The 115,343-nt window shown below is 43.1% G+C and carries 99 protein-coding genes and 1 tRNA gene (2 of these 100 cut by a window edge); 50 read left to right on the top strand and 50 right to left on the bottom strand.

Annotated elements, in window-relative coordinates; genetic code table 11:
* From ftsH to J5X92_RS09615, 8 genes are all read left to right on the top strand, one after another.
* Window positions 1-1,745: the 3' portion of an ATP-dependent zinc metalloprotease FtsH gene (gene ftsH / locus J5X92_RS09580; RefSeq protein WP_208805593.1), read on the top strand. It extends 202 nt beyond the left edge of the window; 1,745 of the gene's 1,947 nt are visible here — the last part of the coding sequence; the start codon falls outside the window, past its left edge; the stop codon is at window positions 1,743-1,745.
* A 118-nt stretch (window positions 1,746-1,863) separates the two neighbouring features.
* Window positions 1,864-2,688, top strand: a complete 825-nt coding sequence (folP, locus tag J5X92_RS09585) for a dihydropteroate synthase (RefSeq protein ID WP_126872229.1) — start codon at window positions 1,864-1,866, stop codon at window positions 2,686-2,688.
* Window positions 2,689-2,697: 9 nt separating this feature from the next.
* A complete protein-coding gene (glmM, locus tag J5X92_RS09590; protein WP_013784357.1) occupies window positions 2,698-4,041 on the top strand; it encodes a phosphoglucosamine mutase in 1,344 nt (447 codons plus the stop codon).
* A gap of 95 nt (window positions 4,042-4,136) precedes the next feature.
* Window positions 4,137-4,883 (top strand): triose-phosphate isomerase, encoded by a 747-nt coding sequence (gene tpiA, locus J5X92_RS09595; protein ID WP_208805594.1) that lies wholly within the window; start codon window positions 4,137-4,139, stop codon window positions 4,881-4,883.
* A gap of 10 nt (window positions 4,884-4,893) precedes the next feature.
* Window positions 4,894-5,343, top strand: coding sequence for a preprotein translocase subunit SecG (secG, locus tag J5X92_RS09600; protein WP_057792211.1), 450 nt, complete (start codon window positions 4,894-4,896; stop codon window positions 5,341-5,343).
* A 7-nt stretch (window positions 5,344-5,350) separates the two neighbouring features.
* A tRNA-Leu gene (locus tag J5X92_RS09605) sits at window positions 5,351-5,436 on the top strand.
* Between the two features lie 173 nt (window positions 5,437-5,609).
* On the top strand, window positions 5,610-7,904 hold the full coding sequence (locus J5X92_RS09610) for a GGDEF domain-containing protein (RefSeq protein WP_208805595.1): 2,295 nt from the start codon (window positions 5,610-5,612) through the stop codon (window positions 7,902-7,904).
* Window positions 7,905-8,034: 130 nt separating this feature from the next.
* A complete protein-coding gene (locus J5X92_RS09615; RefSeq protein WP_013784353.1) occupies window positions 8,035-8,193 on the top strand; it encodes a YqaE/Pmp3 family membrane protein in 159 nt (52 codons plus the stop codon).
* A gap of 95 nt (window positions 8,194-8,288) precedes the next feature.
* On the opposite strand, the gene J5X92_RS09620 is transcribed toward J5X92_RS09615, so the two are convergent.
* Both J5X92_RS09620 and J5X92_RS09625 read right to left on the bottom strand, forming a co-directional pair.
* The gene (locus J5X92_RS09620) at window positions 8,289-8,732 is read right to left on the bottom strand and encodes a hemerythrin domain-containing protein (protein WP_208805596.1); all 444 of its coding nucleotides are present in this window, start codon (window positions 8,730-8,732) and stop codon (window positions 8,289-8,291) included.
* A 211-nt stretch (window positions 8,733-8,943) separates the two neighbouring features.
* Window positions 8,944-10,581: a diacylglycerol kinase family protein gene (locus tag J5X92_RS09625; protein WP_126872234.1), complete on the bottom strand. Its 1,638-nt coding sequence runs from the start codon at window positions 10,579-10,581 to the stop codon at window positions 8,944-8,946.
* A gap of 219 nt (window positions 10,582-10,800) precedes the next feature.
* Here J5X92_RS09625 and J5X92_RS09630 point away from each other — a divergent pair, with 219 nt between their 5' ends.
* Window positions 10,801-11,343, top strand: coding sequence for a DUF2878 domain-containing protein (locus J5X92_RS09630; protein ID WP_208805597.1), 543 nt, complete (start codon window positions 10,801-10,803; stop codon window positions 11,341-11,343).
* A 107-nt stretch (window positions 11,344-11,450) separates the two neighbouring features.
* Here J5X92_RS09630 and J5X92_RS09635 read toward each other — a convergent pair whose 3' ends face one another.
* On the bottom strand, window positions 11,451-12,002 hold the full coding sequence (locus J5X92_RS09635; RefSeq protein ID WP_126872236.1) for a hypothetical protein: 552 nt from the start codon (window positions 12,000-12,002) through the stop codon (window positions 11,451-11,453).
* A 604-nt stretch (window positions 12,003-12,606) separates the two neighbouring features.
* On the opposite strand from J5X92_RS09635, the gene J5X92_RS09640 reads away from it, so the two are divergent.
* The 5 genes from J5X92_RS09640 to J5X92_RS09660 all read left to right on the top strand — a co-directional run bounded on the left by J5X92_RS09640 (window position 12,607) and on the right by J5X92_RS09660 (window position 19,035).
* On the top strand, window positions 12,607-13,641 hold the full coding sequence (locus tag J5X92_RS09640; RefSeq protein WP_348272392.1) for a DNA topoisomerase IB: 1,035 nt from the start codon (window positions 12,607-12,609) through the stop codon (window positions 13,639-13,641).
* 444 nt (window positions 13,642-14,085) lie between these two features.
* Window positions 14,086-15,585 carry a sodium/proline symporter PutP gene (gene putP, locus J5X92_RS09645; protein ID WP_208805667.1) on the top strand — a complete coding sequence of 500 codons (1,500 nt, stop codon included), beginning with the start codon at window positions 14,086-14,088 and terminating at the stop codon, window positions 15,583-15,585.
* A 15-nt stretch (window positions 15,586-15,600) separates the two neighbouring features.
* On the top strand, window positions 15,601-16,710 hold the full coding sequence (gene proB / locus J5X92_RS09650) for a glutamate 5-kinase (protein ID WP_208805598.1): 1,110 nt from the start codon (window positions 15,601-15,603) through the stop codon (window positions 16,708-16,710).
* Window positions 16,707-17,954, top strand: a complete 1,248-nt coding sequence (locus tag J5X92_RS09655) for a glutamate-5-semialdehyde dehydrogenase (RefSeq protein ID WP_208805599.1) — start codon at window positions 16,707-16,709, stop codon at window positions 17,952-17,954. The genes proB and J5X92_RS09655 overlap by 4 nt, the downstream gene beginning before the upstream one ends.
* Before the next feature lie 175 nt (window positions 17,955-18,129).
* Window positions 18,130-19,035 (top strand): mechanosensitive ion channel family protein, encoded by a 906-nt coding sequence (locus J5X92_RS09660; RefSeq protein ID WP_208805600.1) that lies wholly within the window; start codon window positions 18,130-18,132, stop codon window positions 19,033-19,035.
* On the opposite strand, the gene J5X92_RS09665 is transcribed toward J5X92_RS09660, so the two are convergent.
* Window positions 19,018-19,578: an HNH endonuclease gene (locus tag J5X92_RS09665; RefSeq protein ID WP_063457109.1), complete on the bottom strand. Its 561-nt coding sequence runs from the start codon at window positions 19,576-19,578 to the stop codon at window positions 19,018-19,020. The two genes, J5X92_RS09660 and J5X92_RS09665, sit on opposite strands and share 18 nt — an antisense overlap.
* A gap of 336 nt (window positions 19,579-19,914) precedes the next feature.
* On the opposite strand from J5X92_RS09665, the gene pnp reads away from it, so the two are divergent.
* Together pnp and J5X92_RS09675 are read left to right on the top strand one after the other, a co-directional pair.
* The gene (pnp, locus tag J5X92_RS09670; protein ID WP_208805601.1) at window positions 19,915-22,026 is read left to right on the top strand and encodes a polyribonucleotide nucleotidyltransferase; all 2,112 of its coding nucleotides are present in this window, start codon (window positions 19,915-19,917) and stop codon (window positions 22,024-22,026) included.
* A 133-nt stretch (window positions 22,027-22,159) separates the two neighbouring features.
* Window positions 22,160-22,453: a DUF1244 domain-containing protein gene (locus tag J5X92_RS09675; protein WP_208805602.1), complete on the top strand. Its 294-nt coding sequence runs from the start codon at window positions 22,160-22,162 to the stop codon at window positions 22,451-22,453.
* 155 nt (window positions 22,454-22,608) lie between these two features.
* On the opposite strand, the gene J5X92_RS09680 is transcribed toward J5X92_RS09675, so the two are convergent.
* Together J5X92_RS09680 and J5X92_RS09685 are read right to left on the bottom strand one after the other, a co-directional pair.
* Window positions 22,609-24,039, bottom strand: coding sequence for an ATP-binding cassette domain-containing protein (locus J5X92_RS09680; RefSeq protein WP_208805603.1), 1,431 nt, complete (start codon window positions 24,037-24,039; stop codon window positions 22,609-22,611).
* A gap of 16 nt (window positions 24,040-24,055) precedes the next feature.
* On the bottom strand, window positions 24,056-24,562 hold the full coding sequence (locus J5X92_RS09685) for a GNAT family N-acetyltransferase (RefSeq protein ID WP_208805604.1): 507 nt from the start codon (window positions 24,560-24,562) through the stop codon (window positions 24,056-24,058).
* A gap of 557 nt (window positions 24,563-25,119) precedes the next feature.
* Here J5X92_RS09685 and J5X92_RS09690 point away from each other — a divergent pair.
* The 4 genes from J5X92_RS09690 (at window position 25,120) to J5X92_RS09705 (ending at window position 30,112) form a co-directional block, all read left to right on the top strand.
* Window positions 25,120-28,140, top strand: coding sequence for a TonB-dependent receptor (locus tag J5X92_RS09690; RefSeq protein WP_208805605.1), 3,021 nt, complete (start codon window positions 25,120-25,122; stop codon window positions 28,138-28,140).
* Between the two features lie 392 nt (window positions 28,141-28,532).
* A complete protein-coding gene (locus J5X92_RS09695) occupies window positions 28,533-28,751 on the top strand; it encodes a VF530 family protein (protein WP_057792179.1) in 219 nt (72 codons plus the stop codon).
* A 74-nt stretch (window positions 28,752-28,825) separates the two neighbouring features.
* Window positions 28,826-29,299 carry an NYN domain-containing protein gene (locus J5X92_RS09700; RefSeq protein ID WP_208805606.1) on the top strand — a complete coding sequence of 158 codons (474 nt, stop codon included), beginning with the start codon at window positions 28,826-28,828 and terminating at the stop codon, window positions 29,297-29,299.
* A gap of 153 nt (window positions 29,300-29,452) precedes the next feature.
* Window positions 29,453-30,112 (top strand): YoaK family protein, encoded by a 660-nt coding sequence (locus J5X92_RS09705; protein ID WP_208805607.1) that lies wholly within the window; start codon window positions 29,453-29,455, stop codon window positions 30,110-30,112.
* A gap of 81 nt (window positions 30,113-30,193) precedes the next feature.
* Here J5X92_RS09705 and J5X92_RS09710 read toward each other — a convergent pair whose 3' ends face one another.
* A complete protein-coding gene (locus J5X92_RS09710; RefSeq protein WP_208805608.1) occupies window positions 30,194-30,985 on the bottom strand; it encodes a hypothetical protein in 792 nt (263 codons plus the stop codon).
* Window positions 30,986-31,174: 189 nt separating this feature from the next.
* Here J5X92_RS09710 and J5X92_RS09715 point away from each other — a divergent pair, with 189 nt between their 5' ends.
* On the top strand, window positions 31,175-32,248 hold the full coding sequence (locus tag J5X92_RS09715) for a DUF4350 domain-containing protein (RefSeq protein WP_208805609.1): 1,074 nt from the start codon (window positions 31,175-31,177) through the stop codon (window positions 32,246-32,248).
* Between the two features lie 79 nt (window positions 32,249-32,327).
* Here the strand turns inward: J5X92_RS09715 and J5X92_RS09720 are convergent, their stop codons facing one another.
* The 4 genes from J5X92_RS09720 to J5X92_RS09735 all read right to left on the bottom strand — a co-directional run bounded on the left by J5X92_RS09720 (window position 32,328) and on the right by J5X92_RS09735 (window position 35,883).
* On the bottom strand, window positions 32,328-33,356 hold the full coding sequence (locus tag J5X92_RS09720) for a methionine synthase (protein WP_208805610.1): 1,029 nt from the start codon (window positions 33,354-33,356) through the stop codon (window positions 32,328-32,330).
* 25 nt (window positions 33,357-33,381) lie between these two features.
* Complete coding sequence (locus J5X92_RS09725; protein ID WP_208805611.1) at window positions 33,382-34,359, bottom strand: DUF1852 domain-containing protein; 978 nt, start codon at window positions 34,357-34,359, stop codon at window positions 33,382-33,384.
* A gap of 492 nt (window positions 34,360-34,851) precedes the next feature.
* Window positions 34,852-35,379, bottom strand: coding sequence for a YchJ family metal-binding protein (locus J5X92_RS09730; protein WP_208805612.1), 528 nt, complete (start codon window positions 35,377-35,379; stop codon window positions 34,852-34,854).
* Between the two features lie 75 nt (window positions 35,380-35,454).
* Window positions 35,455-35,883: a deoxyguanosinetriphosphate triphosphohydrolase gene (locus J5X92_RS09735; protein ID WP_208805613.1), complete on the bottom strand. Its 429-nt coding sequence runs from the start codon at window positions 35,881-35,883 to the stop codon at window positions 35,455-35,457.
* 393 nt (window positions 35,884-36,276) lie between these two features.
* On the opposite strand from J5X92_RS09735, the gene J5X92_RS09740 reads away from it, so the two are divergent.
* Entirely contained in the window at window positions 36,277-36,678 is a 402-nt protein-coding gene (locus J5X92_RS09740; RefSeq protein ID WP_208805668.1) for a YqaA family protein, read from the top strand.
* Between the two features lie 17 nt (window positions 36,679-36,695).
* Here J5X92_RS09740 and J5X92_RS09745 read toward each other — a convergent pair whose 3' ends face one another.
* Together J5X92_RS09745 and msrP are read right to left on the bottom strand one after the other, a co-directional pair.
* Complete coding sequence (locus J5X92_RS09745) at window positions 36,696-37,358, bottom strand: protein-methionine-sulfoxide reductase heme-binding subunit MsrQ (RefSeq protein ID WP_208805614.1); 663 nt, start codon at window positions 37,356-37,358, stop codon at window positions 36,696-36,698.
* Window positions 37,358-38,368 (bottom strand): protein-methionine-sulfoxide reductase catalytic subunit MsrP, encoded by a 1,011-nt coding sequence (gene msrP, locus J5X92_RS09750; RefSeq protein WP_208805615.1) that lies wholly within the window; start codon window positions 38,366-38,368, stop codon window positions 37,358-37,360. The genes J5X92_RS09745 and msrP overlap by 1 nt, the downstream gene beginning before the upstream one ends.
* A 389-nt stretch (window positions 38,369-38,757) precedes the next feature.
* Between msrP and J5X92_RS09755 the strand changes: the two genes are divergently transcribed.
* A complete protein-coding gene (locus J5X92_RS09755; RefSeq protein WP_208805616.1) occupies window positions 38,758-39,816 on the top strand; it encodes an RDD family protein in 1,059 nt (352 codons plus the stop codon).
* Between the two features lie 42 nt (window positions 39,817-39,858).
* On the opposite strand, the gene J5X92_RS09760 is transcribed toward J5X92_RS09755, so the two are convergent.
* From J5X92_RS09760 to J5X92_RS09770, 3 genes are read right to left on the bottom strand one after another with little or no spacing between them, the layout of a single operon-like run.
* Window positions 39,859-41,202, bottom strand: a complete 1,344-nt coding sequence (locus J5X92_RS09760) for an anti-phage deoxyguanosine triphosphatase (protein WP_208805617.1) — start codon at window positions 41,200-41,202, stop codon at window positions 39,859-39,861.
* A 14-nt stretch (window positions 41,203-41,216) separates the two neighbouring features.
* Entirely contained in the window at window positions 41,217-41,816 is a 600-nt protein-coding gene (gene yfbR / locus J5X92_RS09765; protein WP_057792155.1) for a 5'-deoxynucleotidase, read from the bottom strand.
* A 1-nt stretch (window position 41,817) separates the two neighbouring features.
* Entirely contained in the window at window positions 41,818-43,038 is a 1,221-nt protein-coding gene (locus tag J5X92_RS09770; protein WP_057792153.1) for a pyridoxal phosphate-dependent aminotransferase, read from the bottom strand.
* Between the two features lie 362 nt (window positions 43,039-43,400).
* On the opposite strand from J5X92_RS09770, the gene J5X92_RS09775 reads away from it, so the two are divergent.
* Together J5X92_RS09775 and J5X92_RS09780 are read left to right on the top strand one after the other, a co-directional pair.
* A complete protein-coding gene (locus tag J5X92_RS09775; RefSeq protein ID WP_057792152.1) occupies window positions 43,401-44,195 on the top strand; it encodes a DUF2189 domain-containing protein in 795 nt (264 codons plus the stop codon).
* A gap of 369 nt (window positions 44,196-44,564) precedes the next feature.
* Window positions 44,565-44,882 (top strand): DUF3718 domain-containing protein, encoded by a 318-nt coding sequence (locus J5X92_RS09780; RefSeq protein WP_057792150.1) that lies wholly within the window; start codon window positions 44,565-44,567, stop codon window positions 44,880-44,882.
* Window positions 44,883-44,997: 115 nt separating this feature from the next.
* On the opposite strand, the gene J5X92_RS09785 is transcribed toward J5X92_RS09780, so the two are convergent.
* The 5 genes from J5X92_RS09785 to J5X92_RS09805 all read right to left on the bottom strand — a co-directional run bounded on the left by J5X92_RS09785 (window position 44,998) and on the right by J5X92_RS09805 (window position 54,044).
* Window positions 44,998-48,078, bottom strand: coding sequence for an efflux RND transporter permease subunit (locus tag J5X92_RS09785; protein ID WP_208805618.1), 3,081 nt, complete (start codon window positions 48,076-48,078; stop codon window positions 44,998-45,000).
* Window positions 48,065-51,436 (bottom strand): efflux RND transporter permease subunit, encoded by a 3,372-nt coding sequence (locus tag J5X92_RS09790; RefSeq protein WP_208805619.1) that lies wholly within the window; start codon window positions 51,434-51,436, stop codon window positions 48,065-48,067. The genes J5X92_RS09785 and J5X92_RS09790 overlap by 14 nt, the downstream gene beginning before the upstream one ends.
* A 24-nt stretch (window positions 51,437-51,460) precedes the next feature.
* Entirely contained in the window at window positions 51,461-52,537 is a 1,077-nt protein-coding gene (locus tag J5X92_RS09795; protein ID WP_208805620.1) for an efflux RND transporter periplasmic adaptor subunit, read from the bottom strand.
* 185 nt (window positions 52,538-52,722) lie between these two features.
* Complete coding sequence (locus tag J5X92_RS09800; RefSeq protein WP_013784307.1) at window positions 52,723-53,130, bottom strand: OsmC family protein; 408 nt, start codon at window positions 53,128-53,130, stop codon at window positions 52,723-52,725.
* Window positions 53,131-53,171: 41 nt separating this feature from the next.
* Window positions 53,172-54,044 (bottom strand): S1-like domain-containing RNA-binding protein, encoded by an 873-nt coding sequence (locus J5X92_RS09805; RefSeq protein WP_126873571.1) that lies wholly within the window; start codon window positions 54,042-54,044, stop codon window positions 53,172-53,174.
* Between the two features lie 65 nt (window positions 54,045-54,109).
* Here J5X92_RS09805 and J5X92_RS09810 point away from each other — a divergent pair, with 65 nt between their 5' ends.
* The 4 genes from J5X92_RS09810 (at window position 54,110) to J5X92_RS09825 (ending at window position 57,461) form a co-directional block, all read left to right on the top strand.
* Complete coding sequence (locus J5X92_RS09810; RefSeq protein WP_126873570.1) at window positions 54,110-54,838, top strand: 5-oxoprolinase subunit PxpA; 729 nt, start codon at window positions 54,110-54,112, stop codon at window positions 54,836-54,838.
* A 127-nt stretch (window positions 54,839-54,965) separates the two neighbouring features.
* Window positions 54,966-55,670: a carboxyltransferase domain-containing protein gene (locus J5X92_RS09815; RefSeq protein ID WP_126873569.1), complete on the top strand. Its 705-nt coding sequence runs from the start codon at window positions 54,966-54,968 to the stop codon at window positions 55,668-55,670.
* Window positions 55,660-56,592, top strand: a complete 933-nt coding sequence (locus J5X92_RS09820) for a biotin-dependent carboxyltransferase family protein (protein WP_126873567.1) — start codon at window positions 55,660-55,662, stop codon at window positions 56,590-56,592. The genes J5X92_RS09815 and J5X92_RS09820 overlap by 11 nt, the downstream gene beginning before the upstream one ends.
* Before the next feature lie 2 nt (window positions 56,593-56,594).
* Complete coding sequence (locus tag J5X92_RS09825) at window positions 56,595-57,461, top strand: D-amino acid aminotransferase (protein ID WP_126873566.1); 867 nt, start codon at window positions 56,595-56,597, stop codon at window positions 57,459-57,461.
* Between the two features lie 83 nt (window positions 57,462-57,544).
* On the opposite strand, the gene J5X92_RS09830 is transcribed toward J5X92_RS09825, so the two are convergent.
* Together J5X92_RS09830 and J5X92_RS09835 are read right to left on the bottom strand one after the other, a co-directional pair.
* Window positions 57,545-58,552, bottom strand: a complete 1,008-nt coding sequence (locus J5X92_RS09830) for a LacI family DNA-binding transcriptional regulator (protein ID WP_208805621.1) — start codon at window positions 58,550-58,552, stop codon at window positions 57,545-57,547.
* A gap of 94 nt (window positions 58,553-58,646) precedes the next feature.
* A complete protein-coding gene (locus J5X92_RS09835) occupies window positions 58,647-59,240 on the bottom strand; it encodes an AAA family ATPase (protein ID WP_208805622.1) in 594 nt (197 codons plus the stop codon).
* Window positions 59,241-59,523: 283 nt separating this feature from the next.
* Between J5X92_RS09835 and J5X92_RS09840 the strand changes: the two genes are divergently transcribed.
* Complete coding sequence (locus J5X92_RS09840) at window positions 59,524-60,864, top strand: gluconate:H+ symporter (protein WP_126873562.1); 1,341 nt, start codon at window positions 59,524-59,526, stop codon at window positions 60,862-60,864.
* Between the two features lie 372 nt (window positions 60,865-61,236).
* On the opposite strand, the gene fur is transcribed toward J5X92_RS09840, so the two are convergent.
* A complete protein-coding gene (fur, locus tag J5X92_RS09845; RefSeq protein ID WP_057792126.1) occupies window positions 61,237-61,662 on the bottom strand; it encodes a ferric iron uptake transcriptional regulator in 426 nt (141 codons plus the stop codon).
* Window positions 61,663-61,976: 314 nt separating this feature from the next.
* On the opposite strand from fur, the gene J5X92_RS09850 reads away from it, so the two are divergent.
* On the top strand, window positions 61,977-63,983 hold the full coding sequence (locus J5X92_RS09850; RefSeq protein ID WP_126873560.1) for a methyl-accepting chemotaxis protein: 2,007 nt from the start codon (window positions 61,977-61,979) through the stop codon (window positions 63,981-63,983).
* A gap of 100 nt (window positions 63,984-64,083) precedes the next feature.
* Here J5X92_RS09850 and fldA read toward each other — a convergent pair whose 3' ends face one another.
* From fldA to J5X92_RS09875, 5 genes are all read right to left on the bottom strand, one after another.
* Window positions 64,084-64,608: a flavodoxin FldA gene (gene fldA, locus J5X92_RS09855; protein ID WP_013784294.1), complete on the bottom strand. Its 525-nt coding sequence runs from the start codon at window positions 64,606-64,608 to the stop codon at window positions 64,084-64,086.
* 29 nt (window positions 64,609-64,637) lie between these two features.
* On the bottom strand, window positions 64,638-64,856 hold the full coding sequence (locus J5X92_RS09860) for a DUF2788 domain-containing protein (RefSeq protein ID WP_013784293.1): 219 nt from the start codon (window positions 64,854-64,856) through the stop codon (window positions 64,638-64,640).
* Window positions 64,857-64,966: 110 nt separating this feature from the next.
* A complete protein-coding gene (locus J5X92_RS09865) occupies window positions 64,967-65,749 on the bottom strand; it encodes an alpha/beta fold hydrolase (protein ID WP_126873558.1) in 783 nt (260 codons plus the stop codon).
* A gap of 123 nt (window positions 65,750-65,872) precedes the next feature.
* A complete protein-coding gene (locus J5X92_RS09870) occupies window positions 65,873-66,274 on the bottom strand; it encodes an H-NS family nucleoid-associated regulatory protein (protein ID WP_126873556.1) in 402 nt (133 codons plus the stop codon).
* A 113-nt stretch (window positions 66,275-66,387) separates the two neighbouring features.
* Window positions 66,388-68,037, bottom strand: coding sequence for an electron transfer flavoprotein-ubiquinone oxidoreductase (locus J5X92_RS09875; protein WP_126873555.1), 1,650 nt, complete (start codon window positions 68,035-68,037; stop codon window positions 66,388-66,390).
* A 365-nt stretch (window positions 68,038-68,402) separates the two neighbouring features.
* Here J5X92_RS09875 and J5X92_RS09880 point away from each other — a divergent pair, with 365 nt between their 5' ends.
* Window positions 68,403-69,155 (top strand): electron transfer flavoprotein subunit beta/FixA family protein, encoded by a 753-nt coding sequence (locus J5X92_RS09880; protein WP_126873553.1) that lies wholly within the window; start codon window positions 68,403-68,405, stop codon window positions 69,153-69,155.
* Window positions 69,152-70,078 carry an FAD-binding protein gene (locus tag J5X92_RS09885; protein WP_013784288.1) on the top strand — a complete coding sequence of 309 codons (927 nt, stop codon included), beginning with the start codon at window positions 69,152-69,154 and terminating at the stop codon, window positions 70,076-70,078. Before J5X92_RS09880 ends, J5X92_RS09885 begins: the two co-directional genes overlap by 4 nt.
* Window positions 70,079-70,170: 92 nt before the next feature.
* Here the strand turns inward: J5X92_RS09885 and J5X92_RS09890 are convergent, their stop codons facing one another.
* Complete coding sequence (locus tag J5X92_RS09890) at window positions 70,171-70,479, bottom strand: isoamylase early set domain-containing protein (protein ID WP_126873552.1); 309 nt, start codon at window positions 70,477-70,479, stop codon at window positions 70,171-70,173.
* Window positions 70,480-70,840: 361 nt separating this feature from the next.
* Between J5X92_RS09890 and J5X92_RS09895 the strand changes: the two genes are divergently transcribed.
* The 3 genes from J5X92_RS09895 to J5X92_RS09905 all read left to right on the top strand — a co-directional run bounded on the left by J5X92_RS09895 (window position 70,841) and on the right by J5X92_RS09905 (window position 75,833).
* Window positions 70,841-72,097 (top strand): efflux RND transporter periplasmic adaptor subunit, encoded by a 1,257-nt coding sequence (locus J5X92_RS09895; RefSeq protein ID WP_208805623.1) that lies wholly within the window; start codon window positions 70,841-70,843, stop codon window positions 72,095-72,097.
* Window positions 72,097-75,246: an efflux RND transporter permease subunit gene (locus tag J5X92_RS09900; RefSeq protein WP_208805624.1), complete on the top strand. Its 3,150-nt coding sequence runs from the start codon at window positions 72,097-72,099 to the stop codon at window positions 75,244-75,246. The genes J5X92_RS09895 and J5X92_RS09900 overlap by 1 nt, the downstream gene beginning before the upstream one ends.
* A gap of 146 nt (window positions 75,247-75,392) precedes the next feature.
* A complete protein-coding gene (locus tag J5X92_RS09905) occupies window positions 75,393-75,833 on the top strand; it encodes a hypothetical protein (RefSeq protein ID WP_208805625.1) in 441 nt (146 codons plus the stop codon).
* 251 nt (window positions 75,834-76,084) lie between these two features.
* Here J5X92_RS09905 and J5X92_RS09910 read toward each other — a convergent pair whose 3' ends face one another.
* Window positions 76,085-78,334, bottom strand: a complete 2,250-nt coding sequence (locus tag J5X92_RS09910; protein WP_208805626.1) for a TonB-dependent receptor — start codon at window positions 78,332-78,334, stop codon at window positions 76,085-76,087.
* A gap of 122 nt (window positions 78,335-78,456) precedes the next feature.
* Entirely contained in the window at window positions 78,457-79,446 is a 990-nt protein-coding gene (locus J5X92_RS09915) for a helix-turn-helix domain-containing protein (RefSeq protein WP_129738094.1), read from the bottom strand.
* A 138-nt stretch (window positions 79,447-79,584) separates the two neighbouring features.
* On the opposite strand from J5X92_RS09915, the gene J5X92_RS09920 reads away from it, so the two are divergent.
* From J5X92_RS09920 to J5X92_RS09935, 4 genes are all read left to right on the top strand, one after another.
* A complete protein-coding gene (locus tag J5X92_RS09920; RefSeq protein WP_208805627.1) occupies window positions 79,585-81,387 on the top strand; it encodes an acyl-CoA dehydrogenase in 1,803 nt (600 codons plus the stop codon).
* 74 nt (window positions 81,388-81,461) lie between these two features.
* Window positions 81,462-82,226 (top strand): glucose 1-dehydrogenase, encoded by a 765-nt coding sequence (locus J5X92_RS09925; RefSeq protein ID WP_129738098.1) that lies wholly within the window; start codon window positions 81,462-81,464, stop codon window positions 82,224-82,226.
* Between the two features lie 77 nt (window positions 82,227-82,303).
* Window positions 82,304-83,065, top strand: coding sequence for an SDR family oxidoreductase (locus J5X92_RS09930; RefSeq protein WP_129738100.1), 762 nt, complete (start codon window positions 82,304-82,306; stop codon window positions 83,063-83,065).
* 21 nt (window positions 83,066-83,086) lie between these two features.
* Complete coding sequence (locus J5X92_RS09935; protein WP_013784278.1) at window positions 83,087-83,536, top strand: YaiI/YqxD family protein; 450 nt, start codon at window positions 83,087-83,089, stop codon at window positions 83,534-83,536.
* Between the two features lie 142 nt (window positions 83,537-83,678).
* On the opposite strand, the gene J5X92_RS09940 is transcribed toward J5X92_RS09935, so the two are convergent.
* Both J5X92_RS09940 and J5X92_RS09945 read right to left on the bottom strand, forming a co-directional pair.
* Window positions 83,679-84,869, bottom strand: a complete 1,191-nt coding sequence (locus J5X92_RS09940) for an amino acid aminotransferase (RefSeq protein WP_129738102.1) — start codon at window positions 84,867-84,869, stop codon at window positions 83,679-83,681.
* Window positions 84,870-85,077: 208 nt separating this feature from the next.
* Window positions 85,078-85,842 (bottom strand): NRDE family protein, encoded by a 765-nt coding sequence (locus J5X92_RS09945; protein WP_208805628.1) that lies wholly within the window; start codon window positions 85,840-85,842, stop codon window positions 85,078-85,080.
* A gap of 129 nt (window positions 85,843-85,971) precedes the next feature.
* On the opposite strand from J5X92_RS09945, the gene J5X92_RS09950 reads away from it, so the two are divergent.
* The 4 genes from J5X92_RS09950 to J5X92_RS09965 all read left to right on the top strand — a co-directional run bounded on the left by J5X92_RS09950 (window position 85,972) and on the right by J5X92_RS09965 (window position 91,687).
* Window positions 85,972-86,577, top strand: coding sequence for a 1-acyl-sn-glycerol-3-phosphate acyltransferase (locus J5X92_RS09950; protein WP_208805629.1), 606 nt, complete (start codon window positions 85,972-85,974; stop codon window positions 86,575-86,577).
* A 19-nt stretch (window positions 86,578-86,596) separates the two neighbouring features.
* Window positions 86,597-87,850, top strand: coding sequence for a cystathionine gamma-synthase family protein (locus tag J5X92_RS09955; RefSeq protein WP_208805630.1), 1,254 nt, complete (start codon window positions 86,597-86,599; stop codon window positions 87,848-87,850).
* Between the two features lie 451 nt (window positions 87,851-88,301).
* Window positions 88,302-88,910 (top strand): NAD(P)H-dependent oxidoreductase, encoded by a 609-nt coding sequence (locus tag J5X92_RS09960; RefSeq protein ID WP_208805631.1) that lies wholly within the window; start codon window positions 88,302-88,304, stop codon window positions 88,908-88,910.
* A 239-nt stretch (window positions 88,911-89,149) separates the two neighbouring features.
* Window positions 89,150-91,687, top strand: a complete 2,538-nt coding sequence (locus J5X92_RS09965) for a prolyl oligopeptidase family serine peptidase (RefSeq protein ID WP_208805632.1) — start codon at window positions 89,150-89,152, stop codon at window positions 91,685-91,687.
* Between the two features lie 117 nt (window positions 91,688-91,804).
* On the opposite strand, the gene rrtA is transcribed toward J5X92_RS09965, so the two are convergent.
* A complete protein-coding gene (rrtA, locus tag J5X92_RS09970) occupies window positions 91,805-92,389 on the bottom strand; it encodes a rhombosortase (protein WP_208805669.1) in 585 nt (194 codons plus the stop codon).
* A 142-nt stretch (window positions 92,390-92,531) separates the two neighbouring features.
* Here rrtA and J5X92_RS09975 point away from each other — a divergent pair, with 142 nt between their 5' ends.
* Both J5X92_RS09975 and ggt read left to right on the top strand, forming a co-directional pair.
* Window positions 92,532-93,296, top strand: coding sequence for an enoyl-CoA hydratase (locus tag J5X92_RS09975; protein ID WP_208805633.1), 765 nt, complete (start codon window positions 92,532-92,534; stop codon window positions 93,294-93,296).
* 15 nt (window positions 93,297-93,311) lie between these two features.
* Complete coding sequence (ggt, locus tag J5X92_RS09980; RefSeq protein WP_126873537.1) at window positions 93,312-95,069, top strand: gamma-glutamyltransferase; 1,758 nt, start codon at window positions 93,312-93,314, stop codon at window positions 95,067-95,069.
* Between the two features lie 74 nt (window positions 95,070-95,143).
* Here the strand turns inward: ggt and J5X92_RS09985 are convergent, their stop codons facing one another.
* On the bottom strand, window positions 95,144-95,602 hold the full coding sequence (locus tag J5X92_RS09985; protein ID WP_013784263.1) for a hypothetical protein: 459 nt from the start codon (window positions 95,600-95,602) through the stop codon (window positions 95,144-95,146).
* Between the two features lie 255 nt (window positions 95,603-95,857).
* Window positions 95,858-96,823, bottom strand: a complete 966-nt coding sequence (gene cysK, locus J5X92_RS09990) for a cysteine synthase A (RefSeq protein WP_129738116.1) — start codon at window positions 96,821-96,823, stop codon at window positions 95,858-95,860.
* A 201-nt stretch (window positions 96,824-97,024) separates the two neighbouring features.
* Between cysK and J5X92_RS09995 the strand changes: the two genes are divergently transcribed.
* The 3 genes from J5X92_RS09995 to J5X92_RS10005 all read left to right on the top strand — a co-directional run bounded on the left by J5X92_RS09995 (window position 97,025) and on the right by J5X92_RS10005 (window position 99,795).
* Entirely contained in the window at window positions 97,025-97,861 is an 837-nt protein-coding gene (locus J5X92_RS09995; protein WP_129738118.1) for a MoxR family ATPase, read from the top strand.
* A complete protein-coding gene (locus tag J5X92_RS10000) occupies window positions 97,861-99,042 on the top strand; it encodes a VWA domain-containing protein (protein ID WP_062086405.1) in 1,182 nt (393 codons plus the stop codon). The genes J5X92_RS09995 and J5X92_RS10000 overlap by 1 nt, the downstream gene beginning before the upstream one ends.
* 72 nt (window positions 99,043-99,114) lie before the next feature.
* The gene (locus J5X92_RS10005) at window positions 99,115-99,795 is read left to right on the top strand and encodes a nucleotidyltransferase family protein (protein ID WP_208805634.1); all 681 of its coding nucleotides are present in this window, start codon (window positions 99,115-99,117) and stop codon (window positions 99,793-99,795) included.
* 24 nt (window positions 99,796-99,819) lie between these two features.
* Here the strand turns inward: J5X92_RS10005 and J5X92_RS10010 are convergent, their stop codons facing one another.
* The 8 genes from J5X92_RS10010 to cmoA form a co-directional block, all read right to left on the bottom strand.
* A complete protein-coding gene (locus J5X92_RS10010; protein ID WP_129738124.1) occupies window positions 99,820-101,184 on the bottom strand; it encodes an MATE family efflux transporter in 1,365 nt (454 codons plus the stop codon).
* Window positions 101,185-101,186: 2 nt separating this feature from the next.
* Window positions 101,187-102,422: a gephyrin-like molybdotransferase Glp gene (gene glp / locus J5X92_RS10015; protein WP_208805635.1), complete on the bottom strand. Its 1,236-nt coding sequence runs from the start codon at window positions 102,420-102,422 to the stop codon at window positions 101,187-101,189.
* A gap of 150 nt (window positions 102,423-102,572) precedes the next feature.
* Window positions 102,573-104,327, bottom strand: a complete 1,755-nt coding sequence (locus tag J5X92_RS10020) for a sugar phosphorylase (protein WP_126873529.1) — start codon at window positions 104,325-104,327, stop codon at window positions 102,573-102,575.
* Between the two features lie 6 nt (window positions 104,328-104,333).
* Complete coding sequence (locus tag J5X92_RS10025) at window positions 104,334-105,557, bottom strand: glycosyl transferase (protein ID WP_013784255.1); 1,224 nt, start codon at window positions 105,555-105,557, stop codon at window positions 104,334-104,336.
* Between the two features lie 12 nt (window positions 105,558-105,569).
* Entirely contained in the window at window positions 105,570-106,379 is an 810-nt protein-coding gene (locus tag J5X92_RS10030) for an HAD-IIB family hydrolase (protein ID WP_208805636.1), read from the bottom strand.
* Window positions 106,379-107,260, bottom strand: a complete 882-nt coding sequence (locus J5X92_RS10035; RefSeq protein ID WP_208805637.1) for a kinase — start codon at window positions 107,258-107,260, stop codon at window positions 106,379-106,381. Before J5X92_RS10035 ends, J5X92_RS10030 begins: the two co-directional genes overlap by 1 nt.
* A gap of 95 nt (window positions 107,261-107,355) precedes the next feature.
* Entirely contained in the window at window positions 107,356-108,339 is a 984-nt protein-coding gene (cmoB, locus tag J5X92_RS10040; protein ID WP_208805638.1) for a tRNA 5-methoxyuridine(34)/uridine 5-oxyacetic acid(34) synthase CmoB, read from the bottom strand.
* Between the two features lie 142 nt (window positions 108,340-108,481).
* Window positions 108,482-109,210, bottom strand: a complete 729-nt coding sequence (cmoA, locus tag J5X92_RS10045) for a carboxy-S-adenosyl-L-methionine synthase CmoA (protein ID WP_013784251.1) — start codon at window positions 109,208-109,210, stop codon at window positions 108,482-108,484.
* 176 nt (window positions 109,211-109,386) lie between these two features.
* Between cmoA and J5X92_RS10050 the strand changes: the two genes are divergently transcribed.
* Window positions 109,387-110,022 (top strand): response regulator transcription factor, encoded by a 636-nt coding sequence (locus J5X92_RS10050; RefSeq protein ID WP_129738136.1) that lies wholly within the window; start codon window positions 109,387-109,389, stop codon window positions 110,020-110,022.
* Between the two features lie 101 nt (window positions 110,023-110,123).
* On the opposite strand, the gene J5X92_RS10055 is transcribed toward J5X92_RS10050, so the two are convergent.
* The 5 genes from J5X92_RS10055 to purM all read right to left on the bottom strand — a co-directional run.
* A complete protein-coding gene (locus J5X92_RS10055; protein WP_348272393.1) occupies window positions 110,124-110,738 on the bottom strand; it encodes a CAP domain-containing protein in 615 nt (204 codons plus the stop codon).
* A 52-nt stretch (window positions 110,739-110,790) separates the two neighbouring features.
* Window positions 110,791-113,253 (bottom strand): acyl-CoA dehydrogenase FadE, encoded by a 2,463-nt coding sequence (fadE, locus tag J5X92_RS10060; RefSeq protein WP_129738138.1) that lies wholly within the window; start codon window positions 113,251-113,253, stop codon window positions 110,791-110,793.
* A gap of 337 nt (window positions 113,254-113,590) precedes the next feature.
* Complete coding sequence (locus J5X92_RS10065; protein WP_208805639.1) at window positions 113,591-114,334, bottom strand: DUF3108 domain-containing protein; 744 nt, start codon at window positions 114,332-114,334, stop codon at window positions 113,591-113,593.
* Window positions 114,294-114,944: a phosphoribosylglycinamide formyltransferase gene (gene purN / locus J5X92_RS10070; protein WP_126873520.1), complete on the bottom strand. Its 651-nt coding sequence runs from the start codon at window positions 114,942-114,944 to the stop codon at window positions 114,294-114,296. The genes J5X92_RS10065 and purN overlap by 41 nt, the downstream gene beginning before the upstream one ends.
* Window positions 114,941-115,343 carry the final stretch of a phosphoribosylformylglycinamidine cyclo-ligase gene (gene purM / locus J5X92_RS10075; RefSeq protein ID WP_208805640.1) on the bottom strand. It continues 638 nt past the right edge of the window, so 403 of the gene's 1,041 nt are visible here — the last part of the coding sequence; its start codon lies off the right edge, out of view; it ends in the stop codon at window positions 114,941-114,943. Before purM ends, purN begins: the two co-directional genes overlap by 4 nt.

Genomic DNA, 115,343 nt, shown 5'->3' on the forward strand with positions numbered 1-115,343 from the left:
AAACATTTCAAACGTACGTACCGTATTTTGATGACAAGTTAGTATCTGACTTGGTTAAAAACGATGTGCGCGTTTACGGTGAGCCGCCAGAAGAACAATCATTTCTCACATCTATTTTCATTTCTTGGTTCCCAATGCTTCTGCTTATTGGTGTATGGATTTTCTTCATGCGTCAAATGCAAGGTGGCGGTGGTCGCGGCGCTATGTCTTTCGGCAAAAGCAAAGCTCGCCTTTTAGGTGAAGACCAAATTAAAACCACATTTGCTGATGTTGCAGGTTGTGACGAAGCAAAAGAAGATGTGACTGAACTGGTAGACTTCTTACGCGACCCATCTAAGTTCCAAAAATTAGGCGGTAAAATTCCTAAAGGCGTCCTGATGGTTGGTCCTCCTGGAACGGGTAAAACCTTGCTTGCAAAAGCAATTGCTGGTGAAGCCAAAGTACCGTTCTTTACCATTTCAGGTTCAGATTTCGTGGAAATGTTTGTGGGGGTTGGTGCATCGCGTGTTCGTGACATGTTCGAGCAAGCGAAAAAAGCAGCGCCTTGTATCATTTTCATCGATGAAATTGATGCGGTAGGTCGTCAGCGTGGCGCAGGTTTAGGTGGTGGTCATGATGAACGTGAACAAACGCTAAACCAGATGCTTGTTGAGATGGATGGTTTTGAAGGTCATGAAGGCATTATTGTTATTGCCGCGACTAACCGTCCTGATGTGTTAGACCCTGCATTGTTACGTCCAGGTCGTTTTGACCGTCAAGTGGTTGTTGGTTTACCTGACATCCGTGGTCGTGAACAGATTCTTAAAGTTCATATGCGCAAAGTACCTGTGTCCGATAACGTTGAACCAAGTGTTATTGCTCGTGGTACGCCAGGTTTCTCTGGTGCTGACTTAGCTAACTTGGTTAACGAAGCTGCTTTATTCGCTGCACGTGGTAATAAACGTCTAGTGGCGATGGAAGAGTTTGAGAAAGCGAAAGATAAGATCATGATGGGCTCTGAGCGTAAGTCTATGGTGATGACTGAGGAAGAAAAGACCAACACGGCTTACCACGAAGCAGGGCATGCAATTGTTGGTCGCTTGGTTCCAGAACACGATCCTGTTTACAAGGTTTCTATTATTCCTCGTGGTCGTGCGCTGGGTGTCACTATGTATCTTCCAGAACAAGACAAGTACAGCCACAGTAAACAGCATTTAGAAAGTATGATTTCTAGTTTGTATGGTGGACGTATTGCTGAAGAAATGACCCTTGGCGAAGCAGGCGTAACTACTGGCGCTTCAAACGATATTGAGCGCGCCTCTGATATTGCGCGAAAAATGGTGACGCAATGGGGCTTGTCAAGCAAGATGGGGCCATTGCTTTACGCAGAAGAAGAAGGCGAGGTGTTCTTAGGTCGTTCTTCATCTGGTTCAATCAGGATGTCAAACCAAACTGCTTTAGCAATTGATGAAGAAGTTAAAGACATCATTAATCGCAACTACGCACGAGCTGAAAAGATCCTAAAAGATAACGCGGATATTCTGGAAGCCATGAAAGATGCGTTAATGAAGTACGAGACTATCGACGCGAAGCAAGTTGATGATTTGATGGAACGTCGCGAGGTTCGTCCTCCTGCAGATTGGGACGACCGTCGTCCTTCTGATGGTGACAAGCCAAGCGGCGGTAAACCTACTCGCGAAGGCGAAATTACTAACGATGGTGTTGAAAAGCCGTCTGTTGGTAAACCAGGTGACTTACCTAGCTAGAAATTGATATAAAGTTAATAAAACGCCAGTATTTCTGGCGTTTTTTATTTGTGCAGTGATAATTTTTTTAATGATCGATACCACGCCGAGTTGGCTGATTGATTTTAAGAGTAAGTAAATGCAGTTTTCTTCCCACACACTAGATTTATCCCGCCCACAGGTGATGGGTATTTTAAATGTCACACCCGACTCCTTTTCTGACGGTGGCAAACACGCGCTTCTTGAGAATGCGGTAAGACATGCTGAAAAGATGCTAGCTCAAGGTGCTACGTTAATAGATGTTGGCGGTGAGTCGACTCGACCAGGTGCTGCAGCCGTTTCACTAGATGAAGAACTAGACCGTGTTATTCCGGTAATTGAAGCGTTGCGTGCCAATACCGATTGCATTATTTCAGTAGATACCAGTAAAGCTGAGGTCATGACGCAAGCGGTTAACGCTGGAGCAGGGCTAATTAATGATGTAAGAGCTTTGCAAGAACCCGGTGCACTATCGGCAGCGGCAAATGCCAATGTGCCAGTGTGTTTAATGCATATGCAAGGCCAGCCTAAAGATATGCAGCAGCAGCCTCATTACAAAGACGTGGTCGCTGACGTTGAACAATTTTTATTAGCAAGAGCATCAGATTGCATTGCAGCTGGCATTAAAAAAGAGCAAATTTTGTTCGACCCAGGCTATGGATTTGGTAAAACCCTGGAACATAATTACGCATTAGTAAAACACCTCCCAAGCATAATAGCGCTGGGCTATCCTGTGCTAGTAGGTATGTCACGTAAATCAATGATTGGCAATTTGTTAAATAGAAATGTAGATGAACGCTTGGCGGGAAGTATTACCCTCGCTACAATTGCAGCACAGCAAGGTGCGCATATTATTCGCGTTCACGATGTACAAGAAACAGCGGACGCAGTTAACATTGTTAATATGCTAACAACAATAGAATAAGGAACCTTCATGGGGCAGCGCAAATATTTCGGCACTGATGGCATACGCGGTAAAGTGGGCGAAAGTAATATTAATCCCGAATTTGTTATTAAGCTTGGTTGGGCAGCAGGGAAAGTACTTGCCGGACGAGGCACCAATAAAGTACTTATTGGCAAAGACACTCGTATATCTGGCTACATGCTAGAGTCTTCATTAGAAGCAGGCTTATCAGCAGCGGGTATTGATAGTGGGTTACTAGGCCCCATGCCCACGCCTGCTATCGCTTACTTAACGAAAACATTCCGCTCTGAAGCCGGTATTGTGATTAGTGCTTCACATAATCCTTATTACGATAATGGAATTAAGTTCTTCTCAGCAGACGGATTCAAGCTAGACGATGATATTGAGCTGGCGATAGAAGACATGCTTGATAAACCAATGACATGCGTTGCTTCGGATAAGTTGGGAAAGGCGACCAGAATTAACGATGCTGCTGGCCGTTATATAGAATTTTGTAAAGGTAGCTTCCCGTCTGATTTATCTCTTACCGGTTTAAAAATAGTCGTAGATTGCGCCCACGGTGCTACTTACCACATTGCGCCTAATGTACTGCGTGAACTTGGCGCTACGGTTGTTGAAATAGGTACCGCGCCAAATGGTTTAAATATCAATGAAGGTGTTGGCGCCACATCGATGGACGCGATAGTTGAGAAAGTAAAAGAAACGAACGCGCATCTTGGGTTTGCCTTAGATGGTGACGGCGACCGTATTATGATGGTTGATCATTTAGGCAATGTGATAGATGGCGACCAAATTGTTTATATGATTGCCCGCGATGCACTTAAAAATGGTCGTATGCAAGGCGGTGTCGTAGGCACCTTAATGAGTAACCTTGGATTAGAAATCGCCTTTAGTAAGTTAGGTGTTCCTTTTGCACGAAGCAAAGTAGGGGATCGCTATGTAATGGAAATGCTTCAGCAAAAAGGCTGGGCAATTGGTGGCGAGAACTCGGGTCATATTTTGAATTTAGCAACGTCTTCTACCGGTGACGGCATTATTGCTGGCTTACAAGTTCTTGCTGCAATGTTACGCTCAGACTTAGATTTACATGATTTAAGTAGTGGCTTTGATATGTATCCTCAGTGCTTAGTCAACGTGCGTTATCAAGATGCTAGTCAAGATTATCTAGCCCACGCTGATGTGCAAGGCGCTAAACAGGAAGCAGAGGCAGCATTAGGTAAGAAAGGCCGCGTACTACTACGTAAAAGCGGAACTGAACCTCTTATTCGCGTTATGGTAGAGTCTGATAATGAAGGGCATTCTTCCAAGTGGGCAGAGCATATTGCTGAAACTGTTCGTAAAGTCGCCAATTAGTTGGCAGAACTGGAAATTTCGCGTTTTATACTTGTATATTTTTACTGGAATCGTTAATATCACGCCCGCTTTAAGACAGGGCTAAGGTCTGCATTGTGAATAACAATAAAAGAAAGCCGCTGGTAGCGGGCAATTGGAAAATGAACGGTAATCGTTCTCTCGTCACTACGTTCAACGATGCATTTGAGAATAATGCGCTTGAAAATGTTGATGTAGTTATTTGTCCTCCTGCTTTATATCTTTCAGCATTTTCTACTCAAGCTTTTGCGCTGGGTGGACAGGATGTTAGTAATCTTGATAATGGCGCTCACACGGGTGACCTTTCTGCTGACATGCTGTGTGAACTTGGTTGTAAGTACGCCATAGTTGGGCACTCAGAGAGAAGAGACGACCACGGTGAAAGTAATAGCTTAGTGGCCGAAAAAGCAAAGAAATCAATTGCGAGTGGATTAACCCCAATTATTTGTGTGGGTGAGTCGCTTGATATTAGAGAAAGTGGTCAGGTTGAGTCTTTCATTGGCGAACAACTTGATGCATTAGTTGACGGTTTAACCGTTGAAGAGCTTTCTAAATCGGTACTTGCTTACGAGCCTGTTTGGGCCATAGGTACTGGAAAGACTGCTTCACCTGAACAAGCGCAAGATGTACATGAATTTATTCGTGGATACTTTGCAAAAGTAGACGCAGAGCTTGCTCAAGGGTTACGAATTTTATATGGCGGCAGTGTTAAAGCAGATAATGCTAAAACATTGTTTGCACAACAAGACGTAGATGGTGGCCTCATTGGTGGCGCCAGCTTAAAGACAGAAGATTTTATTTCAATTTGCCAAGCGGCAAACTGACGAGGTAATTATGGTTTACGAAGTGCTACTGGTAGCATATTTAATTGTTGCATTGCTGTTGATTGGTTTTGTTCTTATTCAACAGGGTAAAGGTGCAGATATGGGCGCTTCTTTTGGTAGCGGCGGCTCAAACACGGTTTTCGGTTCAGGTGGTTCTGGTAACTTCATGACTCGCACTACCGCTATTCTTGCTGGTTTGTTTTTCTTCATCAGCCTTACCTTAGGCGCGATGACAGCAAACCGCGAAAGTGCAGAAGACGAGTGGGATAATTTAGAAGTACCAGCGGCTGTTGAAGCACCAATACAAGCGCCAGCTGATATGGACGTTCCTGTTATGGATTCGCCTGCAGAAGATGCAGCAACGGAGAATGACATTCCAATGGGTGACGCTTCTAATGCTGAAGTCACCGAAGGTGATGTACCTAAGGCTAACGCTGACGATTCAGACGTACCTAACTAAGATTTTTGCGGAAGTGGTGGAATTGGTAGACACGCCATCTTGAGGGGGTGGTGAGCATAGCTCGTGCGGGTTCAAGTCCCGCTTTCCGCACCAACTTTAAAAACCGGCTTTTAGCCGGTTTTTTTGTTTCTAATTTTTTTCATAAAATGAAGAATTACGCCAACCTCGCGACTATTAGTATTGTGGTAATTGGGCTATGCTACTAACTCAATTAGAAAAAGTGAATGTACGTATTATGTATAGATCGGCGCGCTGGGAGCGGTAAGTTGCAAATATCACTTCGACAAAGTCTTTTTAGAACGCTTCTTGGCGGGATTTTTATAGCCTCACTCCTGATTGTTGCAGGGGTGTGGAAGTCAGCCAACAACCTGGTCAAACAAAATATTAGTCAAGATATTGCTGTTACTGAAAAGGTGCTGCATAGGCTAATTGAAGATCGCCAAGCCATCATTAAAAGCGTCTCTAACGTACTCCTTCGTTCTTACGATTTTCGACAAGCAGTGGGGACTTCAGACTTACCCTCTATTCAAACTGCATTAGAAAGTTATGCTTCGCGCATTAATTCCGATGTGATCGCATTAGTGAATTTAGATCACACCATAGTTGCATCTCATAGTGCTTTGTTTAAACCGGGTGAAACCTTAAATGCCAGCACCGCTTTGGTTGCAAAAGGCTACGAAAACGGTTTTTTCCTTATTGATGACTCATTAATTCAGTTAAACCTCTATAAAGTAGAAATTCCGACATTACGTTATTACATGATCATTGGTGTGGAGTTTGATGAAGCATTGTTGCAAGAACTAAAAAATCTTGTTGATGCTGAAATTATCATCACCGATATGAGTGACAATACGCCTATTTCATCAACGCTCTCGCCAGAGCAAGTAGGATCAGTATTAACAAGTGACCCCACGCCTTCTTGGGTCGATGTAACTTTCAAGCAGAAAAACACCTACATAAGCCGTGAAGTTAGCTTGGTGTCGATGTCAGAACTTCCGGTACGCATTACTATAGCTGTAGATGTCTCAGAGGCCTATCAGGCGTTTACCAATATCCAACTAAGTATTTTGGTGTTAACCCTAATTGCAGTTTTGGTGGCGTTGGGGTTCTCAATGCTACTGGCTAGAAATGTGAGTAGTTCTGTTTCTAATCTTGTGGAAGCCGTTAACCGCGTAGCTGGAGGAGAATATGGCGCTACACTAAATGAACCCGCTAAACTTCGAGAAATTAGTGAGCTGGCTTCGGCAGTGGATAGCATGCAAGAGAGCATTCAGCACCGAGAAAATCACATTCGGTATCAAGCGCAACATGATGTGCTAACCGGTTTGTTTAATCGAAATTACGTGGAAGGGTATTTTGATGGAAAAATGTCTGAAAACGTAACCTTGCAGGTTGTTGCTATTACGATTATTGGCTTTAGAACCACTAACGACCTTTATGGGTATTCCAACGGTGACAACACGCTCAAGGCACTCGCTACGCGCTTGCTTCGCTGGCCTGGCACGTCTGCACGTTTAGCGGGGGGAGAAATTCTCTATATTACCGATACGGCGTTAGACGAAAACCAAATAGAAACACTGAAATACATTTTAGAGCAGCCCGTCGAAAGTAACTTAATTTCGATCCCAGTTAAGGTAGCGATGGCCGTGGTGTCTTGTCCTCAGGATGCTACCAACTCAGAAGAGCTATTTCGTAAAGTTAATATTGTTACAGACGAAGCTATTCATTCTAATGCATGGTGTGTTCACTATCGGCCCGAACTTGAGGCTAAGTACGTTAGGCGTTTGACCATTACTACCGAGCTTAAGCGGGCGCTTTCTAGCAATCAAAGCGAGCTTTCAATGGTGTATCAACCTAAAATTGATCTCAGCACGATGAAAGTATGCAGCATGGAAGCGCTAATAAGGTGGAACAACGAAACACTTGGCTTCGTACCACCAGATGAGTTTATTACTATTGCTGAACAGGCAGGCCTAATTGAACAAGTCACGACATGGGTTATGCAACGAACCATTGCTGATTTGTCGTACTTTAGGCAGAAAGGTTATGGCTTTACGGTTGCAATGAATTTATCCACTCAAGATATTCAAAATAAACCGTTACTCGATAAATTGGTTTCTATACTTACCGACGCAGCACTTTCTCCAGATGCCCTAGAGCTAGAAATCACAGAGAGTGATTTGGTGGCCGATGCGTCGCTTGCTATTGAAAACTTAAACGCGTTGACGAGCAGGGGGTTTCACTTTGCCATTGACGACTTTGGCACTGGTTACTCTTCGCTTGCCTATTTGAAGAACCTGCCTGTCGATACAATTAAAATTGATAAAAGCTTCATATTGTCGTTAGCGACCGATGATAACGATAAACAAATAGTGCATACCGTGCTGGGATTAGCCACTGCTTTCGACTTAAAAGTGGTCGCAGAAGGGGTAGAAGACGAGATGTCGCTCAATATTTTGAAAGAATGGGGCTGTGATATTGCGCAAGGTTACTTCATTAGCCGACCATTAGCGAAGGATGCGCTAGAAGAGTGGTTAGAAAATTCACCTTTAGGCGAATAGACGGGAACCGGTAAATTCCTTATTGTTGGCAGTATATATGCATTATAAAAATAAAGCCTGCTCAAAACCGTAAGATATTGCCGTTTGAGTGGGTAAACTGTGAAATTACTTCAAAAACAAGGATATTATTATGGACATTATTCGCATTATACTTTCAATTTTACTGCCTCCTCTAGGTGTGTTCTTACAAGTTGGTATTGGCGCTCAGTTTTGGATAAACATCCTTCTAACATTGTTTGGCTATTTCCCTGGTGTTATCCACGCCGTGTACATTATTGCTAAACGATAGTTAATTTTACTAAGTTTTAGTAAACCAAGTACTAAAAGAAAGGCCAGTCTATGACTGGCTTTTTTGTATCAGTAAGATTTATGTAAAACGCACGCCTAGTGAGGCGCGAGTTCTTTTGCCATTTCTTCTTGGTAAGCGTCGGCAAGTTTATTCTTTTGAGAATCGTTAAGAAGTCGGCCAGCAACTTGAAAAAATTCTTGCTCTTCGTCAGCAAGGTGATGCTCAACTTTTTCTTGGAGAGATTTTAAGTGACGTAGCCACCCGGGTGAGTCCATTTTGGTATCATCCAATTTTTCGATAAGCTCATCAATCTCGTGATGCTCTGCAATACCATGGCGGGTTAAATCTACCGCTTCATCTTTTTTAAGCAGCGGAGAATAAAAATGACGTTCCTCAGCCACTGCATGACTTTCAAGCTGATCCTTCAACTCTTGGTAGTATTCACGGCGAGCAGCGGTGTCTCCGCTGGTCTCAGCGAGTATTTTAAGTAACAATCGTTGCTTCTCATGATCTTGGCGTAGTGCTTCAAAAATTTTCATCGGTAATCCCTCAACTAGTTGTACTGAATATGTGGCGTTAAAAGCACCTTAACTAATGCCAGAAGTGTTCCACTATATTGAGTTCACTAAGTCATTGTAAATGCAGCTTTTAGCGGTTATTTATTATTTCAATACATAAGGAACCGCTTAAATAATGCATTTCTTACATAGGGTTTACAGTAATCTTTACCTAACGCTATTGCGCTATGGATTAACTATTATTTTGCGTGTGGTCGATGCCAGTTAATACTCGTAAACTTGCAGGGTGTGTAGTGATACTAATTTCACTTGCACTGAAAATCTCACCATCGACCGCATAAGATACTTCTTCGTCAAAATAAAGAGATATCGATGGGGTTTGTTTGTGCCTAATACTGTCTGAGCTGGTTTTATATTCTTCAGGCCCAAAGACTAGCTCTGCCAAAGAGAGTAATTGTCGGTCGGATGAATCTTGTGGGGTTAGCCAGGTGATATCTAATTTACCATCAGTCACATCGGGTAAATTTCCGCCTTGCGCAAGTGCAGTGGTAATTGGCGCGGCATTAGCGATGACTAAGCTTGGCGTTTCCAAGTGCTGAGATTCTTCATTATCAAATTTCACCTGAAAACTAAGGTTGTCATTTTTTCCTATGGCTTCCCACAGTCCCTTAAGGTAGGCAAACTGTCCGCCTGAGTCTTTCTCACCTCGTCCCGCGGCAGATATCATATGTTCTTCAAAGCCCACTGCAGCAACCAGCAACATCATTCGGCCATTACACCGGGCAGTATCGATATCTGCCGTTTTACCGTCAATAATGACGTCACACGCGGTACTAATAGGAACAATTTTACTGGCATAACCATGGAGTACCTGACAAAGGGCATTGGCCGTACCTAGGGGAATAACCCCTAAAGTGACATTCTTATCGGTAAGGGCATTGGCCACCTCCGTAATGGTACCGTCGCCACCACAAGCTACGATAATTTGTGCCCCATCGGCTAAGGCTTCTTTAGCCAAGACTTCACCGTTTATTTCTTCGGTTGTTTCTTTAACGGTAACTTTGAATTTTTCGTTTAGTCTTGCCAGAATATCCGCTTTTTCAACTTCCCATTTACCTCCGCCGGCAACAGGGTTGGCAATAAGGGTAAGACGCTTAGTTAATGACAAGCTTCCGCCATTCTTTATTTTTTCAAGTGCTGCTAACTGATGTTTATTTAGCCTGGCTGTCGAACGAACCGATTGAATTTTATCCATTGCATCTAGAATGGATAGGGAAGGATCCCTGGCCAGTAGGTAGGCGGCTAGCACTAATACAGATCGGCCTCTACCCAGTGCACAATGCACAACTACATTCTTACCTTCAACGAGTTGTTGATCTAACCAGTTAATCGCAAGGGTTAGTTGTTCTTGAGTGGGGCTGGTATGGTCAAGAACAGGGATGTTCAAATAATCAAAATCTAATTGATAGGCGGTCCAGTCTAAGCCATCGAATTCGGCAGTAACGTCTAAAATAGCGTTAATATTGTTGTTTTTCAGCATAACAACATGCTGTGAAGACATGCGACAACCTAAATAAAGTTGATCATCAATTTTTTGAAAAGGGGGAACCTTGTCGGTACGTCTTGCATACTCATTGTATAACCAGCTCCCCATTAAGAATGGAACGAAGACCCACCGAATATAAATAGGGATCGAACCATCTTCACGTTTTCTGAACAATGCAGGATAGTTAAGCAAGTAGGCGCTACTAACTGCAATCAGTGAGAAACTGATCCAAGCAAAGATGACAGAGAGCCATAGTGTTGGGCTAAACCACGTTAGCACTAATGCTAAAATTGCGCCGAGTACATAATATTTAACCATCTTCATACTGTTCACATTTCCTTTGTTCAAACATTCAGTTTATTTATACAGTGGTTCCGCCAATTTTGTTTATTACTAATAAGCATCTATGAAGGTAGAATGAAAATAATAATCAAAAATTACATTTTGTTTAAACTTTATAAGTGAACTGGGTGATAGATAGCGCCGTACAGGTTCCATCAGATTTTCCACAGCATTCAGTATTTACATGAACGGGCGAATTCAATGTCGAACAGTTTCATTATCAAATTGGTAAACTTTTTATGGTTTCAAACCATTTGGTGGTTAGTGGTTTTATACCAAAACACGTTCTTGGTTTTGGGTTTACTGATCGCGTGGCTTATTTATTCACCGTTGCGAAAGTCAGATAGTAAAATAATGATAGCGGTGCTTTTGCTAGGTACTGTGGTGGACTCACTTTTGATGGTGACAGGGGTATTTGGCTTTGAGCGTGGTGCTTGGTTCAGCGGTGGCGCATCTCATTTGATAATACCTATTTGGCTAGTGTGTCTGTGGGCCGCATTAGGAGGGTCGATTCAGCATAGCCTAAGTGCGTTTGCTGATAAGCCATTACTTGCAATGTTTGGCGGTGCAGTCTTCGCCCCGCTCAGTTATTTCGGTGGGCAAAAGTTTGGTGCTGTCACCTTTGGATATTCACCCCTAGTTACGGGGTTAATTTTAGCAATGGTATGGGGGGTAGTATTTCCGGCGTGCTTTTTACTGGCGAAAAAGTTAACGGCTCACCACGAATTGAGCCAAGACCATTAAGCCTAGCCACTCCCTTAATCTGTGATTAAAGGGAGTTAGCGGTTGATTTCGGTTTTAGCAGTTCTTAAACAGGTCTCAAGCAATCCTTAAGGGGCTTTAAAGCGGTATTAGCGTATCGCTTCTACCACATTCTTGCTTCGCGAATGTAAAAACGATGCAATGTCAGACGCCGATTGGCTCTTTTTCAAGTTAATAACCACGGCCACATGGTTTCTTCTAATAGCATGTCTTACCGCTTGCACTATCTCTGAACGGTCTGGGCGCAGGCCAACTAAGCCTGCTACGAACAAACCAGTAAAGATGCCTGGGCTTATCAGCGCGATATATGTAAATAGTGGGTTTTGTTTCGTTAGCTCAGGGCCAAACGAAACCAAAAGAAATGCTGCTAGTATGCCTACAAGAAAACCTACACCACCAAGCAATAAGTGAGAGTGCCACAAATTTTTGCCTATGCTTCTACTCTCTCGTTCTAGCTTCTCACTCGCTTCAGTATCGCTTGCGTCGATAAAGGCAACTTGATCAGTACTGACGTCAGTTGAATTTGCCAGTTGTTGAATGGTTTTTTTTGCCATTAATTTGTTTTCAAATATGGCAGCAACTTGAATTTGGTCTTTTGGCGCTAGAGATGCGCGAAGATTTTCATGATTAGCGGTTTGCATAACTTCTCCGATAAACCCGGTCAATTTATACCTATGCGGTACCCTTCAGCGTTTTTGCCAAAGGCGGGTAAATTCATAACTATTAAACGAATTTACAAATATTCATTCATAACCATTCAAAATGCGTTCCGCTGGCGGGCAATACTTTGGTCTACATGCTTTCGAAGCGCTCTGTTTTAACCTAACGTATTGAATTGTAATGTTAATATTGCTTTTTTAATAAGGTTAACTTAACTTCATGTCGATAAAACATACCCTAGGTCTAAAGATAACATTTTCACTATGTTTCATATTTACTCACAGTATGAAAATTTGTCTCAGTCTGTAAATCTGTTTTTATCAAAACGTTTTACTGCCTAGCATTTTGAAGACGGCAAATGATTTGTCCAAAGTAAAATCTAATCGCTAACTTAATGAAAGTGTTAGAAAATATTTTTTAATCGAATCAGTTTCCTTGCAATAAGTCATAGTTTTTGGCTGGCACGTCAACATGCACGTAACTTGCATCTTCCTTCAGCATTTAAAATGGCATTAATAAGTTGCCATACTACCAAGCAGCCTTGATGTAAGTTTGCGGTACACATAATTCTAAAAGGGAGTTCACGTGACTATAGGGCAAGTCGTTGAAAGGGATATGCCTCATCCACACCTCACCATTAAGCGGATCCCTTGTGGTAAAGGTGTCTATTATCGTTATACCAGCGGTCGAAAAGTAGAAGGGCAGCGCGTGCTGCACAGAATCAAATCCCTTGCCATCCCCCCTAACTGGAAAAGTGTCACTATTAGTCGCGACCCTAAAGCAAGTATTCAGGCTATTGGCTTAGATGCTAAAGGGCGAAAACAATATCTCTACCATCCCGATTGGCATAAACAGCAACAAGCAGAAAAATTCAAACGCTTGGCGGTTTTCGGTCAAAAGGTACCCGAGTTTCGAGAATATTGCAGGACACTCGTTAATGGCGAGCAGTGGACAATAGAGCGAGCATCAGCCTTGGTGTGTCTGTTGTTAGACTATACCGGCGTAAGAATAGGTAACGCTCAATACAGTAAAGAAAATAACACCTATGGTTTAACTACACTTCGTCGTAAGCATGTCCAAGAAGCAACACTAGAAAAGGTGTCTCTTGAATATTCTGGTAAGCACAGCAAGCGACGCACCATTACTATAGACGATCCTTTGCTAGCCTCGCTAGTGTGCGAATGTACTCAGCTTCAGGGTTACAGCTTATTTCGATATCAGTTAGCTGACGGCTCGTGGTGTGATATCCATAGTGAAGACGTCAATGCATTTATTCACGAACACTTAGGCGACAATTTCAGCTGCAAAGATTTTCGAACTTGGGCAGCGAGTCGGTTTGCACTGCAGAGCTTCCCTGATGTTGATAGATACTTGCGAGAAGGGCGTAACCGCAAATGGCCTAATTCACTCAGTTCACATGTGTCAAAAATGCTAGGAAATACGCCTTCTGTTTGTAGACAGTATTACATTCACCCGAAGTTATATTCTGTGTTTAATGAGAAAAATACGTTTGAAAACTTGTTGAAGATACTCCAGCAGGGCAGTGAGGAACTTTGCGATCCTATCGAACGAGATTTAAGCACTGAAAAGCTTTTGTTGTCGATTATTTCATCTGAGTGACAACTTGAATAACTTTTAATAATAAATGCTTCTATTGATATCAATAGTATAATGCTTGTACGAGTTTTGAGACAAATTATTGCGTTTCACGCAGTTTGGGTTTTGGGTTAAAGTGACTATAAATCAAGTGTTTGTGGTTTTTTATTACCATGGTGATGTGTGTGAAACCTTTTTGCTCATATTGACACAGCAAATAGACCTCATACTAAATTGTCTACTATTTAAACTTGAAATCACAGCGGTGATGCTTATATAATTAGAGATCTAATCATTATTGTTCAATTTAAATGTTTGATTCTGAGTTTGGCTTAAGGCTAAGTTCGGAAACAAATGATGCGTGTTATTCAAGCTTTCAAACCTTGTATAGCATTTCGATGGAATGCAATGTCCTTCGAACATCTGAATGATGTAATTTTAACTAACATAGGAGAGCAATCTCACATTATGCCAATTGAAAGTTATATATCGCTGGCAATCTATTTTCTAGCGATGTTAGGTATAGGTCTTTTTGCATATCGTCAATCTACTAGTGACATTTCAGGTTACATTCTAGGTGGTAGAAAGGTTAGTCCCCAAGTTACCGCACTCTCAGCGGGCGCTTCTGACATGTCAGGTTGGATGTTAATGGGATTGCCAGGGGCAATGTTCTTAACCGGGTTCGACGCAGTTTATATTGCTATTGGTCTTGTCGCAGGGGCATTAGCAAACTATATATTGGTTGCTCCCAAACTTCGTGTTTACACCGAAGTTGCCGATGATTCGTTAACCGTGCCGGAGTTCTTCGCAAAGCGCTTCGACAACCCTAAAGCAAATGTACGCATTGTTTCAGCTGTCATCATTGTCTTATTCTTTACTTTATATACTTCTGCAGGGCTGGTGGCAGGCGGAAAGCTTTTTGAAAGCGCGTTCTCAGTTGATTATCAGCTTGGGCTGTTTATCACATTGGGCGTTGTTGTCTCGTATACCTTATTGGGTGGGTTCTTAGCGGTTAGTCTTACCGATTTTGTGCAAGGTTGTATTATGTTTATTGCCCTTGTACTTGTGCCGGTTGTGGCCTTTACCGAGTTCGATGGTGTAAACCAAATGACGGCTGCCGCGTATGAATCAGTACCGAATTTTTCTGATTCATGGGGCGCTCTCACGCTCGTGGGCTTGCTTTCAAGTCTTGGGTGGGGACTTGGCTATTTTGGTCAGCCTCACATCATTGTGCGCTTCATGGCAATTCGCGATGTTAAATCGGTAAGTACCGCACGAAATATTGGTATGTCTTGGATGCTAGTTACTATACTTGGAGCATTAGCAACAGGTTTTGTAGGGATAGCCTATGCAAATCAATTCAATTTGAGAGTGGACGACGCTGAGACTATTTTCATCGTTTTTTCTCAGTTGCTATTTCATCCTCTTATTAGTGGCTTTTTAATGGCTGCTATTTTAGCTGCCATCATGAGTACTATTTCGTCTCAATTGTTGGTATCGGCTAGCTCGCTAACCGAAGATATTTACCGTGTTGTAGCGAAAAAAGACATTAGCGAAAAAGAAACAGTGACCATCGGAAGAGTTGGCGTAGCGGGCGTAGCCGTTGTGGCCTTGCTATTGGCAATGGATTCATCGAACTCCATTCTTTCGTTAGTGAGCAATGCTTGGGCCGGTTTTGGTGCCGCATTTGGCCCATTGGTACTGTTTAGCTTGTACAAAAAGGATTTAACACAAAATGCGGCATTGGCCGGCATAATCAGTGGTGCAGTCACTGTCCTGTTTTGGATATACGCACCCGTATTGGCTGACGGTAAAACGTTAAGCAGTGTTATTTATGAAATTATTCCTGGTTTTGCGGTAAGTACCGCAACCCTTTGGTTGGTATCGCGCGCAGGTGCTGCGCCGTCTGAAAATGTTCAGCGCTTATTTAGAGCAACTAACCAACAATTAGCAGATCAACAATCTTAAGGTGAATGAAATATTATGAGTCATCCCAATTGGAAACGCGTGGTCATCAAAGTAGGCAGTGCACTAATCTCGCCGAATAAGCAAGGGTGCAGCAGCCACTACTTGCTAAGTATTGCCCAGTTCATCGTGCGTTGTCGGGCAAATGGAACACAGGTAGTGTTAGTGTCTTCAGGTTCAGTCGCCGCTGGGGCACACTTGTTCCCTGACCATGAAAAATCGAACATTGCTGTGAAAAAGGCAATGGCTGCAGCAGGGCAAACAGAAATGATTGCGACCTGGGACAGGTTATTCGACTTCCCATCAGCGCAAATGCTGTTAACCCATGCTGACCTGCGTGATAGAGAGCGCTACGTTAGTATTCGTGAAACTATTTTTAGTTTGTTAGAACATAATGTGCTGCCTATCGTTAACGAAAACGATACGGTAACCACCGACAAGCTAAAAGTAGGCGATAACGATAACTTATCCGCTATGGTGGCAGCTGCGGCTGACGCAGATGCACTTATTATCTGTTCGGACATTGATGGTTTGTATAATAAAAACCCTCATGATCACGATGATGCTGAGTTGCTCAAACGAGTAGATACCATAGACGCCAGCATTTATGCCATGGCTGGTGGTGCAGCAGAAGGCGGTGTTGGCACCGGTGGTATGCGCACAAAAATTGAAGCGGCTGAAAAAGCAGTTTCGCATGGTATAGATACATATATTATTAACGGCTTTACCGAGCTGTCATTTAATATGTTGCTTGCGGGTAAAAACCCAGGCACGCACTTTAGCCCTTACGACAAACCAATGCTAGAAAACGTGCATTGGATGCGCCACACCTCGAACGCGCAGGGCGAAGTGATAGTTGAGGGAGATTTTGATTCTTCACTGGAAAACGACAGTGAACAACTGACTAGCAGCGAAATAGTTGATGTAAAGGGCGAGTTCTCAGTAGGCGATACCATTTTGGTACGCAAATCTGATGGAACTAAGCTCGTTAAAGCGAAATCAAACTACAGTAGCTGTTTACTGAATTTTATCGCGAATCAGGAAAATGATGACTTCGCCAGTGAATTTGAAGATAAGACTGGCCCTATTATTTCTGATCAGCATGTAGCAAATTTGGAGAAAGAATGAGCATTATTACAGAATTAGCAAAACAAGCGAAACAAGCAGCACAAACACTTGCCATCTTAGATGAAGCTGAGAAAAATGCGGTGTTGAAAGACATGGCTGCCGCTATTCGTGGAAATAAAGACACCATTAAAGCGGTTAACGAGAAAGAAGTGGCGCGCGCTAAGGAAAATAACTTAGATGACGCCATGATTGACCGTTTAATTCTAGACGATGCCCGCATAGAATCTATGGCTGAAGGCATTGAGGTTATTATTAGCCTAGACGATCCTGTTGGTCGTGAGCGCGTGATTGGCACCCGTCCAAACGGTATCGAAATTAAAAAGATGCGTATTCCATTGGGCGTAGTATGCATGATTTATGAAGCACGCCCTAACGTAACAGCTGATGCCGGCGCACTCTGTTTCAAATCAGGTAACGGTGTTATTTTGCGTGGCGGTAAAGAAGCGCTAGATACCAGTTTAGCCATCGCTGGTCTAATGCAAGACGTGCTTGAAAAGCACAATTTGCCGAGAGCACTCGTTACGGTAGTGCCAAACCCAGACCGTGCCCTTATGCAAGAGCTTATGGAACAACGTGACTACATTGACGTTATTATTCCACGTGGCGGTGAAGGGCTGATTAACTACGTGACCGAACACTCTAAAGTGCCTGTTATTCAGCATTTTAAAGGTGTGTGCCATTTATACGTAGATAAAGACGCTGATTTAGACAAAGCATTGGCTATCCTGCTTAATGGTAAAACCCAACGTACCGGCGTATGTAATGCGCTTGAAGGCTTAGTGGTGCATCAGGCTATTGCCGGCGACTTCCTACCTCGTGTTGCAGAAGCGTTTGAGCAACACAAGGTAACAGTGCATGTGAATGAAAAAGGCGCTCAGTACTTTAACAACGCTGATGTTATTAGCGAAGACGCTTACGGCGAAGAGTATTTAGGTTTAGAAATTGCTATTCGTGTTGTAGATGACTTTGCGGGTGCTATTTCTCATATTGCCGACTTTGGTAGTAACCATACTGAAGTTATCTGTACAGAAAACGAAGATAGCGCGAAGAAATTCCAGCGTGCTGTCGATGCCAGTGTAGTGATGGTGAATGCATCTTCACGCTTCTCTGATGGTAGCCAACTTGGTTTAGGTGCTGAAATTGGTATCGCGACGACTAAGCTTCATGCTTATGGGCCAATGGGGTTAGAGTCGCTAACGTCTGAAAAGTACCTGGTGAACGGTGTTGGTCAGATTCGCGAATAAGCGACTAGAGAACTAATATGAAGTAAATTCATACAAGAGGCACTAAGTTTCGGTCATTGGATGGGAATAATCCCACTGGTCGGCATTGTGCCCATCATTGGCATGCTTCATAATAAAGGCGCTGAATTTTCAGCGCTTTTTTATTTTCTATCAAACGGTTATCTGGAGCACCTACATGGAAATAGTGATTGACCCATTACAAATGTGGCACAACTTTGTTGAATTTGTATTGGATTACAAACTATTAGCTTCACTTTTTTTAGTCGTGATACTGCACTTCTTTAAAAAGGGCACCCTTAGGTTAATTAAGCGCCGCAGTTCTCGCAAAGGGGAAGACCGACGTAACCAAATTAATATTTTGGAGCAGTTAGGCAATGCATTTATTATTGTATTGCTGATGATGGTGTGGTCGTCTGAAATTCAAAATCTTGCCATTTCAATTGCCGCTTTCATGGTAGCCATTGTGTTAGCTACCCGCGAATTCATTCAATGTTTTATGGGCTTTATTTACTACCTAGGCGCACGGCCATTTAGGGTAGGGGATTGGATCCAAATGAATAACGTAATCGGTGAAGTAGTGGAAATGGATTGGGCTAAAACCGCCTTGTTAGAGGTTGACCCAGAAACCTTTAATTACACGGGTAAGCACGTTTACGTACCAAACAGCCAGTTAGTTACCCAGACAGTGCGTAATTTAAACTTCTTACGCCGTTATAAATTGCACTCGTTTAATATTGTTAATGAACCTACCGTAAATGCCTACAGCCTACTACCGGCATTTAGAGCCAGTGCCCATGCCCACTGTGAATACTTTCGTGATGTAGCAGAGCGCTACAAAGGTCTTATTGAACGTCACTTAGAACAAGACTTTATTCAAATAGACCCTGAAGTTGAAATCAAAACCAATGAACTGGCTAAAGTCGTTGTAAAAGTCAGTTTGTTTTGCCCGACAGCTGAGGCACACGAACTTGAACACAAAATGTGTTCAGACTGGTTAAGCCTATGGTTTGAGGCATTAGAAAAATCTGCCTGTCCGCCGAATACGTCGTCTAGCTCTCAATCGCTAGGGGAAACCGTTTAAGTGCCAATCTCGTTTATCGGTAAAGTGGCCTTTTAAAAATTCCATTTGATCGGCCAGTATTCGACGGTTAACCAAATAGAACCTTTCATAAACGTTTGGCCTGAAGGGGACAGCAAGCAAAGGCATTCCGGCTTCTTCTGGGGTTTTGGCCGCTTTTGCATGGTTACAGCGCTGACAAGACGTCGCCACGTTAGTCCAGCTATCTTTGCCACCCCGTGAGCGTGGAATAATATGGTCACGGGTTAACAGGCTTGGTGAGAAACGTTGGCCGCAGTAAAGGCACAAATAATTATCACGCCTAAACAGATACCGATTGGTTAATGCTATCTTGCCACTTAAATCCGTTACCTTGCCATCGCAAGCAATGATACTCGACAAGGTTAACTGACTTTGATGGCCATCATGATCCCAGCCACCTTTAAGCGTAATAGCATCACTGCCTAATTCGAATAATACCTTTTCCTGACAATAGAGTTTTGCAGCTTGCTCAACATGGATCCATTCCTGTGGCATGCCAGCTTTATTGAGTCTAAGTACTAGCATTACATTCCCCTTAGCGCACCGTGTAGGTTTAGTTATAGCATACGAGGTTTTATGTCATTATGATGAAAATACATACAATTTGAGCGTATTCATACAAATTTCATCTGGATATGGTGATATTTACGAAGCGGTGAGTATTTGTGCGCTTATTTGGTCAATGTGAACTACATTGAGTAGTGGGTTAATCACAGTGAAAACGTGATGTGTGCGAAATAGCCACAAACCGCAACGAATTCTACGAATAGAAAATTTGTTAATGGTATTAGCGTTAGTTCATCGCTATACTATGCACCGCGATTATAAGCGATAAATAAGATTGAAATTAAAGGACAAATAGTGACTCCTATTACTAAATCATTTCAGTATGGACAGCATACTGTAACACTAGAAACGGGCGTTATCGCTCGTCAGGCCACAGCAGCCGTCATGGCAAGTATGGATGACACCGCTGTATTAGTTACGGTTGTGGGTAAGAAAGAAGCGAAAGCAGATCAAGATTTCTTCCCATTAACAGTAAACTATCAAGAAAAAACATATGCTGCGGGTAAAATCCCTGGTGGTTTCTTCAAGCGTGAAGGTCGTCCTTCTGAAGGCGAAACCCTTACAGCTCGTTTGATTGACCGTCCAATCCGTCCATTATTCCCTGAAGGGTTTAAAAACGAAGTACAAGTTGTTATCACGGTAATGTCTGCTAACCCAGATATCCCAACTGATATCATCTCTATGATTGGTACTTCAGCAGCACTAGCCATTTCTGGTATTCCATTTAATGGTCCAATTGGTGCAGCGCGCGTTGGTTACACTGACGGCGAATACATTCTAAATACCCGTGTTGAAGAACAAGCTGACAGCGATCTAGATCTTGTTGTTGCTGGTACTGAAGGCGCGGTATTAATGGTTGAATCAGAAGCCGATGTGCTTTCTGAAGACGTTATGCTTGGTGCAGTTATGTTCGGTCACGAACAACTACAAACGGTAGTATCAGCAGTTAAAGAATTTGCTGCTAACGTTAGTATCGACAAGTGGGACTGGAAACCAGAAGCAGAAAATACAACCCTTAAAGATAAAGTGAAAGCACTAGCTGAAGCTGAAATGGTTGCTGCTTACCAAATCTCTGACAAGCTTGCTCGTAAAGATGCAGTAACTGCTGCAACTGAAAAAGCGCGTGATGCTATCCTTGCTGAAGACGAAACCCAAGATAAGAAAGAAGTATCTAACCTTCTTCATGATCTTGAGTCTGACGTAGTTCGTTCACGCATCCTTGCTGGCGAGCCTCGCATTGACGGTCGTGATCCTAAGATGATTCGTGCACTAGACGTTGCAACGGGCATTTTACCACGTACTCACGGTTCTGCTGTTTTCACTCGTGGTGAAACGCAAGCAATCGTAGCTGCTACTTTAGGTACAGAACGTGACGCGCAAATGATTGACGAGCTTCAAGGCCGTCGTGACAGCCGCTTCATGCTTCATTATAACTTCCCTCCATACTGTGTTGGTGAAACCGGTATGATTGGTTCTCCTAAGCGTCGTGAAATTGGTCACGGTCGTTTGGCGAAGCGTGGTATTCAAGCTGTAATGCCAAGCGAAGAAGAATTCCCGTACGTAGTACGTATTGTTTCTGAAATTACAGAATCAAACGGTTCATCTTCAATGGCTTCTGTATGTGGTACTTCACTTGCGCTTATGGATGCAGGTGTACCAATTAAAGCTTCAGTTGCTGGTATTGCAATGGGTCTAGTGAAAAGCGACGAAAACTTCGTTGTACTTTCAGACATCCTTGGTGATGAAGATCACCTTGGTGACATGGACTTTAAAGTTGCTGGTACTACTGGCGGTATCACTGCATTGCAGATGGATATCAAAATTGAAGGTATCACTAAAGAAATCATGCAAATTGCCCTTAAACAGGCAAAAGAAGCACGTTTGCATATTCTTAACGTAATGGACGAAGCTATTGGCGGTCACCGCGAAGAGCTTAGCGAATTCGCTCCACGCATTTACACGGTTAAAATCGATCAGGATAAGATCCGCGATGTTATCGGTAAAGGCGGCGCGATGATTCGTTCAATTACTGAAGAATCTGATACCAACATCGAAATTGAAGACGATGGTACTATCAAAATCTTCGCAACTGAGCGTGCTAAAGCCGATATTGCTATCAGCAAGATTGAGCAAGTTACCGCTGAAATCGAAGTGGGCAAAACTTACCACGGTAAGATTACCCGAATCGTAGATTTCGGTGCGTTTGTTGAAGTATTACCAGGCAAAGAAGGCCTAGTACATATTTCTCAAATCGCTCACGAGCGTGTTAACAAAGTAACTGACTACCTTACTGAAGGTGCGATGATTGACGTGAAAGTGATGGAAATTGACCGTCAAAACCGCGTACGTCTAAGCATTAAAGAGTTACTTGAAAAGCCTGCTCCTAAGTCTGACGACGCAGAGTAAGGTTTTTATTTGCTACCTTGCTGTGGCTTAGGTTTTAGCCAAAGCACCATAGCAAGAAGCAGATTTAAGACAGATATAGAAAATTAGAAAAGGGAGCTTAGCTCCCTTTTTTGTTTTTAAAGAAAGGAGCAACATGGAAAAGCAAATGCAAACTGAAATAGAAGCCGCCGTGTTTCGCCGTTTGGTTGATCATTTAGACGCGAACAAAGATGCACAAAATATCGACCTGATGATTCTGGCCGATTTTTGTCGTAACTGTCTTGCGAAGTGGTATTCATCTGCCGCTGCAGAGCAGGGTGAAGACATCGATTATGATGCTGCACGCGAAGTCGTGTATAAAATGCCGTATTCCGAGTGGAAAGAAAACCACCAACTACCGGCAAGTGATGAACAGCTAGAAAAACTAGCAGCACGTCAAAAGAAGTAAATAAAAAACCCAGCTAAAAGCTGGGTTTTCTTTTACAAACGGGCAAATGATTTACACGGAAGCCGTTTCACAGGGTTCTTGTACTTGAAAGCCGAATTCGCGCAATCTATTTTAACAAAAGCCAAACTCACAAAAAGCATATAAACAAAAGCCAACTAGCCTTGGTAATCTCGCATATCAAGGAAGTTATCAATGCCCTCAATTGCCTCATCTGCTATGTGAGTAACATAAAGCAAGGTGGTATGAGTAGAAACAGCTAATAGCTTAATTAGGGCCAGCACATTGGTGCGATTAATATCATCTAGCCCATTGCAGGGTTCATCAAGTATTAATACCGCAGGGTGCTTCACCATGGCGCGCACAATAAGTAACAAGCGCTGTTCACCAAACGAGAAGTTATTAAAAGGTGTGTGTTTGTTATCGGTAAAACCAATAACATCAAGCCATGCATCGGCAATCGTGTTTTCAGCATTGGTAGGCGTGGTATAAAGGCCGATGCTGTCGTAAAAACCAGAGAGCACCACATGGTGAGCGCTGCAATTTACCCGGTACTGCATGTGCAGTGCGTTCGACATTATGCCAATGTGTTGCTTGATATCCCATATACTTTCCCCAGTGCCTCGCTTTATTCCAAACAAGGTTAAATCATTGGTATAGCAGTGAGGGTTATCACCCGTGATCATAGTCAGTAGGCATGTTTTGCCCGAGCCATTGGGCCCAGATATTTGCCAATGCTGGGCTGGGTAGACCACAAAATCTAAATCTTTAAATACGGTATTGTCATCGTACTTAACAAACCCATTTCGAAGTGCAATAAGCGGCTCATCTTTGGGAAAGACTTTAGGCGTTTCAGTGCTAGGCGGCAATGTTGGGTTAGCCGTGCTTAAGCTAAACCAAGAGGATAAATGATTAACCAAGGCTTCAGGTGCCATGCTGTCGTCGCTAGACGATACAATAGTTAGCGAATCAACTAAGGCTAACTTACAAGCCACATTCGGCACATCACGCACTGTGTTTGCCGTTACCACTAAGGTGGACTGAGTTTGTTGACTCAAGAAGGTGTTAAAACGCGCCCGTGCTTCTTTATCTAGCCCTTCAAAAGGCTCATCAATTAAAATAACGTCAGCATTGCTCACCCATGCAAGCAACAAAAGTACTTTACGTGTTTCACCCGTAGACAGTGAAAGAAAGGCGGTATTGAGTAAATGCGCAACTTGCAGCGCTGTAGATAAAGCTTCGTATGCGCCGTGTTGTATATAGTCAGAATTCGCTTGAGTTAAAAGCTCGTGTACTAGGGTAGGCTCGGCCACAATATCAAGCAGATCGGCACTGTCTTTCTGTTTCTCTTCAAGGATGAGCGCTTGTTGAACGGCTACGCTCACTTCAGCAACTGACCTTTTGCAAGTGCGTGAACCTGCTAGCGGCTTACCACGACCGGCTAGTGCCGCCATAAGCAAGGATTTACCTGCACGGTTTCGCCCAGCAATGAGTACATGCTCACCTTGATTAACGGTAAAAGTAAATGCAGGAGTGGTGAAGTTGTTTTCTAGCTTTACTTGATAGTTGTGTAGCGATAGGGTGGTCAAAATGCAGACGTTTCAGTTAGCCAGTATTGAAGCATTTTGGCGGGGGTGACGGGGATATGTCAATGTTAACTAACGGTTTGGTCATAAAATGGCTATTGGGATCAGGCTGATAACTGCCAAAAGGCTCGCAGTCTTCAAAACCGTTTTTGGTATACAACTGCCGAGCGGCTTTGAAATAGCCTTGTGTGCCAGTCTCCAAGCTTAACGCGCGGTAACCGTTTGCTAGAACGAATTCAATCACAAAGGTTAGCAACTGTGTTGCTACGCCTTTATTACGAAAAGCTGCAACAGTTCGCATAGATTTCAATTCAGCTTCAGTGTTGCTTAATTTTCTTATAGCGACACAGCCAGCTAGAACGTCGCCTTGCCATGCGCTAAAGAAGGTAATGTTAGGTGACTTTAACGCCTTAACATCTAAGGCATGCACGCTTTCTGGGGGAGAAGTGGCGTACATATCTTTTAGGTGTTCTTCTAGCAGGGCGATAACATCGCCGCTGCTAAGGTCGTCATGTTTAATTTTCATATTTACACTTATGACAGTTACTTATAAATTTTCGAAAGAAATATCAACATACTCTGATGAAATAACAAAATCAACCTGCTAGTAAGGTGTGTAATCTTGATATCCACTTGTTTTTAATAGAAATTATCAATAGGAATAAAAAGTAGCCAAACCATCCACAACAAGAGCTCACCCTGAACTAAGTCCGCCATTTTCATATGAAATTAGGCGTAATGCTCAAGATACAAATAGCTAGAAGGATATCCATAATAGACCTACTTGACTTTACGCTTTCCTTGAAAAATTTCTGAAAACTGACACTCATGAAAATTTGTACAACATTTACTTACATCAGGAATCGTCAACCATAAGTATAAAAAAATTAGCATGTTTTCTATGGATCTTGTTCATTTTTGCATTTCATCTCTGAATTAGGGTTGTTCAGCGACGAAATTGAACTTTACGTTGTTTTTACACATTGGCTTGCTTAACATCTTTTCGAGCTTTAAATCACTAAGCTGACAACATAAATAAACAATAAAATTACTGACTATAATAGGTCAATCAGGGAAACGATCATGACTAGAAAGAGTTTAATCGCGTTAACGATAGGTGCCACACTTGGCTTATCGAGTCCAGTGTTTGCAGCTGGAAGCACTTCAAGTATTACTGGTGTTGTTGAATCGAATAACAGTACAGACTTAACTGTAACTGCTGTAAATCCAGAAACAGGTTTTTCACGCACGGTTTCTGTAGCAAATGATGGAAGCTATCGCTTCGCAAAAATGGAAACGGGTACTTACACCATCACTATCAAACGTGGTGATTCAGTGCTAGCCGAAGATTCACTTAGAGTAACACTAGGCTCTAATAAACAAGCAGACTTTAACCTTGGCGCTATGAATGCAGAGCGCATCGAAGTTACTGGTGCACGTATTTCAGTAATCGACCTTTCTTCAACCGACTCTGGTTTGGTATTAGGTGAAGCTGAAATTGATCGCATGCCGATAGCAAGAAATATTACTGCGGTAGCATTATTGGCACCAGGCGTTGTACAAGGCGATTCAGGCTTCGGCAACGTAGCTTCTTTTGGCGGTGCTTCTGTAGCTGAAAATGCTTGTTATATTAATGGTCTAGAAGTAACTGATACTCGTCAAGGTTTAGGCTGTGGTGCTGTTCCATTTGAAATGTATAAAGAATTTCAAGTTAAGACAGGTGGATTTTCGTCGGAATTTGGTCGTGCTACGGGCGGCCTAATCAATGCAGTTACCAAGAGCGGAACTAATGACTGGCAGTTTGACTTTACAGCTAACTGGTCACCGTCTTCGCTACAAGAAGAAGGTTCAGTATCTAGGGGTCTAGGTGGTACGGGAGATATATTCCGAGATACACGCAATGACGAAGATGAAGAGTGGGATTACAGTATTTCTGCTGCAGGTCCAATCATTAAAGATAAGCTATTCATATATGCATTGGTTAATCCACGTTCTGTATCAAAAGATTTCACCTATGGTGCTGTTTATGATGAATATGCAGGCGTTGATCAGATGCGGTACCGCGAGTCTGATGGTACTGACAACTTATTCTGGGGAACAAAAATTGATTGGGATATCGTTGAAGGTCACCGTTTAAGTTACTTCGCATACTCTGATCAAAATGACGCAATCGAAGACGTATATGGCTACGATGCAGAAAATGAAACAGTAGGTGAGTACCAAGGTTCATACCTTAGAAAGCGTGGTGGTGAAGCACAGAGCCTTACTTACACAGGTTATATCACTGACGATCTATCGGTTTCTGCTATGTGGGGTGAAATTGAAACCCAATATGAAACAACGCCTACTAACCTTGACTGTCCTACGGTAACTGACCAACGTACAATTCCAGCAGCAGATAAGGCACCACAGTGTGGCCCGGGTGGTTCATACGGAGATAACTTCGATGAAAACACGCAATATCGTTTTGATGTAGAATATTATATTGGTGATCACGTAATCAAAGCGGGTATCGATAAGCAAGACCGTGCTACAACTCGGGTTACACAACCAGTTGGCGGTCACTCATACAGATACTTCTCGCTTGCATCAGGCTCTAATATTCAAGGTGATATTGGTAGTCTTTATACAAACTCTACTGGTTCAGAACAAGACTTAGTTTCTGATCGTATCTTCGATGGTGGCGGTTCATTTGAATCTGAACTAACAGCTTATTACATCGAAGATAAGTGGCAGGTTACATCAAACCTAATGCTGAGTATCGGTTTACGTAAAGACTTGTTTGAAGGTGCGGGTACAACGGGTAAAACGCTGTTTGATTTTGATACCGACATTGCTCCTCGCTTAGGTTTTAGCTGGGATGTAAATGGCGATGGCGATTCAAAACTTTATGGTAACTATGGTCGTTATTATCTTCCAATTGCTAACAACACTATCTATCGCGCTGCATCGGGTGTAAGTGATACTACTACTTACTATACCTTTGACGATATTGACCCTGTTACCGGCGCACCTATAGGTGCAACACCCGTTAATGGTAGCGTTGCAAATTCTCAAACTGCTTCATCAGTATCAGCAGTTCCGACTCAAGATACCTTCCAAGCACAAGAAGCAGATCCGTTTTCACGTGACGAATATATTTTAGGTTACCAGTTTACTGTTAATGACCAATTAACTGCGGAAATTACGGGTACTTATCGTGAAGTAACCAGTGCTCTTGATGACTATTGTGGTATTTATGCATACCCATACTGCGTTATGCTAAACCCAGGTAGTGATATGAGCTGGTACAAAGACGGTTACTATTGGGATGGTTCTTCGCTTGATGCAGACAAGCTGGCTTTATTTGACGGTGTTGCTGATGAGGGGTCTTTGACCACTCACTCAGCTGAAACTTTGCAACTACCAGAAGGTAAAAACGAATATACTTCGTTACAGCTTAAGTTGAACTACATCGAAGATAGCTATCGTCTGAACTTTCAATACACTTGGGCACGAAGCGTTGGTAACTTTGAAGGGGCGGTTAAATCTGATATCGATCAAGCTGATGCGGGGATCACGCAAGATTTCGATTTCCCTGCATTGATGGACGGTGCAGATGGTTATCAGCCAAACGATCGTCGTCATACATTCAAGTTATATGGCTCGTATGATGTGACAGAAGACTTCATTGTTGGCTTTAACTCATCGCTACAAAGCGGTCGTCCACTGAGTGCATTTGGACAAGGTTACCCAGATGATGACGCTAACGTATACGGCAGCTATGGTGATACTTATTACATCCTTACGGGTTGTTCAGCTACGCTAACAGGTGACGAGGTTTGTGCTCAAGAAGACAAAGAGTATCGTTACAGCCCTCGTGGTTCAGTAGGGCGTACGCCGTGGATATTTAACTTAGATGTATCAGCAGCGTATATGTTCAGCTACCAAGAAGTTGATATGCGTCTATCGTTTAATATATTCAATGTACTTAATTCTCAGGAGTCAACGTCGACGAATGAGCATTACGAAATTGAAGAGGGTACAACCAACCCGCTATACGGTGCTGCATACTCTTGGCAAGCCCCGCGTTCAGTTCGTTTATCTTTCGAAGCGCGTTACTAAAATCTATTACCTTACTTAGCAAGTCGCTAGGTATGTACTAGTAATTTAAAAGCCCGGCAATGCGCCGGGCTTTTTTGTGTCTATATGTAAACCTAATTTCAAGTTTATTGGTTAAAGTAGGTATTGAATACAATTAGACGACACAATCAGAGCATATAGGAATGCAAGGTTCTACAAGAACTGACTCGAAATACTTACTATTTTATTTTTATAAATCGGCAGTACCAAGCTGGTGAAAGATAAGTATCTTTTTCACACATTTGGCGTCGTGAGCCTAACACGTTGCAACTTTTCGAAGGGTATGACTGCATACTCTGTTAAAATAACAAAATCAACGTAGTAGCGAGCTGATTAATCGCGATACGTATTTGTTTCTATTCGGAATTAGCATTATGAACCAACAGCAGCCAAACAATCCTCTTCACGGGCTTACCCTTGAAAAAATCCTTGTTCGTCTTGTTGAACATTATCAATGGGAAGGCTTGTACGCAGAAATTAGGGTGAACTGTTTCAACAACGACCCTTCTGTTAAATCTTCACTGAAGTTTTTGCGCAAAACTCAGTGGGCGAGAGACAAAGTTGAAGCGTTATATATTCGTACATTTAGCTAATCTACCCGCGCTAAAGGCAAGCTAGTCATTAACACCAAAAAGGCTGAGCCTTCTCGCTCTCATAAGGAATAACCATGGATAACGTTGCGCTTTTCGTCGACGTTCAGAATATTTACTACACCACCCGACAAATTCACAAGTGCAATTTTGACTACAATCAGTTTTGGCGCACAGCTACCGAAGGTCGGAACGTGGTGAAAGCGGTGGCGTATGCTATTGAGCGCGGCGATACAAAGCAGCGAGAGTTTCAAAATATCCTGCGTGGTATTGGCTTTGAAGTGAAGTTAAAACCATTCATTCAGCGTGCCGATGGTTCAGCGAAAGGCGATTGGGATGTAGGCATTACCATTGATGCTATGGAGTACGCTGAATTAGCTGACACCATTGTATTTGCCACAGGGGATGGCGACTTTGATTTGCTGGCCAGTAAGCTAGTAGACAAAGGTAAAGAGGTAGAAGTGTATGGCGTTCAAGAACTTACTTCGGTTTCTCTTATAAAGGCCGCCAGTAAATACGTTCCTGTGCAAGGCGACTTGTTACTGCGCTAATCTATGTATTTATGTCATGTACTTAAACTATGTCAGTGCTGCTGATAGACACATAAGCGTCTATTATCACGGCTTTTATTGATATTGGTCAGATTGATTCTGTGTTGTTGCGAGTATGCTAGCCTTATCTGAATATGAAATAGGCGAGGTATCATGATTTCACAGCTACCTAAGTGGGTAGAGCTCGGCGCGTTTATTTTAGCGCTGGTGGCGGGTTATGTGAACGCGATTGGGCTGCTTGGTTTTGACCATCAATCTGTGTCGCACCTATCAGGTACTGCCACTTTACTAGGTACTGGTGTTTATCAAGGCTCTTTGCAAAATGCATTTCATCTTATAGGCGTCTTGCTTTCTTTCCTTGCTGGCGCTTCCATTGCAGGCTTCTTACTGCATGGTTTTACATTGAAACTGGGGCGACATTACGATACTGCCCTTTTGATAGAGTCGCTATTATTGCTTGTTGCAATGGCGTTTTTGTATAACGAACAGTTTGTCGGCCATTTTTTTGCCTCAGCGGCCTGCGGGCTTCAAAATGCGTTAGCTACAACCTATAGCGGCGCTATTATTCGAACCACTCACGTTACCGGTATTTTCACCGATTTAGGTATTATGCTTGGCGCCTTATGCCGAGGAGAAAAGCTAGATACCAGAAAAGCCAAGCTATTCTTACTCATTATTACCGGTTTCATTTTTGGTGGTACAGCTGGCGCTATCTTATTTGGCAAGTTTCAGTTTTTCTCGCTTATTGCGCCGGCTAGCGTATGCCTAATGATTGCGGTGATTTATAACGTGTATTTACGAAAAGCGGCATGAGCGAAACATTGGCAATGGTAAACGTTAAAAAGGCCGCTGATATGAGCGGCCTTTCTGTTGGTTTATTTTAAAGGCTATTTATCATTTACATATGGCTGGCTTAACTGCGCCATAGTGGATACAAGCTAACACTGGGCTTGCAAGTAACACAGACAAACCAAAGGTGTGAGGTGCAAAGTAAATAACTAAGGTGTTTAGCGCGAACAATATGGCGAAAGATATAGGCTGTGCAGAAACAATCGAAAAGGTTGTTGTCATGCTTTGTTTGAAAGAGCGCTTAGCTATTAGCATTAGTGGCGCAACAAAAAGTAATAGCATTATGAGTGGGACTGCCGATGAGAATATTAAGCCTAATGTATGTGCGCTTATATCAATAAACTGTTGGAATAAAAGTAAATCTACACCGCTACTTCCAAGTAGTAACCAAGAAAACATAAGCTGACTTAAAAAGGGGAGCAAAAGGAGAGGGCTAATAAGTAAAAATTTTCCCCATGATGCATTGCTTATTGCAGAGAATGACCATACTTTTCCTTTTGTTGCCAAGTTATGAATGCAAAGCCAAGTAGCGCCAATAACTGGCACCATTATCCATTTGGATAGAACTAGCGCTACGGGGCCAGCTAATAGCTGCAGCAGACCTTCAATGATTAACGGGCTCAGCATAAGAGCAAATAATGAAAAAGGGGCCTGCTTAAAGAGCTGCCAACCTTGTTTGAACCACACATTGGTATTTAAATGCGCTTTATGATTCTTGTAGGTACTAGTTGCGTTGGGCTTATTGCCGCAAGTAGTGTTTCCGCAAGCATCGTTTCCGTATGAATCAGTGGCTTCTAACGCTAACTCATTATGATTTACTGAAGTTTGTGCCGTCATTGTGAATCCCTGTGTATGCTTTGGTGATTATTAATTAACCTTCAAAGCTATAGTCACGGGCAAAAAATAAAAATTACAAAAATGATTGGAAAATAATCTAATTACAGTCGAAGATGCCTTTAATACTATGAAATATTTAGCTTTATTTTTATTCTTTTTACTCTAGAAGTTATTCATAAGGACGTGTTAATGAAAGCTATGGCGAGAATAGCTATTCTTTTCAATGTGCTTTTAGTGGTTTCGTGCACTGACAGCCCTCAGCAAGCAGATGCGACATTTGAACCCTACAAGCGAACAGCAACTTACACTGCAAATGTCAGCCCAGTAGTGAGGGTTGATGAAGCTCACCACAATTTTCTTAACATTAATAATCGCTTCAAACCCTTCGCTCAGGTGTTGCTGAGCGACGGCGTCACGGTTGAATCAAACAAGGTAAGTTTCAGCCAACAGGCCCTTAAAAATGTGGATATTCTTGTTATCGCCAACGCCCTTGATAAAAAGCGAAGCAACTGGCAACCCCCGTTTAACCAAGCGCTAACTAATGAGGAAGTGACTGATGTGGTTGAGTGGGTACGTAACGGCGGTTCTCTTTTTCTTATTGCTGATCACGCTCCTTTTCCAAAAGTGATTGAAAGCCTAGCAACAGGGCTGGGCTTCACGTTTACCAATGGCCACGTTAAGGCAACATTGTTTAACAAATCAACGGGGACTCTGGTAAGCCATGCAGTAACGTATGTAGAAAGCTATGCACATGAAGATGCTACGCAAGATGATAATTTTAGTGCTAATGCTAATTCTGAAGCCGATCCTATAGCAGATCCTGAAGCCGATCTTGAAACTAAACACCCAAACCATGTCGAACTTCCGGTTTTTATGCAAGAAAGTCCACATGGCGCATTTACATCAGTATTAAACAGTCAGTTGCACACAAAAGAAGTGATTCAAGTTAAAACATTTGGCGGCGCTGCTTTTTTACCACCAGAAGCGGCTATTTCATTGTTAACTCTAGGGCCACGTGCGGTATCTATTGAGCCAGAAGTTCCTTTTGAAATAACGTCAAGCACGCCTCGAAGAGATATCGAAGGCTGGAGTCAGGGTGCCTTGTTGGAATTGGGCAGGGGGCGCGTTGCGGTGTTTTCTGAAGGCATGATGTTTTCTTCTCAAATCGATACTCGAACAGGTAAGAAGCATGGTATGAGGTCGGTGGGGGCTGAACAAAACGAACGATTTTTACTTAATATTATTCATTGGCTAGCGAACTAAGCAGAGCTGACCAACAAAGTTGAGTAAGCGCAAATGCAAACTCAATGTCAGCTCTGTAATAGCAATTAGGACGTTAGCATTAACGCGTCAGTTCTTGCCTAATAATTTCAGCACCTGCACTTAATGCATTGAGTTTTCCGCGGGTTACATGTTGTGACAAGGGCACCATGCCACAGTTGGTACAAGGGAATAGTTTGTCGGCATCAACAAACTGTAAGGCCTTTCTAAGCGTGTTAGCGACTTCTTCAGGTGTTTCAATAGCATTGGTAGCTACATCAATGGCACCAACCATGACTTTTTTGCCACGAAGCAACTCGATCAATTCCATGGGGACTCGAGAATTTTGACACTCTAGTGAAATAAGGTCGATAGAAGACGATTGCAGTTTTGGAAAAATCTCTTCGTATTGTCTCCACTCTGTGCCCAATGATTTCTTCCAGTCGGTGTTGGCTTTAATGCCATAGCCATAGCAAATATGAACGGCAGTTTCACACTTTAGCCCTTCAGCAGCACGTTCAAGTGCCGCTATTCCCCAATCATTCACTTCATCGAAAAAGACATTAAATGCAGGTTCATCAAACTGAATAATATCAACGCCTGCAGCTTCCAACTCTTTGGCTTCTTGGTTTAATATTTTCGCAAATTCCCAGGCAAGTTTTTCGCGACTTTTGTAATGACTGTCGTAAAGGGTATCTACCATAGTCATGGGGCCAGGAAGTGCCCATTTGATGGGCTGATCAGTTTGTTGACGAAGAAATTTAGCATCATCAACAAACACCGCTTTTTGGCGAGTTACTTCACCAACTACCATAGGTACACTGGCATCATATCTATCGCGGATTTTTACCGTTTTACGCTGCTGAAAATCAACACCGTTTAAATGTTCAATAAAAGTGGTCACGAAGTGTTGGCGAGTTTGTTCACCATCACTAATGATATCAACGCCAGATTGTCGCTGGTTAAGTAATGAAAGACGTAACGCGTCTTGCTTCCCCTGAGTCAGTTCGTCACCGTCTAATTTCCAAGGTGACCAAAGTGTTTCAGGTTGTGCAAGCCAAGACGGTTTAGGCAGACTGCCGGCAATTGAAGTAGGTAATAATTTTTTCATAATATGTACTACACGTTTGAATGAGTTAAAGGGCGCAGTTTGCAGACCATTGCTGAAGAATATTGTGGTAAGGCTTGATGAAATTCTCTTCAACAAACTTACCTTGCTGAGCCGCTAAGTGATTACGTTCTTCTCGGTCATATTCTATTTGTGTGAGTGAATGATCTTGGTGTTTTAAATTAGGTTGATACACTCTTCCGGCAACCGCGTTAGCGTTGTAAATCTCAGGGCGATAAATCTTTTGGAATGTTTCCATGGTGCTAATGGTGCTTATCAGCTCAAGATTGGTGTAATCGTTTAGTAGATCACCAAAATGATAAAATGCCAAAGGTGCAACGCTATTAGGCGGCATGAAATAGCGAACCTGCAGGCCCATCTTTTGGAAATACTGCTCAGTTAACGATGAGCCATCAGGTAGATATTCAAAACCTAATACAGGGTGCTGATTTTCAGTTCTTTGGTAAGTTTTGTTTTCAGAAACACTTAGGCAAATAACAGGCGATTTGCTGAAGCTTTCTTTGTAAACGTCTGAATTTACGAATGCTTTAAACAACTTCCCGTGTAAATCACCAAAATCATTAGGAATACTAAATTGGGTTTGGTTTTTATTGTGCTCAGATAAGATCACGCTAAAATCGTAGTCTCGAACATAAGACGAGAAATTGTTCCCCACAATTCCTTCAATGGTTGTATTGGTTTTGCGATCAAAAATATTTGTTTTTAGTATTTCAATAGTAGGAAAGGTAGAACCGTTACCTTCAACATCAATATCAACCGATATAATTTCAAGCTTTGCCGAATAACGATCGCCGTTAACATTGTCCCAATACGCAAGGGCATTGAAACGATTGTCTATCATTTTTAATGCGTTTCGAAGATTATCCTGACGTCGATTACCTCTAGCCAAGTTAGCAAAATTGGTGGTGATACGTGTGTTATCAGATGGACGGTAATTCTCATCAAAACAAACGCGATTAAGCGAAAAAGTAAAAGTGTTATTCATGGTGATCTGACATTCCATTTGTGAACATAAACCCAAATTTTTTTGCTCAGTACAACTGTTCTGTATTTTTCAATTAAGCTTGTAGCGGCTAATTAAAAACGAATGCAATACATTAGTTGTGTCGAGCAGAGAGGGTTTTATACGCAGATTTATCGATGAATAAAAATGATTTAATTTCATTAAGCGATGAGCTTTACTCATAATTGTCGATTTTAAAATATAAAATTATTAGGTAATTGCTCTGTCTTAGAAGCAATCTGCTTATATGAAGCGATGTGAAAGATGAAAACTATGAATAAAAAGAATGGAATCAAACGGTCCAAAGGCCCGAGTTAACAGGTTAAATTACTTCGGGTTTTGAACATATTAAAGAAAATGAGGAGCTGTTAAACAGCTTTAAAAATGTTTTGTATTAACACAGAATGGGGGCTGCAACACGGCTTAAGCAGCCACTACCCTGGTCAAGCAGGCACTACCGTGGTCAAACAGGCACTACCGTGTTTTAGTTGCACAGCATTGCTTAAATTTTTTCCCGCTACCGCAAAGGCAGGGTAAGTTACGGCCGTATTTTACTTTGCCGCAATCATCATGAAGTATACCGTCGTGGTAGCGCCACTGGCCATCTTCAACAATAAAGTTCGAAGTTTCATGTAACTGATAAAGATTTTTGTTTTCAAAATAATAAGCGGTGAAATCTACCGTATCTGTCGCCCCTTCATTATTTTGTGTTGCGGCCTCAGCCACCCCTTCAGCTTGGGCAATAAGCGAGACATTTCCAGTTTCACCCACTTCCAGTGCAAACCACGTGGCATTAGCTGCATTAGCAGTTAATTCATCAACACTTAATTCAGGTTGACGCTCCTTTGTGTAGGTAGCCAGTACATAATCGAATTGCTTACTGGCATAGGCAGAAAAACGAGAACGCATTAACTGAGCAGCAGTTTGAGGTGTGGCTTGCCCTTTTAAAAAAGGTTCACAACATGAAGAAAATGGTAAATTTGAACAGCAATAACATCGCATAATTTTTTACAACCAAGTTAGCAGTGCGCTATTGAATATATACGCGGGCGCAATGCTAACGGTAAATTAAGCGAATTACCATGGTCCTACTGCAAGGTTGCCTTCATTTAACGCTGAATCTACTCTTACATTTACCAAACATACTGAATAAAGTTCGCAAAGCTTTCTGATCATATCGCTGTCGGTAGGCTGTAAATCTAAATCAATATTTTCAACATACAGTGTTCTACACTGACCGCCCGTTATCAGCTTGCTTATCCACTCTGGCATTTTTTCCTTTTCAGGTTTTTGAATACGAATGGCGTGGTCGACTTCTTTTGAAAATGACACTGAATCGGCTAATAGATAATTCCAACCTTTACTTGTGCCACCTTTCCCTTCGCCTGGATAACCTTCGAAAGGTAAGGGGAGTTGTACAACGTTAGAAATAGCGGTGCTTGAAACAGACTTATTGGTCACTGAGGTACGTAATGCCTGTAAACGTGCAATTGATGAAGTGTTCATAGCGTTACCTTTTCGTAAGTTATCTTTTAGACTGGATATATATACAGTGTGTATGTGTATACAGTATTTTTAAGTTGAAAGGATTGCAAGCATTAAATTGTGTTTTTTTCACACAATGCATACTTCTTAAATACTTTTGAATTGAAATGGCGATTTACAGAGGGGGAGTTATTTGCGCATAAATGTAGCAATATCAATGTCTTCAGCGCACAGATGTTAGAGGTCAAGAGTACTGCCATCAATAGGTAAGCAAACTTAATGACTAAATTGGCGACTTAGGTAAACTACATCCGCACAGAATTTCACTAGGTTAAACACGTCGGGGTGAACCTAGCAGCAAAAAATAAGGCGTAATTTTCAGTGAGCAGTTTAATAGCACTAGGGTATATAGGTATGTTTGTTTCAGCATTTCTTGCTGCCACAATATTACCGTTAAGCTCTGAGCTTGTATTAACCACTTTGGCGCTAAATGGCTCATCTGCGCTAGTGTTACTGGTTGTTGCGTCTTTTGGTAACGTGTTGGGTTCAATCGTCAATTATGTATTGGGCTTTCGCTACGGCCAGTTGGTAGCAACAAAATTGCTGCGCGTTTCCCACGCTACCTTTATGCGGGCTGAAGTCATGTATAAAAAATGGGGGAAATGGTCATTACTATTAGCCTGGGTGCCAATTATTGGCGACCCATTAACTCTGTTAGCGGGTACCTTGCGTACGCGCTTTTGGTTTTTCTTATTAGTAGTAGGAATTAGCAAAACAGCGCGATATGCCGCGCTGTTGTTTTTTATCACTCGCTGATTCCACCCGAGTACGCGTTAAGTCTGAGTAGCGTGTTTCCGGTTTTTATTGCGAGCATGCTTTTTAAGTGCAGTAGTCACCAAGCCTTTAATTCGGTTAAATAACAATACAAAGGCAAACAGCCAATACCATATGGGTTCTTGCCATATGGTTTTTTGTGACCACGAAAAGTGAAGTAACGCCAAAGGGACTATTAAATAAATACTGTTGTGTAAAATCTGCCAACGCTTGCCCATGCTTCGACGTATTTTTTGAAAAGACGTTATCGTTAATACGAAGAGTAGAAGCAAGGCGGTTAGCCCTACGACAATGTAGGGGCGCTTAACCAGCTCGGTAGCAATCAAACTCATGTCCAGTTGCAGTTCGAACAGAATGTAAGTCGCAAAATGTGACAACGCATAGACAAAGCTATATATCCCTAGCATTCGCCTAAACTTAATTGGCTCAGGGCTAGGCAGTATTTTTGCTAATGGACTCAACATCAGCGTAATAAGCAAAAGGTGTATTGCCCATATACCGGTTTCATTCAACAAGGTATCAACAGGATCTGGGCCTAAATTGTCGGTAACGCCCGCGTAAAAAAGGCCAACGAGATACCCAAGTGCCAGTATGTGAATGACACCTTTTAATGACCTGCGAGCTAAATTTGAAACACGAACTGGTTTTTTAAATAATTTCATTAGAAGTAACGGCTTAAATCCATGTTTGCATAAAGCGGCGCCACTTCGCTGTAACCATTGTACATTTCGGTAGGTATTCTATTACGTGATAGCAAGCCACCGGTGGTAATACGGCGTTCGCTAGCTTGGCTCCAACGAGGGTGTGATACATCTGGGTTCACATTAGCGTAAAAGCCATATTCGTTAGACGCTAAACGGTTCCATGTAGTGGGGGGCTGCTTATCGGTTAACCGAATGCGCACAATCGACTTAATACTTTTAAAACCGTATTTCCATGGCACCACTAAACGAACAGGTGCGCCATTTTGCGGCGGTAGGGTTTTACCATAAAGCCCTACCGACATCAGCGTGAGAGGGTGCATAGCTTCATCTAAACGCAGACCTTCAACATAAGGGTATTCAATACCCCCACCAAGGAAACGGTTGCGTTGCCCCGGCATTTGCTCAGGTTCGTACAGGGTTTCAAACGCAACATATTTAGCTGACGACAAGGGCTCTGCAGCTTTTAATAACGCGCCTAACTCATAACCAATCCAAGGAATAACCATAGACCAGGCTTCTACACAACGAAGGCGGTAGATTCGCTCTTCAAGAGGAAAACGTTTCGTTAGATCATCAAGATTCAGTGTGAGTGGTTTTTTCACCAGCCCATCGACTTTTAATGTCCACTCAGAGGTATCGAATTCTTGCGCGTTTTTAACCGGCTCATCTTTGGCAGTGCCAAACTCATAAAAGTTATTATAAGAAGTCGCTTTGGATTCTGGTGTTTGGGTTTCGCTAATTTGGTATTTTTCAGGCTGACTAAATTTAAGCGCTTGGGTTTTGAATGCTTCTGCTTTCTCTTCATCATCTTCCCAAAACCACCCAGCGGCATTCGCGGGGTTTGATAACAACGCGGAAGCACCGACAAAGCCAAGAGACTTTAGTAACTTACGACGATTAAGATAAACATTTTCATCGGTAACATGATTGTCGGTTAGCTTTACTGAAGGCTTAAAAGGTTTAGACATACTTACACCATAATTATTGAGCGCGCTTAGACATTAAAAACTGAAAAGCAGGTGACGTCGACTTCGCGCGAAGGCACCGTGATTACATTACTTACGTGAAGGCAAGGTTTTAAGATTGCACCATGTATTACACGCGCAGTATTACACGGTATTACACCCGCGAATTTGATAAAAAGTAACTACAGATTTATCGCGTATAAATGAAGACCCATTTAATAAGAATAAAATTTCATGAATTAAAAAGAACACAACGAGACGCTGTGGTAATAAGTGATGCCAATTAAACGTATTATGCTTTTTTATGCATAGTAATCAATAGCTTTAGCTTGAGCTAAAAATGAAAAGCGCGTAACTTAAATGGTTTACGTATTTTAATAACAAGTATAAAAATGAAAGCCAACGAAATAGAGCAATTAGCGCTAACTGGCTCAGAAACCAGAGATGTAATCACCCCGTATGCCTTTAAAGTTGACCAAGCGCTATTAGGCATTCCCTTGGCTCCACCTATTAAACGCGCAATAGCAATGATCATTGATGTCATTTTAATATTTATGGCTGCAAAGCTTAGCGCAACGTTAATTGCCTTTGTTGCTGCTATGGCTTTTTATAAAGGCACAGCACAACAATACCTTCCTAAAATGTCGTCGTTTTGGCGCAGAGCCCTAAAGCTTTTTGCAGCAAGCTTTTTATTTGTAAGCTCGCTAACGGTACTCTCGTTAGCAATAGACTTCTTTGAAGGCGATAGCACTCTACAAGGAACACAAATAAACAAAGCAGAACAAAAAGATGAGTTAAGTGAGCATGATAAATCAATAATACGCACATATTTAGCGCAAACAGACGACGATAAAAACTGCGATGATATTTGCCAAAGTGCTGCTAGCGCTAATTTAGTTGCTCAATTGCCTGAGCTTGCTGAACTTGAAGACGCTGGAAATAGTCAAGTTACTCGCACGCTATTGCACTTAATGGTCATAGCCGACGATGAACCTATTGCAGCAGATGATGTTGAAAATGTAGATTTAGCGCCAGAGAGTATTACGGGCCAAGATACAAACGAAAATACAAACGAAAACAACACGACACCTGTAACCAGTATTTTGCAGTGGGGCAAAGGCATTATACAAGACCTAGGTCTTGGTTTTGGTTGGGCTGCTGTGTACTTTACCTTGTTCTCATTACTTTGGCGCGGGCAAACTCCAGGTAAAAAAGTATGTAATATTCGCGTGGTTGCGCTAAGCGGTGAGCCACTTGGCATGCTTGATTGCTTTGGCCGGTACGGCGGCTACGGAGCAGGTTTTGCGACGGGGTTATTAGGCTTTTTACAGGTTTACTGGGATCCAAACAGACAGGCCATTCAGGATAAAATATCAGCCACCGTGGTTATTCAGGGGAGTGTGGACCAAGTTGTAAATGCAGAAACTGTAGCTGATGCGGTTAAAGATTAGTCTTGCGTAACATAACTAAATAACCCTATTTCCCACTTAACGCTAGATATGGAAGCTGTCTTGAATGCCACCTTGTCGAGGGGAAAAGAGTGTTCCATATAACCGTGAGGCAAACTCATCGGTCATACCGGAAATATAATCAGCAAGCACTCGCATGCCGTTATTTTGTTCGCAGGCTTTTAACCAGCGCTCTTGGGTGTTTTCAGGCAATAGACGTTCAGGATCAGAACTAAAGGCTTCTAATAACTCCATCACGACCATTTGGCCTTTATATTCAAGCTGCTGTACATCAGGGCGACGAATCACTTTTTTATACACAAAGCGCTTAAATAGCTCTAAACCACTTTCGAAATCGTTAGGCATTTTGGCATTATAGGCAAGCAGTGGATGCTCAAAGCCTTCTACATCGGCGATTTCTATGGCCGTAATAAAACTATTTACCAGAGCGCCAATGGCGTTTTTTCGCTCGTGATGGGCTTTGCTGAAAAGCTTATCGGTAAGTTCATCAATGTTATCTGATAACCATTTTATCTCTAGTGCTTTAAGCGGAAGGGTGACATCACTAATAAAATCTTGTCGGTTCACCATGTCCATTACAATCGCGTCTTCTAAATCGTGGATGCCGTAGGCGATATCATCCGCAAGCTCCATAATTGAGCAATCAAAAGACTTAAAACGGGTTTTACTGTGCTTGGTATCAAATTGATTAAAAGACATCAACCTGTCTTTGTCAGAGGCGCTAAACGGCGCTAGTAACCAATCGAATAAAGGTTCGTCACAGCGAAACAAGCCTTTAGGCGGATGCCATTCGCTGGCTTTTACTTGGCGTAATGAAGCGGGGCGTTCACCGTTAACCTTAGGGGCTGTTAGGGTGTCAATAAAATTGGGGTATTTCACAAGGCCCAATACACTTCGGCGGCATAAGTTCATGCCATGCTCGGCAGTGTAGGGCTCTAGCTGAGTAATTATACGAAACGTTTGTCCGTTTCCTTCAAAGCCCCCATGTTCGTGCATCATATAATGAAGGGCAATTTCACCACCGTGACCAAATGGCGGGTGGCCGATATCATGGGCTAGGCACAAGGTTTCAATGAGCGTGGCATCAAGGGCTAATTTGCTGGCGATATCTGGAAACTTACCGCTTAATTGGGCGGTAATGCCTGTGCCTATTTGCGCGGCTTCTAAAGAATGAGTAAGGCGAGTGCGATAAAAGTCACTTAGGCCAACACCTAATACTTGGGTCTTGGCTTGTAAACGCCTGAAAGCGGCACTGTGCAGTACGCGAGCTTTATCTCGCTGGTAGGGATTACGATGATCGCCATCGCGAGAAACACTGCGCGGCAGTCTGCGTGCGTGTAAATCTTGTTCCCACTTTTGTACTGTCACAGTGTGTTCCTTTTCTAAATTTCTTCCTGGGTAATCTCGTCTAAGCTAAGCGAAAAGCTAGGTACATAGCGGGTTAAGAAATAATCGACTTCATCTGAATGATACTCTTTTAAAATCTTATCTAACCGCTTTTTAGCCAGTTTGAATTCTTGATTTCCTGCTGAAAGTTCTTCTAAGGTTTTCAAGTAGGCACATAGCACATCGGCAGCTTTAACAATAAAAGCCTCTTCTTCAGTGTGAAAATTAGCATCAATGAGTGAAGCGTAATCTTCTTTGAATGCGTCTGGTGCCATGTCGATTAAAATGTTTTCGGCTATCTTTTCAATCTTTTTGTATTCATGCTTGATGTCTGGATTATAGTATTTTACCGGTGTGGGTAAGTCGCCGGTTAATACCTCCGACACATCGTGAAACATCGCGATAGTCGCAATGCGTTCTGCATTTAATGTTCCGCCAAAAAACTTGTTCTTTATTAAGGCGAGGGCATGCGCCACCATGGCCACTTGTAAGCTATGCTCCTGAACGTTTTCAGTACGTACGTTGTGCATAAGTGGCCAGCGATTAATAAGCTTTAATCGGGCAAGGTGAGCAAAAAAATGACTTTTATCTGACACGTTAAGCGCCTTGTTGATAGTGTTGAAAGAAGTTACCTATACGGTGAAGCGCCGGAACTAGCACATCACTATGCGGTAAAAACACTAAACGGAAATAAACGCCGTCAGTCAGATTAAACGCTTTACCGTGCACTAATAGAATCTTTTCAGCGCGCAGCAAATCTAAAATCATCTGCTCATCATTGTTTATGTTGAATTTTTTCTCATCAACTCGGGCAAAGCAGTACATCGCGCCTTTGGGTTTAACGCAGTGTATGCCATCGATGCTGTTAAGCATGTCTACCGCCACATCACGCTGAATACGCAGACGACCCGTGTCTTTCACTAGGTCATTAATACTCTGATACCCACCTAACGCCGTTTGAATTGCACTTTGGCAAGGCACGTTTGCACACATTCGCATTGAAGAAAGAATATTTAAGCCTTCAATATAGTCTTTGGCTAAGCGTTTGTTGCCGCTAACCACTAACCAACCAGACCGAAAACCTGCTACGCGGTAATTTTTAGACAGGCCACCAAAGGTAACGAAAAATACATCGTCAGCAAGAGAGGCAATACAGGTATGTTCGGCATCGTCGTATAAAATTTTATCGTAAATTTCATCACTGAAAACAACCAAGCCATGTTCTCTTGCCAAATTGACTACGTCTTGCAACAAGGCTTTATCGTAAACAGCGCCAGTAGGGTTATTTGGGTTAATTAATACAATAGCCCGAGTTTTGCTGGTGATTTTGCTTTTGATGTCGTCTAAGTCAGGGAACCAGCCCGCTTGTTCATCACAACGATAATGTACTGGAGAGCCTGATGACAAACTTACCGCGGCGGTCCACAGTGGATAATCAGGGCTTGGGATCAGTACTTCGTCGCCATGATTAAGTAGCGCTTGCATGGCCATCATTATCAATTCGCTAACGCCGTTACCAATGTAAACATCGTCTACGCGGATATGCTGAATATTACGCTGTTGGTAGTACTGCATAACGGCCACACGTGCTGCGTAAATTCCCGTTGAATCTGAATATCCTTGAGAAGTGGGCAGGTTATGAATAACGTCTTTAAGAATATCGTCGGGAGCTTCAAAGCCAAATGGGGCAGGGTTACCAATATTTAGTTTTAAAATACGGTGGCCCTCATCTTCCATTTTTTTAGCTTGCGCCGCAATGGGGCCGCGAATGTCATAACAAACGTTATCTAATTTGTGTGAGCGAGATACAGTTTTCATGGTCTATCTGGTTAATTTACAGACCTTGAGGTTAACGTAAACCACATACCCTTGCGAAGCCTAATTTAGCGCTAAACGTGAAAAATATTTCGATTTGGTTGAAAAGTGTACGGCTAATTGTGGTTTACATCATAAAACTGACTGAAATTACCTAAAAATTGATTGTTAAACACAATATTAAAAAAAACTTCATAAATTAAAATCACCAATTAACAGCCAATTAGAAATAAAAACTTATCAAAAAGGCTAAAATCTTGTTAATTAATTGTAAAATTAAGTGAATCGGCCTATCGTATAAGTACGGCGCATTAGGATGGGCGCGCCAACACCTTTTACGTGTAATAGCAGAGGTAGTTCTCATTATGTCGCACCATTTTAAAGAAACCCCAGAAAATGCGATAACTCAAAGCGGTATTGCAAGGGTGATCCCTTGTAAGGAACTCGATATAGGCGATCCTATAAAATGGCTCTCACTTGGTTTACGTGACGCAATGCGTACACCTATTTTAACCGCGGTGTATGGCGTTATGTTTGCCGTAATCCCCTGGTTCATAATGTACTTGGTAGAAATGACAGGTTGGCATCTAGTGATAATGCCTGCCATTGTGTGTTTCATGTTGATTGGTCCTTTCTTAGCTGCAGGTTTATACGATGTAAGCTGGGAATTAGAAAAAGGGCACAAGCCTACCTTTATGCATTCATTGCGAGCGATGCGAAGAAACGCTGTGAATGAGTGGGGGTTTGGCATATTGCTAATGGTAATGATGATTTTTTGGCTACGTGTAGCATCACTTATTCACGCATTGTATCCTTCAAACATTGAAACCACCCTTGAGAGTTTGATGCCATTTCTGGTACTGGGTTCAATAGTCGGTGCGGGTTTCACCTTAGCCATGTTATTTGTGACTGCGTTCACTCAACCTATATTAATGGAACGAAAAGTCGATTTGGCCACGGCGTTACTGACGAGTGTTAACGCAGTATGGGTAAACAAAGTTCCCATGCTTATATGGGGCGCCATTATATTTACGGCGGTAGCCATCGGCTTCGTTACAGGATTTGTTGGCTTCATCATATTAATGCCGCTAATTGGTTATGCGTCATGGCATGCATACATCGACGCCATTTCTACAAAACGCGCAAGAAAATATGATTAAAATGTAGTTTTATTACAACAAAATAAGGCGGGTTGACCTAATTGCATCAAGTTAACTCGTCTTTTTTTGTGAAAATTTCATACAAAAGGCTTTTTTTTGTACAGTAATAGACAAAAGTATTAGACCTTTTTAATAGTAAAAATCCCTCACCTATAACGAACCGTTATAATTCAAACTAATAAGTCTATATAAATCAGGCGTATAGTTTGTTAAAGACTTAGTAACATTCTGATTTACCGTTAGTTTACTCACCTTATACAATCTTTAAACAGCATTAATTTCCATTTTAGGTCATAAATAAAGGGCACTCAGGGAATACCTTCTTTGAACTGCTTTTACGAGTTTGCCAAAACCTTTGAGGATCTAATGATGAAATTACTTAAAACTTTAGCTGCTACTGCTGCACTAGCTTTTGCTGTTAACGCTAACGCTGCCCCAGAAAAAGACGTTCGCTTTGTAGGCGAAACACAATTTTCTGGTTTCTGTAAAGCGGTTGTACTTGATGATATTAAAGTATTGCGTTCAAATCTTGCCCGCAACGTAGGTCGTATTGGCGCTAGCCAACGTGAAGTATTACGCATGGTTACTGCAGAAGACGGTTTAACATGTAATGGTGTTAACTTAATTAAGTTCTCTGTTGAGCGTGATGCCAACTCAGTTCACGAATACCTAACGTCACGTAGTTAATTGTGCGTTTACTAAGTTAGCGGGTGGCTGCGCTGTTACGTTTTATCAGCAGAAACACCCGCTACGTAAGTAATGTCTTTACACTATTTACAGCTTAGTCTTTGCAGCTACGCGATTACACTTTAATAAGTTTAGCTATTCTAGCTTGCCCGTTAACTATCATTCGCTGAGTATTAAAACGCAGCTTTAGAAGTAACACATAAGCAAGCGGCACCAAAAATAAACTGGTCATGGTGGAGAACACTAGCCCACCAATAATGGCAATTGCCATTGGCGAGTAAGGCGGTCCGTCGCCACCTATTCTTGTTGCACCCATTGCTAGCGGTACCAGGCCGAGTACGGTTGTTGCCACTGTCATCAGAATAGGTCTAATACGAGATTGTGCCCCCAGCACAACTGCGTCATACAGGGTTATTCCCTCATTAACCAGTTGGTTAATTCTATCTACTAACACAATCCCGTTGTTCACCACTATTCCCATTAGAATTAGCATGCCTATCATGCCCATTATTGACATGGGAGTACCAGTGACCATAAACGCCCAAAAAACGCCAGTGAATGAAAAGAGTAACGACGTAATTACCGAGGTAGGCAACACTAGCGATTCAAATAGCGCAGCCATCACCACATAAATCATGCACAACGCGAGCAGCATATTCATTTGCATCACGCCGTTGGCCTCATCTTGACGTGAAAAACTGCCATCAAGCGTCCACTGGTAACCAGTAGGTAATTCGATGTGCGCAAGGGCTTGTTGAATGCGTACTTTCGCGTCTTCTATAGTGGCATCGTCTTGTAAGTTGGCACCAATAGCTAACGCCGTTTGCCGGTAGCTTCGATTAATTTGCGAAAGCTGCTGCACTACCGAGAAATCCGCCACCATTGCCAGGGTGATTGCTCGGTCTTGATTAAAACCAATATTAATATGCTTAAGTGCATCTAGTGATTTTTGAACATCGCTGCCATAGCGAAGTTGAACATTAACTTCACCCGCATCACCATATCGAAATGTGCGTAAATTAGCGCCTCTTAATGCTGTAGCCACAAGCTGAGCTACGTCACTCACTTGAATGCCTAACCGGTTTGCCTTTTCTCTATCAATTCGAATTTGCAGTTCGTCACGTTTAGAACCAGTATCGGCTTTTACGTCGGTGAGGCCATCAATATTAGCGATGATAGGAATAAGGCGCTCTGATATTTCTAACAGGGTATCTGAAGATTCACCCAACAAAGTAATGCGAACACCGCCACCATTGCCACTGTCCCATTGAAATGAGGGGCGAGCTCTAACAAAGGCAGGCATGTTTTCCCGAATATCTTCTTTAATAGCCCCCACAGTGACAGGAAGGTCGTCGTTTAGGGTTATTCCACTTACCGCATGTCCTGGCGTAAAGTAGGTATACACCTGCTTAATATGGAAGCGTTCTTGATTTTCATATAAAAACGCCTCCATTTTATCCACCGTTTTTTCTACTTCATCAAGCGTGTAGTTCTGAGTAACGTGATAATTAAGCCATATACGTTCTTGGTTATCGTTACCTTCATCATCAGAGGTGACTACCTGCATAGGAATAATAGTAGAGAGTAGAATACCCAAAGCAATCAGTGATGTTTTTCCTTGATTTACCATTACCCATGACAAAACTCGCCCATATCTCGAAATATAGCCTGGCGTACTGTTTTCCTTCGCTTCGGGAATCGCTATTTTTGTAGTGAGCAAAGGGATCAAGGTTTTAGCGATAAACAACGAGGCGAACAGTGAGATACAAATGGCTATGGCGACGTGCTCTAAAAATATTGTGACATCAATTTTCACTCCAACAATATTAGGTAGAAATACAATGGCCGTTGTAGCGGTTCCTGCAATAACCGCCAAGCTGACATTGTTAACCCCACGCTGAGTGGCGCGGCTAATGTTGTTATCTTGTTGTCGTTCTTGAAAGATACTTTCGGTAATAACCACCGCATTATCAACCAACATTCCCACCGCTAACATTAACCCCATTAAGGATAAAATATTTAGGGTGTAGCCCAATAAGTACATTACCCCTAAGGTGATGCAAATGGAGAAAGGGACCGAAAGCACCACAATTAATGTCGTAGTCAGTTGGCGTAAAAACAAATACAGCACCACGATAGAAAGTAATGCGCCTAACAACCCAGCACTTAGCAAATCAGACAGTGATGAGGTTACACTTTTTGCCACATCGTCCATAACAAACAGGTTAATACCGGTAAAGGCAGGGTCAGACTTGGCATCCTCAATCACCTCCATCACGGCAGACGAGACTTCGACTAAGTTACTCCCAGACTCTCTGAAAATATTAAAGCCTACCGCAAAGGTTCTATCTAAGTGACGACCTTCGCTTTGCTCCGGCAATTCAAAATTGATGGTGGCGATGTCGGACAGTCGCACATTGGGTGAAACCCACATGTTTTCGAAATCGGCCATGTCGGTAAATTCCCCAACGGGATTAACCAGTATTTTCTCGCCGTTGTCGTACATGTAGCCTGCGGTTAAAGAAAAGTTGGCGTCTTGCAGTTTTTGCCCTAAGGCAGTGACATCAACTTGATAGGCGGTCATTAATTTCGGATCTAACCGAATAGTAATTTGCCTTTTAAGTGTGCCGTAGAGTTCAACCTTAGATACGCCTGCAACACGCTCAATAGGACGCTTTAAGTTGCGCTCTAGCAAGTCATACGCGAGGGATAAATCACGGTCGCTCGATACCCGTAGTTGGAAAATAGGCATATCATTGGTGTTGAACTTGTAAACCATGACACGCTCTACATCTGCAGGAAGCAAGTGACGAATAGCATCAATTTTTTCTCTGGCTTCTACACTTTTGGCTTTAAGGTTCTCATCCCAATCAAACTCAACGATTATTTCCGCTTTATTTTCATACGACCTTGCGCGCAAACGTTTAATTCCCGACATGGTGGCGATGGCTTCTTCCACCGGACGAGTGATCATGGTTTCAATTTCTACCGGGGTGGCATCGGGGTAGGGCACCTCAACCACCATTTCAGGAATATCGATGCCAGGGAATTTTTCTAGTGGCAGTAACTTCCCAGAGACTGCGCCGAACAGCAGCATGGAGATAAACACCATGCCTATGGTCACCGGGCGGTTTAACGCAAAACGTGCTAATGATGCGCCAATACCCTTTATCGTACTTTCATTAGGCGTTTTCATACGTGCCTCCCGAAACCGCTGAGTCTTGGTTTTTAACCACCACGGTTGATGCCTTTTTGTCGAAAAGACTGTAAAGCACCGGCAGCAGTATTAGGGTAAGCAAGCTAGAAAATAGCAATCCAAAAATGACGGTAATGGCCATAGGTGTGCGTATTTCAGCGCCTTCACCTAATCCGAATGCCATGGGCATCAAGCCTAAAATGGTGGTAAGGGTTGTCATCACAATGGGGCGTAAACGGGTTTTTCCTGCATCGATGATGGCTGCGGTTTTTTCCATGCCGTTAGCACGCAATTGGTTAATGCGATCAACCAACACAATGGCATTGTTAACCACTATACCGCACAGCATAATAAGCCCAATAAACACCACCACATTTAATGGCGTATTGGTAAGCCATAAGCCATACACTGAACCCGCACCAGCAAGGGGAACCGCAAACAGTATAAGCAGTGGGTGCAGTAGTGATTCAAATTGCGACGCCATAACCAAGTACACCATAAAAATAGCCAGCGCTAAGGCAAATTGCAGCGACCTAAAGCTATCTTGCATATCTTCACTTTGCCCAGTCACCGTTGCATCCATCGACAAGGGAAGTTGCGTGTTGTCCAACACCTTATTGACCAAGGAAACGGCTTCATCCAGCTTCCCTTTTGCTAAATTGGCTGAAATTAATGCCACACGCTGTTGGCCAATGCGCGTAATTTCACTGGGGCCAACGCTCATGTAAACATCAGCAACAGCACCAAGGGGAATAGGTTGTGATGCATCAGGGTTTACGACAATGGCGCGTACATCGTTTATGTTGTCACGCTGGCTATCTTTGGTTCTTACCAGTACATCAACTTTTCTATCTTCAAGGCTATATTGTGTGGCAACACGGCCACCGATTTTCGCGGCAATTAAAGACGACACCGTGGCAGCATCAAGGCCTAAACGAGAGAGCTTGGCATGATGAAACTCAATTTTTAGTTCTGGGTTACCTTCACGAATACTGGTAGCAATATCGGTGAAGTTGTCGTGTGTACTTAGCTCGTGGGCAATTTTATCGCTGTAGGTTTGAAGTTGGCGTAAATCATATCCACTGACTTCAACTTGAATAGGCGAGGCAAAAGTAAAAAGTTCAGGCTCAGTAAAGGTAGCTTGAACATTCGGGTAACGGTTAAGGGCATCGCGTAGAGCGGCCTTTACCTTATCCATATTGCTACTCGCATTTGTGTTTTCGCCCGCGCTGGTATCAGCATTAGGGTTCATTACAATATTGAGTCTTCCCCAATGATCGCCACCTTGGCTAGGCGCGGCACTAATCAAACTTCCTGTACCCGACATAGCATAAGTTCTTGCTACGTTTGAATCTACCGCGGCTATTGCCGATAAGTTTGATAATGTTGCATCTGTTGTACTTAGTGGTGTTCCTGCGGGCAGAGTAATATCTACCGAGAATTCACCTTGCGACATAGTGGGAATAAGCTCCATACCTAATTTAGGGACAAGAAGCAGCGCACCACCCGCTGACACTAAAGCTACTACGACCACAAGCGTTCTGGCCTTCAAGCTAGCAATTAGGGCACCGTGATAGGCTTTCTCTAGAGCATTAAAGCCCTTGTTGAATATCCAAACCAATGGCGTAAATAATAGCGACAAGCCCTTTGCAAGAATATGCCATGCACCAATTACTAAGGTAATTAGCGCAGCAGGCAAATACACAAACACAAAACGAAGTACCATTGAAAAAGGCCATTTTATAAAATAGACAATTTTCCCAAGCAAGGAAGTGGGGCGCGCTTTGGCGGGCGTTGAAAACGTATCTTCGTGGGCAAGCTTTGTTTTTTGCTTTCTTCGCGCCATGGCGGGAATAAGTGTAAGTGCCACAACCAACGAGGCGGCAAGTGCAAAGCTTACGGTGAGGGCTTGATCTTTAAACAGTTGGCCTGCAATGCCTTCTACAAAAATAAGCGGTACAAACACGGCCATAGTGGTTAGTGTAGAAGCGACAATGGCGCCAGAGACTTCCTTAGTGCCCGATGCAGCGGGATCATCAGTTAAGGCGTTTGCACTACTAGTATCAGCAACAGCATCGTTTGCCAACTTGGCTTGCTTACGCTTTTTATGGCGATCGATGTTTTCTAACACCACAATACTGTTGTCGACAAGCAAACCTACGGCCAGTGCAATCCCCCCTAAACTCATCATATTTAGGCTGATATCATTGGCGTACATTAGGTTAAAGGTGGCAATAACCGATACTGGAATTGACACAGAGATGATGACAGTAGTCCAAAAATCTTTAAGGAATAGGTACAGCACTAACATGGCAAGCAGACCGCCCATTATTGCTGCAGATTTAACATTATCAATGGCTTGCTTTATAAACACACTCTGATCGTATATTTGCGTCAGTGTGTAATTCGCAGGTATATCATTTTCAATTTCACTAAGACGAGAGGCTATTTTCTTGGCTACATCTACCGCATTTGCATCCCCTTCTTTGTATATCGCAATCTCAACCCCTTCATTACCATTGAAGCGAGTTACCACACTACGATCTTTATAAGCACTTTCTACACTAGCCACATCTTTTAATTGAATATTTCTACCTTCGAAACGGCCAATAAAAAGGTTTTCAATTTCGGTCAGGTTTTCAAATTGATTCAGGGTGCGCACTAAGAATGCTTGAGCATCGCCTTCAATACGACCACCCGCGGCGTTTACATTTTCGGCTTTAATACGATCGATAATACGGGTAATAGGAATAGATAACTGGCTGGCTTTACGTTGGTCGATAAGAATGTGTACTTCGTTTTCAAGACCACCGCCAACACGTACAGCAGCAACACCTTCAACAGATTCGAGGGCCCGTTTCACTTGCTGTTCGCCGTATAACCGTAGCCTTTTCATTTGGGCGGTAGACAGTTGCCCCGAAAGCACATCTTCAGTAAGCCCCAGCTTTATAACCGGATCTAAACTTGGGTTAAAGCGCAACAGGCGAGGTTTCTCAATATCGAGAGGAAGTTGAAGTACATCAAGTTTTTCCCGTACTTCTAAGCTCGCGAAATCCATGTCGGTACCCCATCTAAACGTCATCACTACATCTGATTGGCCAGCACGAGAAGTAGAGGTTACTTTTCTTACCCCTTTTACTACGCCAATAGCCTCTTCAATAGGTTTAGAAACAAGTTGTTCCACTTCGCCTGGCGCTGCACCTGTGTAATCGGTTCTAATGGTTAACGTGGGGTAGGAGAGGTCGGGCAGTAAATTTACCGATAACCGACCTAATGAGACCATACCAAACAACAGCACAGCAAAAGTAAACATAGACACGGCAACCGGGCGTTTAACCGCTATATCAACAATACGCATGGTATTTTCCTTCTTATAGCTGGCTTAGCCGTTGACTACATCTACAGGGGCTTGGTCTTTTAAGTTTTGGTGGCCAGCGGTAACGACTTTCTCGTCACCTTGTAAGCCGCTTAACACCTCAATCATTTCGTCTTGTTCAAAGCCAGTAACAATATCGACTTTTGTGGCTATGTTGTCTTTAACAACAAAGACGCTATGTTGATTGTCCATCGTGATAAGGGCACGACGTGGAAGTAGCGTAGCGCTATTGTGGAGTGCATATTCGAGGGCCACGTCGGTAAACATGCCCGCTTTTAATACGTGTTTTTCATTCGGCACCGCAAGGGTGACTTTAAATGTTCCAGTGGCAGCATCAATAACGGGGCTAATTCGCTCGACAGACGCAGTTAACGATTTATTACCTAGTGCAGCAACAATAAGGGTGGCGGGTTGACCTACCGCCACATTTTGTAATTCGTTTTCAGGTAAATACACCACACCTTGTAAATTCTGCTGTTGAACAATATGAAACATGCGCTCTCGTTGGAAAGACTCAGTCAGGTTACCAACTTTGGCATTACGAGAAGCAATAAATCCACTGATAGGGGCAGTAATGGTGGTTTCTTTTAAATCTAGTTCAGCAAGATGAACCGATGCTTTAGCTGACTCATATTGAGCGGTCAGTTTGTCGTAGGTATCTACACTGATAAGGTTTTTAGAATACACTTTGTTTACTTTATCTAACTCACGCTCAAGACCAGTTAAATCTGCCTTTGCCTTCGCAAGGTTAAGTTCGTATCTGCGTTTATCTAGTTGCGCAAGCACTTGGCCTTTTTCAACGTAATCACCTTCTTCTACCACTATCTGTTCAATAATGCCTGACGCTCGTGCTACCACAAACGCTTCTTCTCTTGCTTCCAAAATAGCGGTAGTAGTATACGTGGAGCTGATTGAACCATTGGTTACTGCAGCGGCTTCTACCGGTATGGCTATCACCGTTTCAGAAATTTCTTCTGTGGGGTTTATCGCATCGGCGTCGGTACACGCGCCTAATAGCAAAGATAAAGAAAGTATGCCGCCGGTAAGGGACAGTGTGCGAAGAGTGTTAAACGAAGCGTCCATGGTCAAATACCTGATTGTTGTCGTTAATTATTAGATTATTACCAACTAACAGCAGCAACCATGCCAGTAAGTGTAAGAAGATATTTATATGTTAATAATCAGGTGGTTAGCTTGCTTTTGGTGGGGAAATAAAAAAGGGCCATCAATCACTGATAGCCCTTTACACTAATAGGTGGCGTATTAGCCTAATTGTGTGTGGATTCAACTAAAGTATAGCTGGTGGTGATCTCCACATTGCCGGTTAGCATCAACATTACTGAGCAATACTTTTCGGTAGAAAGTTGTACTGCACGTGCTAATGCTTTCTCGGTCACGCTGCTTGCTACCACTGTGTAGTGAGCATGAATTTTTGTGAATACCCGTGGGGCGTCATCAGCACGATCGGCTTCTAATTCACATTCACAGCTTTCAATCTCGTGACGACCCTTTTTAAGGATGTCTACCACATCAATACTGGAACAGGCGCCAACGGCTAACAATACTGATTCCATTGGTGATACTGCATTTCCACTACCGTCCATGACGGTTTTATACCCACTGTCGGTTGTACCGGTGAAAGTGAGGTCTTTATCCCATGAAACTTGAGCTTTCATTGTACTTCCTATCTATTACTTCCTGCTTACGACTGGCCTGCTTACGACTGGGTAAGACGAACAGCATCTGCGCCAATGGTGATTTTCTTTTGTTTGTACAACGCGCCTAATGCTTTTTTATACGCGGCTTTACTCACATTAAAATGCTGGTAAATAGCATCGGGCGGACTTTTGTCCGTGAGTGTTGAAATGCCACCGTGGGCTTCCAAATCATCTAAGATGGCTTGCTGCAAGGCATCTCGGGTTTCCTTATCATGACGCTGCAACACCACATCAATTTTGCCATCTTCACGGATGGTTTTGACTACGCCGTCGGTAGATTGGCCTACTTTAAGTGGTTTAAATGCATCGCTATGAAATATTAAGCCCAGGGCTCTTTCATTCAATACCACTTTAAAGCCTAAGTCTGACTTGGCATAAACCAAGCAACTTACATTTTCACCTTCGCTAAGATAGGCGCTGCCTTCTTTAAGGAAATAGTGCAAACGGGTTGCACCTAAAATTCGATTTGTTTTTTCATCAAAGAAAGCGTGAACAACGTAATACATGCCGGGATCTATAGGCGATTCTTGATAATCGGCGGGAATGAGTAAGTCGTTCTCTAGGCCCCAGTCGAAGAATGCACCGAAGTGGGTAGCCGAGACCGCTTTGAGTACCTTGGTTTCACCCACTTGTATGCGCGGTGGCTTCAAGGTAGCAAACAAATCGCCTCGTTGATCGGTAGCCACAAACACATCTAGGGTTTGCTCCACTTCCAGCGGCGTGGTTACTTCGTCGTGAGGTAAGGTTACAGTAGGCATATCTTCACTACTGTAGTCGGTTTCATCTACATTATCGGCAAGTGGTGCTAGCGCATAGCCAAACGGATATTCGGCGACCACTTTTAATGTATTAATTTTTCCAATATTTATCATTAACACTGACTTTTAAAAAAGAACAGGTAACATGATATCGGATTGAGGTTAAGAGCTAAACACTTATGAAGTTAAATTGCGATTTAGGTGAAAGTTTCGGTGCATGGCAAATGCCTGTAGACGCCGACATTATGAAATTTATTGACCAAGCTAACATTGCGTGCGGCTTTCATGCCGGTGATCCCGTAGTGATGAAACAAGCGCTGTATCTGGCTAAAAACAGTAATGTTGAAATAGGCGCGCATCCTTCTTATCCCGATTTACAAGGGTTTGGGCGTCGAAGTCTCGCTATGCCAATAAAAGAACTGATAGCCTGTGTTCAATATCAAGTTAGTGCATTGATGGGTATGGCCAGTATTGTTGGCGTGCCAGTGAGTTATGTGAAACCCCATGGAGCGTTATACAACGATATGATGCTTGACCCTCAAGTGCGTACCGCGGTCATGCAAGCTGTGGGGAGTATTAACAAAGGCCGGTTGGGGTTGATGGTGCAATCTCACGCACACAATGAAGCCTTGGTGCTTGAAGCACAAGAATATGGATTGACGTTAATATTCGAAGCGTTTTCAGATCGTCGCTATACCGATGAAGGTTTTTTGCAGCCCCGCTCACAAGAAGGCGCGGTGTTAACCGCCGCAGAAGCGCTAACCCAAGCGAAGCTTTTGATTGAAGATGGTGAAGTTGTCACCGTTAGCGGGCAAAGACTGCCATTGCAGGCTGACACACTGTGCGTACATGGCGATACCGCGGGTGCTGTCGAGATTGCACAACAAATTCGTGAATGCATGAAATAGGTGGCTCAAAGGTATAAGGAATTTACAAAGTAGAAGAAAACACCAAGTGATTTCATTTTTTACTTAATAAATCACGTAAATGCCTTAACGTCGCCATAATTTCACCCTTTTTATTAAGGATATTACTATGCATCCCTTTGGGGATATTAAGCAGATAGTACCTGCTGGCTTAGATGCCATACTTTTGTACTTCGCGGGCGACACGGTAGATGTTGCCAATGCGCGATGTCAGCATTGGTTGCATTCCATTACGAGCATGACGTTTCCATGGCTAAAAGAATGTGTTCCAGCCTACGACTCATTGCTGCTGGTTTTTGATGCTCATAAAGTGGATAGCCACTTTGTTTATCAGATGCTTCGCTCGCTAGCAGCACAAGATGCGAATATGAGTATCAATGGTACTGGCGGCATTAGCGCAAAAACTCATGAAATACCTGTGTGGTATGGGGCAGAGCCGGCTAACGACTTAGCGTTGGTAAGCCAAAAAACGGGGTTAAGTGAGCAGGATATTATTGATGCTCATATTAGCATGACTTACAAAGTTTACGCCGTGGGCTTTGCCCCTGGCTTTGCTTATATGGGGAATGTGCCCGAAACCTTACAGTGCGCTAGATTAGAAACGCCACGAAATAAGGTACCTAAAGGGGCAGTGGCGATTGCCGACGCGCAAACTGCTATTTACCCATCGTCATCGCCTGGTGGCTGGCACTTGTTAGGTTTATGCCCACTGAATTTAGTGGACACTAGCCATAACGCGCTTTTAAAAGTAGGTGACAATGTTAAGTTCGCGCCCATTTCAGAACAGGAATTCAGAGACTTGCATGAAGGTTAGTGTTGAACAAAATGGTTTGCTGAGCCTAATTATCGACAACGGTCGGCAAGGTAAACAGCACCAAGGCTTTTGTCAGTCAGGCCCTATGGATGAAGAAGCATATTGGTGGGCGAATTATTTGGCCGGTAACCAAGAAGGTACGCCCTGTATTGAAATTATAGGGTGCGCAAAATTTGTGTGTGATACCGATGCGCAAGTTGCTGCCACGGGTCGTAGTGTGGTTTGCCTAGTAAATGAACAGTCTGTTTCTCCATTTGAAACTATCTTTGTTAAAGCGGGTGATCGGGTATCTATTGACAGTGAACACATGGGCAGTAAGGCCTATCTTGCAATACACGGTCGGTGGCAAGTGCCTTCACCGCTAGGCAGTGCGAGCACGGTCTTGCGCGAAGGTATAGGCGGCCTTGAAAATAAAGGCGCGCCGTTAGGGGGTGGCGATACCATCAATATTGAAACCCCAACAATACAAAGTGCTCACAGGGCTTTAGCACCGAAGCACTGGCCGCAATACGACTTGAGTCAGCCCTTAGCGCTTATCTTAGGCTACCAAGAAGACAAGTTTAGCGCTTCTGAAAAAGGGCGTTTGTTTTTAAACGAGTATACGGTAACAACAAATATTAATCGTATGGGCTATCGACTGTCTGGTTCACCCATACATAGCAATATGACTAAAATGCGTTCTGAGGCTATACATATCGGTGCGATGCAAATTCCGCCCGACGGACAACCTATTGTGATGATGCGAGACAGACAAACCTTAGGCGGTTATCCAAAGCTTGGCAGTGTAAGTTTGCTTGATGTTAATCGTTTAGCGCAAGCCGTGCCGGGGGAAACTGTTACCTTCATGAGTCAGCATTACGATGATGCCCGCGCCGCATTTTTATTAAATTGGCAAAAACGATTTCGCCTTACAGGAGAATAAGAGTGACCATTGCATTTTTAAACGGCGAATTCATGCCGTTATCAGAAGCTAAAATTTCCCCCATGGACCGAGGCTTTTTATTCGGTGATGGTATTTACGAAGTTATTCCTACTTACCACGGTAAAGCGGTAGGGATGACCGGCCACTTAAGCAGAATGCGCGATGGCTTGGCGGCTATTTCTATTACTAACCCATACAGTGCACAGCAGTGGCAGCAAAATCTAGACGGGCTTATCGACGCCAATGCCAGCCATTTTCCAAGCGGAAACATTGGCGTGTATTTCCATATTAGTCGTGGAACGGACACCAAGCGTTATCATGCCTACCCGCAAAATATTACGCCTACCGTATTTGGTTTTGCCTTTGAAATTGCGCCAGCTCAACCGTTAGAAGCAGCCAATGTTAAGCCCTTTAAGGTGGCGCTTGAAGAAGACAAGCGCTGGCAGCGTTGCCATATCAAATCAACGTCATTGTTAGGTAATGTGATGCACTTTCAGGCGGGGGTAGATAGTGGTGTGCAAGAAACTATTCTGCACAACAGTGACGGTATTATCACTGAAGCGAGTTCTTGCAACGTGTTTATGGTAAAAGATAATGCCATTTTTACCCCACCATTAGATAACCAGCTGTTACCTGGAATTACTCGTCAAATAGCGTTAGAAGCATTTAACCGAGCGGGTTTGGCAGTAGAAGAAAAGTGGTTTACTAAGGAAGATTTATTCAATGCAGATGAAGTGTGGTTAACCTCTTCAAGCAAAGAAATTGCGCCTGTCGTTGAAGTTGATGGTAAAACTATTGGTAGCGGTGAAGTAGGGCAGATGTGGGAGAAAGCCATAAAGGCTTATCACAATTATAAGTTTGAGGCTTAGGCCTAGCGGCTAAAACTTAAAGGCTGGCTTACAATAACGTAATTTACATTGAAGGATAGGGAAGCGCATGCAGGCAAAAATACCTAAGCAGTTTCCCTAAATTTAATCTCATAGGGAAATACTTTACTTGTTTCTTTTACACTTTTACCTTCAATAATTGATATCAATGCGCGGGTGGCTAATTCAGCCATCTCTCTTCTCGGTGTGAATACCGTGGTAAGGGAAGGGTAAATAGCTTTCGCAAAACTTAAGTCATTGAAACCACATATATCGATGTCTTTTCCAGGTTTGATCCCCCTGCGATTACATTCCATTACGGCGCCCGCTGCAAGTTCATCACTCACGAAAAATACGGCATCTAAGTCTGGCCACTTGTGAAGCGATTCTGCAAGCAGTTCTGCGCCTGCTTGAAATGAGGCATCAGCGCGTGATTGAAGACACATATCATCTTGAAGACGTGCATTGTAAAGCGCTTGTTCCCAACCCCGCTTTCTAAGTACGGCACGCCAGTCTAGCTGCAGCGAACAAAATGCGATTTTCCTTCTGGCTTTCTCGTTTATCAAGTAGTCTGTCATTGCTTTTGCCGCATTGAAATGATCTACGCCATAATTGATGTCGAACGTAGACTCCGACATATCCATAATTTCCGCGACCGGCACATCGGTGGTTTTTAACATTCTTACGGTTTCGTCAGTATGACGACTAGAAGTGAGAATAAAACCCGAAACCGCTTGTTGAATATAGGATTCAACAATTCGTTCCTCTCCTAACGCTGAATAGGTAGAGTCACCTATCATTAAGGCATAACCAAGTTCATCTGCAACCGTTTTTGCACCTGAAACTACCTCGTTAAAAACATTGTTTCCAAATGAAGGGAGTAGTAAGGCAAGCGTTTTATTGTTTTGTATAGATAAGCTCTGCGCGGCGCGGTTAGGAATGTAATTTAAATCCTTAGCCGCTTTCTTTATTTTCAGTGATAACGCTTTTGAGATGCTACTTGAATCTTTAAGGGCGCGAGAAACCGTAGTTTTGTGAATACCTAAATGTGCGGCGATGTCTGAAATGGTTGTGCGTTTTTTAATATTTTTCATAAGGTAGATTCATTTTTATTATTGTTGCACAGTTTACTTATTTCACTGTAATGGGGCGTTATACTCTCGTTTGAAAAGGCGTCAAATTTAGGGGCTATGAAGCATCTATCACTGAGCTGATAAACGTCTTGCATTTGGCCACCACCTCATCGATGCTTTGTGAAACATCCACAAAGAAAGCCTCATTTTTATTTGGTATTTCAAGGGTAGCAAACTGACTTTTGAGCATATCATCGCCCACAAAAAAATGCTGTCTTTGTTTAAGCCTTTGGCCAATGGTATCGGTAGAGGCATGTAAGTAGATGAACCTTACATTCGATTGAACGCTTTTAGCTAATGGATTTTTTTTCTCTTCAGCTTGCCTTCCTGTTAGCTCTTTATTAAGCCCTTCACTTAGCCCTTCACATAATAATGCTCGGTAGGATGCTTTAAGCGCTGAACAAGAAATAATAGCGCTTCGATCATTCGCCAAATGATCTTTGGCTATTTTATTCAAATGCGTTAGCCAGTCCCATCTGTCGGCATCTTCTAACGGAATCCCAGCAGACATTTTTTCTACGCTAGCCACAGGGTGATAACTATCACCTTCCTCAAAAACAAGTCTCAGTTCAGAAGCCACACGCTCGCCGATAGTAGATTTCCCTGTGCCTGAAACGCCAGTAATAAAGAAAACGGTATTTGCAGTCATTTAACTACCTTTTTAACTCAATGCTAAGGAAAGTGCTCAACACTAGGATGACTTATTTAAAATAATCATAAGTTGGAAACCGGTTGCGTTCAAGGTTTCTTTATAATATTGTTACGGCGAATGCGTAATTTGTTAACGTGGTGTTGCGTAGAATAACAACGGGTTGCCTGGGTGTTCTCTGTTTACTAGATAATAAGAATTTTCATTACGTACTTCAGAATTTTACGAGCCGGTAACTGCAGGTTCAAGTACAGACTTAAGTGCAGGTTTATAGGGAAGAAACATGTCAGATACCTTTTCGCTTCTTTTTTTCGCCATAGTCAGCATTGTACTGCTGGCCTATTTGGTTATTGCTAGAAAAGTACATGCCTTTATTGCCATTATTATCGCAGCAGCTTTTGTAGGACTAGGCACGGGAATGGACGCCACAGAAGTGCTCAATTCCATGCAAAGTGGTATGGGAAATACACTTGGTTTTGTTGCTACCATAGTGGGGCTAGGCGCAATGTTCGGGCAATTCCTAGAAGAGTCGGGTGGTGTGGATAGATTAGCGCTAACCATCAAGCAGAAGTTCGGTGAAAAAAATAGCCAATGGGCACTGGTTATAACCGGTTTCCTTGTGGCGATACCGGTATTTTTTGAGGTAGGACTCATTATATTAATGCCGCTGATATATTCAATGGCGCAAAAAACCGGTAAGTCGTTAATTTATTATGGCATTCCTTTAGCAGCAGGGCTTGCGGTTACCCATGCCTTTATTCCCCCCACGCCAGGGCCTGTAGCCGTAGCATCTATATTAAATGCCGACATTGGACTAGTGATTTTATTTGGTTTTATCGTTGGCGTGCCATGTGCTTGTATTGCAGGCCCAATTTACGCTTCCTATATCGCCAAAAAAATCCAAGTGCCAGTGCCGGAACATATTAGAAATATCGAGGCTAGGCCAGTAGAAGCATTGCCCTCGTTTTCATTAGTGGCCGCTTTGTTATTCTTTCCTCTTGTTGTGATCCTCGTCGGGTCAATTGCGAAATTTGTGCTAGCCGACGGCATAGTAAAACAGGTATTTATTTTTGTTGGGCATCCTTTCATCGCACTCACCATCGCGACCTTGGCATGTTTTAAGTGGCTCGGAATAAACCAAGGCTTAAGCGCAGATCAAGTGAGAAATGTGGCATCGAAAGGGTTAGAGCCAGTTGCACTCGTGATATTAGTGACAGGTGCGGGTGGTATGTTCAAACAAGTATTAATCGATTCGGGGGCAGGTCAAGCCTTTGCCGATGTAGTGGCACTTTCACCCTTACCACCGCTAATGGCTGGGTTTCTTATTGCCATTTCCGTCAGGATTATTCAAGGCTCAGCTACCGTTGCAATGTTAACGGCTGCTGGTCTGATGGCTCCCGTTGTTAATGCTTTGTCGTTATCACCGTCTTTATTAGCGCTAATGACCATCTCTATTGCTGCCGGAGCTACAGCAATGTCGCATGTAAACGATACGGGGTTTTGGATAATTAACCGCTATTTCGATATTTCGGTAAAAACCACCTTAATATCCTGGACGTGCATGGCCACTATTATTGGCGTTGTGGGGCTAATGCTAACCCTACTCTTAGCGATGTTCGTTTAATACGTACTCGTCTATAGCTACACATAGTAAACCTTGGTTTTAGAGCGCTTACTAGAAACTCATTTTTATGACTACTTATTATATTTATTGAAGAAACCGGTTTCCATTCTTGGTTGCAGTTATAATTGTGGTATGTGTATTTTGTTGAAGCTAGTCAGAAAGGGCTCTATTTTAAATGCTACGGTAGGGCGAAAATTGATAGACGCTATACGCTATTTGAGGGCGAACTAGGAGGTGAATATGCGGTGCTACTATGCGGTAATACTATGCGGTAATACTATGCGGTATTACTATGCAGTACTGGCGTTTATAACAAAAAGCCCTTCAATTCACATTAAAGGGCTTTTGCTAAACAGAAGTGCTTTGCGGTAACTAATCGTTACCTTCGCAATTTCCATCTGTACATTCACCATAAAGATACAAACTATGATGTGTAAGCTTGATATTGTGCTTCTTCGCAATCATGTCTTGGCGCTGCTCGATAATATCGTCTTCAAACTCAATTACCTTGCCACATTTTAGGCATACTAAGTGATCGTGATGTTCTTTGTGGCTTATTTCAAAAACTGATTTGCCACCTTCAAAATGATGGCGATTCAAGATACCCGCATCATCGAATTGGTTTAGTACGCGATAAACTGTTGCAAGGCCAATCTCTTCCTCTTGCTCGATCAGAATCTTATACACGTCCTCTGCACTGATGTGTTGATTTTGAGGTTCTTGCAAAATTTGCAAAATCTTTAGACGTGGCAGGGTTACTTTTAAACCTGCTTTTTTAAGTTCTTTATTCTGATCCATTACAACCTACTGAGAACGAGATGTTTATCAATGGAGCTATTATAGGTAACTCGTCAGGATTTAAAAGTAAAACTACTGTTTCTTGTTCGGTACGATGGAAATTCGAACGAATTAGAATTTTTTATTGAAGTGGCATCTTGTCGACTATTTTGTTTTTTGAGGACAGACCAGTTTGTAAGTGTCAGTTATTGTTAATAATTAATAGCATCTATTTAAACTCTGAGTGCATATTTTTAACATTCTGTTAAACTTGTAGTAATAATGGTAAAACGAGGTTGGTACGTAGATTTCATCGCGTGCTTAGAATTATGCCAATGCAATTAACGGTTATAAATAAAATAAAACTAGGTTTTGGCCTTTTTGGTTGTTTGTTACTCATCACAAGTATTCTTTCTTATTTCGGTTTAAACGACATTAGACGTTCAGCAGAAGACGTGGTTGAGCGGAAAATGCCAGCTCAAACCAGTATGCTTAAAGTCAAAACCGAGATCCTATCTTTATCTGTGGTTACGGCAAATGGCTTTCACGAAAATACACCCAGCGCGTTGGCCCAAAATCAACAAAAGTTTAAAACGCTATCAGACGAGTTTGTGCAGGATCTCAAGAACCTAACTATTATTCTTCCTAGCAATCCAATTGCGGTAGAAGCGGTAAATGCAAGTTTAGCCTACGTAGAAAATAGTCATGATATGTATGCAGCATTAGCGCAGCGAATCACGATAGAACGCGCGTTGGGCGAAAAATTGAGTGAAGTAATGAGCGAGGCAGATGAAGCAAGCGCCTTAATGCTGGATTTGTCTTACTTAGAGTCAGACAGTCCAAGCCTAGACACATTAATTGGTGCAGGGACGAATATCGATAACAAGCTGCTTACCACCACAGATTCTTTTAGCGAACTTGCCGCCAGTATAGATGCACAAGAAACGGCCAATATAATTGACGATATTAAATATCAAATCAGTAATATTACGGTAGATAAAGATTACTTAAACCGCCTTGCACTTGATATTGATGATGGGGGCACGGTAGCTGCTTTCAATGAACAATTTGCTTTACTCATTGAAAACGTAAACGGCACCAACGGTTTGGTGGCGCTACAACAACAAAAGTTAAATGAAATAGCCGTAGCTCAAGCGAAAAAAGACGAAGCATTAACGGCGTTGCAGGTGGCGTTAAGCAGCATTAATACATTATTTGATAGTGTGCAGTCTGAATCAATTGAGGGTCAAAATGCGATTTTGGAATCTGTGCAAACCAACTTAGTTAAAAACTTTGTTGTGGCAGTGATTGGCCTGATTGCAGCGATTACGTTAGGTGTGCTGGCGACCCGAAGCATCTCTACGCCCCTTGGAAGAATTAATGAAGGGTTAACTCAACTGAGTAAAGGGGATTTAAGCCACACGCTACCTGAAATAGGGAATGATGAATTCACGGCGCTTTCCGTCAAAGTGAATAGTTTAACCAATAGTTTGCGAGAGTTAGTGGGGAATATTTTAGAACAAGAAAAACGCTTAATTACCATTACTAAAGAAAGCGTCGCCTTAGGTGAAAAAAGCTTACAAGGTGTGGATGAACAACGTAAACAAGTCACGGTAATTTCTACTAATACCCAAGATGTGCAAAACACGAGTCGTAGCAATTTAAGCCAAATTAATGATGCTATGGAAGCGCTGCATACCGTGACCGCACAAAGCGAAGAAATTAGTGTGCTAGTTGCCCAAAACCGCAGTCAGGTAGACAGCCAAGCCCGACAGGCTGAAGCATCCGCAGATATTATAAATCGTTTAGATGGACACTCACGCAGCATTGGCAGCATTCTTGACGTTATAAAAACCATTGCTGAGCAAACCAATTTATTAGCACTTAACGCAGCAATTGAAGCCGCTAGGGCAGGAGAGCAAGGCAGAGGTTTCGCCGTAGTCGCTGATGAAGTGCGCACCTTGGCAAATCGTACACATAACTCGACCGAAGAAATCGAGTCTATGATAGGCAACCTTCAAAAAGATGCTGAGAAAGCGGTAAAAGCCATAAATGCGGGCAGGGAACAAGCCCAAGAAGGGGTGGAAATTACGCAACAAGTATCTCAGCAGGTTGAAAGTATTCGAGAAATTATTGCTCGTTTAAGCCAAATAAATGAGCATATTGTTACAGATACTCAGCAACAAGATGTATTACTGGCAGATGTAGCCTCAAGCTTAAATACCATTGTTGCTCTGGCTGACTCCAGTGCTCAGAGTACCCGCCAAGCCAATGAGTCGACTATGATGCTAGATGCGCAAACTGACAGCCTTAGAAAAGCGGTGGAGCGTTTTCAGCTTTAACTTTTTTTGTGGTGTGAATATCGCAACAAATAATAACGCAAACAAAAACGCCGCTAACAAAAGCGGCGTTTTTATTACTAATAAGCATGAAGCTTGTGAACTAGGCTAATTCAGATAAACACAGTTCGTCATGAATTTGCTTACACCAAGACTTTACACGTGATTCGGTAAGCTCTGGTTGACGGTCTTCATCAATGCCTAAGCCTACAAAGTGGTTGTCGTCTGCCATACCTTTAGAGGCTTCGAAATCGTAACTTTCGGTAGGCCATTGTCCTACTAAAATGGCACCACGGCCTTCAACGATATCGCGAACCATACCCATAGCATCAAGGAAATATTCTGCATAATCTTCCTGATCGCCACAGCCAAAAATAGCTACCAGCTTGTCGGTAAAATCAATGTCTTCTAATTCTGGGAAGAAATCATCCCAGTCACATTGCGCTTCACCGTAGTACCAAGTAGGGATCCCGAAAATAAGCAAATCAAACTCTGCTATATCTTCTTTGCTGCTCTTGGCAATGTCTTTTACATCAATTAGCTGTTTACCCAGTTCCTTCTGGATCATTTTCGCAACATGTTCGGTATTACCGGTGTCACTTCCGAAAAACAGGCCAACGCTTGCCATATCAAACCTCTATTATTCGTTACTAGTTACTATACACCTGTGCTTAGCCAGAACCATTCAATGATTCCTTTTGCTAGGAAACCAATGGCCCCTAAGCCTAATACCCCATAAGTCACAACACGCCCAATTAACGGCACGTTATTTTTTGATAGGACATCGTGTACCGCAAAGCTCATCAATACAAATAGTATAAATAAACCGCCGTACAGCATGATGGATTCAATTAGCTCAAAGTTTTCTGCAAGCATAGTGTCTTTATTGGAAAAAATCTGGCGCAACTATATCACAGTATATACGCCTAGCAGAGTCAAAAAGGGTCAAAAAAAAGTAATAATAGGCATTCGCATCTTAGATAACGCTAACTTGCCGTCTTTTCTAATGTGCGAGCCACAATTGCATTGAAAACACTTGGTTTCTCAGCATGTAGCCAGTGTCCTGTACCCTCAATAATGTGGGCTTTGGCACTAGGGAAATATTTCGCAATTTCCTTCCTATAAGAATTATTAATGTAATCTGATTCAGCACCTTTAATAAACAAGGTTATCCCATGAAAGGTCAAATTACTTTGAGGCCAATCAAGTATTCGTGAATAACTGGCAATTAATCCATCGACATTGAAACGCCATTTCCACTCGTCGCTGTCAGTTTGGTACAAGCTTTTAAGTAAAAACTGCTGTACACCAGGCTCTTTAACGTATTCAGAAAGAGCGGCTTGTGCCTCTTTCCTATCACTTATCGCGTCAAGTGGGACGTTTTTAAGGCCATCGAACACTGCTTGATGACTATGTGAATATTTCACGGGGGCAATATCTGCCACAATTAAATGGCTAACACGGTCAGGGTTCAATAACGCAAATTGCATTACCATTTTACCGCCTAAGGAATGGCCTAAAAAAGCCGCTTTATCAATCTGGTAATTATCGAGTATTTCAACAACTCCCGTTACCGCAGCTTCCAACGTAAACCCGTTAGTCCAAGGGGATTGTCCGTGATCAGGTAAATCAATACTAATAATATTGTAGGTGCTTTCAAAGTGACGCTTAACGCCTGCTAAGTTATCAGCACTGCCAAACAAACCATGAACTAACACTAACCATGGAGAATCTTTTTGGGCTTCGGATAATTTGAAATGCAAAGACACTTTATACCCTATTAAAAATAGTAATTAAGACTAGTAGTGGGGGAGAATTTAAAAATGACAAGAGATAGAAAGAAGGGGTAGCAGTAAATTTATTCACCGCTAGCCCATTTTATAGCACAAGTACTATGCGTTTACTGAATAGTCTTCCAACGACTTTCCGCTTTCAAGAGCTTCTTTATATACGCGAGGCATACGACCGATGCCTGTCCAAGGGTGGGTAACACCTTCGCTATCTGTTAATTTATATTTAACAGGGCGCTTTTTACCTACCTTTTTAGGGGCCTCTTCATTTAATGATTGTAAGTCTTCGAAATTTAAACCCGCTTCTTCCATTTGTTTTTTAATTTCTTCAAGCTTGGCGCGTTTTTCTTGACCAACTTTTTCTTCTTCAAGCGCTTTTTCTTTTCTTTTATCAATAATATTTGCAAGTTTTTCTTGCACTGTTTCTAGCTCTTGAATGCTTAATTCCTTTACAGCACCTTGTAAACGTCTTCCATGGGTTAAAATATCTAAAAATTCGTTCATTTAATAACCTTTGCGTTTCGTAGTGGATTTTTCAGGCGAATCATAATTAAATTTAGCACAAAAAAAAGCGGAGAAAGTCCGCTTTTTAATTTTTTAAGATAAATGGCTTTAAATTACATATTTGGGTAATTTGGTCCGCCGGCACCTTCAGGCACAACCCAACGAATATTCTGTGAAGGATCTTTAATATCACACGTTTTACAATGCACGCAGTTTTGCGCATTAATTTGAAAACGCTTAGACCCTTCCTCTTCAATAATTTCGTACACCCCAGCAGGGCAGTAGCGCTGTGCAGGCTCTGCATATTTAGGGAAATTAACTTCTAGTGGAATAGAAGCATCTTTTAATTGTAAATGACAAGGCTGCTCTTCTTCATGGTTTGTATTTGATAAAAATACTGAAGAAAGCTTATCAAAACTTAAAACGCCGTCCGGTTTAGGATAGCTAATTTCTTTAGCATCAGAGGCCAAATCAAGTTGAGCATAGTCTTTATGTTCGTCTTTCATGGTGAAAAATAAATTACCATTAAAGAAGTTCTGCTCAAGCGTATTAAATGCGCCCCCCCAGAAATTACCTAATTTATGAATAGCCGGTCCGAAATTACGTGAACGGAATAATTCATCATATACCCACGAATTTTTAAATTTATCGGTATAGCCAGTTAATTCACTTTCAGGGGCTTCTGCATTCTTCGCTAAAGCTTCAATAATAGACTCAGCAGCTAGCATGCCTGATTTCATAGCCGTGTGATTACCTTTGATTTTCGCAAAGTTAAGCGTACCTGCTTCACAACCTACTAATATGCCACCGGGGAACGTCATTTTAGGTAAAGAATTAAAGCCACCTTTTGCAATTGCACGGGCACCATAAGAAACACGCTTACCGCCTTCTAAATATTGTTTAAAGACAGGATGGTGTTTTAATTGTTGGAATTCATCAAACGGGCTTAAGTACGGGTTGCTGTAGTTCAAATCGACGATAAGGCCTACGAATACCTGATTATCTTCTGCATGGTATAAATAACTACCGCCAGTTGCGTCGTTTAGCGGCCAACCAGCACTATGTACGACTAGACCAGGCTGATGTTTAGCAGGGTCGATATCCCAAATTTCTTTGAAGCCTATTGCGTAATGTTGTGGCGAAGCGTCTTTATCAAGCGAGAAATGCTCGATAAGGTCTTTACCTAAATGCCCACGGCAACCTTCTGCAAATACGGTGTATTTCGCTCGAAGTTCCATGCCAGGCATATAGCCATCTTTGGGTTGGCCATCTGCGCCAACACCCATGTCACCCGTTAATACACCACCAACACTGCCGTCGTCATTATAAATGACCTCTGAAGCTGCGAAGCCAGGGAAAACTTCCACACCCAGTTGTTCCGCTTGTTCAGCTAACCAACGACAGACGTTACCCATCGACACAATGTAGTTACCATCGTTGTGCATGGTTTTAGGGGTAATCGCGTTTGGTAGGCGTTTTGATGATGATTCACTATTCAATAAATAAATATGATCTTCGGTCACTGGGGTGTTCAAAGGTGCGCCTTTTTCCTTCCAATCTGGAAAAAGTTCGTTCATTGCTCTAGGCTCAAATACCGCACCTGAGAGAATATGTGCACCCACTTCAGAGCCTTTTTCGACAACACAGACCATGAGTTCTTGGTTGTTTTCATTGGCAAGCTGCATAAGCTTGCAGGCGGTTGATAGTCCAGCTGGGCCGGCACCGACGATGACTACGTCAAACTCCATCGATTCTCGTTCCACGGGTGGCTCCTTATGTTCGATTTTTTATAGTGCACTATTGATGAAACAAATAATGCGATGTGTCAAAAACATGTAAATTAATTGTCGTCCTGAAAGGTAATCTAGGTTGACGTTTACGTCAACAGTAAGTACATTGCAGGGAGTTTACGTTAACGTTAACTAGCAGCACAAATACTGTGCAAGTAAACGTGGTGTTAATGATATTTTGGGTCTAGCCTTTTGAAAATGTCTTCGCCACAACGCAAAGTTAGCGTAAAGCACATTGTTTAAGTTTCAGAATGCGTGGTGAAGTAACGCTGTTTCCTTAACCGCTTATTAGCATGGAATAGCAACATACACCGACGAACTCAACAATTGAGGTAAATATGAAAATACTCGTCCCGGTCAAACGCGCGATCGATTATAACGTTAAAGTAAGAGTGAAGGCCGATAACTCTGGCGTTGATCTTACTAACGCTAAAATGGCCATTAACCCTTTTTGCGAAATTGCTGTTGAAGAAGCAGTAAGACTAAAAGAGAAAGGGATAGCGACAGAAATCGTAGTGGTTTCTATTGGCGATAAAAGCTGCCAAGAACAAATTCGTACTGCGTTAGCACTAGGCGCCGACCGCGGTATTCAAATTGATACAGACCAAAACCTAGATTCGCTTCAAGTGGCTAAGCTTCTTGCTAAAGTTGTTGAAGAAGAACAGCCTCAGTTGGTGGTGTTAGGTAAACAAAGTATCGATTCAGACAATAACCAAACCGGGCAAATGCTTGCTGCATTAACCGGTATGCCTCAAGGCACCTTTGCATCAGAAGTAGCGGTAGACGGAACAAGCGTTAACGTTACCCGTGAAGTTGATGGCGGTCTACAAACCGTTGCCTTAACGTTACCAGCTGTTGTGACTACCGATTTACGTTTGAACGAACCTCGCTATGCTTCGCTGCCAAACATTATGAAAGCGAAACGTAAGCCACTGGATGTTAAACCAGCTGCTGACTTCGGTGTGGCACTTGAATCTAACGTTAAAGTTCTCAAAGTAACGCCACCGCCTCAACGTGAAGGTGGAGTGAAAGTGGCGGATGTTGCTGAGTTGGTCGAAAAACTTAAGAATGAAGCAAAGGTGATCTCATGACAGTTCTTGTATATGCCGAGCACGACAATGCTAGCTTGAAGTCAGAAACTGCAAAAATGGTTCATGCTGCAGCAAAAATGGGCGGTGACATTCATGTGCTTGTAGCGGGTGAAGGTTGTCAGGCTGTTGCTGACAGTGCTGCGCAAATTGACGGCGTAAGCAAAGTATTGCTTATCGACAATGCAGTTTACAAATATCAGCTTGCTGAAAACGTTGCCGATCTTGTGTTATCACTTGCTGATGATTACAGCCACCTATTAGCGGCCGCTACTACAACAGGCAAGAACTTCATGCCTCGTGTTGCTGCACTTTTAGATGTTGCTCAAATTTCTGACATCATTGGTGTCGAAAGCGAAGATACCTTTATCAGACCTATTTATGCTGGTAACGCTATTGCGACAGTACAATCGTCTGATAGCAAAAAGGTGATCACTGTGCGTGCCGCTTCTTTTGATGCTGCAACAACAGGTGGAAGCGCTGAAGTAACGACACTAGATGTGGTTAAAGAAAGCGAAAAATCTAGCTTCGTCTCTGAAGAGCTTACTGAGTCTGAGCGCCCTGAGCTAACGGCTGCTGAAGTGGTTATCTCTGGTGGTCGTGGTATGCAAAATGGCGAAAACTTCAAGTTACTTGAAGGTATTGCTGACAAACTTGGTGCTGCTATTGGTGCATCACGTGCCGCAGTTGATGCGGGCTTTGTACCAAATGACATGCAGGTAGGCCAAACCGGTAAAATCGTTGCACCGCAGCTGTATATTGCTGTAGGTATTTCTGGTGCTATTCAGCATCTTGCCGGTATGAAAGACTCGAAAGTCATTGTTGCTATCAACAAAGACGAAGAAGCGCCTATTTTCCAAGTAGCGGATTATGGCCTTGTTGGCGATTTATTTGATGTGTTACCTGAACTAGAAAACACGTTATAAAAAACACGTTTAAAAATCAAAAAAGGCTGCCTTCAAACGCAGCCTTTTTTAATGCTCGTAGTAACGGTTAAAAACCGCAGGCGAGGGCAGTGTTAAACACGAACTACAGAATTATCTTCGCTTCCGATGCTAGAAGGTAGATAAGCATCGGCGGCCCAATCGTTTTCCCACATATCACCATCGAGTAGATAGCGAAATTGATACTCATGATCGGTTTCTAAATTAATAGTCAGCGTGAAATCCCCGCTCTTCAGTTTTTTCATCGACAGAGGTTGCTTGTCCCATTCGGTAAAGTCACCCACAAGGCTAGCTTCATCGGCATTTTTTGCTTCTTCGGCGGAAAGGCGGAATGTTACTTTACAAACGGGTTTAGATTTCAGGTATTGCTTTTTTAGGCTCATGACAGGTCATCCCTTTTAGCGTAACAAATTCGTTGTTGCATCGATAAGCGCAACTTTTCCTGCGAGTGTGCAGGTGTTTAAATAATCAACGATTATTACTCATTTAGCAATCTTACATTTTAATTCTGAGTGGATTTTTTTATATTACGTTGAGTCGCGCACTAATTAGTTAAATAATTCACAATTTTTAACAAACGAAGACAAGCGCTTCGCGTCGAAACACATTACACTAGAACCAATAAAAAAATAATAAATCACGTATAGCTTTAACCCATTGTTCGCCAGACAGATTTCACTTATGCAAGTAGGTGAGTGTCGGTGCATCGGCTAAGCATCAGTACTACGTTTTATAGGGAAAATAATGAAAAACTCCATCTGGATAAAAAGCGGTATACCTCTTATCATCATTTTAGTCGCGTTTGTTGTTGCGGCAATTATGATTTCTTCACGTAAACCTCCAGAGCAAATTCCCGTCGAAACGCAAGCCTTCCTTGTTGATGCCAAACCAATGGATTACCAACCTGTAAGCTTCGTAGTTGATTCTCAGGGCAACGTAGTGCCTCGTAATAGAACATCACTTAGCGCACAAGTCAGTGGGCGAGTCGTTAGTTTGTCCGATAAATTGATTGTTGGGGGCATGTTCCAAAAAGGGGATGTGCTAATCACCCTTGAACAAGATGACTACCGCACTGAAGTAAAGTTGGCTGAAGCTGAACTGGCTCAAGCGCATGCTGCGCTTCAAGAAGAGCTCGCAAGAGGTAAAGTCGCCGAGCAAGAATGGCGTTCAGTAAGCAGTGTTGTGCCGCCTGAGCTTGGCTTGCGTAAGCCTCAATTAGCCAAAGAGCAAGCGAATGTTAAAGCCTCAGAAGCAAAACTTGAGCGTGCCAAGCGTAATCTTGATCGTACGCAAATTAGAGCCCCATACAACGGCATAGTGGTTGAGCGAAACATCGATTTAGGTCAATTTGTGTCAGCAGGCGCTACAGTAAGCACCGTTTATTCAACGGACACCGCCGAGGTACGTTTACCCATAACCGATAAAGACTTGATGTTCATAGATATTGGTAATCAATCTAACCAACAATCTGATGTGACTTTAAACGCAACGGTAGGAGGTAAAAATAGAACCTGGACTGGTAAGTTAGTTCGTTCTGAAGGTATTTTGGATACAGGCAGCCGCGTACTTTATGCCGTGGTTGAAGTAAAAGACCCTTATCAATTTAATGGCGGCGACAACGCACCACTTCGCTTCGGTCAATTCGTTCAAGCCAAAATTGTTTCTCACCAAAAACAAAACTTAACCGTGATCCCTCGCTCCATTTTACGCCTTGATAATACAGTGCTGATTGTTAACGATAACCGCGAAATTGAAATTGTACCGGTTGACGTAGTGCGTACCACGGCAGAAAAAGCTTTCATTGGTGGCGGCTTAAATAGTGGCGCGCTGGTAGTAACCAGTGCGGTTCCGAACCCTTATAATGGTATGAAAGTAAGGCTGCCAGGTGATGAGCCTGCCATGCCACCAGAAGCAGAGAACGATAAAGAGGCCGACACTCAATCAGTAGGCGTTGAAGATGATACTACTGAAACAAGTCCTGCTTCTTCTGGGGGTAAGTAATGAACCAAATTGATACGCAAAAAGGGTTAATCGCGTGGTTTGCGCGCAACAGTGTTGCGGCAAATTTGTTGATGTGGTTGTTAATTGTTGGCGGCCTATTTGGTGCCTTTAGTATACAAAAACAAGTTTTCCCTAGTTTTGAAATAGACATCATCAATGTTCGCGTACCGTATTTGGGCGCTGCGCCTCAAGAAGTAGAAGAGGGCGTAATTTTAAAGATAGAAGAGTCGATTAAAAACCTAGAGGGCATTAAACAAGTCACCTCAACCGCGGTAGAGGGCATGGGTACGGTCAGCATTCAAGTTGAGGAAAATTACGACATTCAATCGTTACTTGACGAAGTGAAGGTGCAAGTTGATGCCATTCCTCTTTTTCCAGCCGACACAGAAAAGCCGGTTATCTATCGCCAGAAAATTCAACAAGATGTTATTTGGATTTCAGTATTTGGCGACGCCAGCGAACGTGAATTAAAAGAGTTCGCAAAAGATATTCGAGATGACGTTGCCAACCTTCCAGGTATTTCAAGTGTGCAAGTTGTTGGGGCTAGAGACTACGAAATATCGGTTGAATTGTCTGAGGTAGACCTACAAAAATACAACCTTACCTTTGCAGATGCGGTCAGTCGTTTAAGTCAGTCGAGTATTGATTTACCAGGTGGGTCTATTCGCACCGAAAATGGCGATATTCTGCTTAGAACTAAAGGGCAGGCATACACTGGCTGGGATTTCTCCCAGATAGTGCTAGTCACCAATACTGATGGCACGCGGGTGACGTTAGGCGACGTTGCTTATATTAATGATGGTTTTATTGAGAACAACCAATATGCATTGTTCGATGGAAAACCAGCAGTTAGCCTTCGCGTACAAGCGGTGGGTGATCAAAATGCATTAGAAATATCAGAACAAGTTAACGGCTACATCGACGAGAAAAAGAATGATTTTCCAGCCCATATTTCCGCCGACACATGGGGAGATAGTTCGTTTTATCTAGCAGATAGATTGAACATGATGCTTGAAAATATGTTTTTTGGTGGCCTGTTGGTGTTCTTAGTACTGTCGTTATTTTTGAGAATAAAGCTCGCGTTTTGGGTGATCGTTGGCCTGCCGGTTTGTTTCCTAGGTACGTTGTTAGTTATGCCTATTGATATGCTTGGTGTGTCTATCAACATGCTGAGTTTATTTGCCTTTATTCTTGTACTTGGAATAGTAGTAGACGATGCCATCATAATGGGGGAGTCGGCCTATTCCGAAATTGATCAAAAAGGGCACAGTACCGAAAATGTGATTGCAGGCGTTAAGAAAGTGGCTATGCCGGCCACCTTTGGCGTGCTTACTACCATAGCGGCATTCTCACCTATGCTAATGGTGTCGGGTCCTTTTGGTGTCATTTGGAAAACCATTGGGCTCGTGGTGATCATTTGTTTGGTGTTTTCATTAATAGAGTCGAAGCTTATTTTGCCTGCACATTTAGTGCATATGAAATTAAAGCCTTATGATCCAGCGAAGGCTAATAAGCTGCAAAAATTTAGAGACTTTTTCAGTGAAGGTATTAAGCGTTTTATACACAATGTTTATGCGCCATTCTTAGAAAAGACAATACGTAATCGTTACACCACGGTATCCGTTTTCTTAGCCATGCTAATTTTGACCATTGGTTTATTTGGCGGCGGTATTGTTCGATTTGTTTTCTTCCCCAGTATTCCTAGTGACTTCATGTTTGCAAGTTTTGAGCTAGAGCCAGGCTCTTCGCTAAAGCAGCGAGACGAAGTGCTTACTGCATTACGTGAAGGCATGATGCGTATGGATGAAAAGGTGCGTGACGATACAGGTGAAGGCGTAATTAAACACTCCATGGCGTTTGATAACGGTGATTTGGGTGGGGAGGTGTTTGCTGAACTGACCAAAGGTGAAACGCGTACCATGGCCGATTATGAAATTCATCAGCTGTGGCGCGATGAAATGTCTGAAATTCCAGGTGTTAAGACATTCAGTATTGGCGCTCCGGGTGGCCCTGGTGGTGGTGCTGATCTTAGCTTCGAATTTAGCTCTGGTGATATTGCGTCTTTAAGAGCCGTAAGTGATGAATTAAAAAGTATCTTGTCAGGCTACGACGGCGTAACCGATATTAATGATACGTTCTCAGGTGGTAGTGAAGAGATTCAATTAGCATTGAAACCTCAAGCCGACGCATTAGGTATTACGCTACAACAACTAGGGCAGCAAGTACGTTTTGGCTTTTACGGCGCGGAAGTTCAGCGTATACAACGTGACGATGAAGAAATAAAAGTCATGGTGCGTTACCCAAGAGCAGAACGTAGTTCTATTGAACACTTAGAAAATATGCGTATTCGTGCGCCTAACGGCCAAGAGATACCTTTTCAGCAAGTGGCTAGCTTTACCGTAGGCGAAGGCTTCGATTCAATCATTCGTGTAGATGGCAGCCGCTCTGTTACTGTCACCGCCGTAGTAGACAAGGCGTTGATGGATCCGTCTGAAATTACGGGTGAGGTTATCGAATCTGTTATGCCTGATTTGTTAGCACGCTATCCTAAAGTGGATTTCCAGTTACAAGGAAATGCAAAAGAACAAGCTGATGCAATGATGAGTTTGGCGCAGGGCTTATTGTTTGCGTTATTTGCGATTTACGCGCTATTGGCTATACCCCTTAAATCTTACAGCCAACCGTTTATCATCATGTCAGTCATACCATTTGGTGTGGTAGGCGCTATTATTGGGCACTTAGTATTAGGCATGGCGGTAAGTGTACTGTCGATTTGTGGCATTATTGCGTTATCCGGTGTAGTGGTTAACGACAGCTTGATTATGGTGGACTTTGTTAACCGAGCACGCCAAGAAGGCCATTCATTAATGCGCGCAGCCATTAGTGCTGGTACGCAGCGTTTTCGCGCGATTATATTAACGTCGTTAACCACCTTTATGGGGCTAATGCCAATTGTATTTGAGCGAAGCCTACAGGCACAAATTGTTATTCCTATGGCAATTTCGTTGGCCTTCGGTATTTTGTTTGCCACGATTATTACCTTACTACTAGTACCTGCCTTGTACCTCATATTGAATGACATTAAAAATGTATTTAAAGGTAGAAAGCATACTGAGTCTGTTGGTTCGGCATCGATAGAGCAGCACTAACACGGGCTAGTGAATAGAAAAACTCCCGTCTAGTTCGGTAAACGGATTATAAAAACACCGCATTGGTTGGCCAATGCGGTGTTTTTGTTTGCATTTTGTACGATTAGCTATATACTGTATAAATAAACAGTATATAGGTGAACGCGATGACTACAGGTGTTAAAGCAGTTGATCAACTTATTGAAAAGTTCGGAATATTATCTTCGCCAGGGCAAGATAAGTTCCAGCGCTTAACCCATTTATTTGGCGGTGATAAACGGGCGGACTCGTTGCCTTTTTGTATGTATCAAAAAGTAATGGGCGCGCCTGTGTCTCGTCGATTTACAGTCCACCACTTTTATTTGCCCTATAAAAACTGCAAGTTAGCCACTTTTATGTTTAATGAAAAAGGGGAGTTAATAGAGCAGGTTTATTTTACCAAGATGTCTCGGATGGTGAATGTTTGCCGCAAGTTGCAGCGTATTCTCTTGGAAGAAAAGAATCTGCGTGAAAATGCATCCCAAGGAATACCACAGGAAGCAAAGCTACAAAAAGGAATGCTACAGCAAGACAGAGCGTGGACGCGAACCGGGCAGTTTGCGGCTTAGCCACTAATGTAGTTGTAAGTATCAGGCAGACGTATATAGGCCTAGGGAAAATGGCAAATATTAAAAAGAATGCCCAACACCAAATACGAACGAGTAAACTGCTAAGGGAATATAGAAAACAAAAAAGCGAAGGGTCGTTAACACGACACCTTCGCTTTTTTCTGTTTATCACTCTTAAATGCAATACTTGATAAGGCCAAGAATAAAAGTGCAGACCAGATCTGCACTTTCAACCTAAATCAAAATAGTGCTTAGTAGAAAGAGTACTTCACTTCAACACCAAGGATACGTGGTTCGTTCATAATACCGGTAAGGTTGTTAAAGTCGATAGCCCCTTTAACGTTATCTTCATCGGTAATGTTACGGCCGAACAATGCCACTGTGTAGTTATGCTCGAAGTTTTCGTAACCTATACGCAAACCACCTTCAAAGTTGTCGTCAGTTGTAAATTCCACAGACTCATATAAGAAGATGTTAGTTTCACCTTGGAACGCCCAATCGGTAAATACGAAGAATTCACCGTTGTCGCCCATAGGTACAGTGTAGCGTGCGGTAAAGTTAAAGATAGACTCTGGTGCTTGTGGGAACGGGTTACCGTTCACAATGTAGTTGCCATCATCTGCTACTGGGTCGGTAACAGTACAAGAACCACAACCGCCAATCGTTAATGTGTCATCTTTAATTTCTGTGTGGTTGTAGCTGTAGCCAGCAGTAAAGGTTAGTTCATCAGTCGCTAACCACTGAGAATCAATTTCAAAACCGTAGGCTTCGCCTTCATCTGCATTAACGAGTGCAGTAAAGTTGTTACCACCACCAATGGCTGACAATTGCATATCGTCAACCGTGTAGTAGAACGCTGCACCGTTAAGACGAAGTGTTCCATCTAGCAAATCAGATTTAAAACCAACTTCATAAGAGTTAATCGTTTCAGCGTCAGCCACAGATGGTGAGCTTTCAAATGCAACATCACGACCTTGAATAGTTTGAGCACGGAAACCATTTGAGTAGCGAGCGTAAGCAGACATATCGTCTGTTATACGGTAATTAGCGCTAAGTTCGAAACTGGTTTGCCCATCATCAACGTTAATTGGCTCGTAATCTTGTACGCTTGCAGCGCCAATAACTACGGCAAAGCCATCTACGTTTTGATCGCCAACAATCAATGATTTCTCGTCATGAGTATAACGAAGGCCACCAGTAATATTTAGTTTCTCATTCACTTGGTAAGACGTTTGACCAAATACCGCCCATGTTCTGTTTTCATGGAAAACAGTGGTTGCACCAAAGAAACCGTCAATACTGGTCACGTTGAAAGACGCGTCGTAATAGAAGGCGCCTAGTTGCCAGTTCATTGCATCAGTGGTGTTGCTTGATAAGCGGAATTCCTGCGTATATTGCTCAAGGTCGTCTAGATTATCTTGAGTAACAGCAGAGAATGGAATAACGCCAGGGCCAGATGTGCCATCAGCATTGTTGAAACCGCCATCAATGTCACCAAGGCTTGAACCTTCAGCGGTTTCCATGGCTGAGATTGATGTGAAGGTCACATCATCCATATCGTATTCAAGCTTTAGTGATGCGCCGAAACCGTCATATTCTTGAGGGTTATTGTCAGCACCGTTGCCGTCGATGTCACCATCATAATAAATGGTATCGCGGTCGTAATTTGCGTTTAGGTTATTGCTGCCAACATCAAAAATGTTAGCGCGGAAAATTGACGCTGTGCCATCTAATTCTCTGCCGTGAACATTTAATAAAGCTGAGAAATCGTCAGAGGGTTCCCAAAGAAGCTGTAAGCGATAAGCTTTTTCGTCAAAGCCGCCAATCGCATCGTTTTCACCGGTAAAAGCATTGTCGATGTAATCATCACGCTCTTGTGAAAGTACAGACAAGCGTGCTGATAGCTCATCAGTTAAACCGCCACTAATAGCACCTTCAAAATTCATTGTGCCATAAGAACCAAAACCGGCTTTAGCGTAACCTTCTAAATCTTGTGTAGGTTTTACGGTATCGAACTTAATGATACCTGCTGTAGTGTTACGGCCAAATAAGGTGCCTTGTGGGCCACGTAATACTTCAACTTGTTGCACATCAAAAAGTGGGAAGCTTTTTAGTACCACATTTTCCATTACCACTTCGTCCATGATAATAGAAACAGGCTGTGAGGCGGCTAAATCGAAGTCGGTGTTACCTAGGCCACGAATATAGAAACGTGGCGCTACGCGACCGTTTGACGACTCAGCGTAAAGGCCAGGCACGCGAACGGCCAATGCAAGAATATCTTCACCACCTGAAAACAAGCTTTCAAATTTTTCACCACTTAGCGTCGCGACAGAAATAGGTACTTCCTGAATTGACTGGGTACGTTTTTGCGCTGTTACGGTAATTTGTTCAAGAGCCGTTTCTTTTTTTTGTAATGTTTCTGCTTCTTGAGCAACGATAGAGGTACTGAACGCTGCACTAATTGCAAGCGCCAAAGAGGCTAGTTTATGTGTTCTCATGTGTCCACCAAGAGTTTTAGATTATGCTTTTGTAGTGCTTTTCGGTACAGAAAAAGCGGTCTGTACGCGGCGTAGTATTTTACACAAACTAGGTAATAAAAACTTATCATTGTTGTAAATATTTATTTTCTTATGAACTTGGCGCGATATTGTGAGGGCGATAAACCGGTATTTTTTTTGAAAAGCCGAGTGAAAGAACTGAGGTCTTCGTAGCCCACACTATTCACAATGGATTCAAGCGGAGACATAGAAGTTTCTAAGATTTTTCGCGCTTGTTCTAATCGTAAACCTTGTAAATATTGGATAGGCGTTATTGCACAGGCTTGCTTGAAACGCCTTATTAATGTGCGTTCAGTCATATTATGTTCGTGGGCAACATGTTTCAGGGTAAGACGTTTCGTAAAGTGATTTTCTAAGTAATTTTGTACAGCTAACACATCTTTATCTTGGTGAAATTTATGCTGGCGACTGCTTGCATACACGGTTTGATTCGGCCTAGAAAAATCGAGTACATGAGACTTGGCAGTATCACTAGCCACTTGATGACCGCAATAACGTTCTATAAGCAAAATAGCCAAATCTATCCACGCCATACCGCCACCTGCACAAAAAATAGCATCTTGTTCAGTTACCATCTTTTCAGACTGTAAATTAACACTGGGATAATGAGAGCGAAATTTATCAGCATATCCCCAATGGGTAGTGGCAACTTTGTTATCAAGTAACCCTGACTCTGCTAACAAAAAAGTCCCGGTGCAGTTACCCGCAATATCCGCCCCTTGTTTTTGCAGCCGTTTGATATGTACAAGTTGATTCGCGTTTTCTTGTAAAACCGTATCGATATCGCCGCCAATCGTGGGGATCAGCAAAATATGAGTGTCTGTCACATCTTCAATAGCAATGTTAGGGGTTAGCAGTAACTGGTTAGTACAGTGAAAAGGTTTGCCGTGAAAACTCGCCAGCTGAACTTTAAATTTAGGGGTGGTGGGTTGGTTATGAATGCGCTGCCAACTGATGCCTGCAAATGCGAAGACATCGAGTGCGCCAGTGATGGCAGAAGCCAAAGCTTGATCAAATCCTAATACGGTCACGACGAACGGTGGTTTATTCATAAAAATAATACAGTTTATTAAATACGATAACTAACGGTGATTGTTGGCGTAAATGGCCATGATTGTGTCATAAATGACAATAATGGCATGATAACGAATATGACACAATGCATTAACAATTTGCTCAAGGACTTTATTATGGCTGACCAACTTATTCCCCGTCGGGAAATGCAATTCCAACTCTATGAAGTATTAAATACACAGTCTTTGTGTGAAAAACCCCGTTTTGAAGAACATAACGTTGAAACGTTTAATGCCGTTATTGATATGGCAGAAAAAATGGCTGAAGAGCTTTTTCTACCTCACAACGCTATCGCTGATAAAGATGAGCCTACTTTTGATGGCAAAAAAGTCACCATGATAGATGAGGTTAAAAAAGCCTTTGATACCTACCGTGAGTCGGGCTTTATTGCAGGTCACTTCGATTATGAAGATGGCGGAATGCAATTACCCGTTACCATCATGAATGCGTGTGCGGGTTACTTCTTAGCGGCAAACCCTTCCACTACAGCGTATCCTTTTCTTACTGCTGCGGCGGCAAATGTGGTGAAACATTTTGCCAACGAAGAAACCAAGCAAGCTTTTTTACCTAAAATGCTAACAGGTGACTTTACCGGCACTATGGCATTAACTGAGCCTCATGCGGGCTCTGGCTTGGCAGATATTCGCACATCGGCAACGCTTCATGAAGATGGCACGTATCGCGTGAAGGGCAGTAAGCTTTATATCTCTGCAGGCGAACACGAATTATCAGACAACATTGTTCATTTGGTATTAGCGAAAATCCCTGGCGGCCCTGCGGGCGTAAAAGGTATTTCGTTATTTGTTGTTCCTAAATATCGTCTAGATGAAAACGGTAACCCTGGCCCCCGTAACGACGTTACTCTGGCTGGACTTATTCATAAAATGGGTTATCGCGGTACGACCTCTACCGCACTTACGTTTGGTGAGAACGGTGACTGTCATGGTTATCTCGTGGGTGAACCACACCAAGGTTTGCGTTACATGTTCATGATGATGAATGAAGCGCGCATTGGTGTAGGCTACGGTGCTGCCATGATTGGTTATCGCGGCTACCGCTATTCACTTGAGTATGCAAAAGATCGTACCCAAGGGCGTGCTGCACCGAAGTTAGCCCCAGAAGACGAGGCTACACCAATTATCAACCATGGTGATGTGCGTCGCATGTTGTTAGCGCAAAAGTCCTATTGTGAAGGTGGCATGGCACTGTGTTTATATGGCAGCACCTTAATTGATGCGTTAGAGACGGAAGAAGACACCGCCAAACGTACCGAAATTTCACAGTTACTTGAGCTACTCACCCCAGTATTTAAAGCGTGGCCTTCAGAGTTTGGCCCTAAAGCTAACGACTTAGCCATTCAAATTCTTGGTGGCGCTGGTTACACCCGTGAATACCCCGTAGAACAGTGCTGGCGGGATAACCGTTTGAACCCTATTCACGAGGGAACAAATGGTATTCAAGCCTTGGATTTACTAGGCCGTAAATTATGGCAAAGCGAAGGTAAAGGGCTACAAGTATTAATGGCTCGTGTTTCTGGCGACATGAAAGCGGCTACAACACCACGAGCCCAAGCACTAGCGGCAAAACTTAAACCTTACCTTGACCAACTTGGCGGGCTTATTCAACAAGCGGCGGGTGACTTACGTTCAGACAAACAAGCCGTCTTACTGACTAACGCAAGCTGTTTTTTGAATATCTTCTCTGCCTGCGTAGTGAGTTGGATTTGGTTACGCCAAGCGAATGTTGCCGAGCAAGCATTGGCTAATGGCGCAAGTGGTCAAGACGGTGATTTCTACGAAGGAAAAATGGCAGCTGCTGAATACTTCCTCAATTGGGAATTACCGCTAGTGAAACGTGATATAGAAGTCATTTCGTCACAAGAACCAACCTGTGAAAATGTGAAAGCCAGTTATTTCTAATAACGGCTTCAAGGGCATAACAATGACATACCAACAATGGCACATTGCAGAAAATATTAAGGCGGGGCAATAAAATGGTGGCATCAAACGTAGAAGGCAAACATATCCTTATCACCGGGGGCGGCTCGGGTATTGGTGCGGCCTCGGCCAAAACCTTATGTGAGCGCGGGGCATTGGTCGGTGTTGCCGATTTAAATATGGATGCTGCTGAAGCCTTAGTGCATCAGCTCAAAGAAGCGGGCGGTAATGCCTATGCGGTAAAAGTAGATGTTACTGAGCCTGCAGAAGTGAATGCCATGTTTGAAGCGGCGTTTTCACAGCAAGCCAAACTAGACGTAATCATCAATAATGCGGGTATAGACCATTTCCCAGCGCCCCTTACTGAAGTAGACGATGCTATGTTCATGAAGAACATTCAGGTGAATCTAGCGGGCGTGTGGTATTGTATGAAAAATGCGCTTAAACATATGACCGTAAATGGTGGTGGTCATATTATTAATATTGCGTCGGTAGCGGGCCTGCGTTCAGCGCCCATGATCAGTGCCTATAGTGCATCTAAACACGGGGTGATTGGCTTAACTAAATCGGCAGCGGTGGAATATGCCCGTGCGAATATTCGCATTAATGCGGTATGCCCAAGCTTTGTTGACACGCCAATGGTACAGGGCGTGTTATCTAAATTAGACGAACGTGGACAAAAAGCCATGGTGGGTGCAAACCCCATGAAGCGTTTAGGCAAACCTGAAGAAATAGCGAATGCGATAGCATGGTTGTGTAGTGACGAGTCTTCATTCATGACAGGGCAATCGGTTGTACTTGATGGCGGCATGTTAGCCTAATCACCCAATTTCTAGCGTTTGATAAAAATTATTGCGTTTAATAAAAGCGCGACAGATTTAAAAAAGGGATAACTATTATGAAAAATTTATTCGATTTAACTGGAAAGGTTGCTTTAGTAACAGGTGCTAGCCGAGGTATTGGTGAATCAATCGCACGTTTGCTGGCGCAATATGGCGCACACGTTATTGTGTCTAGCCGTAAAATTGATGGCTGTGAAGCAGTAGCCTCGTCTATTCGAGATGCGGGTGGTAAGGCAAGTGCGTTGGCATGCCATGTTGGCGATATGGAGCAAATTACCGCTGCTTTTGCAGAAATTAAAAGCGAATTCGGTAAGCTAGATATACTTGTGAATAATGCCGCAGCTAACCCGTACTTTGGGCATATCTTAGATACAGATTTAGGCGCTTACGACAAAACAGTAGACGTAAACATTCGTGGCTACTTCTTTATGTCTATTGAAGCGGGCAAAATGATGAAAGAGCAGGGCGGTGGCGTCATTCTTAACACGGCTTCAGTGAACGGTGTAACACCTGGTGACATGCAGGGTATTTACTCTATTACGAAAGCAGCCGTTATTAGCATGACAAAATCATTCGCAAAAGAATGTGGAAGCTTAAATATTCGCGTTAACGCCTTACTACCTGGCTTAACCGATACTAAGTTTGCCTCAGCACTAACTTCAAATGATCAAATTTTGAAGCACGCGCTTAAAGTGATCCCACTAGGCCGTGTTGCCGATCCGGATGAAATGGCGGGTACGGTATTGTACTTAGTGTCTGATGCATCTAGCTACACCACAGGCACGACAGTGGTGGTTGATGGTGGTATGCTAGCGTAAAAACGCTAACGAGATTTTACCATGCATATATGGGTTGACGCAGATGCGTGTCCCAGTGTGATTAAAGACATACTTTTTAAGGCAGCCCGACGTACCGGTCTGCCTTTGTCTTTAGTTGCTAATCATTCTATGTCTGTTCCACCAGATAAACACATTACGTTAACTATCGTGCCATCTGGCTTTGATGCCGCAGATGATTATATTGTTGAAAAGATAGAAGCCGGTGATTTAGTAATAACCGGAGACATTCCTTTGGCTGCCGATATTTTGGCCAAGAACGCCAAAGCCATGAACACCCGGGGCGATGAATACGACAAATCATCCATTCGCGCTGCGCTTACTATGAGAGACTTTATGGATACCATGCGTTCAAGTGGCGAACACACGGGTGGCCCTAAAGCGTTTTCTCAGCGAGATAAACAGAATTTCGCCAATGCGTTAGATAGAATGATTACTGCGGGCACGCGCTAGCGCGAGGGGTTTGACCTTTCTCTCAACGTAGATAATTTGAGTGACTCGCTTAAACAAAAAAAGGGCTACGTTTTCACGTAGCCCTTTTTAATTTTTATTATTTAACCGAAAAGCCTATCTCTTAAAACTAGAGCTCTTAAAACTAAAGCACAGATACTAAGGCTTTCGCTAATGTTTCAACGTTTTCTGAGTTAATACCCGCAATGTTTACACGGCTAGAGTCAACAAAGTAAACGCTGTGTTTTTCACGTACTTCACGTACTTGCTCTGGTGTAATACACAAGAACGAGAACATGCCTTTTTGATCGTTTACAAAGCTGAAATCTTTTGGCGAACCATTGTCGTGCAGATTCTTAACCAGCATGGCACGTAGTGATTTCATGCGGTTACGCATTTCGTCTACTTCGTTAACCCATTCTTGATTAAGCGCGTCGTCAGACAAGATAATATCAACCAGCGCACCGCCGTAGCTAGGCGGCATAGAGTAGATACCGCGAGCAATAGATTGAATTTGACCTTGTGCAATTTTACGCGTGGCCGTGTCAGCAGTAATGATAGCCGCTAGACCTACACGCTCACGGTATAAACCGAAGTTTTTAGAGCAAGAAGCGGCAACAATTACTTCAGGAAGGTTTTCAACTAATAAACGAAGGCCATAAGCATCTTCATCTAAGCCTTCACCGAAACCTAAGTAAGCAACGTCAATAAAGGGTAGGAATTCACGCTCTTTAGCAACGGCCAATACTTCGTCCCACTGTGCATTAGTTAAGTCTGCACCTGTTGGGTTGTGGCAGCAACCGTGAAGTAACACGATATCGCCTTTCTCAACACCACGAAGGGTATCCATCATGGCATCGAAGCGAATACTAGCAGACGCTTTATCGAAGTACGGGTAGGTTTCAATTTTAAGGCCAGCCGATCCAATCAATGGAATGTGGTTAGCCCAGGTTGGGTCGCTTACCCATACTTTAGCGTTCTCGTTACAACGAACCAGTAATTCTGAAAGAATGCGAAGTGCACCACAACCACCTGGGGCTTGAACCGCAGCAACACGGTCAGCAAGCAATACAGGGCTGCTCTTGCCTAAAAGCAAAGTAAGCATGTTGTCGATATAACCTTGATTACCCTGTGGCGTAATATAGGTTTTGCTGGTTTCACGTTCTAACAAAAGTTGTTGCGCTTTCGCTACGCTAGTAAGAATAGGGGTATTACCTTGCTCATCTTTATAAACACCGACACCTAAGTCGATTTTATGAGAATTAAGATCTTCACGATAAGCAGCTGACAAACCAAGAATTGGATCTGGGGCGAGTTGGGGTAATACTTCAAACACGATATGTCCTCGTTGCAATGCAAAAAATAGCAGGCACGCATTATGCCACCGATGGTAGAAAAAACGACCCTTTATAGTAGAAAATATGTCATTAAATCGGTATTTATGGTGTAAAACGAAATACACATCACAAAAATCTGTGTGAATTAATAAACCTCATACTTACTTTCACTCTTTTCCATGTGTGTAGTACCAGTCAGAACAGTACTTAACCTATAGTAAAACGTTGGTTACCCACAACTTCACCTAGTGGATTAAACGTGCGTTCATACCACTGTATTTGCTGGTGGCTATTCACCAGAAGTAGTGTAGAAGTGCGGGTTCCATATTCTGGTGACTGGATAAATATAGACGACAAACGCTTTTCCCATTCATACCCAATGCCTGTATTGGGGAGTGCATGATCAGAAGCTTTGTCTTCGTCTTTTAAAATAGCAAAAAGTGCCTCAGTATCGAGCTGACTATTTTGACTCACGTAATCGGTTAACGACGCTATTCCTTTGGTGACTTTCGGCCAAGGTGTGGTTAAGTTTGCGTTGGATAGACCATAAACGCCTTGGGTTAACGTAGAGTGGGTGTCTTCAAAATTGTTGTATACCGCGAGTGATTTTACATCGCCATAAACCAGATTATAGCCGTTATACTGGTGCCGGTTTGCGCGTAATGCTTCAAGGTAAGTGGGCTGTTTAAGTGCTTCATCCATAAGCCAGTCTGCGACTAAACCACCACGAGAAATAGCATCAGTTTTAATCGTTTCAGGTGCTCGAATATTGGTTAATGCTGCCACCTTTCCGTTACGCGTAACGCCCATCCATGTGCCCTTTGCTTGTAAATCACGGCCTGCAAGTACATGTTGGTTATTTTCCCAAAACCCAGATGTAGCGGTAGGTCTAGCGTGAAATTCATCTCTATTTGCGGCGATAACTAAAGGAAATTCCTGACTTTGGTCTACTGCAATAAACAATATGCACATATACAACTTAACTCGCTGACTGTGGTGAATAATGAACACCGTTACAGCATTCAATATCACGTAAAGGTGGTGGATTGGCGCTAACTTTTTTATGCTTACATACTAAAACGTAGTAAGAGAATAATAAGAATGAAACAAACAATTCATCATCGGTTAGTGGGCAATAAGTTACCACGCAAATGGCCACATTGGCTAAGTGCCTGCGGCAGTTTTATTTTAACAAAACGGGGCTGGCGAGTGGAAGGCGAGCTCATCAACGATAAAAAAGTGATATTAGCGGTAGCGCCACATACCTCAAACTGGGACTTTTTTATCGGCATACTGGTGGTGTTTGCATTGCGAATTAAGGTTAACTTTTTTGGTAAACACACCATTTTTACGCCCCCTTTAGGTTATATCGTTAGGAAGCTTGGCGGCATACCCATTGAACGAAGTAAGGCACATGGGGTGGTAAATAACATCGTACGGCAAATACAAGACAGTGAAGAGGTGGTATTGGCTTTGGCGCCAGAAGGGACACGAAAGGGGGTATTTCCATGGAAAACCGGTTTTATGTACATTGCCAAAGAGGCCAATATTCCCATTCAGCTGCTAGGGCTTGATTACGCCACGAAAACTGTTGTACTTGGCCCAATTATTGACCAAATCGACGATATTGAACAACAAATGCAAACAATTTATGCGTTTTATGCTAACGTTTGCGCCCATTATCCAAAAAACTGTATAACCAGCTAACGTAACGGAGCGTTCACCCGTGTCAAAACAGGGATTTACAACCCGGCAGGTTCACGCAGATCGTTTGCTCAATACTCCAGAGCATGGCGGCGTGCATACCAGCACTTCTAATTCTGTACTTTTCGAATTTTCTGATGCCCAAGGTATCATTGATGCTTTTCAGGGCAAACGTGCAGCTCACGTATATTCGCGCTCATCATCTCCGTCGGTTGCCGCATTGCAAAATATGCTTAACGACCTTGAGGGCGGTTTAGGGGCGCTGTGCTTCTCAACGGGTATGTCTGCCATTAGCAGTACGTTGTTTTCTCTTTTAAAAGCTGGCGATCATCTTATCGTTAGCCAATATTTGTTTGGAAATACACGAAGCTTCTTCGATACGCTTGCCGATTATGGTGTTCAGATTACCTTTGCTGATGTCACGGATATCCAAAACATTAAAGAAGCGTATTTACCGAACACGAAAGGGGTCTATACGGAAACAGTAGCGAACCCTGTGACCCAAGTTGCTGATTTACGTGCTATCGGTCAGTACTGCGAAGAGCGCAATATCTTGTTCATGGTAGATAACACCATGACACCGCCACCGCTTTTTTATGCTAAAGATCTTAAGGCGTCATTAATATTTTGCTCGTTGACTAAATACATTTCTGGTCATGGAAATGTGCTCGGTGGTGCAGTTATCGATACCGGTCTTTTCAATTGGAAAGGCTTTGGGAACATTAAAAGCGCTTACCAAGTCGCTGATGAAGCACAATGGGGCTTAACCCAAATTAAGAAAAAAGGATTACGAGATTTAGGCGCCACACTGGCCCCTCAGTCTGCAACCGCCATTGCGTTAGGTATGGAAACATTAAGCTTACGCTTAGCTCGAGCATGTGAGAACTCACAAAAGCTCGCTATGTTTTTAGATAACCACCCCAAAGTAAAACACGTATTTTACCCTGGGCTGGCAAGCCACCCGCAGCACTTTATGGCAAGAGAGCAATTGAAAAGAGGCTATGGCGCTATTCTTAGCTTTACCCTTGTTGATGATATCGACCCTGTTCAATTCTTAAATGCCCTTGAGTTGGTTATTTGCGCTACGCACTTAGGTGATAACCGAACGTTGGCATTGCCTGTTGCGCCTACAATTTACTTCGAAAATACAGCAGAAGAGCGTGAGGCCATGGGGGTTTCAGATACCATGATAAGAATATCGGTAGGTATTGAAGATACCGACGATCTTATTAAAGATTTCTCTAACGCCTTCGAACGTAAATACACCGGCGAATAAATTGTCGGTTTTATTGATTTAACGTTATTTTCACTTTTTGTTCGTCATCGGAGCAGTAACGAACAAAAAGTGGTGTTACTATCGATTTTGCAAGAAGTAGCTTGATCCTTTTCATCGCATTAATTCTCTTAGTTGTGTTGTGGCAAACTCGATTGATTCTGGGTTAGCAGTGAAAGGATCAGCTTCTTGCCCTTCGAATCCTCCCCCCAGCTATGCTTTCGCTACCTGCAGCTATGAATTTCCACCTGAGATTTCCTACTCAAGCATTCTCACTTTAGCATTCTCACTTTGGCATTTTAGGCTAGCGTACTTTGTTGCATGATTTTGTCGTATGGTTTTGTTGCATGGTTTTTTCGTCAATTAAATTCGAACGATAAGCGGGTTTTTTCCTAATATATATTCGATTTAACTTCTCTTATTATTGATTCATTAAATCAAAGGGAGAAATGTAATGATGTCTATTCTTGTTGTGTATTCAAGCCTTAATGGCGAAAACAGTAAATCAACCGAGCTCGCTGACTATTATCTTCAGTCACGTGAGGGCAGCGAAACATCGGTTACAAAAGTTGATGTAGCAGAACTAGCGTTGGCACATCTAACCGGTGAAGAAATGCAAGCGTGGATGACAGACGCTAGCGAGCGTACTTCTTCACAAAAGCGTTTAGCTGCGGTTTCCGATGACCTCGTTGCACAACTTCAAGCGGCAGATGAAATTGTGCTAGCAGTTCCTATGTACAACTTCGGTATTCCTTCTTCACTTAAAGCCTATTTCGACCGTATTGCACGGGCGGGTATTACCTTTAAATATACTGAAACTGGGCCGGTAGGTTTGCTTGAAGGCAAGCAAGCGAAGGTATTTGCTAGTCGAGGCGGCGTTTACGAAGGCGGTGATTACGATACACAAACACCATACTTAACTCACTTTTTAAATTTCATCGGTATTACTGACGTGAAATTTGTTTATGCAGAAGGACTTAGTATGGGTGAAGACAGTGCTAATGAAAGTATCGCTAATGCGAAGGGTAAAATAATTGAACTAACCCAAAAAGTCGCTGACTAAATCTATGCAGTTAGCAAAACGCAATGAGTGCGTTTGAGCTAAAGTGTGTTCCAAGTTGAGTGTGCTTGATTGCCCCGCATATTATGCGGGGCTTTTTTATGCGCGGCTTTTTATTCAGAGATTTTTATATCAGGGATTTGTCGAATTGAGTAATTTCCACTTAGGGTTTACAGCCTAATAGTCAATCGCTCGATTCTCTGGGTATAATGTGGGCATAACTAAAAAATAAAGTCGTTATTATGCAGAAATTGTCTTCCCTTGTTTTAGCTTCTAGTATTACGCTTCTGCTTAGCGGATGCGCCAATACAGATTCAACTACTGAATTAAACGCTAAAAGTAGCTCCGCCCAAAGTGACACCCTTTCATCTAGGGCACCTAAAAGTATCCGTAATGAGCCAATTGCTTCCTACACTCCCGACATTGAGCAGGGCCCTGTACAGTATTCAGAAAACGGTGAGATTACCTTAAAACAAATTATGGCAGACCCACAATGGTTGGGCCGAGCGCCGACCAATATGGGGTGGTCAATTGATGGTAGCCACATTGTTTACGAAAGAGAACAACCTAACAGCAAGCTAAAAGATGTTTATATAGCGAGTCTTAATGCGGCAGATAAAAGTGTAAAAGCTCCATTATCTCAATTACACCAATATAAATACGATGAGCGGGTAGAGCGTGAAGACGGTGTCATTGCTTATCGATTTAAAGACAGCGTATACGTGCAATTCACCAATAATGAAGTTGTGCAACTTACCCGTGGTGGTAGTTTTCTATCATCATTATCTTTTATGACTGATGGACGTTTAATGGCATTAAGTGGCAATAGCGCCATTGCCATAGACCTAACTAACGGTAGCAGAGAAGAATTGGTAAGTTGGTCATTCAGTGATGAACCAGAAGCCGTAGCAGCGCCAAAAGATTATATTGCCGAGCAGCAGCAATCATTAATTCAATATATTGCTAAAAAGCGTAAAAACCGTGAAGCCAAAGCGAACGCACAAAACACCCTAGCGGCAAACAACACCAGTATAGCACCTGATGCGTTTTATTTTGATAAAACCCATAAGTTGGTGGGCGTGAGTGTATCTCCGAAAGGTAATTTCGCCATTGTGGCGACTACGCCTGATACGCCTTCCCGAGATGATAGTGACATTATGCCGCACTACATTCAGGAAGACAGCCGCATCGCGAGCAAGCCGGTACGTAGAAAAGTAGCCGATGCTGAACCGATTAATCATCAACTTTGGCTTTTAGACTTAGCAAGTGGTGAAAAGTCACTACTAAACTACTTTAGCTTACCTGGTTATAACGACGATGTATTAGCCGAAGTGAAGGCTGAAAATGCAGAAGCTAAAGGCGAACGTTACGACGTGAATCGTTTACCAAGACCTATTACCTTGCTGTCTAGCTGGAACTGGCAAAAGCCTTCTATCAGCTGGCACAAAGACGGTGAGCAAGTTGCGGTAATGGTGGAAGCGTGGGACAACAAAGACCGCTGGATTGCCACGGTAGACCTAGATAACCAACGTTTAGTGAACCAACATCGCCTACATGATGATGCGTGGGTAAACTATCGATTCAATAGCTTTGGTTGGTTTAATAACAGCGAAACCTTGTATTATCAGTCTGAACACTCTGGGTATGCACATCTTTATACGCAAGTACCTGGACAAGCGCCAAAAGCGTTAACTCAAGGTACATTCGTTACCGATAACCCAACGTTGTCTAGTGACGACATGTGGATGTATTTTAACGCGAACAGTAAACATCCTGGTATCGTTGAAGTATACCGCGTGAAGGCTACCGGCGGTGAAGTAGAAGCGCTAACCAACCTCAACGGTATAACAGAGTATAAACTCAGTCCAGATAACGCCACATTAGTGTTAAGCCACGGTAAAGTGTCTCGCCCTCCAGAGCTTTATGTTAAAGCTGTAGATAGCAAAGAAGCGGCTATGAAAATTACCGATACGGTAAGCGACGCGTTCACCGCTATGCCGTGGGCAGTGCCCAACGTGGTGGCCATTCCTTCAAGTCACACCGATGCGCCTATTTATGCCCGCGTATACTTACCTAAAGACTATCAAGCAGGTAAGCCGCTTAAGGCAGTAGTCTTTAATCACGGTGCAGGTTATTTGCAGAATGCCCACCTAGGGTGGTCGTTGTATTTCAGAGAATACATGTTTAATAGCATGCTAGTGCAACAAGGATATGTGGTACTAGATATGGACTACCGTGCCTCGGCAGGTTACGGGCGCGATTGGCGCACGGCTATTTACCGCAACATGGGTACGCCTGAAGTACAAGATTTACGCGATGGTGTGAATTGGTTGGTAGAAAACGCCAATGTCGATCGCAACCGAATAGGCACGTATGGGGGCTCTTATGGCGGGTTCTTAACCTTTATGTCTATGTTTAACGCACCGGATCTTTTTGCGGCTGGTGCAGCGCTTCGTCCAGTTACTGATTGGGCGCACTATAACATCGGGTATACGTCAAACATCCTGAACACCCCAGATGTCGATCCTATTGCCTACGAGCGCAGTTCACCTATCTATTTTGCAGAAGGGCTAGAGAAACCATTGTTAATCAATGCACCCATGGTAGATGACAATGTGTTTTTCCATGACACCGTTCGACTAGTTCAGCGCTTAATCGAGCTAGAAAAGGAAGACTTTGAAACGGCTATTTACCCTGTAGAGCCACATGGTTTCGTTCAACCAAGCTCTTGGTTAGATGAATACCGCCGAATCTATAAGTTATTCGAAGAGAATTTGTAGTTAGCTAAGGCCAGCTATTAAGATAAAAAAAACGCCCCTATATAGGGGCGTTTTTGTTTTAGTGGTAGTTAGTAAAGGAAACCGTATTGTCACGCTTAATTCAATTTCACTCGTTAACTACCGTTTTTTTGCGGTTAGCCACATAAGTGTGAAGATGATTAATCCACTTAGCGCACCGAATAAGTGCGAATCGATGGCAACTTTGGCGTCAATCAGTGCAGCAACCTGAGCACTACTGCCTGATACTTGTTCATAAATCACTTTAAGCGCAACACCGCCCAGTAAAATCCAACCCGATCGCATCTTATTCATAATATCCATTAATGCGCCCCATACGAAGATACCGTGTAGCGCACCTGATAGCCCCGCATACCAAATAAGATCTTCAGAAAAAAGGTAGAGCCCTGCACTGGTGCCTAAGCTGCACCATACGAAAACTTTTAAGAACCGACCTATTCGGTAATGTTCGCCGTGTAACGCCCACAGTAAGGTAAGGCCTGATAAATTCAGCAGCAAGTGATACCCATTGGTGTGCACAATATTGCCAGATAATAAACGCCAGGTTTCCAACCCTTGAATGGCGAAACGATCGTAAGCTAACCACTCACCAGAGAGCGGCTCTAAGAAAAAAGCGACGATAGCGCAAAGCGCTAAAATAAGTGGGCCTACGCTATACTTAGGTGAGACCGGTAGTGACATCATCATTGTTATTTATTTTAGTAATCCGTGTGTGCTGGGTATGATACATAAAATTGCCAGTAGGGTGGAAAGCGTTATCGGTAAAAATGCTTTTTTCGTCGGCTTCCGCCTATATAACAATCATAAAAACGTAATGAGGTGACAAATGTCTCTAATTTTAAGTGAAAAGAAAAACGGGATCTTAACGATCACCATTAATCGCCCAGAGAAGAAAAACGCCTTAACCCGAGAAATGTATCAGAGCATGGCTGACGCATTATTCAGTATTGAAAATGACGATAGCATTAAGACTGTGCTGTTCCGTGGTGAAGGCGACTGTTTTACTTCAGGCAACGATATTAGTGATTTTGCAGGGCGTAAAGAAGGGGATGACGTGAATGAGTCTGCGGCATTTATGCGTGGGCTAATAAACTGTAAAGTGCCGGTAGTAGCGCAGGTTCATGGCATGGCTGTGGGTATAGGCACGACGATGCTTTTACACTGCGATTTTATCTATGCTGAGACAAACACCCGATTTGTTCTACCATTCATCAACTTAGGTCTTGTTCCTGAATTTGCTTCAAGTTATCTTCTTCCGAAAATGGCAGGGCATGTAAAAGCCAGCGAGTGGCTGATGTTAGGCGAACCATTTGGCACAGAAGATGCCTGTCAGTTTGGGTTGATTACCGGTAGCTATTCAGCCGAGGAATTAGCCGAGAAAGTGACATCGGTATGTAAAAAGCTGGTGGCAAAGCCCTCATTTGCATTGATGCAAACCAAATCACTATTAAAGAATGATGTGGAATCTACCCATCACTATATGGATATCGAATTCGATGTGTTTGGTCAAGCTATGGATTCAGAGGCCGCCCGTGAAGCGTTTGATGCGTTTTTGTCAAAACGTCCGATCAATCCGGAGAAATTTAAATAAAGAGGAAGTCATATTTTGAAACGTGGTTCATGGTTTAGTTCATCGTTTTTAGCCATTGCAGTTTCAAGCTGCCTGTTGGTGTCTGCAAATGCACAGCAAGTAAGAGAAGTAGGGGAGCCAGAGGCCGCCACGGGGTATGTAGATAAACAAGCCTTTGCTGCGAATGATTACATGGTGGTAGCGGCTAACCCATACGCCTCCTGGGCAGGCAAAAACATATTGGCCAAAGGGGGAAGCGCCATTGATGCAGCGGTTGCCGTGCAATCTATGTTATCGCTGGTTGAACCACAGTCCTCAGGCATTGGTGGTGGCGGGTTTATATTGTATTGGGACAATAAAAACAAAGTGCTGCACACCTTTGATGGCAGAGAAACCGCCCCTGCGGCCGTAAACTCGCATTGGTTTATTGAAGGCAATAAGCCTATGCGATGGCTTGATGCCGTAGTAGGCGGAAAATCAGTAGGCGTACCTGGCGCGATTAAAGCGCTGGAAACTGCACAAAGTGAATTCGGCACCTTGCCATGGAACACATTGTTTGACGATACGATTAAAACGGCGACCGAAGGGTTTCGCGTGTCGCCGCGGCTGGCTAAGCTTATTGCGCTTGATTACCACCCAGGTTTAAAAACGTTTCCAACCAGTTCTACCTACTTCTTTCCTGCGGGGCTTCCGTTAAAAGAAGGCGCGATACGTAAAAATAAGCAATTGGCTAAAACCTTAAAAGGTCTTGCCGAAAACGGCACTGATTATTTGTATAAAGGCGAGTTAGCAGAAAAGATTGTTAAAACGGTAAATTCTGCGTCAATTAACCCAGGTCAAATGACGACTGAGGACTTAGCCGCTTACGAGCCTATTCGACGTGAGCCGGTATGTGGCTTGTATCGTGATAAACAGATTTGTGGCATGGCACCGCCAAGTTCCGGTGGTATTAACGTGTATCAAATTCTAAAAATGTTAGAAGGGCAGGATTTTTCTACCCTCACGCCTGACTCGGTAGAATTCGCAAACGTTTTCACTCAATCAAGCGCGCTGGCCTACGCTGACAGAGAAAAATACATAGCGGATAGTGATTTTACCAACCTTCCGTTTGCCGCCATGATTAACACTGCGTATTTGAATCGCCGCGCTGAAGGTATTGCGCCAGATAAGAAGTGGCGACGTGTACGTGCTGGTAACCCTTACGGCGATGCCAATATTAGCCTTGGCAGCAACATGGAACAGCCTAATACCTCGCATTTCTCTATTGTTGATAAAGAAGGCAATGCGGTATCAATGACCACAAGTATCGAGTTTATGTTCGGTTCGGGTTTGATGGTGGGTGGCTTCTTGCTAAATAACCAATTGACCGACTTTTCGTTTTCGCCTACGCAAAATCGTTTCCCTGTCCCTAACCGTGTTGAGCCAGGCAAGCGCCCACGAAGCGCAATGAGCCCTACGATGGTATTCGACAAGGATGGCGATTTAGAAGTGGTGGTAGGCTCTCCTGGTGGCTCACGTATTGTAAGTTACGTGGCTCAAACGTTAGTGGGCGTGTTAGATTTTGGATTAGACATACAGCAGGCCATTAATTTACCTAAAATTACTAACCGAAATGATTACACGGCTCTTGAAAAGGGAACGCCAATTGCTGAGCTTGAAGCGCCGTTAAAAGCGTTAGGGCATAATGTAAAGGTTGTCGACTTAAACAGCGGTTTACATGGTATTCAAATTAAATCGGGTAAAATTATTGGTGGCGCGGATCCAAGACGTGAAGGTGTTGCGGTAGGGCGCTAAGCGGCTTGCTTTAGTAGCATAGCTAAATAACTAAGAGCTGTTCGAATCGTCATATACTCGAACAGCCTTTTTTATTACATGAAATGGTCTGGGTGAATTTGAGAAACTTTCCACATACCATCTTCTTTAATAAGATCTAAACTGCGCAAGTCTTCAATTTTATCGTCATCGTACATACCACTTAAAAATACGGTAACCGTTGCCTTTTCTGAAAACTCAGAACGCCCAACACTGTTGCCACTTTGTGGGGTAATAATCACAGTGTCGTATTTTAAATTTAATAGGTGACGCTGTACGTTTCTATTACTGTGATAATTGGTCAGAATTCTAGCCAATCGATCGGACGACAGACTAATTGCCACATCAAGATTATCATCTTCATACACACTTTTTAGAAACGTAACTGCCGAATATTCTGGCGTACTGTCGGCTAGCATACCGTAGCGACCCATTCCTTCTTCTTTTTCTCCACATGCCGCTAAACAAAGCACGCTAAACATAACGGCATAAAAACGTAAACGAAAAGATCGCATTAATAAAAACCTTAAACAAGTCAAAGGAAAATGATCGCCCACATTATCGATACTCATCCGATGAGACGCAAGTCAATACGTCTAAACCTTTCGAATAATATTCACTTACCTGTTAAACGAAGCTTGAAAATAACTGCCTTTATTTAAAGATAGTTGAGATGAAAGGGTTTGAGCTCTTTTTAAAAACAAAAAACGAGGCCGAAGCCTCGTTTTGTTATTTACACTCGTTACCGTTTAACGGGTTGGTAAGCGTGATTATTGTGTTTCTTCTTGGTCGCCAAATGCGCCCGCAAATAATGGGCTGCTTAGGTAACGCTCAGTACCACTGGCTAGCAGAACAACAACAATTTTGTCTTTGTTCTCTGGGCGTTCAGCAAAACGTTTTGCTGCTACCACTGCTGCACCAGAAGAAATACCCGCAAGAATACCTTCTTCGGTCATCAAGCGGTGCGCCATTTCCATACATTCGTCGTTGGTGACTTGCTCAACTTCGTCAATCAAGCTTAAGTCCAAGTTACCTGGAATGAAGCCTGCACCAATACCTTGAATTTTGTGTGGCCCTGGCGTGAGTTCTTCACCGTTCATCGCTTGAGTAATAACAGGCGAATCAGTAGGCTCTACAGCAATAGAGGTAATAGCTTTACCTTGCGTGTTTTTAAGGTAACGGCTCACACCAGTAATGGTTCCGCCTGTACCTACGCCTGCTACGAATGCATCAACTTTGCCGTCGGTGTCATTCCAAATTTCAGGACCCGTGGTCTTTTCGTGAATAGCAGGGTTAGCAGGGTTATCGAACTGCTGAAGTAAAACGTACTTTTCAGGATCAGATGCCACAATCTCTTGTGCGGCGGCAACTGCGCCTTTCATGCCTTTTGGTGCTTCAGTTAATACTAAGCTAGCACCAAGGGCTTTTAATAGTTTTCTGCGCTCTAAGCTCATGCTGCTAGGCATGGTAAGCGTTAGTTTGTAACCACGTGATGCTGCAACAAACGCAAGGGCAATACCTGTGTTACCACTGGTAGGCTCTACAATTTCCTTACCTTGGGTAAGCACGCCACGTTTTTCTGCATCCCAAATCATATTGGCGCCAATACGACACTTAACGCTGAAGCTAGGGTTACGAGACTCAACCTTTGCGTAAACGTTACCAGAAGTAACACGGTTTAATTTAACTAAAGGCGTGCGGCCAATAGCCAGAGAGTTGTCGTCAAATACTTGCATTATTAATCCTTACCTAGTTAGGAAATCCCAGCAGTCGTGATCGGTACGACCTTTATAATAGTTAATAATTCATAGCCTGAATTTGGGGATTTCGTCATACCCCTATATCATTGGTCCCAAACGTGAAAATGCAAAGTGCTTTTTCGCTATATGTTATTGTTATTTTACATGACGAATCAGAACGAAAGAGGTAAAACCATAATGGCTTTTAGTGGAACGTCGAATTATATCGCTACAAAAGATTTGCAACTTGCCGTGAATGCCGCCATTACGCTAGAGCGTCCACTGCTTATCAAAGGTGAGCCGGGCACAGGTAAAACCATGTTGGCTGAAGAGTTAGCCGCCAGTCTTGGAACCGATTTAATTCAGTGGCACATCAAATCTACTACAAAGGCACAACAAGGCTTGTACGAATACGATGCGGTATCTCGTCTTCGTGATTCACAGCTGGGTGACGATCGCGTTCACGATATTGGCAATTACATTGTTAAAGGGAAACTGTGGCAGGCATTTGAAGCAGGCAACCGTCCTATTTTATTAATTGACGAAATAGACAAAGCGGATATTGAGTTTCCAAACGACTTATTGCTAGAGCTCGATAAGATGGAATTCTTTGTGTATGAAACTCAAGAGCGTGTGGTGGCCACAGAGCGCCCCATCGTAATCATTACGTCAAATAACGAAAAAGAGCTGCCTGACGCCTTCCTACGTCGTTGTTTTTTCCATTACATTCAATTTCCTACGCCTGAAGAGATGCAGCAAATTGTAGATGTGCATTTCCCAGACTTGAAGAAAAAGCTGCTTGATGAAGCATTAAAAGCCTTTTTTGAAATTCGTGATGTTCCAGGGCTTAAGAAGAAACCGTCTACTTCAGAGCTTATCGATTGGTTGAAACTGCTGGTGGCCGAAGACATTCCACCTGAAGCGTTGCAATCCAAAGACGGTAAAGCCGCCATTCCACCGCTATATGGTGCACTACTTAAAAATGAGCAAGATATTCACTTGTTCGAAAAATTGGTATTTATGGCGCGCCGCTAATGCTTATTCAATTCTTTTTCACGCTGCGAAAATATCAAGTAAAGGTAAGCTTGCGAGAGCTACTTGATTTACTCCACGCCTTGGAAAAGCATATTGTTTATGCAGATTTAGAAGGCTTCTATAGTTTGTCTCGAACCATCATGGTGAAAGATGAGTCTCAATACGATAAATTCGACAGAGCATTTGCCGATTATTTTGAGGGGGTAGAATCTATCGATTTATTCGGTAAAGAAATCCCCGAAGAATGGTTACGTAAACAAATCGAGAAAACCTTAAGTGCAGAAGAGCGTGAAGCGCTACGCCAATCTGGCGGCTTAGAAGCTTTAATGGATACCCTTAAAAAACGCCTTGAAGAGCAAGAAAAGCGACATCAAGGTGGTAACAAATGGGTGGGTACGGGAGGAACATCTCCCTTTGGCGCTTATGGCGACAACCCTGAAGGTATTCGTATTGGGCAAAAGGGCAATCGTCGTAATTCAGCGGTAAAAGTGTGGGATAAGCGCGAGTTTAAAAACTTATCTGCCGATGTAGAGCTAGGCACACGAAACATTAAAGTAGCTTTGCGTAAATTACGTAAGTTCGCCAGAACCGGTGCCAGTGAAGAACTTGATGTGGCTACCACCATTGGTGAAACGGCCAAAAAAGGCGGTATGCTAGATATACACATGTCGCCCGAGCGTCATAACGCGGTTAAGGTTTTAATGTTTTTTGATGTGGGCGGTTCGATGGATCCTCACGTTAAAACCACACAAGAACTTTTCTCTGCAGTGCAGAGTGAGTTTAAATACCTCGAGTACTTCTACTTTCATAATTGTGTGTATGAAGAAGTATGGAAAGACAATCTGCGCCGTGAAAAAGAGCGGGTATCGGTTCACGATATTATTCACCGGTACGGTAAAGACTATAAAGTTATCTTTGTTGGCGATGCCACCATGGGGCCTTATGAAATTACCTATCCTGGTGGAAGCGTTGAACATTGGAACGAAGAACCGGGTAGTGCATGGCTAGGCCGAATACTGAACCACTTTAATAAAGCGGTATGGTTAAACCCGCAAGCGGAAAATTACTGGCCTTATTATTCGTCTATTTCAATTATCAAAGAAATTGTTGAAGACAGAATGTACGGGCTAACTCTTGAAGGCTTAACCCAGGCCATCAAAGAGCTCAGCCGTTCACGCTAGGCATTGTTTATATGGCCGTTTGCATTAGCCGTTCTCATTAGTCAGTGTGTTAGACGCAGAGAGTTATAAAAAATGAGTAAAGTCGCAAGCATACTGTTGGCGGGTGGGGAAAGTAAGCGTTACGGCGGTAACAAGTTACTCTCCCCGCATCATAATGGGTTGCCGTTAATCCAATACGCGTTGCAGCAGTTACACGGGCTTAATCTTGCCGGTACTTATGTGGTTACTGGGCGTTGGCACAGTGATGTTGTTGATGTTGTCGATATGATGACGGCAAGCGCAGCTCAAGGTAGCAATAGCACTAAGGTGTGTTACAACCCGTTGTGGCGTGAAGGCATTGCGTCGAGTATTCGTTGTGGTCTGCAGGCTCTTATGCTGGAAAAGAGCCTTATGCAGGCAGCCGGCAATGAGTACACCCATGTGTTATTACACTTAGCCGACTTAGCCAGTGTTACCACCGCTACACTGCAAGCATTGCTTGACGAAATTCCATCAAATCCCAATCACATCATTTACAGTCAATGGCATAAACGCGGTCTTGATGAGCAAGTGAAAGTAAAAGCGACAGTGCCCGCTATATTCCCCAAAGCAGCATTTGAGAGCTTGCTTGCGTTAAGGGGTGACAAAGGTGCAAAGAAAGTAATAGAAGACTGGAAAGACAAGGGGCAGGCTATTGGTGTCAACCATCCCGAATCTGCATTTGATATTGATGCACCAAGTGATTGGAACGCCTATCGGAGCAACGAGGCATAACCGATAGGCAGGGCATCAATTAAATTACGTGGCGAATCGGTAGCTTGGTCGTTGAATATAATAAAGTCTTGCACCTAGCATGACTGCCGCAGCACTTAACCCCACAATAAATCCAATCCAAAAGCCGCCAGCAGACATAGGCTCTGCCGTTATCCAATTAGTACGGCCTAATATAACGCCGGTGGGCAAACCAATTAACCAGTAAGACACAAACGTAATGATAAACATGGCGGTAGTGTCTTTGTAGCCACGAAGCGCATTGGCTGATATTACTTGTATAGCGTCTGAAAGCTGAAAAATTGCTGCGTAAATAAGTAGCGCATTCGCCATTTGGTAAACCGCCTCATCGCTGGTATAAAGCCCAATGATGAATGCTTTGGCACTTAGCGTGAAAGTAGCCGTACAAGCCGCGGTAACAAAGCCGATTAAAATCGAGCACTTAGCGGCAATTTTAGCTTGCCGTCTATTATTTTGCCCAATGCGATAACCTATACGAATAGACGCTGCCATACCAATACTCATGGGTACCATAAACATAAGTGCCGAGAAATTAAGGGCTACTTGGTGAGCGGCAACTGTGGTGGATCCAAAAGGCGCAAGCAATAGTGCCACTACCGCAAATAAGGTCACTTCAAACAGCAATGTCATGGCGATGGGAAGGCCAAGCTTGAAGGTACGCTTTATGGCAACCACTGACGGCTTGTAGTACGTATCGAAAAGCTGATATTTTTTTAGCGCGGGGCTAAAACGTACGTAAATGAAGGTAGCAATTAGCATGGTGTAAATAACAATTGCAGTTGCTACACCACAACCCGCGCCACCAAAAGCGGGTATAGGGCCAATACCGTAAATGAAAAGGTAGTTACCTAGTATGTTGGCCATTAAACCAATCACGGTAATTAACATGGTTGGCTTGGTTTTACCCAGTCCTTCACAGTAGTTTCTTAGCCATTGGTAAAGCGCGAATCCCGGCATGGCACACAGCACATAAACCACATAATCCACGGTGATGGTATGTAGCTCATCTGCCATGGGGAATAGCGATACGATGTTACCAGCAAAGGGAATAAGCGCAGCCATCGCTACACCAACGAAACACACTAAGTAGCCTGCTTGTTGACTAGCATTGGCAATGCCGGTGATGTCTTTTGTACCTTGAAGCCTTGAAATAATGGGCGGTAAAGCTAGCGCAATACCTTGTATAAAACACAACAAGGGTACGGTAATACTAAAACCAAGCGCCACCGCAGCCATATCAGTCGCACTATAACGGCCAGCCATAATGGTATCGCTCACGCCCATTAACATTTGGGTAATTTGCGCAATTAATAGTGGCCAAGCCAGCTTTATAATATCTCTACCTTCAAGTAGATAACGTTTGTTCTTCAAGGCTACAGATCCGATTCAGGTGAAAGTAAATCAAAAGGAATAACAGGCAGGGTTGTGCCTTTTTCAACATGACTGATGTCTTCGTGAATAATCATTAAACAATTGGCTGCGGTAATAGACGTCATGACACCAGAACTTTGTGTGCGAAACGGCGTTACCAGAAAATTAAAGTTTTCATCGTAGGTTATCGTGGCGCGCTGAAAATCCCGACGGCCAGCACGACGTTTAATGTCGCAGGTTACCGTGGCATTAACGGTTAGCGGCTTACGAACTTGCTGTTCACCCTGCATTTTTCTGATTAACGGGGTAACAAGAAGTTTAGCGGTTACAAAGGCAGAAACAGGGTTACCAGGCAAACCACAAAACAAGGTATTGCCAATATGGCCTAAGGCAAAAGGTTTACCCGGTTTAATTGCCACTTTCCAAAAGTCGATACTACCTAAAGCATCTATTACGTCTTTCACATAATCGGCGTCGCCAACCGAGACGCCACCACTACTTACCATCACATCTACCCGTGCGCTGGCTTCTTTGAACAGGGCGGTGAGTGATTGCTCATCGTCTTTTACTATGCCGAAATCGATAATCTCTACGCCCAATTCTGAGAGTAGGGCGCTCACACCAATACGATTCGACTCATATATTTGGGTAGGTAAGCAGGGTTCGCCAGGTTGAGCTAGTTCAGAGCCTGTGGCGACAACACCCACCTTAACTTGTTTTACTACCTCTACCGTGGTGAGCCCTTGTGAAGACAACAACATAAGGTGCTGTGGCTGTAATCGAATACCTTGATTTACCAGTGACTGTCCAATTTTAATATCCGCTTCTTTCTTGCGAATGTTTTCGCCACAAGCGTGCTGCTTATTAATACTTACGTGATTGCCTTCAGTAGACGTATTTTCAACCATGACTACGGCATCGGCGCCTGGAGGTACTGGTGCGCCCGTCATGATTTTTATCGCGTGACCGGGTTTTAAAGGTTCGTCTGCGGCCATGCCAGCGGTAATGGTGCCCTGAATAGGCATAAGCGTGTCTGGTTGACTACTAGCTGCATTAATAGCGAAGCCATCCATTGCAGAGTTATCCCACGGGGGCACAGAGAGTGTAGCGTGTACTTCAGAGGCAGTGATTCTTCCTAAGGCGCGACCCAACGCAATGGTTTCAGATTCACCTAAGGTGCTAGTTGCATCAATCGCTTTTTCTAATGCGTGTTCTAACGATAACCATTTTGAAGACATGAAAACCACTCCCTAATTTGAGGGTGGGGATTATCACCTAAATGCGCCAATAAACCAATGTATTAGGCAATGACGATAAGGAAATTATAACAAAAACGGCGCTATATGCGCCGTTTGTAAGAGGTGAGTGGAAAGCTCAAGAACTGGAGTTTACTCAAAGTCTTGGTTGCTGATCCAAAGTGTTTGATAGGGCTTCAATTGCAAAAAGGCATCCGACAAGGCAATTTGTTGGCGAGTGACAAGATCTATCCAGTTATCCGTACCAATTAAGTTGATATCTGACAGTAGAATAGTTTGCTCTTCATCCGACACATTACTAATGCAGAAGATACTTTGCTTTCTGTCTAAACTTTGTCGCCAATAACCGAAAATACTTTCGTTAAGCTGCAACGTAAATTGCGTAGCATTCGGGTGGAATGCTGGCTGAGCTTTACGAATTCGAATTAACTGAGACAGTCGCGTCAATACTTTGTGATGCTGAGAATAGGGCGAATCAAGCAAGGCTTCTAGCTCTTTGAAATCCCAACGTCTACGGTTGATTGAACGGTTTTGACCTGTATTAGCCACTTTCTCATAGTCGTTAGACGTACCTAATAAACTATGAATATAAATGCCTGGAATACCTTCCATTCCCAGCATAATGGCGTGCGCACAGATAAAGCGGTCTATCTGCCATTTATCCGGGCCTTTTGTTGTTCCCTGTAACGCATCAAATAACGTAATGTTTATTTCATAAGGCTTTTGTTGCCCATGATCAGACGCGCGCCACGAAATTTTGCCACCAAAGTTTTGCATGGTGTGCACAAGTTCTGAGATTTCTTCATCGTCTAGCAACCCTTCGGCAGGGCGAAGGCCAATACCATCGTGCGATGCAATGAAGTTAAAGTATGCCGTACCATTTTGCGCTGGTGGCATGCTCATCATCCAACTCTTTAAGTACTTACAATTACCCGTTACCAAGGTGTTGACCAATAGTGGTGGCAATGAAAAGTTATAAATAGCATGTGCTTCATTGGCATTACCGAAATAGGTCAAATTTTCCCTGTTGGGAATATTGGTCTCAGTAATGATAATAATAGACGGGTCGACATGTTCAATCAGCGTGCGAATTAACCTAATAACCTCATGAGTTTGAGGAAGGTTAATGCAGTTAGTGCCAACAATTTTCCACAAAAACGCCACAGCGTCTAAGCGGAATATTTTTGCGCCCTTGTCGATATACAAACGAATGATATCAATGAACGTAAGAAGTACCTTAGGGTTCCTGAAATCAAAATCGACTTGGTCATGACTGAAAGTACACCAAACATGTTTAGTGCCATCTTTGGTTTCTGTTTCACGCAATAATGGCGAAACCCTAGGACGAGTAACAATAGACAAATCGTCAGCGGGATCCCCAGTAAAGAAGAAATCTGAACCTGGACCTTCACCTTTTATGAAATTATCGAACCATACACTGCGCGCAGAACAGTGGTTAATCACCAGATCTGTCATTAACCCGTAGTCTTTCGCAATGGCTTCAATATCGTCCCAGCTGCCCAAGGCTTCATTCACACTTGAATAGTCGATAACCGAAAAGCCATCGTCTGAACTGTATGGAAAGAAAGGCAGAATGTGCACATTATTGATGGTGTTCTTACTATAGCGATTTAAAAAGCGATTGAGGGTAACGAGCGGTCGCTCGTCGCCATCAATAACGCTATCGCCATAGGTGATCATGATGATGTCTTCCTCGTCCCAATAATTAGAATGGGATTGAGGAAGCGACACATCTTCATCAGGCTTAATGCCCATCGTCTCCATTAAAGACATGGTTAAGCTTTCTAATGAATGCTCAAGGGGCACATCAGCATAGATATATTCTAGATGGTGCTTCACTTTGTCATGGAGTACTTGCCATGTCATTGTCTATTACTCCATAAATTCTGCGGTGTCAGCTTCAACGGCCTCCAGCAAGCGCTCGAGAATATCTGGCACAGCGCTGGTTACTCGGTTCCAACTTGGAATGAAAGGGGTTTCCATTGGGTTTTCTAAAAAGTTCTGTCCAGCTTTCATGATGTTACTGGCGAACATTTCAACTGCTTTTTCTTCACTGTGAATATCAAGTGTAAGACCGTTCATGACTGCGTCGTTGTGATAGGTCTCAATAAAGTCTAGTGCAATTCTGAAATAGGTAGCCTTGATAGAGCGGAACATCTCGTTACTAAAGGTATAACCTTGGGTAGCCAACTTTCTAAAGATGGCCTTAGTAATGTCGATAGACATTTTAGATAAGCCACCATGTTCATCATTAAGCGACAAATCTTGGTGCTTATGATCGTAAATATCGCAAATGTCGGCTTGGCAAAGGCGATTGTGCGAATAATTGCGATGCATTTCTGACAGTACGCCAATTTCTAAGCCCCAATCACTTGGAATGCGAATATCGTTTAGCACATCGCGGCGGAACGAAAACTCACCGGCTAACGGGTAACGGAAGCTGTCCATAAACTCAAGGTATTCGTTGTCACCCATAATACGCTTAAGTGCGCGTAATAACGGTGTCACTAATAATCGAGATACGCGGCCGTTAATTTTACCGTTCGCTACACGGGCATAGTAGCCCTTACAGAACTCATAGTTAAAGTTCGGGTTTGCGACAGGGTAAATAAGCTTAGCCAATAAGTCTTTGTTGTACGTCACAATATCGCAGTCATGCAGAGCAACAGACTCAGCACGGTTTGATGCTAAAACATAGCCCATGCAATACCAAACATTACGGCCTTTACCCAACTCTTTAGGTGCTAGACCTTTTGATTGTAGTTCTTCATCAAGGGCTTTCAAGCGAGGACCGTCGTTCCAAAGCACGCGATGATGCTGAGGCAGTTTGTCGAAAAACTTAAGCGCATGTTTATATTGCGCCATATCGGCGCGATCTAGCCCTATAACGATTTCAGATAAATAAGGTACGCCCGTTAATTCATCAACAATATGAGGTAAGGCATCACCTTCTAGTTCTGAAAAAAGTGATGGCAAGATAAGTGCCATGGGACGTTTCTGTGAAAAGCGGAGTAACTCGGCTTCTAGTTCCTCTGTTGGTCTACGAGAAAGATTATGTAAAGTTGTAACCACACCGTTTTGATAAAAATCAGCCATGTGTCCTCCTGATTATAGGGAAAGCAATTGAGTTAGCATTTCGTTCCAGCCTTCTGGGCCAGGTAACGTGCTGGTATAAACCTCGTCTTTTTTAACAGAAGGCGGAGGATTTACCGGAGATAAAATTCGTATAGCGATATGTGCTGCTTCAAGCATAGCAATATCGTTTTTTCCATCGCCAAGGGCAACGGTTTTAACATGACTTTCATGTTGCCTTTGGTATTCAGCCGCTAGCCATTTAAGGGCTTGGCCTTTGTCGCAATTGCCTGATACATGGATAAATCGCCCGCCTTCTAGAGGATAGGCGCCACGTTCTTTAACTGCCGCAATAAATTTTTGTTTGTTTTCATCAGAACCAGTCCAAAGTACAGGTTCTCCGAATTGACGTTTAGCTGCTAGGGCAGCAGACGCTTCGTCTAAGCCTGTGCTGCTTTGAATTTCTTCTAAACTCATTTGCGAAAACTGTTTAAACTCACCTTCAAAATCTGCTTTGATTTTATCGAGAAGTTTAATCCAGTAATTTTTATTGGATATAAACGATTTACACCAGTAACCATCTACCCATACGGTTCCGCTAGGTTTCTTTTTGAAAAAGCCATGTGGAATAAATATGGCCGCGCCGTTTTCAATGATAAATGGACCAGTAAGGCCAATTTGCTCTCGCAAAGGCTGTAGCTCAGCAAAGGTTTTACTGGTGGTTGGAATAACCGGTATATCTCGTGACTCTAACGCTGTTAAAGCAGGTTTCGCCGCCTCAAAGGAGTAGGTATGGTGGTCTAACAGCGTGCCGTCCATATCGGTGAAAACTAGCGTTCTTGTCATTACTTTACTTCCTCGCCGGTTATAGTTCTTGTTTCATCTAGCGAATACACAGTGTCACACTTTGTAGGCAATGTTTTAAGTGCATGCTCGGTTAGTCGTTGGTAATTCTGAATAAACTGTGCAACTTGTTCATCGGACATTACCCCTGTAGAAGCGCCTTTGGTTGCTACAGCAAGTTTATGCTCTTGCTCTAACCGCCAGCGGTAAACACATTCAAACGAGGGGGCTTTTAACATAACCCGATAATCGATTTGATCAAACAAGCTTTGATAGTCGTTTGATAATTCAGTATTAACAAACGAACGCCAAATACCAAGTGGATCTTGGTTTTCTTCTAAACTATTTATGGGTTGCTTCATATCGGCAGCGCTTTGCGGTGTTACCCCAACACACCATCCCTCTAAAATAATGATATCTGGTGGCGCGGTCACTACAGGCCACTGATTAACAGGGAAGGGGTCGTCTATCGCTTTATTAAAACGGGGAAGGGCAACTTGGCCGCTGCCTTTAAGCTGCTTAAACCTATCAAGGGCAAGAGGCATATTGTGTGTACCGGGTACACCTCTGGTTGCAAGCAGCGGATGGACCTTTATCGATAGCGCATTTCGCTGCGATTTATCTAAATAAAAGTCATCAATAGAAAGGCAAACCACTTTTTTAGCGTAAATGCTGGTTAAATACGCGCTAATAAAATCAGTAAGCGTAGATTTTCCTGAGCCTTGGCAGCCGTTAATCCCGACCACCAATGGGGCTTTACTTGAATTTGTTGCACCCTCTTGGTGCTTAACTAACCGTTCGCATAATGGGATGAACCATTTTTGTGCAGTGTCCGCATACGTACTTGGTAGCTGATGTGTCTTTAAAAACCCATGTATGTCCATGTTGCAACCCTATTAAATGCAGAATACGTACATCATGGGGAATATAGGTTACAACATTTATGCCAACATCACGATTGCATTACATAGGGGTGAACTTATTTACGATTCGCGACAATCACGGCTCGTTGTGGTGCAGGATACCCCTCAATGGTGCGAGTAATATCTTCAGGGTCGAGAAAATCTTTCAATGACTGGCCTTCAATCCATTCAGTGGCCCGTTGTTCATCGAGTGTTGTGAAGTTCTTATCAACCACACGAATGTTTTCAAACCCAAGACGCTCTAGCCAAACCGTTAAGGCGTCTGTGCTAGGTAGAAACCACACATTGCGCATTTGAGCATAACGTTCTCCGGCCATTAATACGGTTTGCGCATCGCCATCTACCACTAAGGTTTCCAATACCAGCTCTCCACCTTTTCGCAGTTGATGCTTAAGTTGGGTGAGAAACTGAATAGGATCTTTTCGGTGATACAGTACGCCCATTGAAAAAACGGTATCAAACGCGTTCAATGGCTGCATTTCTTCAATACCTAGCGGTAAGAAGTGAATGCGATTATCGGGTATAAAGTGTTTGATAGCTTGAAACTGAATGAGAAACAGCTGGGTGGGGTCGATGCCTACCACGCGAGATGCATCACATCCAAGCATACGCCACATGTGATAACCGCTACCGCAACCTACATCTAGCACGGTTCTGTCTTTAAGTGGCAATATATGCGGGGCAACCCTGTCCCATTTCCAATCTGAACGCCATTCGGTATTAACGTGAATGTTGTGTATATGGAAAGGGCCTTTGCGCCACGGCATAAACTGTTGCAGCAGCCCTAATATCTTCTTCTGGGTATATTGGTCTATATCATCCGCTGTACCAATTCGAACCTCATCAACAAGGGTGGTAGACGAAGGTGTGGTGGTTGGAATTTTTGCAAGTAGACGACACCACTTATCGAATTCACCGTGTTTCTGACTCTTTTGCCATTCATTCATTTGCGCAGGTAAGGTTTGTAGCCAATGCGCTAAAGGCGTATCTAAAGTAGATTTGTAGCAGTCGTTAAACCACGTTGATTCTGGTTTCGTCATATTCTTCTCGGTATTCTTAATTGTGAATCTTAGTGTTGATAATGATTCACAGTATTATGATTCACAGTATTTTTTATGCTAATTCACGGATTGCTGGCTAGAAATGCATTTGGCGTAGCTGCTCACTTAACCGCGATGCCAACTACTTTATTGCAACCAGCGACGTAAAGTTAAAGCACTTAAACCACATCACGACATCTTTAAAACCAACGGATTTTAATCGCGTTTCGTGTTCGCTGAAGGTATCGGTCAGCATAACTTTCTCGATGGCGGCGCGTTTTTGGCTTACTTCTAATTCACTGTAGCCATTGTCACGCTTAAATTGGTGATGCAGATCTATCAGTAGTTCGTTGCCAGCCACGGTCGGGTGTTTAATTTTCTCTGAAAGAATTAAAACACCACCTTCATTTAAACCATCGTAAATTTGTTTTAATAGCGCTTCTCTATCAGCAGGTGGGATGAATTGTAATGTGAAATTCATGACTACCATAGAGGCGTTTTCTATCTGGGTATCTTGGGCGTTTTGCTGAATGATGGAAATTGGGTTTGGCAAATTGAAGGCTTGAACCATGCGTCGACAACGGTCAACCATGGCATCGGAACTATCTATACCAATTATTTCACAAGGCACATCTTGAGTAGCGCGAGCAACAGAAAAACTTGCAGCGCCCAAGGAACAACCAAGGTCATACACCCTAGTATTGGGTTGTACTTTTGTTTTCGCTAATTCGCCAATGGTATGAACAATAGTTTCATAACCAGGCACCGAGCGTTGGATCATATCGGGAAAAACGTCAACTACTGACTCATCGAAGGAAAAATCTGCTACCTTTTTAAGAGGGTTGGCATAAAGTCTGTCGTGTTTTTGCACAAAATGTACTCAGCTAGCGGGAATTTGGTCGGCAATTTTACCCTCACAAATTTAAATGCCAATGGAAAACAGTAAAAAAATCAAATAAAGCGGTGATTTTTAACGAATAGGGCTTTTAGAATTAAATCGAAAGTATTAACCTAGAGTCATAAGAACTAAAGGAAGCAACAACGCTAATGACAAGAATTCTTGTAGCAGATGATCACCCATTGTTTCGTGAAGCACTCAGCGGAGCGTTAGGACCTTATTTTGAAAACGCGCAGATTCTTGAAGCTGGAAGCCTTGATGCTGCGCTGGCCGTTTTAAATGAATACGACGGCATCGAGTTGGTCTTACTCGACTTAAACATGCCAGGCGGTGAATATTTTAATGGCATTATTACCTTGCGTGAACAATATCCTAATATTCCTATCGGCGTAGTATCGGGTAGCGATACGGTAGAAGTGGTAGCACAGGTAATGAGCTTAGGCGCTCAAGGCTTTATCCCTAAGGTGTCAGCAACACGTGAAATGGCGCAAGCTATTGTGGACATCATTGCGGGTAAAAAATGGCTTCCTGAAGGTATGGAAGAAGAGCTTGAGAAAGTAGACGACGAATTGAAGTTGTTGCTTCAACGTTTCAGAGAGCTAACGCCTAAACAAATTCAAGTATTGTCATTCCTACGTGCAGGCTTAATGAACAAGCAAATTGCCCACGAAATGAATGTAACTGAAGCGACGATTAAGGCGCACATCAGCGCAATTCTACGTAAGCTTGAAATCAATACGCGTACGCAAGCAGTATTGTTGATGGACAAGCTTCAACTAAGCTAGTCGTATAAGTAAGCGTTACAAATAAAAAAAGCCGATGTTTTTATTAACACCGGCTTTTTTGTTTCTACAGTCATTACCGCAATTTTTAAGAGAATGGCGCACTATTGCATTGGGGTAATTTCACCATTTTCGGTAACAATGCCTAGCCCCTTATCGGGCACTTCACTGAATGATTGCTGTTGTGCATCACCACTTAGTTTAGTGATATAAATTACCCAGTATTCTACATGTGGCGTTTTATAATCTTTAATGAAGGCGATCCCAATTTCATTTTGTTCAGCATAAAAAGGAATTTCACCGAGCAAATGCTGTTTGTGGGAGAACGAACTTTTTAGAGCGTGCCACACCTTTTTCGCGGTTTGATAGCCGCCAGCCAACGCCTCAACCTGATTACTCATGGCATCGCCGTAATAGGAAGGAAGGGTTAACCCTGCGTCTCGCAAACGGCTATTAGGGCTGCCACCTAAGAAATGCGACACTAAGCCTTCTTCTGCCATATATTTTGCCTTTTGCTCTGCAATGGCAACTAGGGTGGGGTTACAGTGAATGTGGGTTCGGGCTTGGTTTTTATCATTCACAATAAGCTGGGCAAGTTTTTTGGCTTGTTCCGAACTACCACACTCAAAGGTGTCAGAAGGTAACGGAACCATTGCGTGTTGCGATTTTGCCTGGGCAGGCGCAATCACGAGCAAAGATAACCAAAAAATAGCAGTCACTTTAGTGCATAAAAAAAGGCCGCCGAAGCGGCCCTTTTTAGGAAGGATTAAGCTAAGCAGCTTTGCCTCCTCGTTTCTTTATTTCGCTAGAAGAGTTCACTTTAGCCACTAATTCTTCGTGGTCGAAATCGTCCACGTTAATGGTTCTCAGTCTTCCTGCTTCTGTACGACGAAGTAGGTCAGCTTCTTCTTCATTAATGATGTCTTCACTAAGCGCTTCATCTGCTAACGCCGCTAAACGTGTGAAAGGCAGTTTCGCTTTCTTATGTTTGCAAATGCGTTCGAAGATTGGCTCGGCTGCTAACACGTCATCAAGGGTTTGTTCTAAGTCACCGAACAAGTTACCTTCTTCACGAGACAGGTACTGACCATAACCTAAACGGCTACGTGCGCTACAAGGGGTTTGTAGCATTTGTGCAATAGCATGCTCGGTTTTATCAGAAGGCTTACCAACGCGACGTCCAAACGGAATAACAAGGCCACGAAGTACAACACCAATGGCTTTGTTAGGGAAGTTCGCTAAGAAGTCGTCAATCGCTGTTTCAATGTCATGCAAGGTGTTTTGCATTGCCCAATGAAGTAGCGGTAAGTCTTCTTTTAAGCGACCATCTTCGTCAAAACGCTTCAAGGTAGTACTACCTAAGTACAAGCCGCTTAAAATGTCACCTAAGCGTGCAGATAAGCGCTCACGACGTTTTAAGTCGCCGCCTAACACACCCATAGAAACATCAGTAAGCAACGCTAGGTTTGCACTATAGCCTTGTAACAGCTTGTAGTAGTGAGCCGTTTCGTCAGTGAAAGGCGCACTGCTGAATACGCCACTTGTCAGTGAGAACCAAACACTACGAACCGTATTTGAAATGGCAAAACCAATATGACCAAATACGGCTTTATCAAATGCACTAATGCTTTCTTTTTTGTCTTCAATTGACGCAGCTTGAATTTCTTTCAACACGAAAGGGTGACAGCGCATAGCGCCTTGACCGAAAATCATCATGTTACGAGTAAGGATGTTCGCGCCTTCAACCGTGATTGACACTGGAACACCTTGGTAACCACGGCCCAAATAGTTATTTGGCCCAAGCATTACGCCCTTACCGCCATGAACGTCCATTGAATCGTTAATCACTTGACGCATTTTTTCAGTGAGGTGGTATTTACAGATTGCCGATATAACAGACGGCTTCTCACCCAAATCAACACCTACTGTTGAAAAGCGTGTTACGCCATCCATCAAGTAAGCATTACCACCAATACGGGCTAGCATTTCTTCCACGCCTTCCATATGGCCAACAGGCATACGGAACTGACGGCGAATACGTGCATACGCACCTGTAGCCAATGATACAGATTTAGCGCCACCAGCAGCAGAAGACGGTAGGGTAATACAACGGCCTACTGACAAACATTCAACCAGCATACGCCAGCCTCTACCAGCCATTGCTGGGCCACCGATGATGTAATCGATTGGAACAAAGATGTCGTTACCGCGAATAGGGCCGTTTTGGAACGGGGTATTCAGCGGGAAGTGACGACGACCAATTTCTAGGCCTTTTGTATCGCGAGGAATAAGTGCACAAGTAATACCTGGCTCTTTATTCTCACTTAACAAACCGTCTGGATCTTGAAGTTTAAACGCTAGACCAATAACTGTCGCCACTGGTGCAAGAGTAATATAACGCTTGTCGAAGGTTAGGCGCATACCTAGCACTTCTTCACCGTTCCATTCGCCTTTACATACCACACCAACATCAGGAATAGCGCCAGCATCAGAACCCGCTTCAGGGCCCGTTAATGCAAAACAAGGCACTTCTTGACCTGCCGCTAGGCGAGGTAAGTAATGATCTTGTTGTTCTTTTGTTCCATAGTGCTGAAGTAGCTCACCTGGGCCTAACGAGTTAGGAACACCAACCGTACTTGAAAGTACGGCGCTAACGCCAGCAAGCTTTTGAAGAACACGAGACTGTGCGAACGCTGAGAACGCTAGGCCGCCGTATTCTTTTTTAATGATCATGGCAAAGAACTTATGTTCTTTAAGGAATGCCCAAATTTCAGGAGATAAATCGGCATCTTTATGGTTAATTTGCCATTCATCTACCATTGAACACACTTCTTCAACCGGTCCGTCTAGGAACGCTTGTTCCTCAGCCGTTAAACGACCTTTAGGAATGCGGTGAAGTTTTTCCCAATCAGGCTTACCACTGAAAATATCACCGTCCCACCAAACTGTTCCTGCATCGATTGCTTCTTGCTCGGTGCTAGACATTTCTGGCATTACCTTTCGGTAAAACGATAATAATTTTTTAGTGATGTGTTGCTGACGAATATTAGAAAGGGTAAACGGCAGCGTAAGTGCTAGGAATACAATCCAACCAAGTAAACCAATATCACCAAATAGAGTCCCTAAAATCATGACCCCACCAGCGATACACACTGCTGTTACTAAGCTGGTACGTTGATAGCTGGCAACTGCCAAAGCTAACACTACCAGTAAAAACCAAATAAAATCTGCCATACTTCGCTCCTGAAAAGGCGTTAGATATAACGCTAATCGTTCCACTCATTTTGGCTCATTACGCGGGATTGTGCGCAACTATCAAATTGAGGTCAGACCAGCATGGGTTAAACCTATTATTTAATGACCCAAAGATCAAGATTTTTACATGAATTTTGCATTAAAAGTAATGGTTATAGTGCAAGTTAGAACGCGGTATATATGGGTTGCCCAGCTAACTTGTTGTCAACCACGCGGCATGATGAAGATTTACAGAGAAGGGAGAAAAGAGAAAAGAGATAACAGGTGGGGCTCATCCATCGATGATGTCCCCACCTACAAATAGTGCAAGCAACGTTTACCGAGTAACGTAAGACTTCAATTTAATATCGCCTTGTTCTTCACCATCTTTAAATTGCTGCAAACGCACCAAGGTATAGTTTAATGATGGAGCAAACCACGCAAAGGTTTCACGGGTTTTAGAGTCGCGAATAAGCTTTACTTTCACCGTCTCGAATTCGCCATAGGGTAATGACAGACTTTCCTTGGCCACCACTTCTACACCGTAGGTACGTAACTCACCACGATAGTTAACAAAGTCGTACGAAAGGTTAGTTTCGCCAGAGGCTAATTGGTTTGCCAAGTCTACGCGGTATATTTGGTTGTCGAACTGACCGTTCCAAACAAATTCTTCGCCATTTTCAACCGCAATTTTGCCGCCATTGTCGGTATTGAAATTAACGGTAAGCTTTTTATCTGGCCCTGTGCCCGTGCGAGTATAATGATACTCAATGGGTAACACAGTACTGTCTTCTACTTTAAAAATAGAATGCTCGTAGCGTTTGTCAGATAAAAAGAATTTCGAGACTTTAGAAGAGTAGGTGAGGGAGTATTGTGTGTTGCTTAACGCTTCAAGCTTAATGCGAGCTTCGCCCACATCATCGCCCCACTTGTAAGCCGTATAAACTGCCTCGTAGGGTTGAAGTTTATTCTCTGTTGTATCGGCTGCGTGGGCGTTAGCGCCCACAAAAGCCAAAAGAAACGCTGCTACAAAGCTGCGTTTACTCGTTTGCATAACCCGATTCTGGGAGTTCTTGCTCATCTAGGATAGCCTTATTATTTACCATCTTAAGTCGCCCCGCACTGAACCAAGAAAGCACTAATGGGTATATGCGACGCTCCTGTTCTTGAACACGATCTGCTAAGTCTACCGCAGTGTCATCTTCGAAAACCGGCACGCGACTTTGAATAATGACTGGGCCGCCATCTAACTCAGGTGTCACAAAGTGCACGCTTACGCCGTGTTCTTCGTCGCCATTGTCGATAGCTTGCTGATGCGTATTCAACCCTTTGTATTTAGGCAACAAAGATGGATGAATGTTCACTAATTTTCCAGAAAAAGTATTTACAAACTCAGGCGTTAAAATACGCATGAAGCCTGCAAGCACAATATAGTCTGGGTTTAATGATTCAATTTCAGCTTGCAATGCCTTGTCGTAGCTTTCCCGACTGTCATGCTGCATGTGGTCTAGGCTAATGGCGGTAATACCGGCTTCTTGCGCACGGGTTAAACCGTACGCATTAGGGCGGTTACTAATAACACCACATATTTCAGCATCAAGCTTTTCAGCGCTGATGTTATCAATAATGGCTTGTAAGTTACTGCCGTTACCTGAAATTAAAACGCAAAGTCTGGTTGATGGAGTGCTCACGCGTTTATCTCAACTTGCTGTTCACCGTCTTTGGCTTGAATGTCACCAATTAACCAGGCGTTTTCACCGTGTTCTTTCAAGGTTTCAATAGTGGTATCTACATCGGCTTCATCAATAACAATCACTAAGCCAACACCACAGTTGAACGTACGGTACATTTCGTGACGAGTAACGTTGCCGTTCTCTTGTAGCCAGCTAAACACTGAAGGCCACTGCCAGCTCTTCTCGTCAATCACCACTTTTGCATCATCAGGTAACACGCGCGGGATGTTTTCCCAAAAGCCGCCGCCAGTAATGTGTGAAATGGCGCTGACTTCCACTTTCTCAAGCAATGCCAATACAGATTTCACATAAATACGGGTAGGTTCAAGTAAATGCTCGATAAGCGGCTTGCCGTCT

The sequence above is a fragment of the Alteromonas sp. K632G genome, from assembly GCF_017653625.1.
GTDB lineage: Bacteria > Pseudomonadota > Gammaproteobacteria > Enterobacterales > Alteromonadaceae > Alteromonas > Alteromonas naphthalenivorans.

What these genes read in the sequence shown, in the direction of transcription:
- J5X92_RS09945 (WP_208805628.1), bottom strand. Translation starts at nt 85,842, where the DNA reads ATGTGCATATTGTTTATTGCAGTAGACCAAAGTCAGGAATTTCCTTTA.
- J5X92_RS09660 (WP_208805600.1), top strand. Translation starts at nt 18,130, where the DNA reads ATGGAAATAGTGATTGACCCATTACAAATGTGGCACAACTTTGTTGAA.
- J5X92_RS09620 (WP_208805596.1), bottom strand. Translation starts at nt 8,732, where the DNA reads ATGAAAATTTTTGAAGCACTACGCCAAGATCATGAGAAGCAACGATTG.
- rrtA (WP_208805669.1), bottom strand. Translation starts at nt 92,389, where the DNA reads ATGATGTCACTACCGGTCTCACCTAAGTATAGCGTAGGCCCACTTATT.
- J5X92_RS09870 (WP_126873556.1), bottom strand. Translation starts at nt 66,274, where the DNA reads ATGAACGAATTTTTAGATATTTTAACCCATGGAAGACGTTTACAAGGT.
- J5X92_RS09830 (WP_208805621.1), bottom strand. Translation starts at nt 58,552, where the DNA reads ATGAAAAATATTAAAAAACGCACAACCATTTCAGACATCGCCGCACAT.
- J5X92_RS09655 (WP_208805599.1), top strand. Translation starts at nt 16,707, where the DNA reads ATGAGCATTATTACAGAATTAGCAAAACAAGCGAAACAAGCAGCACAA.
- fadE (WP_129738138.1), bottom strand. Translation starts at nt 113,253, where the DNA reads ATGGCAGATTTTATTTGGTTTTTACTGGTAGTGTTAGCTTTGGCAGTT.
- secG (WP_057792211.1), top strand. Translation starts at nt 4,894, where the DNA reads ATGGTTTACGAAGTGCTACTGGTAGCATATTTAATTGTTGCATTGCTG.
- J5X92_RS09745 (WP_208805614.1), bottom strand. Translation starts at nt 37,358, where the DNA reads ATGAAATTATTTAAAAAACCAGTTCGTGTTTCAAATTTAGCTCGCAGG.
- J5X92_RS10005 (WP_208805634.1), top strand. Translation starts at nt 99,115, where the DNA reads ATGAGTAAAGTCGCAAGCATACTGTTGGCGGGTGGGGAAAGTAAGCGT.
- J5X92_RS09715 (WP_208805609.1), top strand. Translation starts at nt 31,175, where the DNA reads ATGAAAGCTATGGCGAGAATAGCTATTCTTTTCAATGTGCTTTTAGTG.
- proB (WP_208805598.1), top strand. Translation starts at nt 15,601, where the DNA reads ATGAGTCATCCCAATTGGAAACGCGTGGTCATCAAAGTAGGCAGTGCA.
- cysK (WP_129738116.1), bottom strand. Translation starts at nt 96,823, where the DNA reads ATGCAAGTATTTGACGACAACTCTCTGGCTATTGGCCGCACGCCTTTA.
- J5X92_RS09710 (WP_208805608.1), bottom strand. Translation starts at nt 30,985, where the DNA reads ATGACGGCACAAACTTCAGTAAATCATAATGAGTTAGCGTTAGAAGCC.
- msrP (WP_208805615.1), bottom strand. Translation starts at nt 38,368, where the DNA reads ATGTCTAAACCTTTTAAGCCTTCAGTAAAGCTAACCGACAATCATGTT.
- J5X92_RS09925 (WP_129738098.1), top strand. Translation starts at nt 81,462, where the DNA reads ATGGTGGCATCAAACGTAGAAGGCAAACATATCCTTATCACCGGGGGC.
- J5X92_RS09630 (WP_208805597.1), top strand. Translation starts at nt 10,801, where the DNA reads ATGTCGAACAGTTTCATTATCAAATTGGTAAACTTTTTATGGTTTCAA.
- glmM (WP_013784357.1), top strand. Translation starts at nt 2,698, where the DNA reads ATGGGGCAGCGCAAATATTTCGGCACTGATGGCATACGCGGTAAAGTG.
- J5X92_RS09965 (WP_208805632.1), top strand. Translation starts at nt 89,150, where the DNA reads ATGCAGAAATTGTCTTCCCTTGTTTTAGCTTCTAGTATTACGCTTCTG.
- J5X92_RS10000 (WP_062086405.1), top strand. Translation starts at nt 97,861, where the DNA reads ATGCTTATTCAATTCTTTTTCACGCTGCGAAAATATCAAGTAAAGGTA.
- J5X92_RS09815 (WP_126873569.1), top strand. Translation starts at nt 54,966, where the DNA reads ATGCATCCCTTTGGGGATATTAAGCAGATAGTACCTGCTGGCTTAGAT.
- J5X92_RS09860 (WP_013784293.1), bottom strand. Translation starts at nt 64,856, where the DNA reads ATGCTTGCAGAAAACTTTGAGCTAATTGAATCCATCATGCTGTACGGC.
- J5X92_RS09795 (WP_208805620.1), bottom strand. Translation starts at nt 52,537, where the DNA reads ATGGACGCTTCGTTTAACACTCTTCGCACACTGTCCCTTACCGGCGGC.
- J5X92_RS09625 (WP_126872234.1), bottom strand. Translation starts at nt 10,581, where the DNA reads ATGAAGATGGTTAAATATTATGTACTCGGCGCAATTTTAGCATTAGTG.
- J5X92_RS09920 (WP_208805627.1), top strand. Translation starts at nt 79,585, where the DNA reads ATGGCTGACCAACTTATTCCCCGTCGGGAAATGCAATTCCAACTCTAT.
- J5X92_RS10030 (WP_208805636.1), bottom strand. Translation starts at nt 106,379, where the DNA reads ATGACAAGAACGCTAGTTTTCACCGATATGGACGGCACGCTGTTAGAC.
- J5X92_RS09770 (WP_057792153.1), bottom strand. Translation starts at nt 43,038, where the DNA reads ATGAAAACTGTATCTCGCTCACACAAATTAGATAACGTTTGTTATGAC.
- J5X92_RS09890 (WP_126873552.1), bottom strand. Translation starts at nt 70,479, where the DNA reads ATGAGCCTAAAAAAGCAATACCTGAAATCTAAACCCGTTTGTAAAGTA.
- J5X92_RS09635 (WP_126872236.1), bottom strand. Translation starts at nt 12,002, where the DNA reads ATGCAAACCGCTAATCATGAAAATCTTCGCGCATCTCTAGCGCCAAAA.
- J5X92_RS09775 (WP_057792152.1), top strand. Translation starts at nt 43,401, where the DNA reads ATGTCGCACCATTTTAAAGAAACCCCAGAAAATGCGATAACTCAAAGC.
- J5X92_RS09695 (WP_057792179.1), top strand. Translation starts at nt 28,533, where the DNA reads ATGAACCAACAGCAGCCAAACAATCCTCTTCACGGGCTTACCCTTGAA.
- J5X92_RS09895 (WP_208805623.1), top strand. Translation starts at nt 70,841, where the DNA reads ATGAAAAACTCCATCTGGATAAAAAGCGGTATACCTCTTATCATCATT.
- J5X92_RS09905 (WP_208805625.1), top strand. Translation starts at nt 75,393, where the DNA reads ATGACTACAGGTGTTAAAGCAGTTGATCAACTTATTGAAAAGTTCGGA.
- J5X92_RS09935 (WP_013784278.1), top strand. Translation starts at nt 83,087, where the DNA reads ATGCATATATGGGTTGACGCAGATGCGTGTCCCAGTGTGATTAAAGAC.
- J5X92_RS09705 (WP_208805607.1), top strand. Translation starts at nt 29,453, where the DNA reads ATGATTTCACAGCTACCTAAGTGGGTAGAGCTCGGCGCGTTTATTTTA.
- J5X92_RS09665 (WP_063457109.1), bottom strand. Translation starts at nt 19,578, where the DNA reads ATGCTAGTACTTAGACTCAATAAAGCTGGCATGCCACAGGAATGGATC.
- J5X92_RS10020 (WP_126873529.1), bottom strand. Translation starts at nt 104,327, where the DNA reads ATGACATGGCAAGTACTCCATGACAAAGTGAAGCACCATCTAGAATAT.
- J5X92_RS09930 (WP_129738100.1), top strand. Translation starts at nt 82,304, where the DNA reads ATGAAAAATTTATTCGATTTAACTGGAAAGGTTGCTTTAGTAACAGGT.
- J5X92_RS09805 (WP_126873571.1), bottom strand. Translation starts at nt 54,044, where the DNA reads ATGATAAATATTGGAAAAATTAATACATTAAAAGTGGTCGCCGAATAT.
- J5X92_RS09975 (WP_208805633.1), top strand. Translation starts at nt 92,532, where the DNA reads ATGTCTCTAATTTTAAGTGAAAAGAAAAACGGGATCTTAACGATCACC.
- J5X92_RS09910 (WP_208805626.1), bottom strand. Translation starts at nt 78,334, where the DNA reads ATGAGAACACATAAACTAGCCTCTTTGGCGCTTGCAATTAGTGCAGCG.
- J5X92_RS09995 (WP_129738118.1), top strand. Translation starts at nt 97,025, where the DNA reads ATGGCTTTTAGTGGAACGTCGAATTATATCGCTACAAAAGATTTGCAA.
- folP (WP_126872229.1), top strand. Translation starts at nt 1,864, where the DNA reads ATGCAGTTTTCTTCCCACACACTAGATTTATCCCGCCCACAGGTGATG.
- J5X92_RS09755 (WP_208805616.1), top strand. Translation starts at nt 38,758, where the DNA reads ATGAAAGCCAACGAAATAGAGCAATTAGCGCTAACTGGCTCAGAAACC.
- J5X92_RS09960 (WP_208805631.1), top strand. Translation starts at nt 88,302, where the DNA reads ATGATGTCTATTCTTGTTGTGTATTCAAGCCTTAATGGCGAAAACAGT.
- J5X92_RS09700 (WP_208805606.1), top strand. Translation starts at nt 28,826, where the DNA reads ATGGATAACGTTGCGCTTTTCGTCGACGTTCAGAATATTTACTACACC.
- J5X92_RS09740 (WP_208805668.1), top strand. Translation starts at nt 36,277, where the DNA reads ATGTTTGTTTCAGCATTTCTTGCTGCCACAATATTACCGTTAAGCTCT.
- J5X92_RS09915 (WP_129738094.1), bottom strand. Translation starts at nt 79,446, where the DNA reads ATGAATAAACCACCGTTCGTCGTGACCGTATTAGGATTTGATCAAGCT.
- J5X92_RS09900 (WP_208805624.1), top strand. Translation starts at nt 72,097, where the DNA reads ATGAACCAAATTGATACGCAAAAAGGGTTAATCGCGTGGTTTGCGCGC.
- J5X92_RS10065 (WP_208805639.1), bottom strand. Translation starts at nt 114,334, where the DNA reads ATGAGCAAGAACTCCCAGAATCGGGTTATGCAAACGAGTAAACGCAGC.
- J5X92_RS09800 (WP_013784307.1), bottom strand. Translation starts at nt 53,130, where the DNA reads ATGAAAGCTCAAGTTTCATGGGATAAAGACCTCACTTTCACCGGTACA.
- fur (WP_057792126.1), bottom strand. Translation starts at nt 61,662, where the DNA reads ATGGATCAGAATAAAGAACTTAAAAAAGCAGGTTTAAAAGTAACCCTG.
- J5X92_RS09675 (WP_208805602.1), top strand. Translation starts at nt 22,160, where the DNA reads ATGGAAAAGCAAATGCAAACTGAAATAGAAGCCGCCGTGTTTCGCCGT.
- J5X92_RS10035 (WP_208805637.1), bottom strand. Translation starts at nt 107,260, where the DNA reads ATGGACATACATGGGTTTTTAAAGACACATCAGCTACCAAGTACGTAT.
- J5X92_RS10050 (WP_129738136.1), top strand. Translation starts at nt 109,387, where the DNA reads ATGACAAGAATTCTTGTAGCAGATGATCACCCATTGTTTCGTGAAGCA.
- J5X92_RS09685 (WP_208805604.1), bottom strand. Translation starts at nt 24,562, where the DNA reads ATGAAAATTAAACATGACGACCTTAGCAGCGGCGATGTTATCGCCCTG.
- J5X92_RS09885 (WP_013784288.1), top strand. Translation starts at nt 69,152, where the DNA reads ATGACAGTTCTTGTATATGCCGAGCACGACAATGCTAGCTTGAAGTCA.
- cmoB (WP_208805638.1), bottom strand. Translation starts at nt 108,339, where the DNA reads ATGACGAAACCAGAATCAACGTGGTTTAACGACTGCTACAAATCTACT.
- fldA (WP_013784294.1), bottom strand. Translation starts at nt 64,608, where the DNA reads ATGGCAAGCGTTGGCCTGTTTTTCGGAAGTGACACCGGTAATACCGAA.
- J5X92_RS09730 (WP_208805612.1), bottom strand. Translation starts at nt 35,379, where the DNA reads ATGCGATGTTATTGCTGTTCAAATTTACCATTTTCTTCATGTTGTGAA.
- J5X92_RS09785 (WP_208805618.1), bottom strand. Translation starts at nt 48,078, where the DNA reads ATGAAAACGCCTAATGAAAGTACGATAAAGGGTATTGGCGCATCATTA.
- putP (WP_208805667.1), top strand. Translation starts at nt 14,086, where the DNA reads ATGCCAATTGAAAGTTATATATCGCTGGCAATCTATTTTCTAGCGATG.
- glp (WP_208805635.1), bottom strand. Translation starts at nt 102,422, where the DNA reads ATGTCTTCAAAATGGTTATCGTTAGAACACGCATTAGAAAAAGCGATT.
- J5X92_RS09615 (WP_013784353.1), top strand. Translation starts at nt 8,035, where the DNA reads ATGGACATTATTCGCATTATACTTTCAATTTTACTGCCTCCTCTAGGT.
- J5X92_RS09725 (WP_208805611.1), bottom strand. Translation starts at nt 34,359, where the DNA reads ATGAATAACACTTTTACTTTTTCGCTTAATCGCGTTTGTTTTGATGAG.
- J5X92_RS09690 (WP_208805605.1), top strand. Translation starts at nt 25,120, where the DNA reads ATGACTAGAAAGAGTTTAATCGCGTTAACGATAGGTGCCACACTTGGC.
- J5X92_RS10025 (WP_013784255.1), bottom strand. Translation starts at nt 105,557, where the DNA reads ATGGCTGATTTTTATCAAAACGGTGTGGTTACAACTTTACATAATCTT.
- J5X92_RS09780 (WP_057792150.1), top strand. Translation starts at nt 44,565, where the DNA reads ATGAAATTACTTAAAACTTTAGCTGCTACTGCTGCACTAGCTTTTGCT.
- J5X92_RS09820 (WP_126873567.1), top strand. Translation starts at nt 55,660, where the DNA reads ATGAAGGTTAGTGTTGAACAAAATGGTTTGCTGAGCCTAATTATCGAC.
- J5X92_RS09790 (WP_208805619.1), bottom strand. Translation starts at nt 51,436, where the DNA reads ATGCGTATTGTTGATATAGCGGTTAAACGCCCGGTTGCCGTGTCTATG.
- J5X92_RS09880 (WP_126873553.1), top strand. Translation starts at nt 68,403, where the DNA reads ATGAAAATACTCGTCCCGGTCAAACGCGCGATCGATTATAACGTTAAA.
- J5X92_RS09985 (WP_013784263.1), bottom strand. Translation starts at nt 95,602, where the DNA reads ATGCGATCTTTTCGTTTACGTTTTTATGCCGTTATGTTTAGCGTGCTT.
- J5X92_RS09720 (WP_208805610.1), bottom strand. Translation starts at nt 33,356, where the DNA reads ATGAAAAAATTATTACCTACTTCAATTGCCGGCAGTCTGCCTAAACCG.
- J5X92_RS09850 (WP_126873560.1), top strand. Translation starts at nt 61,977, where the DNA reads ATGCAATTAACGGTTATAAATAAAATAAAACTAGGTTTTGGCCTTTTT.
- J5X92_RS09810 (WP_126873570.1), top strand. Translation starts at nt 54,110, where the DNA reads ATGAAGTTAAATTGCGATTTAGGTGAAAGTTTCGGTGCATGGCAAATG.
- J5X92_RS09735 (WP_208805613.1), bottom strand. Translation starts at nt 35,883, where the DNA reads ATGAACACTTCATCAATTGCACGTTTACAGGCATTACGTACCTCAGTG.
- J5X92_RS09950 (WP_208805629.1), top strand. Translation starts at nt 85,972, where the DNA reads ATGAAACAAACAATTCATCATCGGTTAGTGGGCAATAAGTTACCACGC.
- J5X92_RS09840 (WP_126873562.1), top strand. Translation starts at nt 59,524, where the DNA reads ATGTCAGATACCTTTTCGCTTCTTTTTTTCGCCATAGTCAGCATTGTA.
- J5X92_RS09835 (WP_208805622.1), bottom strand. Translation starts at nt 59,240, where the DNA reads ATGACTGCAAATACCGTTTTCTTTATTACTGGCGTTTCAGGCACAGGG.